We start from the raw sequence: 111,902 nt of genomic DNA, 5'->3' as shown, positions 1-111,902 counted from the left end.
GCCATTTTGGCGGGCCCATCTTCAGGAGCAATTCCTCAAGTCGTTTCAGTCCATCGAAGTTGATGGAGTTGGCATAGTTGAAGAACGGGCCGAACGAGCGCCTTGGTTCGAAGTTGCCGAATGCGAGAGCCTGTCCCGCGTTCCGGGCTAGTGCGAAGACGCGGTTTCCATTCAACACAAAACCGGCCCAGTCGGTCTGGTTCTGCATCGGTGAATTCCACAGGAAAGGATAGCGCACCGGAGCATCGCCAATCTTCATGTTCTCCGGGATCAAAAAATCGGGCGGCGGCCCAACGTCGGTGCCGGATATGCGGTTGAAGATGATCCCGATCGCGTCCAGACGTCCGGGGCCCCAACCAACTGGCGGCAATGTACCGGTCACGAATGCATGAACGCGCCGGTGCCATGCATCAACCCTCTGACGTAGTGCGGCAACATCGGCAGCAGAAGGTGTCGCAGGTTGGGAGACGGCCGCAGCAAATGCAGCGAATGCCGTGTCGCTGGCGGTTACGTCTCCTACCGCCTTGTCCAGGTCGCTCAGGAACTCCTGGAAATCCATAAAGGCCGGACCGCCATCGATGCGGTAAGTCTTGCCCTCCACTTCAACCTGCCGCGTGTGGCACGCGGAGCATGTTATCCCGACCATCGGGGACTCTGCGGGACCTGTGGTGTGGAGGCCGACGGGGAGGTTGGCCTTATTGTCCGGATTTGGGAGAAAGCCGTATCGGGTAAGACCATCCGAGAGGAACGGTTGTCCGTCCTTCGCTTTCAATGCCCGTAACCAGGTGAGGTTGATTAAGCGGGAGCCTTGGTCGCGCGTGTAGTAGTCAGCCCTGTCTTCCGCTGTCCATGTCGGGCCTTGGTCGACATATATCGGATCGCCGAGAGCGGTCTCAATTCCCGAACTTGCGGCGACGACCAGCGCAAAGCGAATGAGGAAAGCGACACGACGCATCGCATGAGCCTCCGTGAACTACAATTGAACCACCCATTTTCTCGAAATCAGAATTTGTGGAGATATGCGCAGCTCGGCGAGACGCAGCTCGCCCGGTAGCGACGAGAGCTGTCAGAAATAGCCGTCCGATGCTCGAGATTGTACTTCTTGGCAAAGTCCCGTCAAGGTCGTTGCTCCGGGTCGGAGCCCCGGATTGCATGCCGCGCCCGTTGAAGCGCGGCGAGCCCACGAAACGGGCCCGGTGAACTGGTGTGTCTCGACACGAGCGGCCTTGCTAAACCGCGAGCCGGGATCCGTCCCAGGCAACAATGCCAAACTGATCGCAAATCGCGTGCATCTCGGCGAGATCCTTAGCGACGCGGGCGGTGCCAGGCTTCGCCTCGGCGAGCAGTCGCCCCCTCAAACCAAGACATTCGACAATCAGCCATGGATTCCTGATGGTCCTGGCGATGGAAAGAGCAGCATCCAGGGCGCTCAGGCCACGTTCGGATTTCCCGTCCCGAACGAGAGCCTCAGAGTAACCCGCATAGAGAAGGCAGAGCTCGATCTGGCCTGTCCGCAGATGCGTGCCGCTCTCCATACAAGCGTCTATCAGGTCGACGGCCTGATGTGCCTGGCCTGTTCGTGCCAGAGCGGTCGCCATTGCTCCGGTCAGGTTCGCCTTGCTGGCATCGTAGCCGTTACGTTCGACGATCTCCCTTGCAATCGACAAGCATTCGACAGCCTGGTCATTTCGATGGAGCATGAGGAGATTTCGTCCCATCGTGATGCGGGCGAGCACTTGCCCATATGAATCCTGTTCGCGAACTGCGATCTCCAATGCACGCAATGCGAATCCGAGCGCCTCCGCATATTGACCTGTTGCATTCATGAACCAGCTCCTGAATGCCAAAACCGTGCATTTTGGACCGGCCGGTGTCCCGAGACGGGCAGTCTCGAGTTCTCCTGTGAGCATTTCATTCAGTTCGTCCATCGCCGCAATCGCGCGATGGACGTGGCCCATGCTGTGCAACACATTTGCCATGATGGTCTGATTTGAAAATATGAGTGCGGTCGATTTCAGCGCTCGAGCCGTTCTCAATCCCTCGCTCGTTATTTGCAGCCCTTCTTCATACCGGCCCTCAAACCAGTAGACCATCCCGAGTTGCGACTGGACGCTGCACACGTGAGCAATCCTGCCTTGGCGCCGCGCCAGCTCCAACGTTCGTGGCAAATGCATATTTACTTTTTTGAATTCGCCGAGTTGCAGCATCGAAGCGAAGCTCATTCGACCGAAGTCGACATATTTTTCTTCGGCGGCTTCCCCAAGACGCTCGATGAGCTTGATCGCCCGGTCGTATATCAAACTGAGCGATGAGGCTGCGGCGTTCCGGCGCGCTTCGACGGCGGCGTCCCAGAGATAGCCAAGTGCAGCATCAGCATCTCCGGATTCCTCTGCATGAAAGGCCAACTGTTCGTAACGACCATCCAGATTCGGGTAGCGCCGAATGATCGCCTGGACAGCGGCCTGGTGAATTTCCAGGCGCCGGCCACGCGGTATCGTGTTTGCACAGGCCTCGGCGATGATCTGATGCCGGAAACGCACGGAGTTACCCGCAAGCGGATGAACAAAAGCAAATCGGGCAAGCTCGAACAACGCAGTCAGCAGCTCGCCTACGTCCACGCCGAGCACCGTCGTGGCCAATTGGATTTCTACCTCCTGTCCCAGCAGGCTGAGCGTCTGCACGAATGCCTTCAACTTCGGAGAAAGTCGTTGCAGCCGCGCATGAATCACGGACTCGACGCTCTGAGGCAGCGAATGTTCGCTCGTTGCGTTCGTCGCGTCCGCCGAGCGCAAGAACTCTTCCAATACGAAGGGGACGCCGTCGGCGCGATCGATTGCTCTCGCAAACACGGTGGGGGATCGAGTTTTCGGCCACAATTGGCGTCCCAAAGCCTCCATGCAGGCCCGCGACAGCGGTTGCAGATGAATGAGCGAGTCCGCAATCTCCATGGACTGGTCTGATGATTCCGGACGTCCGGTCAGCAATATGCAAAGCGGCTGTGGAGTACTTGCGCGCGCGAGCAATTTCAGGAAATGGCGGCTTTCCGGATCGATCCACTGGAGGTCTTCGATCAGCAAGAGAGTTGGTCTATCAAGCGCCAACGCGAGGAAGGCATTGACAAGTGCACGTGCAATTTGCGTTTGCGTATTGTCGGTCAATCGTTGGCGAGAGGACGCTTTTCCGGCGATGAATAGGGCTTCGAGCTTTCTGCGATCGCCTGCCTCGACGTGCAGTTCCGCGAGAGCCTCGCGAATATGTTCATCCGAAGATGAGCTGTTTGCAGCGAGCATGTCGCCCACCAAGGTGCGGGCGGCGGCGAATGCGGTGGCACGTTTCTGTACGCCGCCATAAAAGACGCAGCATCTCACGTCGGATGTCAGTGCCTCGGTCATTACGGCTGTCGCAAGGCGGCTCTTGCCGATACCTGGTTCGCCCAGCAGCGTGACGGAGCAGCTTTTGGCGCCCGGGCGCGGGAGGAGCTCCCGAAGCGCCGCAAGTTCGTCGACCCGATTCACGATCGGATTTTGATAGCGGCTGGCGATTTCGTTGTGATCGACATCGTCCGGCCGGGCATTCAGCGTGTAGGCCTCGATGACCCGATCGGCGATTCCCGAAGTCGTCTTGTGTGCCGCAAGTTCGAGTGGCGATCGGCACAGCTTTGCGGTTTCGGCGCTAACCCTGATCTCGCCTGCCGCCGCTTCCTGCTGCAGCTTGGCAGCAACGTGCACGGTCGCTCCGGCAACGTCGAAGCGGGCGATGGCATTTTTGCCGCCTATGCGTAAGCCGACCAGGCCGGAGTGAAGTCCGACGCGAAAGTTGACCGGATCTCCCCTGGGGCCGGTCGACTGGCTATGACTCTGAATGTCCCAGGCTGCGATGCACGCACGATCCGCATGATCCTCATATGCGGTTGGCCAGCCGAATATGGCAATGCCACCGTCTCCCGCATAGTGGACAATCTGTCCCCCGAGACGCTCCACGGAGCTGCGGATGTGATCCAGCCACTGGTCCAAAAACGCTTGAGCTTCATCGGGATCGCAAGCCGCGATGTGGCGAGTTGAACCCACCATGTCGACGGCGAGCACCGTTATGATGTTACGATCCGCAATATTGGCACCGCCCACGGACATCTTCGCGCCCCGCGTGCTCAAACCGGCTCTAAAAGGCAAGGGTAGCACGAAGGACAAGCCTTGGGCTATCCGCGAGACGCGGCCTTGAGCCGCGATATCCGGGGGCATTCCCCGTCTTTCACGACTGTCCGCTGTTCGGGAAATTCCAGAGGCGATCGTGATTGAATCGAGGGGCCGCGGCGTACTGGATGCTCCGGTCAAGCCGGGGCATGACAGCGGAATTTGCCGAAGCGGTGTCCGTTCCTTACCGCAGTGGCTTCTTCAGCAGCGAGAAGCGATCCGGGTCCAGCCCCATCGAGGGCTGCAGCATCGGCGCTTCGGCGGTCGCGAGCGTCTTTGCGGGCGGCTGCGAGAACACCGGGTCGTTCGGCACGTCGCGTTGCGAGGTGGCGCCGCGCCAGCGCTCGAGCACGGCGCCGACGAAATGCATGTCGTGACCGGAGGTGACCGACGGCACGCTTGAGATGGTGGCTTCGCCGCGCGGCAATTGGTGCGGCGGCACCTCCTTGAAGCGCAGGCGGGTCGGCAGCGCGACGCCTTCGCCGAACGCCAGGACTTCGCGGGTACCGAGTGATGGCACGAAGGACAGCAGGTTCGCGGCCGCATCCGACACCGCGGCGCGCAACAGCGCCTGGTCGCGCTCGTTGGCCAGACGCATCGTGAACAGCGTGTTGCACTGGGAGATAATGGTGGCGTCGAGTTCGGCCGGACGTTGGGTGATGAGGCCGAGATAGACGCCGTATTTGCGGCCTTCCTTGGCGATGCGCGACACCGCCTTGCGGGTCGGCCCGAAGCCGACATTGCGGTCGGCGGAGGCGTAGCGGTGCGCCTCTTCGCAGACGAACAGCATCGGCGACACGCCGTCGCTCCACAGGCCGAAGTCGAAGGCCATGCGGCACAGCACCGAGACGACGGAATCGATGACCTCGGCCGGGAAGCCGGCGAGCTGCATCACCGTCATCGGCTTGCCGTTGGCGGGCAGGCGGAACAGATGGCTGATCACCTCGGCCATGGTGTCGCCGCCGACATTGGCGTTGTCGAACATGAAGGCGTAGCGCGGGTCGTTGCGGACGGCCTCGATGCGCGAGATCAGCTTGTGATAGATGATGCGCGAGGAGCGGTTTTCCAGCTTGCCCATGCGCTCGTCGATCAGCGAGATCAAATCGACCAGGCGGTACGGCACCGGCGTGTCGACGGTGAAGCCGACCTGCTTGGGATCGATGCGCTTCAGGCCGAGCCGATCGGTGTTCTGATACTGGGTGTAGATGCCCTTGGCGATCGGAATCACCTCGGCGAGGACGTCGAGCTCCTCGGGCACGCCGGCGCGGCCGCCGAACAGCACGTCGACGATTTCCTCGAAGTTGAACAGCCAGAACGGCAGCTTCAGGTTCCGCGGGTTGAGCACCAGCGCGCGGTCGCCGAAGCAGCGGCCATATTCGTTGTGCACGTCGAGCAGGAATATGCGCAGGTTCGGGCGTGATTTCAGGATCTCGTTGAGCAGCAGCGACACGCCGGTGGATTTGCCGACGCCGGTCGATCCCAGCACCGCGAAATGCTTGGAGAGCATTTCCTCGACGTCGACATAGGCGACGACGGAGCGATCCTGCTGGAGGAAGCCGACATTGATCTGGTCCGATCCGGTCGGCGCGTAGATCGTGCGCAGCTCCTGGCTCGTGATCAGGTCGACGGAATCGCCGATGGTCGGATAGTTGGTGACGCCGCGCTGAAACTTGGCCTTGTCGGCGGCGTTGTGGATTTCGCCGAGCAGGTCGACCGACGCGATGGCGATGTAGTCAGAGCTCGAGAGGTTCTCGCAGGACACCTCGGTGATCATGGCGACGATCACCGAGCTGGCGCAGCGGATGCTGACGAAACGGCCGACGGTGGCCCGAATTTCCGAGACCGGCATCTGGCTTGCCGCCAGTAGCCCGACCCGGGCGAGCGACCCGCGTACCGAAATCACGCGTCCAAAGGATGTCACGATGAATGAACCTGGCATGAGCAAGGGGTTTAACCCTGACTATGCGCGCCGCGGCTGGACAAACGGTTAAACGGCAGGCGCGGGGGCTTTGTTAAATCTGCGACAATTCGGTTGAGAGATTTGCTCCTAATGCATACTTGCGGGCGGAATCGGTAGGGGAATGCCGCTTTTCTAGGCCGATAGGCCCGACAGCGCTTAAGGAAGATTTTACCATTCGGCCAGTCGGTCCGCCGTTCGGGGATGGAGGTCATCCCGGCTGGCGCGTCACTCGATCCGGGCGGCCATGTTTTGATTTGTTGACGGGACCTAATCATTTGTACATTAGTACAAATGAACCTGCGGCCTGGATGCCGCCCCCGTACGCTCGAGCGCGTTTGCAGCCTTGCGTCCGGTTGCGCGATCCGGTCCGGCGGATCGCAGCCACGCCTGGAGGAAAGTATGCAGCCCGAACCGATCCTCGATCTTGCTCATCTCGGCCACATGGAGCTGTTGACGCCGAAGCCCGACGAGAGCCTGAAATTCTTCGTCGACGTCATGGGCATGACCGTGAGCGGGCAGAAGGGCGAGTCGGTTTACCTGCGCGGCTGGGACGATTATGAGCGCTATTCGCTCAAGCTGACGGCGTCGAAGACATCGGGCATGGAACATATGGCGCTGCGCGCGCGCAGCCAGCAGGCGCTGGAGCGCCGCGTCGCCGCGCTCAAAGGCTCCGGCTTCGACATCGGCTGGATCGACGGCGACATGGGGCAGGGGCCGACCTTCCGCTGCCGCGACCCTGATGGCCACATCGTCGAGCTCTATTACGAGACCGAATGGTACCAGGCGCCGCCAGAGCTTAGACCTGCGCTGAAGAACCAGGCGCAACGCTTTCCTGCGCGCGGCGTCAACGTTCGCCGTCTCGACCACCTCAACTGCCTCGCCGTCGACATCAAGGCCAACCGCGAGTTCTTCGAGAACTATCTCGGCTGCCGCCTCACCGAACAGATCGTGCTCAACGACGGGCGGGAAGCGGCGATGTGGCTGACGATGTCGAACAAGAGCTACGATTTTGCCTATTCGCTCGATCATTCCGGCACGCCCGGCCGCTTTCACCATGTCACCTACGCGCTCGACAGCCGCGAGGAGATTTTGCGCGCCGCCGATATCTTCCTGGAGAACGGCGTGCACATCGAGACCGGCCCGCACAAGCACGCGATCCAGCAGACCTTCTTCCTCTATGTCTACGAGCCCGGCGGCAACCGCGTCGAGGTCGCCAACGCCGGCGCGCGCCTCATCCTCGCGCCCGACTGGAAGCCGATCGTGTGGACCGAGGAGGAGCGCAAGAAGGGCCAGGCCTGGGGTTTGAAGACGATCGAGTCGTTCCACACCCACGGCACACCGCCGGTGGAGGCGAAGAAGCACGGCTAGACCCGGACCCGAAGGGCCGCGTTAGCGCAAAGTGTGAAGCGGTTTTCCGATTAGGTCATGCTCCAAACATCAATGCGTTGAGGTGCGCACCCGGGCGATCGTCTCGCGGACGCCGGTCCAGGCCGGTTTGTCCGGCGCGAACTGCTTGCGCAGGAAGCTGACGAGTTCTTCGACCTGCACGTCGCTCATGCTGTTCTTGAAGGCGGGCATGTAGCCGAGATCGCTCGACACCGGCTCGGCGATGCCTTGCAGGATGACCTGCACGAGATTGTCAGATGTCGCGCTGTGCAGATTGCTGTTGAGCGCGAGCGAGGGCCGAGTTCCGAACAGCGGCAGGCCGCCGACCTCGTGGCAGACGGCGCAGGCGCCCTGATAGAGCCGCGCGCCGGTGGAAGGCGCAACCGTGACCCGCGTTGAGCTTTCAAGCTTTGCGGCAAGCGCATCCTGGCCCCGCGTATCGATCGCGGTGTCATTGAACGAGTTGAGATAGACCGCCATCGCGCGGATGTCGGGGTCGGGCAGGGCTTTGAGATCCCTGACGATCGGCGCCATCGGACCGGCCGCGACGCCGTGATAACGCGACTGGCCGGTGCGCAAATAGGCGAAGAGTTCGTCTTCACTCCATGGAATCGGCGCATGCGAGAGCGAGGTCAGGGCCGGCGCCTCCCAGCCCTCGGCAAATCCGCCGGCGAGATAGGCATTGCGCTGCTCGGCACCGAGCGCGTTGCGAGGCGAATGACACGCACTGCAATGGCCGAGGCTCTCGACGAGATAGGCGCCGCGGTTCCACTGCTCGGATTTGGCGGGATCGGGCTTGAATTCGCTCGTCCTGTGGAACAGGGCATTCCAGCCCGCAAGCAGCGGGCGGAGGTTGAACGGGAAGGCGAGCGCATTCGCCGGCGCCGTGGCGCGCACCGAAGGCTGAGCCATCAGGTAGGCGTAGAGCGCCTGCATGTCGGCATCGCTGGTCCTGGCAAAGTGCGGATAGGGGAAGGCGGGATAGAGCTGCCGTCCGTCGCGATGCAGCCCGTCGCGCATCGCGCGCTCGAAGGCGGGATAGGACCAGGCGCCGATGCCGGTCTCGACGTCAGGCGTGATGTTGGTTGAGTAGATCGTGCCGAACGGCGTCTGAAGTGCGCGGCCGCCGGCGTTGAGCACGCCATTGAGGCTGGTGTGGCACTCCGCGCAATTGCCGAGTGCTGCGAGTTGCTCTCCGCGCGCGATCGTCGCCGCGGAATAGACCGAGGCATCAGGCCGCGCGATCGGCGCGATGGCGCGTCCGGGCAAGAGGGCCGCGCCGACGCCGATCGCGGCGGTGCAGACGGCCGCGATCGTCGCGAAGATGCCGGCGCGCTTGGCGAACGGATTCTGCCAGATGCGTGACGGCGGCGGCGCAGCGGGCGCGGGCAGGGCTTGCGGCACGGGCGATGTTTCAGCGTGCAGCCCCCTCAGGATACGCTCGGGCGTGAACGGCGGCTCGCGGAAGCGCACGCCGGTGGCATCGAAGATCGCGTTGGCGATCGCGGCTGCGCTCGGCACCGAGGCGGACTCGCCGACGCCGAGCGGCGGCTGGTCCTGACGCGGCAACATCAGCACGTCGATCTTGGGCACGTCGGGGAACGGGATGATCGGATAAGCGCCCCATTCGCGCGCCGCCACCGCGCCGCGCTCGAACGAAACCTCCTCCATCAGCGCGCGGCTGGTGGACTGGATGACGTTGCCGTGGATCTGGTGGCGCACGCCGTCCGGATTGATCATCAGGCCGGAGTCCTGCCCGGCGACGACGCGCGTGACGCTGACATCGCCGGTGGACTTGTTCACCGCAACGTCGGCGACCCAGGCCGACCACGCCGCGCCATAGCCGGGAAACTTGCTGTGGACATAGAGCGCATAGGCAAAGCCACGCCCGTGCACGACGTCGCCGTCTTTCTCTTCACGGACAGGCCGGGGCGTCCAGCCCGCGCGCTCGGCCACCGCATTGACGAGATCGACGGCGCGCTGGTCCTTCAGGTAACGCAGGCGGTATTCGATCGGATCGACACCGGCCTCGGTCGCGGCCTCATCGATATAGGATTCATGCGCGAACGTGTTCGGCAGCGCCGAGACACCGCGAAACCAGGACGCGCGCACGATCGGCGCCATGTCGTGGGCGACGACGCGCATGTGGTCGTAGTCGTAAGGCGGAATCGCGGTGCGGTCGCCCATCTGGAGCACATCGGCCACCGGCGAGATTCGCCCCGTCAACAGCAGCGCCAATGTCGGCGCAGCGTTGGAAGGGTAGCGCGTGGCGAGGTCGTAGCCGGCGACGCCGCCGTCCGCGTCGAGCCCGCCATTGACGTCGATGAGCTGCGCTGTGCCCTTGGGCTCCCAGGCGTGCTCCTGCTCGCGCGTCAGCTGCACGCGTACAGGGCGGCCGACGGCGCGCGACAGCAGCAGCGCGTCCGCGGTGACGTCATCGGCGCAGTTGCGGCCGTAGCAGCCGGCGGCCTCCAGGCGGATCACCTCGATCTCGCTCTCGGGACGCTCGAGCAGGAGCGCCAGATCGCTGCGCAGCACGTGCGGGTTCTGCGTGCCCGACCAGACACGGATGTTGCCGTCCTGGACGTCGGCGACCGCGCAAGAGGGGCCGATCGACGCATGCATCTGGTACGGCCACACATAAGTGCGCTGCATCGGCTTGGCCGCGCCTGATATCGCCTTATCGACATCGCCCTTGTCGATCAGCGTGCGCGGCGTCGACGGGTTGGCGCGCAGCGCGGTCTCGACATCGGCGAGATCGGTCAGACCAGGCGTCGGCTTCCAGCGCACCGCCAGCTGCTCCGCCGCGCGGATCGCGTTCTCCTCGCGCTCGGCGACCACGCCGACGAAATCGCCGATGCGCACGACGGCAATGATGCCGGGAATGTCGCGTACCGAGGCCTCATCCACCGCGATCAGGCTGGTGCCGACGAACGGCCCGGCATCGACGCCGGCATAGGGCGGACGCACCACCCGGCCGTGCAGCATACCGGGCACCCTAACGTCGTGCACGAAGGTCAGCTCGCCCGTCGCCTTGGCGGGCAGGTCGACGCGCGGCGTCGACTGGCCGACGATGGCGTAGTCGCCGACGGGCTTGAGCGCGACGTCGTCGGCAAGCTCGAGGCGAATGGTCTCGCCGCCGATCAGTTCGCCATAGCTGACGCTGCGGTTGTGCCCGCGGACGAGGCCGTCTTCGATCTTGAGGTCGCTGGCCGGCAGCTCCAGCCGCTCGGCTGCGCGCGCGATCAGAAAGTGCCGCGCTTGCGCGGCGGCCTTGCGCAGGGGAACGGCGGTGATCTGGATGGTCTCGCTCGCGATCGTCGCGCCCTGGTTTGGCACCACGGCGGTGTCGCCGAGCACCACGACGACGCGCGCAAAGGAGACGTCGAGCTCCTCGGCGACGATCTGGCCGAGTGCGGTGCGGATCCCGGTGCCGAGATCGACATGACCGTTATAGGCCGAGACCGATCCATCCGCGGTGATGCGGACAAACGTCTCGGACGTGACTTCGTCCACGGTGCGGACGACGACGAGCGAACCCGACTGCCGCTCAGCTCCGTTCGAAAGAGGGGAGGCCATCAATCAACGGCCTCAGTGATCTGGCCGGATGCGCGCATCACCGCGCGCAGGATCTCGACATGCGTGCCGCAGCGGCAGAGATTGTAGCGCAGCGCCGCGAGCGCCTCCTGCTCTGAAGGCTGCGGGTTGATCGCAAGTAGAGCCTTGGTGGTCATGATCATGCCGTTGAGGCAATAGCCGCATTGCGCGGCCTGCTCGTCGATGAAGGCCTGCTGCACCACATCCGGCTTGTCGCGCGTGCCGAGCCCTTCGAGCGTCAGGATGTCGCGGCCTGCGCAGCCGCTGAGGGGAATCACGCAGGAGCGCGCGGCCTGCCCGTCGATCAGGACAGTGCAGGTGCCGCATTCGCCCAAGCCGCAGCCATATTTCGGACCGTTGAGCGCGAGATCGTTGCGCAGCACATAGAGCAGCGGCGTCTGCGGCGCTGCCGTGATCTCGTGGATCCTGCCGTTCACGGTGAGGCGGATCGGTGTCTGCGTCATCCTCGTTCCCAAGCCCGTGGCCAAGTGCTCGTCAAAACCTACGTCGCGACGATACCGTTTGTACACAAACGTGCAAGCCGCGCATGCCGCACTGCAGCGCGACTGCCTTCTTTGTGGACAGAGCGGATAGGCAATTGGGGTTTTATGCGGCAGCCGCATCTTTTGCGCCGCACCGCCGCTTGACAGCCTTCGGGAGGGCGCGCAACATCGTTCGTATACGAATGATAACCGCAGTCGACTGGCTTTGGACATGGTGACTGAAACGACGAGCGCCGCCATCGACAAGATCCGTTGCGATGCCTGTCCGGTGATGTGCTACATCAAGCCGGGCGCGGCGGGCGCCTGCGACCGCTATGCCAACCACGACGGCAAGCTCGTCCGCGTCGACCCCCACGTGATCCTGGAACGCACCGTCTCGCACGGCGGCAAGCTCGTTCCGTTCAGCCGCACCGAAGACTGGGACGGCAAGATCGTCCACGAGCCCTCAACCTTTGTCACCGCGATCGGCGCGGGCACGACCTATCCCGACTACAAGCCGGCGCCGTTCATCGTCTCGTCCGAGATCGATGGCGTCGACATGGTGACTGTCGTCACCGAGGGCATCTTCTCCTATTGCGGCATCAAGGTGAAGATCGACACCGACCGCTATCTCGGCCCGGAAACCGCGACCGTTCGCGCGCAGGGCGAGGCGGTCGGCCACGTCACGACCAGCGAATATGGCTCGCAGATGCTGTCGCTCGGCGGCGTGCATCATCTCACCGGCGGCTCCAAGAAAGAGGGCCGCGTCACCTGTGACACGCTGATGGATCTCGCCAATTGCAAGGCGGTTGAGCTGACCATCGACGGCGGCGCCAGCGTGGTGGTGCAGGCCGGCCAACCGCCGATCGTCAACGGCATGAAAGAGGAGCGCATGCGCGTCGGCTGCGGCTCGGCGACGATCGGCATGTTCGCCAAGCAATGGCACGGCAAGGTCGACGAGGTCGTCGTCGTCGACGACCACATCACCGGCGTGCTCTCGGAGCACCAGGCCGGCAAGCTGCTCGACATCGCCGACACCGGCATCAAGATGAAGGGCCGTCGCTCGACGCCGGGCCGCTATTTCCAGGTCGCCGATCCCGGCACGGGCTGGGGCGGCACCAACATCTCCGATCCGCTGGCGATCCTTGGACCGTTTGACGCGAAGGAGGCCAAGGCTGGCCTCTCCATGCTGATGGTCTCCACGACCGGCGAGCATTCGTCTTACTATGTGCTCGACGAGGCCCTGAGGCCGGTCGAGACCGAGATGCCTGATGACCTGAAGTTCTCGGTTGAGCGCATCCAGGAGAATTGCGAACCGGCGCTGTGCACGGTGCTGTTCATGGCCGGTGCCGGCGGCTCGCTGCGTGCGGGCGTCACCGACAATCCGGTGCGGCTGACGCGTTCGGTGAAGGACGCGCTGACGCGCGTCACCAGCGGCGGCGCGCCTGTTTATGTCTGGCCGGGCGGCGGCATCACCTACATGGTCGATGTGACGCAGATGCCTTCAGGCGCGTTCGGTTATGTTCCGACGCCGGCGCTGGTCGCACCGATCGAGTTCACGATGAAGCTGTCCGACTACGCCGCGCTCGGCGGGCACATGGATCATGTGAAGCCGCTGTCCGAGGTGCAGAGCGGTGACGACGTCCGCCAATTGCCTTGGCAGAACCCGATTCCGGGGCGCTGGGCATGACCAGGCTCCCGCAAATCGCATTGCTGTCTGGTGGCCGGCGGCTGCATTTGCAGGATGGACCGATTGATCTGATCGTGGAGGCGAGGGGGCGCGCGGACGCAGTGCGTGCGGCCTATGAGGCGGCGGCGCAGCGATTCACCGGACTGCTCGACGAACTCTGCGCGGAATTGCCGGAACTGCGGACGGCCGCTGAGAAGCAGACTTCGCTGAAGGGCGTGGTGGCGCGTCGGATGCACGCTGCTGTCGCACCCTATGCCGCCGATTGCTTCATTACGCCGATGGCCGCGGTTGCCGGTAGCGTTGCAGAGGAGATTCTTGGCGCCATGCTGGGCGCTGCGGCGCTCGATCAGGCCTATGTCAACAATGGCGGCGATATCGCGCTGCATCTCGGCGAGGGCGAGCATTTTTCGGTAGGCCTGATGGACCGGCCTGATCGTGACGGCGTGCTGCGCAAGATGAGGGTCTACTCAGGTGATCCCGTGCGCGGCATCGCGACCAGCGGGCGTCACGGCCGCAGCTTTTCGCTCGGCATTGCCGACGCGGTCACGGTGCTGGCTGCCACCGCATCGCAGGCCGATGCGGCCGCGACGGTCATCGCCAATGCCGTCGATCTGCCCGGGCATCCCGGCATCATCAGAAAGCCTGCGAACGAGCTTCAGCCCGACAGCGATCTCGGCGCGCGTCTCGTCACCCGCGATGTCGGTGAATTGTCGCAGAACGAGGTCGCGGCCGCACTGGAATCTGGCGCGGAATGTGCACGGCAATTGTTCGATCGCGGATTGATCGAGGGTGCCGTGTTGCAGCTTTGTGGTGATATGCTTGTCATCGGAACCAGGGATATAGAAGAGCAACGAACGCGCCCGCTCATGCTGGAGAACGCGGTCTATGCCTGAACAGGGAAGCGAAACATGAGCGCGATCATCCGCAAGATCGTCACGGTCGTCGAAGAGACGCAGATGGAAATGGGCCGCCAGGTCTCGCCGCCGACGCGGCGCGCCGCGGCGATCGCCGTGATCGAAAATCCCTTTGCCGGCAAATATGTCGAGGATCTCTCGCCCCTGATCGCCATCGGCGAGGAGCTCGGCGATCTCCTGGCGAAGCGCGCGGTGGCGGCGCTGGGCATCGATGGCGCGAAGGCGCAGAGCTACGGCAAGGCCGCGGCGGTCGGCGAGAACGGCGAGCTGGAGCATGCGGCGGCTATCCTGCATCCGAAGATGGGCGCTCCGGTGCGCAAGGTCCTGAGCAAGGGCGCGGCGCTGATCCCGTCGTCGAAGAAGCGCAGCGGCCCGGGCACGACGCTGGACATTCCGCTCGGGCACAAGGACGCCGCCTTCGTGCGCAGCCATTTTGACGGCATGGAGGTGCAGATCAACGATGCGCCGCGCGCCAACGAGATCATGGTCGCGGTCGCCGTCACCGATAGCGGCCGACCCTTGCCGCGTGTCGGCGGGCTGACGGTTGCGGAAGTGAAGGGTGAAGACGGTTTGAAATAGAGTTTGAACCGGGGAGGCGGGCATGGCTTCTCCGACAAGATCACGCTGAAGACGTAGAGAGTTCAAAACTGGAGGTTGGGATGCGAGCGAGAAACACTTTTGTGGGCGCGGCCTTCGCGCTGCTGGCGGGCGGCATGGCTCATTCGGCCGTGGCGCAGGAGATCAAGATCGGCGAGATCAACAGCTACTCGCTGTTGCCGGCGTTCACCGAGCCCTATCGCAAGGGCTGGCAGCTCGCAGTCGAACAGGTCAACGCGGCCGGCGGCATCAACGGCAAGAAGCTCGTCGTCGTCTCCAAGGACGACGGCGGCAAGCCGGCCGATGCGCAGACCGCTGCCAACGAGCTCGTCTCCAGCGAGGGGGTTGCGATGCTGACGGGGACGTTCCTGTCGAACATCGGCCTCGCCGTCAGCGACTTCGCCAACCAGAAGAAGGTGTTCTTCCTCGCGGCCGAGCCGCTGACGGATGCCATCACCTGGTCCAAGGGCAACAAGTACACCTTCCGTCTGCGCCCCTCCAACTACATGCAGGCGGCGATGCTGGTGGAAGCAGCCAGCAAGCTGCCGGCCAAGCGCTGGGCGACCATCGCGCCGAACTATGAATACGGCCAGTCCGCAGTCACGGTGTTCAAGAAGCTGATGTCGGAGAAGCGTCCTGATATCCAGTGGGTCGACGAGCAGTGGCCGCCGCAGGGCAAGATCGACGCGGGTCCGGTGGTGCAGGCGGTTGGCGCAGCCAATCCCGAAGCGATCCTCAACGTCACCTTCGGCGCCGACCTTGTGAAGCTCGTGCGTGAAGGCAACACCCGCGGCCTGTTCAAGGGGCGCGAGGTCGTCTCGTTCCTGACCGGCGAGCCCGAATACCTCGATCCGCTCAAGGACGAGACGCCGGAGGGCTGGATCGTCACCGGCTATCCCTGGTACTCGATCAAGACGCCCGAGCATGACGCGTTCCTGAAGGCCTACGAGGCCAAGTACAACGATTATCCGCGCCTGGGCTCGATCGTCGGTTACCAGACCATCAAGGCGGCCGCTGCGATCCTTGCGAAGGCCGGCTCGACCGATCCGGAGAAACTGATCGCCGCGGCGGAAGGGCTGTCGATGCCGTCGCCGTTCGGCGAGATCACCTTCCGCAAGATCGACCACCAGTCGACGCTCGGTGCCTATGTCGGCAAGACCGCGCTGAAGGACGGCAAGGGCGTGATGGTGGATTCTTCTTACAAGAAGGGCTCGGACTATCTGCCGAGTGACGCGGAAGTCGAGAAGCTGCGTCCGAAGGATTGATGTGACGAGAAACCGGGGCCTCGTGGTTCGAGACGCGCGGCGTTGCCGCGCTCCTCACCATGAGGATCCCGGACCTCATCCTGAGGAGGCGCGTAGCGCCGTCTCGAAGGATGAAGCCCCATACTGAGACTTATTCTTAACCCGGACCGCCGATGGCCTTTTATGTCGTACAGTTTCTGACCGGTCTGGCCAGCGCAGCGTCGCTGTTCCTGGTGGCCTCGGGCCTGTCGATCATCTTTGGCGTGACGCGGATCGTGAATTTCGCGCATGGCGCCTTCTACATGATCGGCGCCTACATCGCCTTCACGCTCACCGAGCGGCTTTCGGGAGCGTTCGGCTTCTGGGGCGCGATCGTCATCGCCGCGTTTGCCGTGGCCTTGATCGGCGTCATCGTCGAGATGGTGCTGCTGCGCCGCATCTATCATGCGCCCGAGCTGTTCCAGCTGCTTGCGACCTTCGGCCTGACCTTGATGGTCGAGGATCTCGTCGTGCTGATCTGGGGCCCCGACGATCTCGTCGGCCGCCGCGCGCCGGGCTTCAAGGGCGCCATCGATTTCTTCGGCCAGAACATCCCGAGCTACGATTTGTTCCTGATCGTGCTCAGCCCGGTCGTACTCGGCATTCTCTGGCTGCTGTTCCAGCGCACGCGCTGGGGCGTGCTGGTGCGCGCGGCGACGCAGGACCGCGACATGGTCGCGGCGCTTGGCGTCAACCAGAAATGGCTGTTCACATCCGTGTTTGCGGTCGGCGTCTTCCTCGCCGCACTCGGCGGCGCGCTCCAGATCCCGCGCGACGCCGTGCATCACGCCATGGATCTGCGGATCATCGTCGAGGTCTTCGTCGTCGTCGTGATCGGTGGCCTCGGCAGCATCGTCGGCGCCTTCGTCGCTGCGGTGCTGGTCTCCGAGCTCAACGCCTTCGGGATCCTGATCTTCCCGAAGATCTCCATCATCCTGGTCTTCCTGGTGATGGCGGTGGTGCTGATCGTCCGGCCCTGGGGTCTCTTCGGCAAGCCCGAGGCGCCCGCGCGCAAGACACCAGGCCTCACCGTCAATCCCTGGCGGCCGCTGACGTCGAACGAGCGGCTCGCGGCGCTTGCCGCGCTGGTCATCGCGGCGACGCTGCCGCTGTTCGCCGGCAATTATGTTCTCACAGTCGGTTCGGAGATCGCGATCTTCGTGATCTTCGCCGTCAGCCTGCATTTCCTGATGTCGGTCGGCGGCCTCGCGTCCTTCGGTCATGCCGCTTATTTCGGTCTCGGCGCCTACGGCGTCGCCTTCCTCGCCAAGATGGCGGGGCTGCCGATGGTCGTGTGCCTGCTGCTCGGGCCGCTGCTGGGCTGCATGGGCGCGGCCGTGTTCGGCTTCTTCGCGGTGCAGCTTTCCGGCGTCTATTTCGCGATGCTGACGCTTGCGTTTGCGCAGATCGTCTGGTCGATCGCGTTCCAGTGGGTGAGTGTCACGGGCGGCGACAACGGCATACTCGGCGTCTGGCCGTCAAGCTGGGCGGCGAGCCCGGGGCATTTCTATTGGTTGGCGCTCGGCGTTGCGGCACTCGTGACGGTCGCGCTTCGGGCCATGGTATTCTCGCCGTTCGGCTACGCACTCAGGGCCACGCGCGACTCGCCTCTGCGCAGCGAGGCGGTCGGCATCAATGCCAAGCGCATCCAGTGGACGGCGTTCGTGATCGCAGGCACGACCGCCGGCATCGGCGGCGCGCTGTTCGCCTACCTCAAGGGCAGCGTCTTCCCCGACAATCTCGGTATCTCGCTGTCGGTCGACGCGCTGGTCATGGTGCTGCTCGGCGGCGTCGAGACGGTGTCGGGCGCGGTGATCGGCGCCATCGTCTACAAGGCGCTCAACATCTGGCTAGTCAGTCAGACCGACCTGTCGAAGCTCGTGCTCGGCGGCTTCATCGTGCTGATCGTCGTCGTCTTCCCCAAGGGCATCGTCGGCACGCTGGAGATGCTGGCTCAGCGGCGCAGGAAGACATCGCCGCCGGGATCTCCCTTGCTTGCCAAGCCGATCGAGTCCGTCGAATGAGCGTCGCACCCCCACTTCTCGCGGTTGAAGGCCTGTCCAAATCCTATGGCGGCATCCACGCCGTGCGCGGCGTCTCGTTCTCGCTGCGATCAGGCGAAATTCTGGCGCTGATCGGTCCGAATGGTGCGGGCAAGAGCACCTGCTTCGACATGCTCAACGGCCAGAACAAGCCTGATACCGGCCATGTCCGCCTGCTCGGCGAGGAGACCACCGGCAAGAAGCCGCGCGAGATCTGGCGGCTCGGCGTCGGACGCACCTTCCAGATCACCGCGACCTTCGCGACGATGACCGTGCGCGAGAACGTGCAGGTCGCGCTGATCTCGCATGGCAAGCAGCTGTTCAATCTCTTCGGCTCGGCCCCGAATTTCGACCGTGGCGAGGCTGGGCGGCTGCTCGAACTGGTCGGCATGGGCGGCTACGCCGATCGTCCCTGCGGCGAGCTCGCCTATGGCGACCTCAAGCGGCTCGAGCTTGCGGTGGCGCTTGCCAACGATCCCAAGCTGCTGCTGATGGACGAGCCAACCGCCGGCATGGCGCCGCGCGAGCGCGTCGACCTGATGCGGCTGACGGCGCAGATCGCGCGGGAAAAATCGATCGGCGTGCTCTTCACCGAGCACGACATGGACGTGGTGTTCGAGCATGCCGACCGCATCATCGTACTCAACCGCGGCACGCTGATCGCCGAGGGATCGCCGGCCGAGGTGCGCGCCAATCCTCAAGTGCAGGCGGTCTATCTTGGCGAGGGCCTGCTTTACGATGCCGGGCATGGAGCCTCCGCATGAAGCTCACGGTGCAAGACCTCAACAGCCATTACGGCCCGGCGCATATCCTGTTCGACATCGGTTTCGAGGTCGGCGAGGGCGAGGTGGTGGCGTTGCTCGGCCGCAACGGCGCCGGCAAGTCGACGACGTTCCGCTCGATCGTCGGGCTCGTTGCCCAGCGTTCGGGGCGCATCATGTTCGAGGGCAAGGATGTCTCGGCGCGCCCGACGCATGAGATCGTGCGCGACGGGCTTGGTTACGTGCCCGAGGAGCGGCGCATCTTCACTGATTTGACGGTGGAGGAGAATCTCGAGGTCGGCCGGCAGCCGAAGCGTCCGAACGCCCCGCACTGGACCCGCGAAAAACTGTTCGCGCTGTTTCCGAACCTGGGTGAGATGAAAAATCGTCCGGGCGGCCGCATGAGCGGCGGCGAGCAGCAGATGCTCACCATCGCGCGCACGCTGATGGGCAATCCGTCGCTGGTGCTGCTCGACGAGCCCTCGGAAGGCCTGTCGCCGAAGATCGTGGAGCAGATGGTCGATGCCATCCTGACCATGAAGAAGGAAGGCGTCAGCATCGTCGTGTCCGAGCAGAATTTGCACTTTGCGCGGCTGATCTCCGATCGCGCCTATATCATCGAGCGTGGCCGTATCTGCTTCGGCGGCACCATGGCCGAGCTCGACGCGCGTCCGGATGTCCGCGACGCGCATCTGTCGTTGTGAGGGGCGGGGAGCGGATGGCGAGAAGCGTTGCGGCGAAGAAAAGCGTCAAACCGGCAAAATCGTCTTACGTGCTCGACGAGCAGGTCGGCTTCATCCTGCGTCAGGTCTGGCAGCGCCACAGCTCGATCTTCTCGCGCGACATCGGCACCAATCTCACGCCGACGCAATGGGCGGCATTGTCGAAGCTGGCCGAGACCGGGCCATGCTCGCAGAACCAGCTCGGGCGGCTGACGGCGATGGATGTCGCGACCATCAAGGGCGTGATCGACCGCCTGACCGCACGAGGCCTGACCGAGACCAGCCAGGATCCCGAGGACGGACGGCGGCTTCTGGTCAGCCTGACGCGCGCCGGTCAGCAGCTTGCGGAGAAGGTCGCGCCGAGTGCGCTCGCGATCACCAGGGAAACGCTTGCGCCGCTCGACGCCAGGGAGCGCGAGATGCTGATGGCGCTGTTGAACAAGCTGCGGTGAGTAAGGTGCCGTAGGGTGGGCAAAGCGAAGCGTGCCCACCGTTCTTCGTCAAGTCGCAAAGATGGTGGGCACGGCGCTTCGCGCCTTTGCCCACCCTACGGCAGTTGAACAAGCTGCGGGGACTGGCGACTAACCTCGATGAAGGGTTTGTCGAGGTCTTCCGATATGAGAGCGGCGACGCGGTTCACACTGATTTTAGGTCTTGGTGCGGCGCTGGCGGGCGAATGCGCTCCTGCCTGGGCGGCGCAGCCCTACGAGGGCTTCTGGGCGTCGACCAAAAAGGATTGCCGCGATCAGGACAGCGCCAGCCGGATGAGCATCGAAGGCGGCAACCGCCTCTATTGGTACGAGACGCGCTGCCGCGCCAGCGAGATCACCGCAGACGGCAAGCAAAGCTGGAAGATGCGGCTTGCCTGCGAAGGCGAGGGCGAAAAGTTTCGCTCCAATCCCCGGGTTTCGGTTGCGGCGGATGGCCGGTTGTTGATCGAGAATGGTCCGGTCGGCCAGGCCAAGCGCCAGACCTACGTGCGCTGTGAGGTCGCAAAGAAGCGCTGATCCCTTACGTCTTCCCCGGCCATTTGGCGCGGTAGCGGATTTCGCTGCCATCGGCGAGCCGCCGCCACGTGCCGAACTCCGGCGTATGCGGCGCCCGGGCCGTCAAGTCGATCGGATAGATCCGGCTCGGCTGGCCCTGGATGTTGACGGTGAGCTGCCGGTGCGAGGTTCTAAAAGCAAGCTCGACTTCGCCTGCGATGACAGGCTGCTCACCATCACGATAGAAGGCTGCGGGGGTCACTTCGCCCGGCATGGTATTGAGGTCGGTCTGCAATTCGATTGCGATGCCCTGCGGTGACGTCGGCACCACGACGCCGGCCGGAAAGCGAACCTCGAACACGAGCAGTGGATTGCTGGCGTTCGGATTGAGCCAGGGCGTGGCGGTCGTATACGCGTAGACGGCGTAAGTGACACCGGCGGCGAGGCAGAGCAGGACGACGACGCCGAGTGACTTCAGGCAGTTGCGTGCGAGGCCGCCGCTATTGTCGTCCTTGCGTGTCGCCAGCTTGGTGGCGAGCACCAGGCCGATAACTGCGCCGATGGGGGCGATGACGAACAGGGCGACCAGCCCCGTCGTGATCGGGTCTGCACGATTGCCGAAGCCGGTCAGCTCGAGCAGCCCGATCGTGGCGATGAAGCCTGCCGCCGCACCAGCGATGCCGGCGGCAATCCGCAGCGAACTTTTCATGTCTTCCGCGATGGTCCAGCAATGAACTGCCGCCGCCGAGGGCTGCCTGCGTTAGACGCGGCAGGCAGCAGACTTGTTCAATGCCTTCGAGGCGCGACGCGGAGCGGCGAGCTGCTCCGGCTGCGTCACTTCGCCACCACTTCCGGCACCCGGCCGGCCGGCGGCGTGTTGCGGCTGCGCTGGGTGCGCACGATGCCGTCGATGATGGTCATGCCGATGCCGGGGAGGTCGCCGAGCTGGACGCTCTCCAAAATGGTCTTGCCGGGCGAATGCTGCGCCTTGTCCATGATGACGAAATCGGCGGAGCGGCCGACCTCGATCAGGCCGCAATCGAGCTGGCGCATTCGCGCGGTGTTGCCGGTGGCAAGACAGAACGCGAGCTCGGCCGGCAAATCGCCGAGCGAGGACAGCATCGAGACCATGCGCAGAATGCCGAGCGGCTGCACGCCGGAGCCGGCCGGCGCGTCGGTGCCGAGGATCACCCTGTGCAGATCGTTCATTTCGCGCGCAATGCGCAGCGTGAACAGGGCCGAGCGCTCATTGCCGTTGTGAACGATCTCGAGGCCGCGCTTGCAGCCCTCGCAGATGCAGCGGATCTGGTCGTCGGGAAGCGCGGTGTGGCCGCCATTGATGTGGCCGACCACGTCGGTGTCGGCCTCCAGCACCACGTCCTTGTCGATCAGGCCGGAGCCTGGGATCGAGGGGCCGCCGGTGTGGATCGTGCTCTGGATGCCGTATTTGCGGGCCCAGCCGACCATCTTGCGTGCCGTCGGGCCGTCCTTGACGCCGCCGAGGCCGACCTCGCCGAGCAGCTTGACGCCGGCGGCGGCCAGCTCCTTGAAATCCTCCTCGACCATCTCGCATTCGATCACCGGTGCGCCGGCGTGAACCTTCACGCCGCCCGGGCGCAGATTCCAGAATGCGCGCTGGGCGAAGATCGCCATCGCCTTCAGCCCGACGACGTCGCGCGGGCGGCCGGGCATGTGAACCTCGCCGGCGGAGATCATCGTGGTGACGCCGCCATGCAAATTGCTGTCGATCCAGCCGATCTGGTTCTGGCGCGGCGTCCAGTCGCCCGCCACAGGGTGGACATGGCTGTCGATCAGGCCGGGCGCGACCGTGGTGCCGTTGGCCTCGACGATGGTGGTCGCGCCTTCGGTGTTGAGGTCCTTGAAGCGGCCGATGGCGGTGATCTTGCCGTTCTCGGCGACGATGGTGTCGCCGTCCAGGATCGGCTTTTCCAGGGCGCCGGACAGGATCAGGCCGATATTCCGGATCACGAGCTTCGAGGGTCCGGTGGCCTGGGGGGCGTCATGCGCCATGGAAGGGGCTCCTTGTACCTAACTGCAACGCTCGCGATCTTGGGCAGCCTTGACCCCGGGAGCAAGCAGGATTATTCATTAGTACACGAATGATCGTGTACAAACGACGCATAGCTGCCCGCCTCGGAACCGCATTGGAAGCGACAGGGAAGGTGAGATGAGCAATTTCAATCAGGAAAGCGTTTTGAGCGTCCACCACTGGACCGACACGCTGTTCTCTTTCAAGACCACCCGCAGCCCGACCTTCCGTTTCCGCAACGGCGAATTCACCATGATCGGGCTCAAGGTCGGCGAGAAGCCGCTGCTGCGGGCCTACAGCGTCGCCAGCGCCAATTACGAGGAAACGCTGGAGTTCTTCTCGATCAAGGTGCCGGACGGTCCGCTGACCTCGCGCCTCCAGCATCTGAAGGAAGGCGACGAGATCATCGTCAGCCGCAAGGCCACCGGCACGCTGGTGATCGACAATCTCGAAGAGGGCCGCAACCTCTACCTCATCGGCACCGGCACGGGCCTCGCGCCGTTCCTGAGCGTGATCAAGGACCCCGAGACCTATGAGCGGTTCGAGAAGGTCGTGCTGCTGCACGGTTGCCGGCACGTGAAGGAGCTCGCCTATGGCGAGATGATCACCGAGACGCTGCCGAAGGACGAATTGATCGGCGAGTATATCCGCGATCAGCTGATCTACTATCCGACCGTGACCCGCGATCCCTTCCGCAACCGCGGCCGCATCACCGACCTCATCACCACGGGCAAGCTGTTCGCCGATATCGGCCTGCCGCCGCTGGAAGCCGCCCATGACCGGGTCATGATCTGCGGCAGCCCGGCATTGGTCGCTGACACCCGCGTGCTGCTGGGCGAGCGTGGCCTTATTGAGGGCAATCACGGCGAGCCGGCCCAATTCGTGGTCGAAAAGGCCTTTGCCGAGCGCTGATCGCGGATTTTTCGCGCAATAAGACCGTATTTCCGCCGTTCGGCGGGCGTTGCGGCGCCGATTCCGTGCGCGATACACTGTGGGAACGAATCAGCGGAGTTCCCACATGGTTGCGGACAGCGACAGCAACATCGCCTGGCACCGGGTCCAGTTGAAGAAGAACCGCGCCGAGTTGAAGGCGCTCGAGACCGCGCGCTTCACGATGGGCGAGATCGCGTCTTCGAAGCGGGACGGGCAGACCCAGAAGGCGATTGCGGAACTCAAGCGCAAGATCTCGCTATCCGAGCGCGTGATCGCCGATCACGACAAGCGCACGCGCCGCCCCCTTGGCACCGATCTGCAAAGCCTCGCCAATGGTAGCTGGAGCCATTGGGACGCCTACACCAATCAGCAGCGCAAGACCGGCCAGCGCTCGCCGGGGCGCGGATAGGCTCTCTTCTTTTCGCGCGGTTCCGGCCCTTGCGGGTCGCCGCGTACACACCATCTGGTTGAGGCGCCACCAACCAACACGGTGATCCCATGACACCGCGCCTCGATTTCACCAGCGAGGCCTTCTTCCGCGATCCGCCCAAGGCGATCGCGGCACTGCGCGCGTCCGGCCCCGTGATCGCGACGCGATTTCCTCTGGTCGGCGATGTCTGGGTCACCACGACCCATGACGCCACAGCGCAAGTCCTGAAGGACGGCACCACCTTCACGCTGCGCAAGGGGGACGGCAAAGTCGCCGGCCTGCGCTGGTGGATGCCAAAACTGGTCACCACCATCGCCAACAACATGCTGACGATGGACGAGCCTGATCACACGAGGCTGCGCAGCATCGTGGACGAGGCTTTTCGCCGCCGCGCGATCGTGGCGATGGAGCCACGCATTCGCGCCATCGCCGACGGCCTGGCGAACGACCTGTTTGCCGATGGCAGCCCCGCCGACCTCGTCCAGCGTTACGCCCGCATCCTGCCGGTGTCGGTGATCTGCGAATTGCTGGGCCTGCCTGCGGCCGATCGCCCGCGATTCATCGCCTGGGCCAACAAGATGTCGTCGCTGACGAATGTCGTCAGCTTCTTCCGCCTGCTGCTCGCGTTTCGCAAGATGCGCGCCTATCTCGAACAGCAGTTGCAGGTCGCCCGCGTGCAGGGCGGCGAGGGCCTGATTGCCGAGCTGGTTCAGGTCGAGCGTGAGGGCGGCCAGATCACGCCGGACGAAATGGTGTCGATGGTGTTTCTGCTGCTCGCGGCAGGATCGGAGACCACGACGCATCTGATCAGCGGCTCGGTCTACGAGCTCCTCAGAAATCCGGGCTTGCGCGATTGGCTGGAGCAAGACCGAAGCCGTGTCGGGCTCGCTGTCGAGGAGTTTTTGCGCTTCGTGTCACCGGTGCAGTTTTCCAAGCCGCGCTATGTGCGGCGGGATATCGAGCTTGTGGGCGTGCCGCTGAAAAAGGGCGATCGCGTCATGGTCATGCTCGCCGCGGCGAACATGGATCCGGCGGTGCATGACCAGCCCGAGCGGCCCGACCTCACGCGCAAGCCGAACCGCCACATCTCGTTCGGAACGGGAATTCACTTCTGTCTCGGCCATCAGCTCGCACGGATCGAGGCGGCCTGTGCGCTGGAGGCGCTGTTTGCACGATGGCCGAAGCTCGGTCTCGCCGTCGATCCCGCGCAAATTCACTGGCGCAAGCGGCCGGGCATGCGTGCCATCGCGGAGTTGCCGGTCGTCGCGGTGGACAGTCAGCCCGTCGATTTCCGTGATGCCACGACATCGCGTTCCCAGCCGAACACGGATCGGCCGTCGAGATCGGGAGAGGCTTCACGCTCTCCGGCGATGTAGGCCTCGACCGACGGACCGCTGGCAGTCCGCTCCAGCCGCCGCGCCTGGTCGTCGAGGCGCCTGATCGCCTGCATCTCCTCTTCGCGTCCGAGCTTGGCGTTCTGGATCGCGCCCTTCAGCACGCGGATGGTCTCGTCATAGACCTTGATCGGGACGGGGTAGGGGTGCCGGTCCTTGCCGCCATGGGCGAGCGAGAAGCGCGCGGGATCGTTGAAGCGATAAGGCGCGCCATGCACGACCTCGGCGACCATCGCCAGCGAGCGCACGGTGCGCGCGCCGACGCCGGGCGTTAGCAGCAATTCCGGAAAATCGACCGGGCCGCGTTCGGCCGCGGCGGCCAGCGTGCCGTGCAGGCGGCGTGCGAACACGTCCTTGGGCCTGATATCATGATGCGCGGGCATGATCAGATGCGGCAGCATCGCCTGCGCTGGCGCGGGCGCAGTTCCAACGAGGCGTTCGAATTCCGTGAGGATGCGATCGGGGCCGAGACCGCTCAACAGTTCGAGCTGCGCGGCGCGCGAGACATCGGCGCGGTGATCGGTGAGATTGACGATCTCGCCCTGCTGCGGCCCGTCGATCGCGCTATGCGGCGTGTCGACAAAACTCTTCAGCGCCTCGGAATGCCAGTGATAGCGGCGGGCCTGGCGCTTGTCGCCGTTCATGCCCTGCTGCACCACGGTCCACTTGCCGTCGGCGGTGACGAAGAAGCCGTGGAGATAGAGATCAAAACCATCCTGCACGGCCGCGCTGTCGACTTTTGCCACCAGGCGGCTGGCGCGCGTGAGTTTTGCGCCGTCGAAGCCGACGCGATCGCCGAGCTGCAACAGCTCGTCAGGCGTCTTGCGCGAATGCTGGCCGCGTCCGCCGCAGACATAGATGCCGAGCTCGTCCTGGAGCGGGCCTAGCCCGCGCTTCAGGGCGCCGATCACGGAGGTGGTTATGCCGGAGGAGTGCCAGTCCATCCCCATCACGGCGCCAAACGACTGGAACCAGAACGGATGCGACAGCCGCTGCAGGAAGGCGTCGCGTCCATAATGATGCACGATCGCCTGCGTGACGATTGCGCCCAGCGACGACATGCGGCTCGCAAGCCATGGCGGAACCCGCCCGGTGTGGAGAGGAAGATCGGCGCTGCCGGTTCGGCGAGTCATGATCGACGCAAGTTAGCGCAGTTCGGCGACGGTTGCATCGAGGGAATACTGTATTGGGCGGGGCGGGAGGACACCTCACCCCAGTCCGCGAGCTACTCGCGCGTCGCCTTGGACGCGCCGCGCAGGCCCGCCTGCTGCTGGATCGTGTCCAGCGCGCCGGACGACTGCTCTTCCGTCACGAAGCGGTTGAGCAGGGGGAGTGCGTCCTCGCGTCCCTTGGGGATCGCGATGGCCATATGCTCGGCACCCCAATTGCCGTCGAGGATTTTCGCGCCCGGCATCTGGTCGGACATCTCGAACAGCGTCGGTTTGTTGGTCGCGTAGAGGTCGATCTCCCCGCGGCCGAACATGGCGATCGCGACCTTGACGCTTTCAGCGGGAACGATGGTCGCGCTTCTGAACTTCGCCGGCAATGTCCGTTCTGAGGTCGAGCCCTTGGTGACGCCGATCTTCACGCCCGGCCTGTCGATGTCCTCGATCTTGCCGATCGGCGAGTTCGCCGGGACGAGATAGCCGAGCTCGATCGCCAGCACGGGCTGGCTGAAGCTGACCTCGTTGGCGCGGGCCGGCGTGGCGTTGGTCACGGTGAAGTCGACCTGGCCGTCGTGGATCGCGCTGACGATGTCGGCGACGCGCTGAAACCTGACATAGTCGGCGTTCACGCCGAGCCGCTTTGCCAGTTCGCCGCCGAGATCGTAGGCGAGGCCATGCGGCTTGCCGGCCGCATCCGTCACCATCGAGGTCGGGCTGCCCGGATAAATGCCGACACGCAAGCTGCCGCTCGGCGCCAGCAGTTTTGCTTCGCCATCGGCGCGCGCGGACGCGCCGAGCAGGCCGGTCGTTGCAAATGCGAGCAGGGCGGTGCGCGCAAATCGCCGGGAAGAGGTCCTCATGTGGCGAGCTTCACTGCGCACGGATGTCGGCGGCCTTCAGCACCGGCTCCCATTTGGTCGCCTCGGCGCGCATGTAGGCGTCGAAGTCCTTGGCGGAAGAGCCGACCGGCGAGGCGCCGATCTTGCCGAGCGTCGACAGCACGTTCGCGTCCTGCAGCGCCGCCTTCAGATCGGTCTCGAGCTTCGCCACGATCTCCGGCGGCATCTTGGCAGGTCCAAGAACGCCCCACCAGACCGAGACGTCGTAGCCGGGGACGCCTGATTCCGCGATAGTTGGCACATTCGGCAGCGCCTTGGAGCGTTCGGCCGAGGTCACCGCTAGCGCGCGCACCGGGCCGCCTTCGAGCTGGCCGATCGCTTCCGCCAGCGGATTGATGCTGAGCGGAATCTCGCCAGCGATCACGGCGGTCAGCGCCGGTGCGCCGCCTTTGTAGGGGATCGCGACGATCTTGCTGCCGGACATGTATTTGAGCAGCTCGCCGGCGAGATGCGCGGAGGTGCCGTTGCCGGACATGCCGTAGGAGAGCTTGTCGGGCTCCTTCTTTGCGGCGGCGAGGAGATCGCCGAGCGTCTTGTAAGGGCTGTCCTTGGCGACGACGATTGCGAGCGGTGAGGAGGCGACCTCGGTGATCGCGGTGAAATCCCTGAACGTGTCGTAGGGCACGCTCGGATAGATGAACTGGTTGAGCGGATGGCCGCTCGCGACCAGGATCAGCGTGTAGCCGTCCGGTGCTGCCTGCGTCAGCGCCTGCGAGGCGACGATGCCGCCGGCGCCCGGACGGTTGTCGATCACCGGCTGCTGGCCCCAGGTCTTCGCCAGCGCCTGGCCGAGCGTACGCGCGAGCACGTCGACGGCGCCGCCCGCCGCATAGGGCACAAGGATATGGACCGGCTTGCTCGGGTAATTGTCGGCGGCCTGCGCGGCGCCGCCCAGCAGCAGACCGGCACCCAGCATCAAACCGCCGATTGTCTTGTTCAAACCCAGCATTTTCCAGCACTCCTTACGGGCTTTCGCATCCTGCCTCGGTGTTCCGAGCCGTCCGGACGTCGCCCATGGTTCTTGTTGACGAGACCTGATCTTTTGTACGATAGTACAAATCACATGGTACGCAAGCCCACCAGCAAGGAAACGGCCCGCAAGCCGAACATGCGCGAGGCGATCCTCGCCGCGGCCGAAGAGCTGTTCGCCACCAACGGCTTCAATGCCGTCTCGGTGCGCGACATCGCGCAGGCCGCCGGCGCCAATCCCGGCAGCGTGACCTATCATTTCAAGACCAAGGACGGCCTGCTGCTGGAGATCTACCGGCGCCATTGCGGGCCGATGAATTTGCGCCGTTTCGAGCTGCTCGCCGCAGCCAAGCGCGTGCGCGACCTCCAGGACCGGCTGGAGGCGATCGTGCGCGCCTATGTGGTGCCGGCCTTCACCTCGGGCAGCGATCTCGCCGGGGGCGGGGCGCGCTTCACGCGGCTGCGCGCCGTGATGTCCGCCGAAGGCAACGAGGTCGTGCGAAAAATCATCGCGCAGACCTTTGACGACACCAGCCATGCCTTCATCGACGCAGTCCACGAGAGCCTGCCGCACATTCCGCGCACCGACATCGTCTGGCGCAGCCACTTCCTGCTCGGCGCACTCTATTACTCGCTGGTGACGCCGGATCGCGTCTCGCGCCTGTCGCGCGGCGAGGCCGACGGCAGCGATGCCGCCAGCGCCATCGAGCAGTTGGTGCAGGCCACCGTCGCCGCCTTCCAGGCGCCGGCGCTCGATCAGGCCGTGCCGGTACGGCGGCGGCCGGTCGTCAGCAGCAAGACTTGAAAGAAGCGATCTCGCTCGGCGGTTCAAGTGATGACGATGATGTACACGCCGACCATTCCGCCGCCCGATCCGAACACGCGCACGCCGAAGTTCGAGCTGCCAAAGCTGTCCTGCGATGCGCATTGCCACATCTTCGGCCCCGGCGCGAAATATCCGTATGCGCCTGACCGTTCTTACACGCCGCCGGATGCCCCGCTCGAGGATTTTCGTGCGCTGCATGCCAAGCTCGGCGTCGAGCGAGCCGTCATCGTCAATGCCAGCGTGCACGGCACTGATAACACTGTCGCGCTCGATGCGATCGCACAGAGCAATGGTGCCTATCGCGCAGTCGCCAACATTGACGACACCATCACCGAGCGTGGGCTCCAGGTGCTGCACGACGGCGGCTTCCGCGGCTGTCGGTTCAATTTCGTCCGCCATCTCGGTGGCGTCCCCGACAGAAACGTGTTCAACCGCGTCATCGCGATGGTCGCGCCACTCGGCTGGCACATCGATCTGCATTTCGACGCGATCGACCTGCCCGAATATGCCGACATGCTGGCAAAGCTGCCGCTGAGCTACACCATCGACCACATGGGTCGGGTGAAGGCGTCGGAAGGGCTGGACCAGCTGCCGTTCAAAATCCTGATCGAACTGATGCAGCGCGACGAAAAATGCTGGGTCAAGATCTGCGGCTCGGAGCGGGTGTCCTCAGCCGGCCCGCCGTTCACGGACGCGGTGCCGTTCGCGCGCAAGATCGTCGAGACCGCGCCCGACCGCGTCATCTGGGGCACCGACTGGCCGCATCCGAACGTCAAGGTGATGCCGAATGACGGCGACCTCGTCGACCTGATCCCGCTGTTCGCGCCGGAGCCGGAATTCCAGCAGAAGATCCTGGTCGACAATCCCGCGCGTCTGTTTGGGTTCGACACATGACGGTGCTCGCGATCGATACGTTGCTTATCAAGGAAAGAGGGGAGTTCGTCCCATGAAAACAGGTCTCGTGATCACCGCCCATCCCGGCGATTTCGTCTGGCGCGCCGGCGGCGCCATCGCGCTGCATGCGAAGAAGGGTTATCGCATGAAGATCGTCTGCATGTCCTTTGGCGAGCGCGGCGAGAGCCAGTTCGCCTGGAAGGAAAAAGGCGCGACGCTGGAATCGGTCAAGGCCGGCCGCAAGGACGAGGCGGAGCGGGCGGCGAATCTACTCGGCGCCGAGATCGAGTTCTTCGACTGCGGCGACTATCCGCTGAAGCTCACCGAGGCGCATTTCGACCGCATGGTCGACATCTACCGCGAGCTCAATCCGAGCTTCGTACTGACGCACGCGCTGGAAGATCCCTATAATTTCGACCACCCGAACGCGGCGCATTTCGCGCAGGAGACCCGCGTGGTCGCGCAGGCGATGGGCCACAAGCCCGGCGCGCAGTACAAATATTCGGCGCCCCCGGTGTTCCTGTTCGAGCCGCACCAGCCCGAGCAGTGCAATTACAAGCCGGACCTGCTCCTCAAGATCGACGAGGTCTGGAAGGAGAAGTACGAGGCGTTCCAGATCCTCGCGGCGCAAAAACATCTCTGGGGCTATTACGAGCGCGTCGCGCTCAACCGTGGCATCCAGGGCAGCCGCAACACCGGCGTGCCCATGACCTATGGCGAGGCCTATCAGCGCCTGTTCCCGACGGTTGCGGAGGAGCTGGCATGAAGCCCGTCGTCGTTCGCAACATCAAGCGTGCCGATCCCGCCGGGATGGCGGAATACGGCGTCTCGACCGTTCACGAGGCTTACGGTCGCCTCGGCCTGATGAAGCCTTACTTGCGGCCCGTTTGGGCCGGCGCGTCGATCGCTGGCCCCGCCATCACCGTGCTGGCACAGCCTGGCGACAACTGGATGATCCATGTCGCCGTCGAGCAGTGCAAGAAGGGCGATATCCTCGTCGTCGGCTGCACCACTGATAACACCGACGGCATGTTCGGCGAGCTGCTCGCGACCTCGCTGCAGGCGCGCGGCGTGCAGGGGCTGATCATCGACGCCGGCTGCCGCGACGTCAAAGCGCTGCACGAGATGAAGTTTCCGGTGTGGTCGCGCGCGGTCTCGGCCAAGGGCACGGTCAAGGCGACGCTCGGCTCGGTCAACATTCCCGTGGTCTGTGCCGGGGTCAACGTCGATCCTGGCGACATCATCGTGGCCGATGACGACGGGGTCGTGGTGGTGCCCAAGCGCCATGCCGCTGAAGTCGCCGAGAAGGCGAAGAAGCGCAACGCGGACGAGGGTGGCAAGCGCAAGCGGCTGGCCTCGGGTGAGCTCGGCCTCGACATGTACAGCATGCGCGAGGCGCTGGCGAAGGCCGGGCTCGTCTATGTCGACAATCCCGAGGACGTCTAAGGCAATCAGCGGAGCGGGCGGATGGATCGTCTCAAGTTGAAGGCTGTGCTCGGCAGTCACCCTCACGTGCAGGCGGTGAAGAGCGGCGAGCTCCGCTCCGACCTGTTCGACCTCGATTTCATCGCGTACACGCCGACCAACACGGCGTTCAAGCCGATGGTGCGCGAGCAGGCGTTCGACGTCTGCGAGATGGCGATCGTCACCTATCTGATGGCGAAGGCGCATGGCAAGCCGCTGGTGCTGCTACCGGCGACCATGCTCGGCCGCTTTCAGCATTCCTACGCGCTCTACAACCCTGCAAGGGGAGCGCTCGGGCCATCCGATCTCGAAGGCAAGCGCGTTGGCATCCGCTCGTTCACGACGACGACGGGCGCATGGATCAGGGGCATTCTCGCCAACGACTACGGTGTCAATCTCGACAAGATCCGCTGGATCACCTTCGAGGATCCGCACGTTGCCGAATATGTCGACAGCACCGAGCGTGCGCCGAAGGACAAGAAGATCTTGCAGATGCTGATCGATGGCGAGCTCGACGCCGTCCTCGGCGAGGCCTCTGATCATCCCACGTTGAAGCCGCTATTTTCCGATCCTGCCGCAGAGGCTGCCAAATGGTACACCCGTCGTGGCGTCGTCCCGGTCAATCATCTCGTGGTCGTGACCGAGAAGCTTGTGAAAGCGCGCCCCGACGTAGTCACTGGCGTTTATGACCTGCTTAAGCGGAACAAGGCGCAGGTGGGACCCGCGGCGACGCCCGACCTTGTTCCGTTCGGGATCGAGGCGAACAGAAAACCGTTGGAGCTGATCGTCGACTACGCATTCCAGCAGGCGCTGATCCCGCGCCGCTATGCGGTCGAGGAGCTGTTCGACGAGACGACGCGAGGATTGAATTGATGGCAGGTGATCCCAGGCGCTGGCAGATCGGGCTCGTCGGCTACGGCGAGGTCGGCAGGATCCTGGCTGAGGATTTGCGGCAGCAGGACATCAAGGTAGCCGCTTACGACATCAAGCTCGGAGGCGGGCACGGCGCTCCGCTGAAGGAGCATGCGGCGAAGTTCGGCGTGACGCTGGCGGTGTCTCACGCCGAGCTGACCGCGAAATCCGATTTCATCATCTCCGCGGTCACGGCGAGCCAGGCCGTGCCCGTTGCAAAAGCCTGCGCTGGTGCAATCAACCAGGGCACCTGGTTCCTCGATTTCAACTCGGCGTCTCCCGGCGCCAAGCAGCGCGCCGCCGCTCTGATCGACGGCGCTGCAGGACGCTATGTCGAGGGCGCGGTGATGACCTCGGTGCCGCCTTATCGTATCAAGGTGCCGCTGCTGCTCGGCGGTCCCGGCGCGAGGGAGCTGGAGCCGCTGCTGAACGCGATTGGCTTTGCGGCCAAGGTTGCGAGCGACAAGCTCGGCGTGTCGTCAGCCGTGAAGATGTGCCGCAGCATCATGATCAAGGGCCTGGAGGCCATGGTCATCGAGAGCTTTACCACCGCGCGCGCCTATGGCGTCGAGGATGCGGTGCTGGCCTCGCTCGCTGAAACCTTTCCCGCGATCGACTGGGAGAAGCAGGGCGCCTATTGCTTCCAGCGCGTGATCGAGCACGGCCGTCGCCGTGCCGAGGAGGTGCGTGAAGTCGCGGAGACCGTGCGCGAGGCGGGGCTGACACCGTGGTCGGCGCAGGGCACCGCCGAGCGCCAGGCGTGGGTCGCCGATCTCGCTGATGACGGCCTGTTCGGCATCAAGGGGACGAAGGAATTTGCCCGCAGCGCCGATTGGCGCACCGAGGCGGATCGCATTCTGGCGAAGATCAAGCGCTGAGATCCAGCGCGCATTCAGCTCAGGACTCTGCTGCCGCCGCGTAGTCCGAGAGTTCGTCGCGCGCGAGCTCGATCAGGCTGATCAGGCTCGTGGCTTCGCGGACGACTTCCGTGGTGCGCTCGGTGCGGAACTCGGTGAGAATCGTGCGAATGCATTTGTCGGCGGTATCGAGCGTCAACAGCGCGCGGGCCATGTCGTCCTGCGTGTGGATTGCCGATATGTCGATGCCCGACAGGACTTCGCCGATGCCGGTCAGTCGCTTGATGGCCATCTCGGCGGGCGTGTTGGCCCGAATGGAATGGTAATCGATGCTGCTGAATGCGCTGAACATTCTATACTTCCCCGGAGAACGCAGATGTCAGTGCGGGTCTTAGTATGATCTCCTTGGCCCGTCGTGCAATGCGCGTATTTACGGTCAGGGATTCTACCGGATTGGGGAGTGAGGAAAGCTAGCGGTATAATCGAACGGAAAAGATCCGATCATTAGCCGCGCTTCCCGACAATCTTACCGTCGCATGCGACGAGCTTGCCTTCCTTATACACGGAGCGCCCTTGCGGCACGCCGACAACGGCTTCAGGAATATGCTCGGCATTCAGTGTCACGAAATCGGCCTTGGCGCCGACGCGCAGGCCATAGCCTTCGAGCCGCAGCGCCTTTGCGCCTGATACGCTGACGACATCGAACGCGACGCGCAGCTCTTCATCGATGTTGAAGCCCGAGCGATAGCCGAGCGTCGTGGCCCGGCGCAGCATGTCGCCGTCGCCATAGGGCCACCAGGAATCGCGGATGTTGTCGTTGCCGCTGAAGACGGTAACGCCGGCATTGCGCAGGGCCAGGATCGGCGGGAAGGGCCGGGCGCCCGGCGCATTGGTCATGATCGCGACGCCGGAGCGGGCGAGGATGTCGGCGATCTTCTTGAGATGATCCATGGAGATATCGCCGAGCCCGTAAGCATGGCTGACGGCAACGCGTCCCTCCATGCCAAGCGCGCGCGTGCGCGCTGCGATCTGCTCGATTTCGAACGCGCCCAGCGCGCCCATGTCATGCAGATGGATGTCGACGTCGACGCCGTGCTTGCCGGCCACGCCGAACACGACGTCGAGATGCCTCTCGATGTCGCGATCGAAGCTTGCGGGATCGAGCCCGCCGACGAGGTCGGCGCCGATCCCGATGGCCTCGTCCAGCAATTGCGGCGTGCCCGGGCTCATCAGGATGCCGCTCTGGGGGAAGGCGACGAGCTGGATGTCGATCAGGCCCTTGTATTCCTCGCGTACGCGCAAAATCGTCTCGAGCGATTTCAGGCCGACCGAGCCGTCGACCATGACGTGGCTGCGCATCTGCGTGGTGCCGTGGCCGATGCAGAGGTCGAGCTGGTTGCGTGCGCGCACATCCATCGGCGCTGATACGGCCATGTTCTGGGCCTGGAAGGCGACGCGCTCATGCACGTCGAACCCGTTGGTGCATGGCTTGTGCGGACGCCAGGCGTCGCCATAGAAGCTGGTGTCGAGATGAATGTGGCCTTCGACGAAGCCGGGAACGACGAGGACGTTGCCGAGGTCGATGGTCTCGTTTGCGGCGGGAGGCTCATCGACGGACGTGATCGCGGCGATGCGGCCGTTCGCGACGGCGATGTGATGCCGGGCTCCGCCGTCGAAGCGCGCGTTCAGGAAGATCGTGTCGAAGGCCATCCGGTTGCTCCGTTGGTCGATTGTGATGATCATCGCGCAAGCTGCGGGTCGGGCGCAAGGCGCGGAAAGTCGGTCAGCCAGGCCCGAACAACGTAGGCCGCTGCCGCTCAAACGTCTGCCGGCCAGCCTTGAAGCCCATCACGATATCCGGCAGCTCGGCGATGGCGAAGCGGCTGTCCTGGGTTTCGAGCACGACGAGATCGGCGGGGTTGCCGACCTTGATGCCGTAATCGCTGAGGTTCATCAGCCGTGCCGGCAGTTCGGTCACGAGATCGAGGCACGTGTCGAAGTCGCTGACCGACGCGTGCGCGACGTTGGCGTAGAAGTTCGCCATCCGCAGCAGCGAGGCGTCGCCGAACGGCGTGAACGGGTTGAGCACATTGTTGGTCGCGACCGAACACAGCACGCCATCGCCGGCGAGCTTGTGCGCAAGCGTCAGCCCGCGCGGCACGTTGTGGGTGGCTTCGCGGCCCATCAGATAGAGATCGGTTGCGGGCAGCACAGTGACGGCAACGCCTGATTTCGCCAGCTGCGCGGTGGCCGCCTTCATCCGCTCCGGCGGCAGTGCCGAGAGTTTTGTCGCATGGCCGATCGCCACGCGTCCTCCGTAGTTGCGCTGCTCGGTCTGCCGGCAGACTTCGTCGAGGTGCCACCAGGATGGGTCGAGGTCGAAATCGAGATGGAGATCCACGTCGACGTCGAATTCCTGCGCGAGATCGAAGATGCGTTCGAGATGGGTGTTCGGGTCGGTGTCCATGTAGGGACAGCCGCCGATCGCGTCGCCGCCATCGCGCAGCGCCTGCACCAGCAGCTCATCGCTGCCGGGGTCGTTGGTCAGGCCTTCCTGCGGGAAGACGCAGAGCGACAGGTCGATGGCCCAGGCATATTCGCGCTTCAGCGCCTTGACCGCCTCGAAGCCGCGCAAGGCAATGCGGGGGTCGATCTCGACATGGGTCCGCATGCGCGTCGTGCCGTGCACGATGGCGCGTTCGAGCACCTTTGCGCCGCGCGCGTAGACGTCCTCGACCGTGAAGTCCTTCTTCATCCCGGCCACGGCGCGGATCGCGTCCGAGACGCTGCCGTGATTGTGCCCGCAGCGGCCGAGCAGGCAGGCCTTATCGAGATGGATGTGGGTGTCGACGAACCCGGGCAGGGCGAGGCGCCCGCCGACATCGACCTCGACGGCCTCGCAGGCAAGCTGCGGCTCGATCGCGGCGATGCGGCCGCCCTTCACGCCGATATCGACGGGTGCGGCGGATGATCGCAACAGCGTGTTGCGGAAGATCAGGTCGAAGGCGGGTTGGGCGGTCATGGCGTCGGATTCAGCTGTGGTAGCCTAGCGGAAGCTGTAGAAGCTGGCAGCTCCAGATTGTGTGCAGTTATGCCACCAAATTGTTCAAAAAATGTGCATGCACTTTGGGGCGTGAATTGTAGAATGCCGGCACCTCGGAGAGCCCACCATGTCTGTCCCCGCAAAAGCCGAACGCCCGATGACCGACGCCGAGATCGTGGAGGCCTATCTCACGGCGTCGATGATACCCGATCCCGATGCCGCCGCGGCCTACATGAAGCCGGGCACGGTGATCACGTTTACCGGCGGGCGCGAGTTCGATCATCCGCGCGGCCCGACCGGCTTCAACGCAAGACGCTATCGCTGGGTCAAGAAGAAGATGGACCGGTTCGACGTCTGTCCGGGCGCGGACGAGACGGTGGTCTACAGCGTTGGCACGCTCTATGGCGAGTGGATGGACGGCACGCCGTTCGAGGGCAACCGCTATGTCGATCGCTTCGTCGTGCGGAGCGGACAGATCGTGAAGATGGACGTCTGGAATGATAGCGCCGAGCGTATCCTGGTCCAGCGCGGGATTGAGGCCTAACCTCTTCGCGCCACTTTCGGCAGCTTGACGACGCGGTCGCTCGTCACTTCATCCGCATAAGGCGCGAGAATATCGAGCAGGTCGCGGCCGCGTTGCGGGGTGGGGGCCACCAATGCACGATTGGCCACGGAATCCAGATGATGGTGCATCAATTGCATCACCTTGGCTTCGTCGCCCTTGGCGAGCGATGCGATGATGGCGCGGTGCTCGTTGATGGCGCATTCGGTGGAATGCGGTCGGCTGTAGAGCGACAGCGTCAGGCAGCAGCGATAGGCGACCTCGCTGACATAGCGCACCAGGATCGGGCTGTTCGTCATGTGCGCGAGCAGGATGTGGAATTCGGTGGCGAGCCGGATCGAAACTGCATCCGTGCCGCCGCGCGCGCGGTCCTCGGCATCGACATGGGCATTCAGCTCGGCGATCTGGCTCTTGCTCAGCTTGCCCGCGAGCTGGCGGACGACGAGGCCCTCGAGCTGGATGCGGATGTCAAAGGTGTCGCGCGCCTCCTGCCAGCTCGGCGTCGCCACCACCGCGATCCGGTTGCGGCGGAGCTCGACGAGGCCTTCGGCGGCAAGCTGCCCCAGCGCATGGCGCGCAATGGTGCGGCTGACGCCGAAACGTTCGCCCAGCGCATCCTCGGGCAGCTTTGCACCGGGTTCCAGCGCCTGCTCGATGATCGCGCGCCTGAGCGCGCGGCAGATCACGCTGACCTTGTCCGATGATTCAGAGGTCTTGCTGGTGGTGCGCGCCGCCATCGGCGAATCCTTGCGGGGAGGGTCGAAACCTCTCTTTAGCACAGGCTTACTCCAATCCGGCGCTCCAATTGCATGCAGTTTGGCGTCCGGATTGCCTAAATCGAATCCGGCCGTTTGGTGCGTCGTTTGGCCAAATCATTGATTTTGCGGGGGTGGACGACTGGCACTCAGCTTGCATGCACTTTGGCTGTGATGCGCATGCAACCCAACGCCCAATTCGACGGCCGGCCCGTTCTCGAAGGCTCCGGCCCTGTTGCCATCGAGCTGTCCGAGGCCTCCGTGATCTTCGGGCGCGACGACCGCGCCGTGCCCGCTCTGTCGAAGACGACGTTGCGGATCGCCGACGGCGAGTTTGTCGCACTGGTCGGCCCGTCCGGATGCGGCAAATCAACCATTTTGCGCCTGGTCTCTGGCCTGGTGCAGCCGACCAGCGGCGTCGTCATCGTCGGCGGCCGCGAGGTCGCGGCACGGGCGCTGCGCGTCGGCATGGCGTTCCAGAACCCGACCATGCTGCCGTGGATGACGATCGAGCGGAACATCATGTTGCCGCTGAAGATCGTCGAGCCGTTCCGCTCGAACTTCCGAAAGCTGCGCAAGACCGAGTTTCGCGACAAAGCCAATACGCTGCTGGAGCAGGTCGGCCTCAAGGGATTTGGCAGTCGCTATCCCTGGCAGCTATCCGGCGGCATGCTCCAACGTGCCAATCTCTGCCGTGCGCTGATCCATGAGCCGCGGATGCTGCTGCTTGATGAGCCGTTCGGCGCGCTCGACCAGTTCACCCGCGAGGAGCTGTGGGCGATCCTCCAGAACCTCTGGATGACGCACAAGCCGACAGTCCTGCTCGTCACGCACGATTTGCGTGAGGCCGGCTTCCTCGCCAGCCGCATCTGCGTGATGAGTGCGCGCCCCGGCCGCATCCTCGACGACAGCCGCGTCGAATTCGCGCGGCCGCGCACCGTCGCTATGACCTTCGAGCCGGATTTCGTCGCGCTGAACCAGAAGCTGCGCGCCTTCATCGAGGACGCGCGCAGCGCGGCCCAACAGGGGACAGGCTGATGTTCGGGATCGATATCAGGCAGAAGGCGTGGTCGGCGGGGCTGATCGTACTGTTCTTCGTCGCCTGGGAGTTGTTCTGCTTGATGACGGGCATGTCCGACCTGGTGCTGCCGCGGCCGTCGCAGGTTTTTGTCACGCTGTTCCAGCGCTTCCCGGTGCTGTGGCCGCACATCGTGCAGACGCTCGCGACCACCATGTTCGGCTTCGCCCTCGGCGTTGCGCTGGGTGTCGCCCTCGGCGCCATCATCGGCGTCTCCAGGACGGCCTATGACACCTGCTATCCGCTGCTGATCGGCTTCTCCTCGATCCCCAAGGTCGCGGTGGTGCCGATCTTCGTGCTGTGGTTCGGCTCCGGCACGGTGCCGGCGGTGCTGACCGCGCTGTCGATCTGCTTCTTCCCGATCGTCGTCAATATCGCCACGGGCCTTGCGACCACCGAGCCCGAGCTCGAAGACGTATTGAAGGCGCTCGGCGCCAGCAAGTTCGACATCCTCTGGAACGTCGGTCTGCCCAGGACCATGCCGTTCTTCTTCGCCTCGCTGAAGGTCGCGATCTCCTATGCCTTCGTCGGTGCGGTGCTGTCGGAGACGGTCGCCTCCAACCGCGGCATCGGCAACGTCATGATGACCGCGTCCTCGAATTTCAACGTGCCGCTGGTGTTCGCCGGCCTGTTCGTGCTCGCCGGCCTCGGCGTCGCCCTCTACGCCGTGTTCTCGCTGATCGAAGGCCGTGTCACCGGCTGGGCCACGCGCAAGAACGACGTGATCGCCACCTGAATTTCTGAACCGTCACGCAACGAAGCTTGAGGAGGTCTCGATGTTGAGAAAAGTAACAGTCGCGCTGCTGGGATTGGCTCTGTCCGCGGGCGCCGCCGTGGCCGAGGACACCACAATCAAGTTCACGCTGGGCTGGAAGACGCAAGGCAGCGATGCCGCATTCTTCTACGCCAAGGACAACGGCTACTTCAAAGAGGAAGGCCTCAACGTCGTCATCGACCAGGGCGAAGGCTCCGGCGCCACCGTCACGCGCGTGATGTCGGGGGCCTATGACGCCGGCTTCGGCGACGTCAACGCCATCATCCAGAACGCCTCGACCAAGCCGCAGGAGGCGCCCGTCATGGTCTACATGATGTGGAACCAGCCGCCGTTCGCGATCGTCGCAAAGAAGACCAGCGGCATCAACACCATCAAGGATTTTGAAGGCCACACGCTGGGCGGCGCGCAGGGCACGCCGACGACGCGGCTGTTGCCGGTGTTCACCCGCAAGAACGGGCTCGACGGCGAGAAGATCAAGATCTCCAACATGGCCCCGAACCTCCAGGAGCCGATGCTGATCAAGGGCGATATCGACGCGGCGCTCGTGTTCAACATCACCAGCTACTTCAACCTCGTGCTCAACCGCCAGGACCCGGACAAGGATTTCAAATGGTTCTCGTTCGGTGAGTACGGCCTCGACCTCTACTCCAACGGCGTGATGGTCTCGAAAAAGCTGATCGCGTCCAATCCGAAGGCGGTGGCCGGGCTCGTGCGCGCCATCAACAAAGGCGCGATCGCGGTGGCCAAGGACCAGAACGCCGGCATGAAGGCGGCGCTGAACTACGACAATCTGATCGACGTCGCCGTCGAGAAGCGCCGGCTGCAATATTCCTTCGACAAGCTGATCGTCTCGCCCGAGATGAAGGAGATCGGCATCGGCGACATCAAGGATGACCGCATGACGCGCGCGATCGGCATCGTTGTCGAGGGTTATCAGCTCGCCCGCGCGCCGACGCCCGCAGAGGTGTTCTCGCGCGAGTTCCTGCCGCCGCGTGCGGAGCGGGAGCTGGTGTATACTGCCAACTGACGTCACAGATCTTTGGAGAGACCGTCATGGTCACGGAGATTGCGGCAACCAGCCTGTTCCGTGGCCCTGATCTCGGTGTGACCGACAATGTCGTGCTGCGGCACGATAACGGTATCATCACCGATATTCTTGAAGGAGCGGGGCCTGCTGGCGGGCCTCGCTCCTTCGTCATTCCTGCCTTCGTCAACGCCCATGATCATGCGCGCGCGACCGCGTCGTCCTTCGGGGCGGTCGGCATGCCCCTCGAAAGCTGGATCCTGCGCACCGCGCTCGGTTCGCCCATCGACCCCTATCTGACCGCGGCCTCCGCACTGGCACGTTCCGCCAGGGCTGGTTGCGCGGCGATGATGGTGCACTACACCCGCCCAAGCGGGACGATGCCGTTGCTCGATGAAGCCAAGGCGATTGCGAGGGCGGCATCCGATGTCGGCATCCGCGTGGCATTTGCCCTCGCGGTGCGGGACCAGAATCCGATCGTTTATGGCGATGCCGAGCCGGTTCTCTCCGGCCTCCTCCCCAGTGACGACCGCAAGACCATCGAAGACCTCTTTGTCCGCGCGCCGATGTCTCCGAAGGCCTATATCGAGCTGACCGATGCGATTGCCGCCGCCATCTCCGGCCCGATGGTCGACGTGCAGCTTGGACCTGCCGGCGTGCAATGGTGTTCGAAGCCGCTGTTGGAGGCGGTGGCGGAGAACTCGGCGCAGACGGGCCGCCGCATTCACATGCATCTGCTGGAGACCGTGTATCAGCGCGCCTGGGCCGACCAAAACTTTCCGGACATGGTGCGTTGGCTACGCGATATCGGCTTCCTCTCGGAGCGGCTGACGTTGGCGCACTGCATCCACGCCCGTCCCGATGAACTGGAGATGATCGCAGCCTCCGGCGCGCGCATCGTCACCAATTTCAGCTCGAACATGCATCTGCGCTCGGGGCTCGCCCCGATCGCCGCCGCACACAAATGTGGCTGCGCCATCGCGGTCGGCGTCGACGGGCTGGCGCTGGACGAGGACGACGACATCCTGCGCGAGATGCGGCTGGTGCAGATGGCCCATGGCGGCCTCGGCTTCAGGGCGACCTGGACGCCGGCCGAGCTGTTCGCGCTTGCTGTCCGCAACGGGCGCCGTGCCACCGGCGCGCCCGGGAGCGGCGAACTCGTCGCAGGCAATCCCGCCGATTTCGTCGTGATCGACCTCGACCGGCTGGACCGAGATCAGATCATGCCCGTCGACCCCATGGCGCTTCTGTTCGCGCGGGGCAATGCGTCGCTGGTGAAGGAGGTCGTTGTCGCCGGCAAGACGATCGCGAAGGACGGGGCCTGCATGGGCGTTGACCTGCCGGCCATCGAGCAGGAATTGCGGGCGATGTACCGCGTCAATGTCGGCAAGCTCTCGAATTTCCAGCGGATATGGCCGCCGCTGTCGGAGCGGGTTTCCGGCTGGTTCGAGCAGCAGCTCACCTGCGAATAGGGCGGGGCGCCACGCCCCCCTTAGGTCCGGCCGATATAATACCGCGATAGCTGATAGGCGGAACCTCGTCTGGCGGTTGGTCTGGCTCTGGGCTATCACACGCGCGGCTGCGCGCCGGCGCAGCCCTTGATCCCCTTGAGGAGCCCCCGATGCGTCTTCCCATCGTTATCCTGGCCGTCACATATCTTGCGGGCGCAGCTTCAGCCGAGGACCTGTCGGGCACGCTCCAGAAGGTCAAGGAGACCAAGAAGATCACGCTAGGCTATCAGGAAGCCTCGGTTCCGTTCAGCTATCTTGACGGCAACCAGAAGCCGATCGGCTTCGCCATGGATATCTGCCTCAAGATCGTGGATGCCGTGAAGAAGCAGCTCGGCATGCCCGACATCGCCGTCGACACCCTCGCCGTGACGTCGTCGAACCGGATTCCGCTGATGGTCAACGGCACCCTCGATCTGCACTGCTCGGCGACAACCAACAATGCCGACCGCCAGAAGCAGGTCGCCTTCACCAACACGCATTTCCTCAGCGCGACGCGGTTTGCGGCCAAGAAGGCCGCGAAGATCAACACGATCGACGATCTCAAGGGCAAGGCCGTTACGGCGGTGGCAGGCTCGGTCAATCTGAATCAGCTTGCCAAGGTCAACACCGAGCGAAATCTCGGCATCAGAATAATGCCGGCCGTGGATCAAGCCGAAGCGTTCCTGCTGCTGGAAACCGACCGCGCTCAGGCCTACGCGCTCGACGACGTCCAGCTTGCGGTCGCGATTGCGCGCTCGAAGGAGCCGGCGCTGTTCATGATCAGCGAAGAGACGTTCTCGAAGGCCGAGCCCTTCGGGATCATGCTGCGGCGGGAAGACGCGCCGTTCAAGGCGCTGGCCGACCGCGCCACCGCCGAGCTCTACGCGAGCCCGGAGATCGAGGTGCTCTACAAGCGCTGGCTGGAATCGCCGACCCCGCCGAACGGCCTCAACTACAATGTCCCGATGTCGGCGGCCTTGCGCAACGCCTTCAAGAAGCCGAGCTCGAGCTTCGATCCCGACGTCTACGTGGTGAACTGAGGCGAGGGCGCTAGCGCGCCCGCGGCGTGTCCAGCAGCTGGCCAGCCAGCGCCGCGCCGATCGCCGCGATGGCGGCCATAGCAAGCGCCCACGGAACGAACAGCCGATGACCGATCAGCGCGCCGCTCAGGAGCGGCGCGCTGATATTCGCGCCCGACATCAGCGACTGGTTCAGGCCCATAATCATGCCCTGACGATTGATCGCGGTCGAGCGCGACAGCTCGGCCGTCAGCGTGCTGCGCGCGAACATGGTGCCGACGATGATCAGTGTCAGGTTGATCGCGAGCAGGCCGACATTGTCGCGGGCCGCAAGTCCGGCAAATCCGAGACCCATGCAAGCGAACGCGGCCATCACGATGCTGCGGTCTGACGCGATGATGCTCACACGCGTGATGAGCAGTCCCTGAGCCACCATGTTGATGAAGCCGGCATAGGCGAACATCCAGCCGAGCTCGCGCGCCCCGAAGGGATGTCCGTCCCAGGAGAACCGCGCCGACAGGAACAGGCCGATCTGCGACAGGAACATCGAGTTGACGAAGAAGAACACGATGAGCAGGCCGAGCAGCCGCCAGGCATAGCGCATGCCGAACAGGCTGCGGGTCAGCGTCGGCTCGGGCACGCGATGCTGGTAGAGCGGCTCGGACGCCGGGTGATCCGGCGGGAGCAGGGCGATCGTCGCAACGATGCTGATCAGCGAGAGCGCGGCCGCGGCCCACACCGGCGCGGTCTGGCCGTAGTGCACGAGGAAGCTCGAGAGAGCAGGGCCGAGCAGCAGCCCGGTCCCGATCGCGCCACTGGTCATGCCGAGTGCCTGCTTGCGTGTTGCCGGCGCGCTGTGCTCGGCGGCATAGGCGTGAGCGACCGAGATGTTGCCTGATGTCAGGCCGTCGATGATGCGCGCCAGGAACACCAGCGTCAGGTTGCCCGCCAAAGCGAGCAGGATGAAGCCGATGAAAGTCCCGATCTGGCTGACGACCAGAACCTTCCGCCGGCCGTAGCGATCCGAGAGCATGCCGACCACAGGGCCGGCAACGAGCTGACAGACGGCATAGACCGAGATCAGTGCGCCGAGCAGGAACGGCGTTGCGCCGAGCCGCTGCGAGTAGAACGGCAGCAGCGGCAGGATGATTCCCATGCCCGTGGCGTCCACGGCGACAACCACGAAGGTCGGGACCAGTATCAGCGCGCTCTCGCCCGCCATCGTCTCCCTTGCCTCGGTCGCGGAACCCGGTCCCATCCAGCGTTGTCCTCGTTCGCATTTGCGTGATCGATTGCGATACGTCGATTATATAGTTGCAGGCTAATAGTTTGCGTCCTATCTAATTTGCATGGCTCCCTCGCAGGCTCATATCCACGGCGAAATCGGCCGTCTCATCGCGCGCCTGGCCCGCGTCTGGCGCCGCGAATCGGATCAGGTGCTGTCCGATCACGGCCTGTCCTATGCGACAGCGATTCCGCTTCTGGTGCTGTCGCGTCAGGGCGAGAATTTGCGTCAGGGCGTGCTCGCCGACGAGCTCGGCATCGAGGGACCGTCGCTGGTGCGGCTGATCGACCTGCTTCAGGAAGAAGGCCTCGTGGAACGTCGCGAAGACCCAACCGACCGGCGTGCCAAAACGCTCCATCTGACCAAGGCGGGCGAGGTCAAGGTCGAGGAGACCAACCGGGTGCTGCGCCGGGTGCGGGCAAGCCTGCTCAAGGATATCGGCGCGGACGAACTTGCGATAACATTCGAAACTCTTCAGCGCATCGAACAGCGGGCCAGCCGCCTGCAGGACGCCAAGACCGACGTCAGGACTGGTCCAGAGGCGAAGTAGCCATGCGCGCAGACGAGCCGTTCCTGGTCCGCCACGCGGACCTCATTTTTGCGTTGAAGACGTTTGCCGCGTCGATGCTGGCGCTCGTCATCGCGTTCGCCATGGACCTGCCGCGGCCCTATTGGGCGATGGCGACTGTCTACATCACCTCGCAGCCGCTGGCGGGCGCGACCAGCTCAAAAGCGTTCTTCCGCGTCATGGGCACGCTGGTCGGCGCCACCATGACGGTGGTGCTGGTGCCGAACCTGATCGATGCGCCGGAATTGCTTTGCCTCGCGATCGCGCTCTGGGTCGGGCTCTGCCTCTATCTGTCGCTGCTCGACGGCACGCCGCGCAGCTACGTCTTCATGTTGGCCGGATACACGGTCGCGTTGATCGGGTTTCCCTCGGTCTCGGAGCCCGGCGCCATCTTCGATACCGCCGTTGCGCGGGTGGAGGAGATTTCTCTCGGCATCATCTGCGCGAGCCTAGTCTCCACCATCGTTTTTCCGCGCAGCGTCGCGCCAGCCGTTGCCAATCGCGTCGACGCCTGGCTGTCGGATGCGCAGCGCGTGAGCCAGGCGGTGCTGCTTCGTCAGGGAACGAGTGAAACGCGCCGCGGCAGGCGACTCAAGCTTGCGACCGACATCGTCGAGATCGACACGCTTTCCACTCATCTTGCGTATGACCGGCTGACCGATCGCAATGCGGTGACTGGCCTCGGCGAGATCCGGCTGCGCATGCTGATGCTGTTGCCGGTGATCGCCTCGCTGGAGGATCGGCTGGCTGCGCTGGGGGAGGAGGCGTTGCGCCGGCAGCCCGAGCTGAAGCGGCTGCTGGAGGATCTAGCGCAATGGATTGCGAGCGATGTCGGCGCGCGGCAACCGGCCGAGCCGATCCGCTCCATGATTGCAGAGCGACAGGCGGTGCTCGATGACAGCGCCTCATGGGAGCGGATCATCACCACGAGCCTGCTGTTGCGGCTGCGCGAGCTGGTCGACCTCTCGCACGACTGCCACGTGCTCAGCGAGGCCATCGCCGAGAGCCGCAATGTTTCAACGCTCGACCTGGCCTTCCGTTCCGAGGCCGGCGCCGCGCCGGTGCGCCATCGCGACCGCGGCCTTGCCTTGTGGTCGGCGGCCGGCGCGGCCACCGCCATCCTGATCTGCTGCGCGTTCTGGATCGGGACCGGCTGGCCCGACGGCGCGTCGGCACCGATGATGGCGGCGGTCGCGTGCTCCTTCTTTGCCGCGCAGGACGAGCCTGCACGTTTCATCCGCAGTTTCGGCCTGTGGTCGCTGGTCGCCATCGTGGTCGTCGCGATCTATCTGTTCGCGCTGGTGCCGGCGATCTCCCATATCGAGGTTCTGATCGTCGCGCTGGCGCCGACCTTTCTGCTCTACGGCTTCCTGATCGGACGGCCGGCAACGGCGGGAACAGGTATGGCGCTCGCGGCCAACACCGCAACGCTGTTGGCGCTGCAATCGACCTACAGCGCGGATTTCGCATCCTATGCCAATTCCGCGGTCGCCTTCTTCGTCGGCGTCGTCATCGCCGAGCTCGTGACGCGGATCGCGCGCGGGGTCGGCGCCGAGTGGATCGCCAATCGCCTGGTGCTATCGAGCTGGAAGACGCTCGCGGTCGCTGCCGAGCGCCGTGGCAAGCATGATCGGGCAGAGTTTGCGGGCCTCATGCTGCACCGTCTGGGCCTTCTGGTGCAGCGGATCGCCTTCCTCTCCGAGAGCGATCGCCACGATGCCGACAGCCTCGTGCAGCTTCGAATCGGGATCAATATCATCGACCTGCGCCGCGCCCGCTATGGGCTTGCCGCAACCACCATTGCCGTCATCGACGACATGCTTGATCAGCTCGCGATCGCTTGCCGCAGCCATGCCGGTGGAGCAATGCCGACCGAGCTGTTGACCAGCGTCGATCGGGCGCTGGCCAAGGCCGTGACGGATTCCAATGACAGCGCGCGCGAAGACGCTCTGATCGGCCTCGTCGGCATCCGCCGCGGCCTGTTCCCGGACGCACCGGCCTACCGGCCGCGTACAGGCGCGAGTGTTGCAGCATGAGATACGTGATCGACATCTATGGCGTGCTCGTACCGGCGCTGCTGCTGTGGATCATCGTCGCCTATGTCCTGAGCGCGATCCTGCGCCGGCTCATGCAGCGCTTCGACCTCTACCGGCTGGTCTGGCACCGTGCGCTGTTCGATTTCGCGATTTTCGTCTGTCTTCTCGGCGGCGTCGTCTATCTCTCGGAGTTTTTGCCATGAAGGGGAATTTCGCCTGGTTTGGCCGCCTTGCGCTGACCGTTCTCGCCGTCGTCGCCGCGCTCGCGGTCGGCCGTGAACTTTGGGTCTATTACATGGAGCAGCCCTGGACCCGCGACGGTCGCGTCCGCGCCGATGTGGTGCAGGTCGCGCCTGACGTCTCCGGGTTCGTCACGGAGGTGCTGGTCAAGGACAACCAGAAAGTCCATCGCGGCGATGTGCTGTTCAGGATTGATCGCGAACGTTTCGCGCTGGCCTTGCGGCAAGCCGATGCATCCGTGGCGGGTCATCAGGCCACGCTCGACCAGGCCAATTCCGATTTGAAGCGCTACAGCGCGCTGACCACCGATGCGGTATCGCAGCAGAAGCAGGAGCAGGTGTTGGCCACCCAGCTCCAGGCCAAGGCGGCGTTCGATCAGGCCGTCGCCGACCGCGCGGTCGCCCAGCTCAACCTCGATCGCAGCGAGGTCCACGCCTCCGTGAACGGTGTCATCACCAATATGGATCTGCGTCCCGGCGCTTACGTCACGGCCGGCAAGGGCGTGATGGCGCTGGTCGACACGGATACGTTGCACGTGGAGGGTTATTTCGAAGAGACAAAGCTCGCGCGCATCCGCACCGGCGACAAGGTGCGGGTCCGCCTGATGGGCGAAACGGTCACGCTGTCGGGCCATGTCGAGAGCATCGCCGCCGGCATCGAGGACCGCGACCGCGCTGAGGGCGCGAACCTGCTTGCCAATGTCAACCCGACCTTCAGCTGGGTGCGGCTCGCCCAGCGCGTCCCCGTGCGCATCGCGCTGGACAATGTCCCCGACACCATCTCGCTCGTCGCCGGCCGCTCCGCGACGGTAGAGGTAATGGACTAACGCAACGAGCCCATGGATCGCGCCTGGCTTGGGGAAAACCGCCAACAGGCGTTTCAATGCCAAATCGCAGGGCTAATCCTGACGCGCTTGTGTGAGTCGGGGGACCGTATGGGCGTTTGGTTTTTAGTCCTGGCAGCTTGCGTCGTCGGCGCGTTGCTCCTTTTGGCATTCTGCCGATAGAGCCGACAGCGGACGCAAATGTTGCTGCGAAGCATCAGCCAGCCGTTGAATAGCGGTTCCAGACCGATGGTTTTTGACTGTGCATGGATGACCGCGTTCACTTCCGGGATCGGAGGCGGACATGAGCTGGTTGTTTGTGTTTCTCATTGCCGCGAGCGCAGTCGTTCTGATCGCCCATGCGATTGACGCGATGCGTTCTTGATACTGCCTGCGACTCGGTTTCGTCGGTAGCTAGGTAAGCGACGAAATTGTTCCGAGGCGGGCGAGTGTCAATTTGAGGAACCTGGTCCTGCAGGCCAAGGTTGTCACAGCAGGAGGAATACGATCATGCTTGCGTTCTATCTGCCGATCATCATTTTCGGAGCGATGCTCGAAGCGATTTCGAAGCAAAATGTGTCTGCACCCATCCAGGAGCCACCAAGCATCGATTAGACTCCGATGCTCAGGCGTTCGGCTCGTGACTGACGAACCAGCGTCTGCTCAGGCATTCGAGTATTTCTTCAGCTCGAATCGCGCGATCTGGTTCCTGTGGACTTCATCCGGCCCATCGGCAAGCCGCAGCAGGCGCGCGGTCGCGTAGGCTTGGGTCAAGCCAAAATCGTTCGAGGTGCCGCCGCCGCCGTGCGCCTGGATGGCCCAGTCGATAATCTGGCAGGCCATGTTGGGGACGGCGACCTTGATCATCGCGATCTCGGCCTTCGCGACCTTGTTGCCGACCGTGTCCATCGCATAGGCGGCGTTGAGCGTTAGCAGCCGGGCCTGCTCGATCATGATGCGGGCTTCCGCGATTCGCTCCTGCGTCACGGTCTGCTCCGAGACCGGCTTGCCGAAGGCGACGCGGCTGCGCACGCGGCGGCACATCTTTTCCAGTGTGCGCTCGGCCAGTCCAATCAGCCGCATGCAGTGATGGATGCGGCCGGGGCCGAGGCGGCCTTGTGCGATCTCGAAGCCGCGGCCTTCGCCGAGCAGCATGTTCTCCTTGGGCACACGCACATTGGTGAAGACGACCTCGGAAGCGCGGTCGGGCACGCCGTAGAAGCCGAACACGGGCAGCGGACGCTTGACCTCGATGCCCGGCGTGTCCATCGGCACCAGGATCATGGATTGCTGCTTGTGGCGGTCGGGATTGTCCGGATCGGTCTTGCCCATGAAGATGCAGATCTTGCAGCGCGGGTCGGTCGCGTTGGTCGTGTACCATTTCCGCCCGTTGATGACGTAATGGTCGCCGTCGCGCACGATCGAGCTTTCGATGTTCGTCGCATCGGATGATGCGACCGCGGGCTCGGTCATGGCGAAGCAGGAGCGGATTTCGCCGGCGAGCAGCGGCTTCAACCAGCGCTCCTTGTCCTTCTCCGTGCCATAGCGCTCCAGCACCTCCATGTTGCCGGTGTCGGGCGCCGAGCAGTTGAACACTTCGGGTGCCAGATGCGTGCGCCCCATCACCTCGCAGAGCGGGGCATATTCGAGATTGGTGAGACCCGCGCCGTGGCCGGACTCCGGCAGGAACAAATTCCAGAGACCTTCGGCGCGCGCCAGCGGCTTCAGCTCCTCGACGACGGGATAGACCTTCCACGGTCCGAGCTCTTCCGCTTCGCGATAGAAGCGCTCCTCGTTCGGATAGATGTGACGGTCCATGAAACTTTCGAGCTTGCGCTTGAGCTCGACGACTTTGGGCGACATCGGGTAGAGCATCTGGACCTCCTGTAGATCAAGCAGCGCCTGCACGCGGGGCCGGCTTGCATCAGAATCGAGTCGGCGATAGCGGCGCTTGCCTCATCGCATTTTCATCGGCGCGGCTCTGCGCAAATCGCGTCAGAGCTCAGCTGTTGCGTAGCGATATTAACGCCCATTCATGCGTTGTCTTGCGTTTGTGCACCGAATGAGAAGCGCGTGGGAAACAATCAGCAACTGTGACTTTGACGGGACTGGCAATCCGAAAGGTCGTGCCTAAGATCGGCCTCAATCAAAAGTGGGGGCGGCAGTCATGACAACACAAGGGGACTACGGAAGCACATCCTTACGGATCGCGCGCCCCTAGTTCGCCAGTCGATAGGACGCGGAGCGCATTGTCCTAGACTGCGCGCGGGTTCTTCCAACAACCGGTAGTTCGTCCCGTCGATCCGCAAGCTGCGCGGTCGCCGGTTTCGTTCGTTCAAAAGCAAGCAAGGGCTTGATCCCAACGTCGCACCTCAAGACACAATCTAAAATAGATTAATATAAGAAACACAATCTTGAATTCGAAAAAGGAAATGGACATCGACATGCACACGCAATCAGAACGCTCCGTCACTCGCCGCATCAGACTCGCCGCCGCCGTTGCAGCGGTGAGCGCGATTTTCGCTTCACCTGCTCTCGCTGGCGGTCCGCCGCCAGCACCCGTCGTCTCCTGGTCCGGATTCTACGCCGGTGTCCATGGTGGCTGGGGATGGGGGAAGTCGGAGTTTCGCGATCCCCTCAACAGCCCCGCCAACAATCCGTTCTCTGCCTACTACAACGGACCGCTCGCGGGCGGGCAGCTCGGCTACAATTGGCAGCTGGGCAACTATGTCCTTGGTGCCGAGGTCGACGGCTCCTGGTCCTTCGTGAAGGGCAACACCAGCACCTCGCCCCTTCTCACATCGAGCACCACCAACGGGGTCGGCTACACCGCCCTCGCGACCGCGACGGGCCGTGTCGGCTACGCATCGGGCCAATGGCTCGCCTATGCCAAGGGCGGTGCCGCCTATGCCCGCATGGAGCTCTCGTCGCGGTTCACCCCGGAGATCACCAACTACAACCGCGAACTGTTCGGTGCCGTCGGCGGCGTCGGCCTGGAAGTGGCCTTCCTGCGCAACGTCTCCGCCAAGGTCGAATACAACGCGATCTTTCTCCCCACCGAAACGCTGCATTGGGTGAGCCAGGACACGACCTCCGAGATCAAGCATTTCGTCCAGGTGGTGAAGGCCGGCATCAACGTCCGTTTCAACGGCGACGGCGGCCTCCCGCGTTAATTCCCCGGCACATCGAAACAACATTCAACAGAAATCCTCGGAGACAACATCATGTCCACCATGTCCAAGATCGCCGCAGTCGTCACCGCCGGCCTCGGCGCCATGATCGCCGCACCAAGCCACGCCGCCGCTCCAGTCGAGTACGTCAAGGTCTGCTCCTTGTACGGCGCCGGCTTCTTCTACATTCCGGGCACCGACACCTGCACCAACGCCAACCAGATCGCGACGAACCAGTTCGATCTCGCGCGTGCGCAGACCCGCGCTTCGACCGGCACCGCGATGGCCGCGTCGCTCGTCGCGCCGTGGCTTCCGACCGGCACCAATTACGCGGTCTCGACCCACTGGGCGACCTATGACGGCCAGCACGCCGCGGGCTTCTCGGGCCTGATGCGGGTCTCCGGCAATTTCGTGTTCTCGGGCGGCTTCTCGCTCGGCCTCGACAAGGGAAGCCTCACGTCCCTCACCAACCGCACGCAGACGGAATTCGGCACGGCGATCCCGGCGCAATCGTGGAGTGACGTCCGTGGCCTCGGCCGCGCGGGCTTCATGTACGCCTGGTGATGCACGCGACGCTCGCTCCTAAAATTCATTCTGACATTTGAAAGATCATCCCATGACAATCTCTCTCTCGCGATCGGCGCGCCGCTTCCTCTCCTGCGTTGCTGCCGTCACGCCGCTTCTCGCGGCCATGCCGCTCACCGCCACATCCGCGAACGCGGCCGACATGACCGTGAAGGCTCCGGTCGTCGCTCCGGTGCCGCTCTGGAACGGCTTCTACATTGGTGCTCATGGCGGTTATGGCATGGGCAGCAGCCGGCTCGTCGACCCGAGCTTCGCATTCGCGCAAGATCGCTTCACGATGGACACAAAGGGCGCGCTCGCAGGTGCGCAGGTTGGCGGCAACTGGCAGTTCGACAACATCGTGGTCGGTGCCGAGCTCGATCTCTCCTGGGCGTCGATCAAGGGCAATCGGCCGTTCGATCCCGCGAACCCCATCTTGTCCGGCCTCTCAGTGTCGTACCAGGCGATGGCGACGGGCACCGGTCGCATCGGCTACGCGTTTGATAACGTACTGGCTTACGCCAAAGGCGGCGTTGCCTGGGCAAATGTCGCCTACCAGGCCTATGTCGGCACGGTTGCTCCGCTCGACGTGAACCACCAGCGGACCGGCTTGACCGGCGGCGTCGGCCTTGAATACGCGCTGACGAGCAATCTCTCGGCGCGACTGGAGTACGACTACCTGTATTTCGGTCCGGCCGCGATCGCGCTGAGCACACGGATCAGCACCCAGAACGTCGACCATGACCTTCATCTCGTGAAGCTCGGCGTGAACTACCGCTTCAACGGCGATGCCATCGTTGCTCGTTACTGAGCCGCGCCAACGTCCCTGATTGGAGACAAACATGTGGAAGCAAATCAACGCGGCACGAGACGTCTTCCGACGTCACCTGCGCGCTATCCTTGCGACTGCCGCTCTGGTTCTGGCGATCCCGATGCCCGGCCATGCTGCGGTCGAGTACGAAAAGATCTGCTCGGTCTACGGTGCCAACTTCTTCTACATACCGGGTACTGACACCTGCGTGAACGCGGGGCAGACGGTGCAGAGCCAGTTCGATCTCGCACGCCAGATTACCCGTGCAGCGACGGGAACGGCCATGGCGACTTCGCTCGTCAATCCGTTCCTGCCCGACGGGACCAACTATGCGATCTCGACGCACTGGGCCGTCTTCGACGGGCAGCATGCCGCCGGTGTGGTCGGAATGATCAGGATCCAGGGAAACCTGTCACTGACCATGGGCATCGCGTTCGGTCTCGATCGCGGCAGCTTGACGTCCACGTCCAACCGGACCGCGACGGAGTTTGGCGTGGCGCTTCCGGCGCAGTCGTGGAGCGACGTGCGCGCCCTTGGACGCGTGGGGCTCCAGTATTCCTGGTAGCCGGCGCCGAACACGAAGGCGCCGCTCGGACGATCTTCACGACGTCCGGGCGGCGCAAATGCTGTGAGCGCAGGGAAGGGCGGCTAGCCGATTTCGAGATAATCCGGGCCGGGCAATGTCGGGAAGGGCGGGGTCGGCAGCGTCTGGTACCAGAACGCGACCGAGGCGATGTCGTCCTGCAATGGAAGATACTTCGCCTCCTTGACGCCCGGCAGCCAGCCCAGCGCCTGGATCGTCACGCGCAGATCGGAGCGGAAGCGCACGGGATCGGGGATGTGCCAGCGGTACAGGCCGAAGCGTTGCTGCGATTTGTAGGCGCCATCGGGACGGATCACCTGCGGCAGGCCGGCATAGGGCGTGGTGAATTCCTGGTAGCGTGATTGTTGCGCCGGACCCTGGCCGGCATGCGCGACATAGGGATCGAAATTATAGGCGCCGCAGAAATAATCTTCGGTGCCGGTGCCGCAGATGGTCGGGAATGCACCGTCGCCGTCGATGAAGAACTTGATCTCGCCTTCGCCCCACCAGCCGTTGTTGTTGACGCCCCAGGCCATATAAGTGCCGACATAATGGCCCGCACCGCTGACGCCATCGAGGATGGTGTAGACCTCCTTGCACGGCAGCGGGTTGGTACGCCGGAATTGCGCATGGAAATAGGCGCAGTCCTCGGGCACCTCGGTGAGCGCATAGTTGATCTGGTAGTAGACGGTGAGCTGCTCCTCGCTGCGGTTCTCCAGCGTGAAGCGCGCGCGCGTGCGGAACGGCATCTCCCAGTAGCAGTTGAAGGCGCGGCCGGGATTGACGCAGACCGCGAGCGAGGACACCTGCGCGAATTCCTCCCATCCGCAGGCGAAGAAATCGCCGGCCGGGCATTCCACGCTTGGCTGCGTTTGGTCGTCCCAGTAGATGCGCAGGATCGAGTGACGAAGCCGTCCGCGCGCCAGCGTCATCCAGATCTGCTGGATCGCGCCCTGGCCCTGAATGTCGCCGAGCGTAAAGGTCGCGCCGGGCTCGATGACGACATAGGGCGAGATCTTCCAGCCCTGGCCGAGATCGCGAGCCTGGCGTGCGGCGGGTCCGTCGACGGACATGCCGCCCTTGCCCTTCTCGCCGGTGAAATTCTCGGGGCTGATCGAGCGCGTCTGCGCATTCGACAGGCGCGACAGATTGCCGAGATGCAGGCCCAATCCGGAAAACGCCATGCTGTCCTCGATCCCTGGAGTTAGCGACACCTCGATATATCGCCGTCGAATCTACCAAAAGATGAAGACCGCGCACGCAGGGTGCGCGTACTTCAGGCGACGCGGTACTCCCTGAACTTCTCTCGCAACGCGGATTTGAGCACCTTGCCGGTGCCGGTCATCGGAAATTCGTCCAGGAATTCGACCGCATCCGGCATCCACCAGCTCGCAATCTTCGGGCGCATGTGGTCGAGCAAGGTCTTGCCGTCGATGATCGCGCCCTTCTTGCGGACGACGAGGAGCAGGGGGCGTTCCTGCCATTTCTCGTGGTTGATCGCGACCACCGCGGCCTGAAGCACATCGGGGTGGGACAAGGCGACGTCCTCGAGCTGGATCGAGGAGATCCATTCGCCACCGGACTTGATCACGTCCTTGGAGCGATCGGTCAGCGTGACGTGGCCTTGGCTGTCGATCACCGCCATGTCGCCGGTGATCAGCCAGCCATCACGGTCGAGGCCCTCGTCAAGCTTCATGTAGCCGGAGGCGACCCAGGGGCCACGGGCGCGCAAATGGCCGACGGTCTTGCCGTCGCGCGGCAGCTCGTTGCCGCCGTCGTCGACGATGCGCAAGGCTGTCCCGAAGCAGGCGCGGCCCGACACCTGGCGCCGGTCGAATTTCTCCTTGTCGCCGAGATGCTCGGAGCCCGGCCGTAAGCCCGGCATCGAGCAGCCCAGGGCCTCGGTCATGCCCCAGGCCTGGATGTAGTCGATGTCATAGTCGCGCTTCAGCTTCTCGACCATCGCACGCGGCGGCGCCGAGCCGGACGACAGCGTCGCGCGCAGGGTCGAGAATTTGTTGCCGGTGCGACCCAGCCAATCGAGCAGGATCAGCCAGAAGCTCGGCACGCCTGCGGAGAGCGTCACCTTCTCGCCTTCGAGCAGCTCATAGAGCTTGTCGGGCTCATAGTTGCGGCCGGGCAGCACCAGCTTTGATCCCGTGTAAGGCGCGGTGAACGGCATGTTCCAGCCGTTGCCGTGGAAGAGCGGCGCCATCGGCATCATGACTTCGCGTACGCCTTCGAGATGTCCCGGCAGGAAGTCGAAATTGCAGCAAGTCATGGTCTGCAGGATGGCGGCGCGGTGCGAGTAGATCACGCCCTTGGGGTTACCCGTCGTGCCCGACGTGTAGCAGATGGTGGATGCGGATTTTTCGTCGAACTCCGGCCAGGCGAAACCGGTGTCGTTCTCGCTGGCGAGGAGATCTTCATAGCAATGCACGTTCGCAAGCTTGGTCTCCGGCATCCGCTCGCGCGAGGACATCACGACATAGGCCTCGATCATCTTCAGCTGCGGCGCGATCGCCTCGACCAGCGGCAGCGTGGCGCGGTCGATGAACAGCAGCCGGTCCTCGGCGTGATTGATGATGTAGACGAGCTGCTCGGGGAACAGCCGCGGATTGATGGTGTGCAGCACATAGCCCATGCCGGGCGCGGCATAGAACATCTCGAAATGGCGGTGCGTATTCCAGGCCAGGGTGCCGACGCGGTCGCCTTGCTTCATGCCGAGCCGCTTCAGAGCCAGCGCCATGCGCTTGATGCGTGGATGGGCGTCGGCGTAGGTGTAGCGATGGATGTCGCCCTCGATCTCGCGCGCGACGATCTCGGCTTCGCCGTGATAGTCCGCGGCATACTGGATCAGGCCGCTGATCAGGAGCGGCATATCCATCATCAATCCCTGCATGGTCTCCTCCGCAGCCACGTCGTTGCGTGGCGTATGTTGTGATTTGCGCGTGAGGTTAGCGGAACGTCATGCGGCGTTCACGCAAAAAGCGAGCGACGCGATTGCATGCGTCACTTTTTCGGGGCTAACTGATCCGAGGCAGCGTTCGCCGTGGAGGACATGGATGTCAGCGGAAAGACACAAGACCGGTACAGCCGGCGAATCTACGGTCGATATTTCCGCACTCCGCGCGCGCTATCGCGACGAGCGCGACCGGCGTTTGCGCGCCGAGGGCAAGGCGCAATATGTCGAGGTCGCAGGCGATTTCGGCCGCTACCTCGACGATCCCTGGGCCGATCCCGGATTTGCGCGCGCAGCTGTCAGCGAGGAGACCGAAGTTCTCATCGTCGGCGGCGGCTTCGGCGGCCTGCTCTGTGGCGCGCGTCTGCGCGAGGCCGGCATCGAGGATTTTCGTATCGTGGAAAAGGCCGCCGATTTCGGTGGCACCTGGTACTGGAATCGTTATCCCGGTGCGGCCTGCGATACCGAGAGCTACATCTATCTGCCGCTGCTGGAAGAGACCGGCTACATGCCGGTGCGCAAATATGCGCGCGCGCCCGAGATCTACGAACACTCCCGCCGTATTGGCCGTCACTTCGGCCTCTACGAGCGCGCGCTGTTTCAGACGATCATCTCGCGGATTGAATGGCAGGAGCAGGAGGGACGCTGGCTGGTCGAGACCGATCGTGGCGATCGTATCGGTGCGCGCTTCGTTATTCTCGCCGGTGGCCCGCTGAGCCGTCCAAAGCTGCCGGGCATTCCCGGCATCGAGACCTTCAAGGGCCACAGCTTCCACACCAGCCGCTGGGACTATGGCTACACCGGCGGCACGGCTGAAGGCGGTCTCACCGGTCTGGCCGACAAGCGCGTCGGCATCATCGGGACTGGCGCGACCGCCGTGCAGTGCGTGCCGCATCTCGGCCGATCGGCGAAAGAGCTCTATGTCTTCCAGCGCACGCCATCGGCGATCGGCGTGCGCGACGACCGTCCGACGGACGCAAGCTGGGCGCAGAGCCTCGAGCCCGGCTGGCAGCGCGAGCGGATGGACAATTTCACTGCGGTCATCTCCGGCGAGCCGTTCGAACGGGACCTGGTGCAGGACGGCTGGACCGGCCTGCTTGGCGAGATCCTGCTTGCGCCGCGCCGTCAGCCGCAGCCGGTGACCTCGCTCGAAGAGGCGCTGAAGGTCATCGAGCAGGCCGACTACCGCAAGATGGAAGAGATCCGCGCGCGCGTCGATACCGTCGTGAAGGACGAAGCCGCCGCGGCGGCGCTTAAGCCCTGGTACAAGGCGTTCTGCAAGCGGCCATGCTTCCACGACGAATATCTCGACGCCTTCAATCGTCCCAACGTGCATCTGGTCGACACCAAAGGGCAGGGCGTCGAGCGGATCACCGAGAACGCCGTTGTGGTTGACGGCAAGGCCTATGAGCTCGACTGCCTGATCTATGCCAGCGGCTTCGAGGTCGGCACCGATTACGCCCGCCGCATGGGCTTCGAGGTTTACGGCCGCGACGGCGTGAGCCTGTCCGAGCGATGGCGCGATGGCGTCAAGACGCTGCATGGCTTTTACAGCCGTGGCTTCCCGAATTGCTTCCTGATCGTCACGGTGCAGGCCGGCCAAAGCGCCAATTTTCCGCACATCATCGACGAGCAGTCGCAGCACATCGCCTATGTGATCGCGGAGGCGCGCAAGCGCAAGGCGCGGACGCTGGAGCCGACACTCGCCGCCGAGAACGCCTGGGTCGAGGAGGTCGTCAAGGCCGCGCTCGGCCGCCAGACCTATCTGGCTGAATGCACGCCGGGCTATTACAACAACGAGGGCGTGTTCGATCCGATCGCGGCAAGAAACAGCCAGTACTGGCGCGGGCCGGTGGCGTTCCTGCGGCTGCTCGACAAATGGCGCAAGGAAGGCAATCTGGATGGCCTGGAATTGACCCACGGGATCGAGGCGGGCGGCTCTCAGGTTCCGGCCTCAACGGCATGATCCCGGCCCCATCAGGCGCGACGCGGCTCCATGTCATCGTCGGCGATCCCATCGCGCAGGTGCGCTCGCCGGCAGGCGTAACGGCCGCCTTCGCCGCGCGCGGCCATGACGGCATTCTCGTGCCGGTCCAGGTTTCGTCTGCTGACCTCGCTGACTTCCTCTCGGTGGCAACGCGGCTGAAGAACCTCGACGGCATCGTCGTGACCATCCCGCACAAATTTGCCTGCTACCAGGCCTGCGCCAGTGCGACCGAGCGCGCACATTTCCTGCGCACCGCTAACCTGATGCGCCGACGCGCCGACCGCTCATGGCATGGCGACATGGTGGACGGCCTCGGCTTCGTCGGTGCGGCGCGGGCGAAGGGGATCGATCCCCGCGGCATGCGGGCGCTGCTGGTCGGCGCCGGCGGCGCAGGATCGGCGATCGCACTGGCGCTGGTCGAGGCCGGCGTGAGCGATCTCGCGATTCATGACAGCGTACCCGAGCGCCGCGACGCACTGATCGGCCGGCTCAACGGGCTCGGCAGAACGCCCGTGCGGGTCGGCACCGGGGATCCCGCGGGCTTCGATTTCGTCGCCAATGCGACACCCGCCGGGATGAAGGAGGGCGATCCGCTGCCGGTCGATGTCGCGCGGCTCGCGCCGACGGCCTATTGCGGCTGCGTCATCACAAAACCCGAAGTCTCGCCATTCATCGCTGCCGCCCGCAGGATCGGCTGCGTGACCGGGACCGGTACGGACATGTACGAGCAGCACCAGGGCATCATGGTGGATTTCCTGCTCGGCCGCGACGGGGAAGGGTAGGCGGTTGCCCCGGTGTCAAGGCACAGGTTGCGCCGGATGGGGCTTGAGCGATCAGGGCCGACGTAGGATCATGGGCCCGCGCGAGCCGGTCGCGCACGTTTATGTGAGAGGACCAGGGAATGACCAAGGGCAGGACCGTTGCGACGGCCATGATCGGCGCTGCAGCGCTGCTTCTCTCGCTGGCGCCCATGTCCCTGATATCGATGGCCGAGGCCGCGCAATGCGGCAGCTCGCCGGCGGGCTTTGAGGCCTGGAAGCGCGAGTTCAGCGCGGAGGCGCAGGGCAAGGGTGTCGGCCAGACCGCGCTCTCGGCGCTGATGCAGACCAATTACGCCGGTGCCACGATCGCAGCCGACCGCGGGCAGCGCAGCTTCTCGCTGACGCTCGACCAGTTCCTCGCCAAGCGCGGCGCCACCACCATCGTCGCCAAGGGGCGGCAGCTCAAGCAGTCGCAGGCCGCCTTGTTCGCCTCTATCCAGCAGCGCTACGGCGTCCCGCCGGGGCCGCTGATCGCGATCTGGGGCATGGAGACCGGTTTCGGCAGCCAGCGTGGCAACCAGAACATGCTGTCGTCGATCGCGACCCTTGCCTATGACTGCCGCCGTCCCGAATTCTTCACCGACCAGCTCTATGCCGCCCTCAAGCTGATCGACCGCGGCACGCTGTCGGGGGCGACCCGCGGCTCCATGCACGGCGAGGTCGGCCAGACCCAGTTCATGCCCAAGAACATCCTGGCCTATGGCACCGGCAATCTCGAGGTTGCCGCCAATGCGCTGAACTCGACGGCGAATTTCCTGAAAGCTCATGGCTGGCGCGCAGGAGCCGGTTACCAGCCGGGCGAACCGAATTTTGCCGCTATCGAGGCTTGGAATGCTGCCGGCGTCTATCAGAAGGCAATCGCCCTGATGGGACGGCAGATCGACGAGGGAGGAGGGGCGGCCGCGTTGCGTTGAGGCCGCATGAAGGCTCGGCTGCGCACGAGAAAGTTCTTGCGTTGAGGAACTGACGGCACGAGGTTTGCTTTGATCGGGGGCAGGGCTGGCATGAGGAGACTCAATATGGCTACCCAGATCGTGATGGACCAGACTGGCGACACGCGCCACGAGTTTGATCCTGACAATGCCGAAGCGCTGGCGCGAGCCGAACGGCGCTTTCGTGAGCTGACCGGAGCGGGCTTCACCGCCGCCTATCGTACTGGACCCGGTGAAGTCACCCGCATCAAGTCATTCGATCCGACCGCGCACGAAACGCTGTTCTATCCCCGCCTGGTCGGCGGTTGATCTGAGCTGCTCATGATCGCGGCAATTTGGCTCCGTGCGCCGGCGCGTGCGCGTCTGCATGCGCTGCGCGAGCTCTATCGGCGCTTCTTCGGCGAGAACACGCCGGATGCCCGCGGCCGCCGGCTTTTGGCCGAATGGCTGTCGCCGGAGCAGCGCGCGCAATTCGAGCAGCATCGGTATTTCGATGTCATCGGCTGCGATACCGGAAAAAGGTACCGCATCCACTACGGCACGGCCGCCAATGTCCATGAGATCGACGACGAGGGGCGTGCGGCGATGGGATGGTGCTTCGTCCCGTCAGGCTTTCTCGTGCCCGGCGACGTGATGCTGGCGCAAAAGGTCGCGCTCGAGACCGACGAGAACGCGGCAATCGCGCTCGCCAACCGGTTTCCGCCGGCTACGCACTCGGAGCACTTTTACCGGCGCCCGTTCTAGCGGCCGGAGGGCGTACAGATCAGGAGTGCGTTGTGCGGTAGGCATCCAGCGCATGCGCCGCGAACACAGCGACGCTGCAAAGCGCGAGCACGGCTGAGATCAGCTCGATCATAGCTCATCCTCCCGCAGCGGCTGGGACACGAGATTCTGGCAGCAGGCATAATCCAGGATGAGGTCGAGGAAGAATTGCATGGTGGCCGTCCCTGTATGATTTTGACAACCAGTTAACCGGCCATCTGTTTCAGGCGTGTTTCGTCGTTTTGGGAAACGGGTTTCGAGGGGAACCCGGGGCTGGTTTGTGCACCGCAGACCCGCTACATCCCGCGCTGCTCAGTCCTTCAGCCGGGCCTTTCGGGCGGGCGGCAAGTCATATTGCGAGGCAAAATCATGGCGCAGGTCGAGTGGTTTGACGATCTCACCATCGGAATGCGGTTCAAATCCCCCGAGGTGCAAGTCACCGAAGCCGACATCAAGCGCTTTGCAGCCGAGTTCGATCCGCAGCCGATGCATCTCGACCACGAGGCCGCCAAGCAGACGTTGTTCAACGGCCTGGCTGCATCAGGATGGCACACCGCCGCGATCGCCATGAACCTCGCGATCCAGGCCCGCCCGTTCGGCCCGCATCCGCTGATCGGCGCGGGCGTCGACGGTCTGCGCTGGACCATCCCGGTACGGCCCAATGACCGCCTGCATCTGGTCGGCGAGGTCATGAGCCTGACGCCGTCGAAGTCGAAGCCACAGGGCATCGCGCTGGTGAAATGGACGATGTTCAACCAGAACGGCGAGGAGGTTTACACCTTCACCCCGATCGCCATCATCCCCAGGCGGGTCTAAGGCCGGCGGCGTTCAGCATCGGCGGGATCAGCCTCCTCCAGCCCTTGCGGGCCGCAGGCCGAGGTGGTCATCTCCGCGTGGGGAACGCTGGAGGCTGACATGAAACGATTCCTTCTTGCCGCTTTGCTGACCGCGGGCGCCCTGGGCGCAGCCGTCTCGAGCACAGGGCCGGCGTTCGCGCAGCAATCCAGGGTCGGCGACTGGACCATCGAGAAGCGCGCGCAGGACACGCATTGCAATGCGAGCCGCGGCTACAAGGACAAGGAAGACGAGAACCGCAACTACGTCATCGTGATCACCTATTCCGAGAAGGCCATCGTGATCGTGATGATCTATGACGGCTGGGAGTGGGACAAGGTCGGCGAGATCCTCCGGGCCGACGTCGGCACCGATGACGCCGACATCATGAAGAAGGCGAAGTGGGAGGTCATGGACAAGACCACCGTGCGCGGCATCTTCGAATACGACCAGACGATCATGGACCGGCTGTCGAAGGCCAGGCGTCTCTCGCTCGATTTCGAGGACGATGACGAGGACAGCATCGAGATGCAGATCCCGCGCGCCGGCGAGGCGCTGGCCGCGCTGAAGTTCTGCGAGGAGAACCGGAAGTAAAGTGCTGCGCCGCGCACAGTACGCGATCGAGCAAGCAGCGCGAGGGCGCGTGACCCACAGCACACAGCCCGCGCGCTGTTCGCTTTTATCCTAGTCTTTGGCGAAAACGTCCAAGCCGCACCCTGCGGTTGACGTTACGCAAGGACGATGTTCGATATTTTAGCATCTCGCTGCACTGCTTTTTCCACGCCGAAGGCGACGATCGACCGCTCCGTCGGCTCTGCCAATGTCCAATGCGCAAGCTCCCTTCGTCACCGGGGCCGCACGCCGATCGCATCGTCCTTCCGATGACGATCCTCCAGGCAAACCGGTTCTCGTCTCTCGTCGGCGAGATCTACGATGCGGCGGTCGATCCTACGCTGCGCAGCGGCGCGCTGGAACAGGTTTCCCATTTCGTCGGCGGGTGTGCCGCGACCATCCTGTCCCGCGATGCGGCAAGGCTCTCGATCGAGATTCACCAGCATTTTGGCACCGAATCCCGCTTCCGCCAGCTCTACCGCGACAGATATGTCGAGCAGGATCCTCTGCTCGATCGTCATCTCGCTTTTGCGGCCGGGCACGCCATCGGCGTGACCGATATCATGCCGCACGCGGACTTCGTGGCGACGAGCTTCTATCGCGAGTGGGTCGAGCCGCAGGGCGCGATCGACCTCGCGACCGTCGCGCTCGAGAGATCGGACGCGCGTACCACGGTGTTGCAGGTGTTACGCCATCGATCCCGCGGAACCGTCGACGAGGCGATGCGCGAACGCATGCGGCTGCTCGCGCCCCACATCCAGCGTTCCAGGATCATGGGCCGGCAGATCAGGGCGCGCTCGCACACCGTGGACGACCTTGCCGATGTGCTAGACGGCCTGAGCACGGCGATCTGCCTGCTCGACGCCGATGGCCGGGTCGTCCACGCCAACGCGGCGTGCCGGCAGCTGTTCGTCGATGCAAACCTGCTCGCGATGGTTGGCGACCGGATCGTGGCGCGTAACACTCAGACCGACAAATTATTCCGCGGCCTGTTCGAAGTTGTTGCGGATAGCGAAGCTCAGCCGGCTGGTCGCCGCCGCATCGAGCTCGCGACGTCGGCGGACGGTCAGCACTATCTCGTTCATGTCCTTCCGTTGAAGCGGGAGTGCAGCCTGCCGCGAGACGTCGCGGCCACGGTGCTCCTCGTACAGAAGGCCGCGATGGTGCCATCGCTCGTGCCCGACGCCATTGCTGCGGCCTTCAGGCTGACGCGGTCCGAATTGCGCGTGCTGATGGCCATTGTCGAGGTCGGTGGCGTTCCCGATATCGCGGCAAAGCTCGGCATTGCCGAGACCACGGTGAAGACGCATCTCGGTCGCCTGTTCGAGAAGACCGGTGCCGGCAGGCAGGCAGATCTCGTGAAGATCGCCGCCGGCTTCACCGCGCCGTTTGTACAGCGAACGCGCCGCGACGACGACACCATGTGATTCATTTCACGGCGCGAGCCGCGCGGCGATGCAATCTCAATCCATTGTGATGAGCAGGATCGTCAGGTCCTCCGAACGTACGACGCGCATCATTTGATACTTTCGTATATGGCGCCAGTTGAATGAGAAGGGCAGCGTGCGCCACGGAACAATGCGCGCCGGCACCGGACGCGGGTGCGGGAGACGACAGCGCGTGAGCGAGCCTGCCTGTCGGTTGGAGAAATTGCAGTGAGCGGCAAGGACGAATTTTCCATTCTCAATGTTTCGACGGACCACATTCCCGAAGACGAGCGTGTGCCGCTGCTGCGCGAATTCTATTGTCGCGGCGTGCTCAAGGCGGAGGTCGAGCCGACGGACGAAAAACCGTTCGCCGCGAGCCTCACTTCCCATGGCTTGCCGGACGTCCAGCTGGTGATCGGCGGGCTGGTCGGAGCTCGGGTCATCCGTACCAAGCAACTGGTCGTCGACGGCAACGACAGCCTTGGCCTGATGATCAACCGATCCGGCATCGTCGAAGTATCTGCGCGAGGACGAGATCTGAGGCTTCATCCCGGTGACGCGGTTCTGACGAGCGCGGAGGACGCGACGATCTACGAACGCCTCTCGCTTGGAAATTGTCTATCGCTGCGCGTGCCGCGGCGGGTGCTGGCGCCCATGATCGTGGACATCGACGACACCGTGATGCGAATCATTCCGGAGCGCGCCACCGGACTTCGCCTGCTGGTCGACTACGCGACCTCTCTGGTGCGCGAGCGTGCGCTCTCGGTGCCCGCATTGCGCCAGCTTGCTGTTGCACATCTCCATGATCTGATGGCGCGTGTTCTCGGCGCGACGGATGAGGTTCACGAGCTGGCCGGGCGCCGAGGCGTCCGGGCCGCGCGGCTGCGGAAGGTGAAGTCCTTCATCGTCAACAATTGCTGGCATCAGGACCTCTCAGTCGCGATCGTGGCGCAGGAATTCGGCGTGACCACACGTTATCTCCAGCGGCTGTTCGAAGCCGACGGCAAGACGTTCTCGTCCTTCCTGACCGGGCAGCGCCTCAAACGCGCGCATCGCATGCTGCGCGAGCCTGACTTCGCCGGGCGGCCGGTGAGCTCGATCGCCTACGACGTGGGCTTCGGCGATCTCTCCTATTTCAATCGTTGTTTCCGGCGGGCCTATGGCGCGACGCCTAGCGGCGTCAGGAGCGGCGAAGCGCTGTGACCGCGCGGTGCGCGGTTCGTGCGACCAGGCGGGTGCCTATCGCAGCGCGCGCGTTCGGCCGACTACGTCTTCTAAGCGCGCGGAGTAGAACGATGACGCTGTGTTTCGGACGGCGCCGGCAGTTGGAGTTGTGAATGCGCCGCTTCTTCTTTGATCTCCTGGTCGACAATGTCGTGAAGATCGATCCGGGCGGCATGGTCTTCGAGCAGGCCAGGGCCACGTTCGTCGTGGCCGACGAGATGGCGAGACATCTGTTCGTCTGGCGTGACGATCTGCGTGATCGCGACGCCTGGATCCGCGTCAGGGATGCGGGTGGGCGAGAGGTCTATCGCGCCGCGGTCTGGTCAGAAAATGTCGAGAAGGTCGGCTGGGACCAGGCATGACCGTTCCGACTTCACCTTCCTGGGCGGCAACGCCGACAACCGGTCGCGGCGCCAAGTGCTCAACAATGCTGCGGTGGCCGGCTTCGGCTTCGACTACCGCGCCAGCCGCAACGTGTCCGTGTTCGGCGCGGTCGACGGCATGATGATGTCCGACCGGAGCCGCACCGGCACAGCGAAGGGTGGCGTTCGCGTCGCGTTCTGAGCCGGCATCAGCCCTGGCGGCTCGAATGCGATGCCCGCCGGCCGGGCCCCATCCGCCCGGCCGGCGCCTCCTCCGATCGGAGGACGTCGCATGCCGTGGTTATGGTATTCTTGGTGATATTGATCACTCAGGCCATTTCAAGCCATGCACGGACTACGGAAGCTGCCGGAACTGGTCGAGTCCATCTATGACGCAGGGCTCGATCCCTCGCTGTGGAACCACGCCGTTGCCGGCATTCGCGATTTCGTCGGCGGGCAGGCCTGCGGGCTGTTTTCCAAGGATTCGATCAGCAAATTCGGCGTCACCCATTATTATTGCGGGGCCGACCCGTACTATATCCGGCTCTATTCGGAGACCCATTCGAAGTTCGACCCGCTGACGGTGCTGCCGCCGCATGGCGAGATCGTCAGCATCCCCGATCTCGTCAATTTCGATGAATACCGGAAAGGGCGCTTTTACCAGGAGTGGATGCAGCCGCAGGGTTGCAGCGACGCGGCCAACGTCGTGCTCGAGACATCGCATGCGAGCTGCCCGGTGATGATGACGGTGCTGTCGGGCCGGCGCATGGTGGACCCGGCGATGCAGCATCGGCTCTCGCTGATTGTGCCGCACGCCAGCCGCGCGCTGCTGATCAACCGCGCCATCACCTCGCAACTGACACTGGCGACGGCGCTGGTGGATGTTCTGGACAATCTGGCGTCCGGCATCTTCCTGCTCGATGCTTTTTGCCGGGTGGTGCATGCGAATTCGGCCGGCCACGCCTTGCTTGCCGCCGATGATGTGGTTCGGTCCGTTGCCGGGCAGCTCGTAACCAGCAGCACGGAGGCCAATCAGACGCTGCGCGAGGCGCTTGCGACCCGCAGCGAAATTGCCCTGCTTGCCACACGGGGCCATGCGATCCCGCTGCTTTCGCCGAGCGGCGAGCGTTATGTCGCGCACATCCTGCCGCTGTCGTCCGTGCTGCGAAATGGCAGCGAGCAGGTGGTCGATGCCGCCGGTGCGCTGCTCCTGCGCAAGGTGTCGCTCGGCGGGCAGTCCTATGGCGAGCTGATCGCACGGACCTTCGACCTCACGCCGGCCGAGCTGCGCGTGTTCCTGTCGATCGTCGAGGTCGGTGGCGTCCCGGAAACGGCGGCAGCGCTCGGTATCGCAGAGACCACGGCGAAGACGCATCTGCATCGGGTGTTCGCCAAGACCGGCGTTTCGCGTCAGGCCGATCTCGTCAAGCTCGCGGCCGGATTCTCCAATCCGCTCGTCAACTGATCGGTCAATCGCGGCCGGGGTTGAACCTTTTGCTCCCACGATAGACTCACTAGTGCCGCCGGGCATGACGAACATTTCGCGATCTCCAAGTCACCATTGGCTGTTCTGATGTCCCGACCTCCCAAACAGTCCGAGTTGATCGAGAATATATATGACGCGGGTCTCCATCCTGAGTTGTGGAGCGATGTCGTCGTCAAGCTCAATGCGTTCATCGGCAGCCAGGCTTGCGGGCTGATTTCGAAGGATCCGGTCAGCAAGTCCGGCGCGACGCATTATTACTGCGGTGTCGATCCGCACTACATCCAGCTCTATGCCGAGACCTACGCCCAGTACGATCCGCTGGCACGGCTGCCTCGCTATGGCGAGGTTCGTAACATCCCCGATCTCGTGAATTTCGACGAATATCGCCGCGGGCGGTTCTATCAGGAATGGCTGCGGCCCCAGGGTTGCGTCGATGTCGCCAGCGTGGTTCTGGAACAGTCGAAGTCGCCGTGTCCGATGCTGATCACCGTGATTCCCGGCAAGGGGATGCTCGATGCGGAGCAGCGGGCGCGAATGCAATTCCTGGTTCCGCATGCGAGCCGGGCGCTGCTGATCAACCGGGCGATCGAGCGGAAGCAGCAGCGGGCGATTGCGCTCGCCGATGTCGTGGATCGGCTGAATGCCGGCGTCATCCTGCTCGATACGGCCTGCAACATCGTCCACAGCAATCCTGCCGCGGACACGTTGCTCGCCGCCGATGATGTCCTGCGGTCTGTCGCGGGCCGGCTGGCGGCACGATCTTCCGCGGCAAATTCGGCGCTGCGCGATATCTTCCGTGACGCAGGCGAGGTTGCCGTCGCGGCGGCCGCCGGGCGAAAGATTCCGCTGATGTCGCATGACGGCTCCTACTACGTCGCGCACGTCATCGCGCTGCCGTCGTTGTTGCGTGAAGGCGCGGCGGAGCGCACGTCGGCGGTCGGCGCCTTGTTCATCTGGAAGGCGGAACTCGACGGCCGCTCATGTGCCGGCCTGATCGACCGCGCGTTCGAACTGACCCCTGCGGAGCTGAGGGTCATGCAATCGATCGTCGAGGTCGGTGGTGTGCCGGAGACGGCCGTGGCGCTCGGCATCGCGGAGACGACGGTGAAGACGCATCTGCATCGGGTGTTCGCGAAGACCGGCGTCTCGCGTCAGGCCGATCTCGTCAAGCTCGCGGCTGGATTCTCCAATCCGGTTCTGCACTGACGCGCTTTCCGAAGGCGCAGGCGAGTCGCTCCGGCTCGCGATAGGTTCAAACAGCAGCATCATTAGAAAGTTATCGCGGGTCGTTCGATCGAATGACGCGATTCTCCGTGCTGTCTTCTACGAGAACTCACGCGTTTTCTTGTTCGACGCGTTCGATCTTCGTGTGAAGCAACTCACAGCAAGCGGAAGTGAACCTCATCAATCTCTCGCACAAGTTGAGAGGAGATTGTCATGCGAAAGGCGTCACCAGCTCCGGCCGGCAAGTTCCGCGACATCGTCGCGCGCATCGGCGCGGCATTCCGCGCGCAGCGCGAGATTGACGCGAAGCGCGCGTTGCGGCGCTACAGCCATTTACTGGAGCAGTCGCATGAAACGTCGCGTTTGAATGAAATGATTCCGGTCTGCAATGAAGAGGATACTTTTGAAAATGCCAACAGAGTTGATCCGCGCGCGCGCGCGGCCGGCCGCACCACGTTCGAACGCGCGTAACGTCAACGTTGTCGCCGCCGCGCTGACGGCGGCGCTCGTCACGCTTCAACTGGTCGGGCTGGCAATGCTGGAGCGTTCGCACGCGCAGCCGGTCTCTCGGCCTCTCCTGAATTCGCACGATGCGGAGCTCTGCACCGGGACCGCCGATGTCCCGGCGACGCAGACACCTTACGACTGACCCGGAGAACGCATCGTGCCTGATATCACGACCAGCCTTCTCGTGAGCGTCGCCGTGTTCGCCGGCGCCTTCGTCTCGGGGCTCTCGGGCTTCGCGTTCTCGGCCGTGGCGGGCGCGATTCTGCTTCGCGTGTTTCAGCCGCTGGAAGCCGTCCCGCTGATGATGGCGTGCAGCATCGGCGTGCAGGCCACCAATCTGTGGGCGCTTCGGCGCAGCATCCGCTGGGAGGGCAGTCTGCTGCTGATCGTCGGCGGATTGATCGGCGTTCCCATCGCGGTGTCGCTGTTGCAGAGCACGGACACGCATCTGCTCCGCCGCGGCTTCGGCATCATCGTCGCGCTCTATGCGGCCTACATGCTGCTGCGGCCGACGCTTGTGACGGCCGGTGAGGCGGTCGGCCGGCCCTGGGTTGCACTAATCGGGTTCGGGGGAGGACTGGTCGGCGGCCTGACCGCGATGCCGGGCGCGATCCCCACGATCTGGTGCGACATGCGCGGCATGCCCAAGAGCGAGCAGCGCGGCCTGGTGCAGCCGTTCATCGCCGCGATGCAGGTCTTCGCGATCGCGCTGCTGGTCGGACACCAGGACCTGTCGTCAAAGGTCTTCGTCGACCTTGCGATCAGCCTGCCGGCACTGTTCGCCGGCTCAGCGCTCGGCGTGATCGCCTTTCACCGGGTCAACGAGACGGTCTTTCGCAAGACCGTGCTCGTTCTGTTGTTGCTCTCGGGGATTTCCCTGATCTAGTGGCCAGCCTCATGGCCGAGGCTCTGGACCGGTGCCACACTGGAGCCGCTGCCGTGATGCACCAGCGGCTTCATGCCGGTGACGGTCCGGAGCAGCACATAGAACACCGGCGTCAGGAACAGGCCGAACACGGTGACGCCGATCATGCCGGAGAACACCGCGACGCCCATCGCGCGCCGCATCTCCGAGCCGGCTCCGGTCGAGAGCACGAGCGGCAAGACGCCCATGATGAACGCCATCGACGTCATCAGGATCGGACGCAGCCGCAGTCGGCTCGCCTCGATTGCGGCCCGGATCGGCGTGCGTCCCGCGAATTCGAGCTCGCGTGCGAATTCGACGATCAGGATGGCGTTCTTGGCGGAGAGGCCGACCAGCACGATCAATCCGATCTGGGTGAAGACGTTGTTGTCACCCTTCGAGATCCAGACGCCGAACATCGCAGCCAGCAGCCCCATCGGCACGATCATGATGATCGAGAGCGGCAAGGTCAGGCTCTCGTAGAGCGCGGCCAGCACCAGGAACACCAGCAGGATCGCCAGCGGAAACACCCAGAGGCCGGAATTGCCGGCGATGAACTCCTGATAGGTCAGGTCGGTCCATTCGAAGGCAAAGCCGGGCGGCAATGTCTCCGCCGCGATCCGCGTCGCGACCTCCTGCGCCTGGCCCGACGAAAAGCCGGGCGCGGCGGCCGCGTTGATGTCGGATGACAAGAAGCCGTTGTATCTGATCGCGCGCTCCGGCCCCGCGCTCTGGCGGATCGTCAGCAGCGCCGACAGTGGCACCATGTCGCCGGAGGACGAGCGCACCTTCAACTGCCTGATGTCGTCGGCGCGGGCGCGGAACGGCGCGTCGGCCTGGACGTAGACGGAGTAGGTGCGACCAAACTTGTTGAAGTCGTTGACGTAGTAGGACCCGAGGTAGATCTGGAGCGTGTTGAACACCTCCGTCACGGGCACGCCCAACTGAAGCGCCTTGGTGCGGTCGATGTCGGCGAAGAGCTGGGGCACGTTGACCTGGAAGCTCGAGAACACGCCGGCGATCTCCGGCGCCTTCTGCATCGCCGCCATGAACGCCTTGGTCGCCTCGTTCAGCGCTTCATAGCCGAGACCGGCACGGTCCTCGATCTGCAGCTTGAAGCCGCCGATGGTGCCGAGGCCGTTGACCGGCGGCGGCGGGAACATGGCGATGAAAGCTTCCTGGATCCCGGAATATTTCTTGTTGAGGTCCGCCGCGATCGCGTTCCCGCTCAGGGTCGGACCCTTGCGCTCCTCGAACGGTTTCAGCGTCGAGAACACGATGCCGGCGTTGGAGGAGTTGGTGAAGCCGGCGATCGACAGACCCGGAAACGCAACCGAGCTCTCGACACCGGGCTGGGTCAGCGCGATGTCGCTCATCTTGCGGATCACCTCTTCGGTCCGATCGAGCGCCGCACCATCGGGCAGTCGTGAGAAGCCGACGAGATATTGCTTGTCCTGACCCGGCACGAAGCCACTCGGCACCTGCTGGAACAGGAAGGCGGTCACGCCGACCAGGACCACGTAGAGGCCCATCACCGCGGCCTTGCCCGAGATCACCTTGGTGACGGTGCCGCTGTAGTTCTCCGACGAGCGCGTAAACGCCTTGTTGAAGCCGCGGAAGAACCAGCCGAGGCTCTTTTCCATGATGATCGTCAGCTTGTCCTTCGGCTCGTTGTGTCCCTTCAGCAGAAGGGCCGACAGGGCCGGCGACAGCGTCAGCGAGTTGACGGCGGAGATCACGGTCGAGATCGCGATCGTCAACGCGAACTGCTTGTAAAACTGCCCGGTGAGGCCGGAGATGAAGGCGAGCGGCACGAACACGGCGATCAGCACCATCGCGATGGCGATGATCGGGCCGGAGACCTCGCGCATCGCCTGGTAGGTCGCGTCGCGCGGCGAGAGGCCGCCCTCGATGTTGCGCTCGACGTTCTCGACCACGACGATGGCGTCGTCGACGACGATGCCGATCGCGAGCACGAGGCCGAACAGGCTGAGCGCGTTGATGGAGAAGCCGAACAGATGCATCACCGCGAAGGTGCCGACGATCGACACCGGCACCGCAAGCAGCGGGATGATCGAGGCGCGCCAGGTCTGGAGGAACAGGATCACCACCAGCACGACCAGTGCGATCGCTTCCAGCAGCGTGTGGATGACAGCTTCGATCGAGGAGCGCACGAACTGGGTGGGGTCGTAGACGATCTGGTAGGACACGCCCTCCGGCATGTTCTTCTTGATCTCGGCCATGGTGGCGCGGACGTGGTCGGAAATCTCCAGCGCGTTGGAGCCCGGCGCCTGGAAGATCGGGATCGCCACCGCCTGCTTGTTGTCGAGCAACGAGCGCAGGCCGTATTCGGAGGCGCCGAGCTCGATGCGTGCGACGTCGCGCAGCCGCACCACTTCACCGCGCGTGCCGGTCTTGACCACGATGTCGCCGAACTGTTCTTCGTTGGCGAGCCGGCCCTCCGCATTGACGGACATCTGCAGGTCGATACCCCTGACGTTGGGGGAAGAGCCGACCACGCCGGCGGCGGCCTCGACGTTCTGCGCCTGGATCGACTTGACGATGTCACTTGCGGTCAGGCCGTGCTCGGCCGCCTTCTGCGGATCGACCCAGACCCGCATCGAATAGTCGCCGGCGCCGTAAAGCTGGACGTCGCCGACGCCGTCGATCCGCGCGAGGCGGTCCTTGACGTTGAGCACCGCGTAGTTGCGCAAATACGTCATGTCGTAGCGGCCGTTGGGCGACAGCAAATGCACGACCATGGTGAGGTCGGGCGACGATTTCTTGGTGATGATGCCGAGCTGGCGCACCACGGCCGGCAGGCGCGGCTCGGCCTGCTGCACGCGGTTCTGCACCAGCTGCGTCGCCTTGTCGGGGTCGGTGCCGAGCCGGAACGTCACCGTCAGCGTCATCGCGCCGTCGGTGGTCGCCTGGCTCGACATGTAGAGCATGCCTTCGACGCCGTTGATCTGCTCCTCGATCGGGGTCGCCACCGTCTCGGCGATCACCTTGGGATTGGCGCCGGGATAGGTCGCGCGCACCAGCACCGAGGGCGGCACCACGTCCGGATATTCGGAGATCGGCATCGCGAACAGCGAGATCAGGCCTGCGAGGAAGATCAGGACGGACAGCACGCCGGCGAAGATCGGACGGTCGATAAAGAACTTTGAGAGATTCATGGCCTTGCCCCTGCAAGAGAGACAGCTCTCCCGTTACCGGGACGCGGGAAATACCCGCGAACCCGGAATCGAGATGCGATGTCTTGGTAGCTCTATGACGTCGTTATTCCGGGCACGCGGTCCGGAATGATGTAACTAGCGTTGCACCACGTCCTGGTTGCTGTGGTTGGAGGCCTGCTGCGGTCCACGCGCACCCATCGCCGCGACCTCCGTCTTGAGGAGCGCACCGGGACGCACGCGTTGCAGGCCATTGACGATGATGCGATCACCGGGCTTCAGCCCCGCCGTCACGATGCGAAGGCCGTCGACCGAGCCGCCGAGCGTGATCGGCCGATAGACCGCGCGGCTGTCGTCGCCGACCCCCATCACGAACTTCTTGTCCTGATCGGTGCCGATCGCGCGCTCGTCGATCATCACCAGCGTCTGCTGCTTCGGCTGGCCCATGCGTACGCGTGCGAACTGGCCGGGGATGAGACGTCCGTCCTCGTTCCGAAACACCGCGCGGACCCGGATGGTGCCGCTCTGGCCGTTGACCTGGTTGTCGATCAGCTGGATATGACCTCTCGCCGAGAGACCGCCGGATGTCGTCATTTCCACCGGGATCTGGTCGAGATTGCCGCGCTTGCCGGAGGCATCCGCGATCGAGTTCAGCGCGCGCAGCACGACCTCTTCATCCGCATCGAACGAGGCGTAGATCGGATTGACCGACACCAGCGAGGTCAGCACCGGGGAGGCGGTGCCGGCGGCGACGAGATTGCCGACGGTGATCTCGAACTTGCCGACGCGGCCGTCCACTGGCGCACGCACCTCGGTGTAGTCGAGATTGAGCTTTGCGGTCTGGAGCGTCGCTTCTGCCGCCTTCACATTGGCGATGGCTTCGCGATTGGCATTGTCGCGCTGGTCGTAGTCGCGCCGCGTGACGACGGCGTTGCCGACCAGCTGCGCGCCGCGCTCGAGCTCGCTCTGGGTGAACACGACGCGCGCTTTGGCAGCCTCGAGCTGGGCGTTGGCCTTGTCGACCTCTGCTGCGTAAGGCGCCGGATCGATCTTGAACAGCACGTCGCCGGCCTTCACCAGCGCGCCTTCGGTGAAGTTGGTCGCAAGGATCGCACCCGCAACGCGGGGACGAAGCTCGACACGGTTGATGGCTTCGAGCCGGCCGGAGAAATCGTCCCACAGCACGGTCTGCTTCGGTTCGATCAGCGCGACCGTGACAGGGACGGCCTGCTCGGCAGCGGCGGCCGTTGCGGTGGCCTGGGCTGCACGGAAGTAGTGGCCGGTCGCGATCGAGCCGGCCACGGCGAGGGCGCCCACGATGGCGACGCCGCCGAGGAGGCGGCGGAAACGGCCGGTGCGAGGGGAGTTTTGCGAGGGATGCATTTGCGCGCTCCAGATATGTAGTGTTCACTACAGATGTGGAGCTGGATGTCGCAGTGCAAGATACTTATGTATCATTCACTAAGAAAATTGTAGCGGCATACCGCAAGAATTGGAAGACGGCAGAGAAAATAAAGCTAGAACAAATAGATAGGATTCGGCGTTAAGCTTCAGGCAGAACGTGAATTCCGAGGAGACAGGCACATGGGCATGGGACGCCCCCGCGAATTCGACGCCGAAACGGCGTTGGACCAGGCGATGGAAGTGTTTTGGCGCCATGGCTATGAGGGCGCCACCATCGCCCAGCTCACCGAGGCCATGGGCATCAATCCCCCGAGCCTTTACGCCTGCTTCGGCAACAAGGAAGGCCTGCTCAAGGCCGCGCTCGACCGTTACACCAAATTGCGGGGCGTCTGGATGGACGAGGTGGTCGCCGCGCCGACTGCCCGCGACGTTGCCGAGCGGATGCTGATGGGCATCGCCGACAAGCAGACCGATCCCGCCAACCCGCCCGGCTGCCTGCTCGTGCAAGGCGGCATCGCCTGCGGCAGCGGCTCCGAGAACGTCCCGTTCGAGCTCGCCGCCCGCCGCGCCCAAAATGAAGACCAGCTCCGCGACCGCTTTGTTCGCGCCAAGGCCGAAGGCGATCTCAAGCCGAGCTCTGATCCCGCCGCGCTCGCGCGCTACGTCTCGGCCGTCTCGGTCGGCATGGGCGTGATGGCGTCCTCAGGCTCCGACCGCGAGGCGCTGCGTCAGGTCGCGAGCGTTGCCGTGCAGGCGGTCGAGGCGCAGTCGGCAATTTAGACCTATCCAATCCGATTGTGCTCGCAAGCGCTCACTTCCGCAGCCCCAGTGCCGACGGCGATCCGGGTGTCGGCGCAGGCGGCGGAGGATTGCGCGGAATATGTGAGAGGGTACCGCCCGGCGGAAGGAGGGGGTGAGGGGCGCGGAGCAACGCGGCTTCTCGATCGCGCAGCGTGTCATCCGAGGGAGGATCTATCGAGCCTTTGCCGGCCAGCCAATTGCTGGCCATTTGCTCGGACAAGGCGATGGTGGCAGGCGTCAGCTTCAGTGCGAGATAGTTCTTCTGCAGACCCGTGGCCATATCGCAGGTCTTGCTCTGTGAGGGCGCGGACGGCGCCGGGCTCGCCGAGCCCCCGCTTGATGCCGTGCAGGTGTTGCGCTCGGCGAGGATAGCCCACGCCTTGCTCTTGACGAGATCATGGTCGGTTTTGAGAACCGTATAGAGATCAAAATGTGTGAAGGCCATGTCGAGCTGTGCGGTGGCTTCGCCTCGCGCGGCCGCTCGGAATCGCCATTTGATCGCCGCCGCGCGATCTTTGGGAGCTCCTATACCCTTGTCGTAGAACGTCGCCACATTGAGTTGCGCCTCGGTGTGGCCTTGCTCTGCGGCCCTCGTGAACCAATAGAGGGCTTCCTTGTCGTTTCGCGGGCCGCCTGTGCCATTGTACAGCATGGCGCCAAGAGCATTCTGCGAACGGGCCAAGCCCTGCGCCGCGGCTTTGGACTGCCACATGCGAGCGGCTGCCGGATCTCGTTGACCGCCGAGACCCTTCTCGTACATCAAGCCAAGATTGTATTGCGATTCAGGCTCGCCTTGCTCGGCGGCCTTCTGGTACCACGCTCGTGCTTGGTCCAGCGATAGTGGGACGCCGAGCGCCGTCAGATACATTCCGCCAAGCCGGTGCTGGGCCTCGACGCTGCCGCACCGGGCCAGGCTGAGATAGTCGCGCATTGCGTCCGCGTAACGCTTGGCATCATATGCTGCATGTGCCCGCACCATGGCTTCTGCGGGCAGCTTTCCACATGGCGAGGGATCATCCTTTCCTCCCGCCAGCAAGACTTCCGTCGAAGACATCAGCAACGTCGCCGCAACGATCGGCAGAATTCTCATGGGGGCCCGGTCCCTGCACGCAACGAGGCCCGCGACGGCAACGCTGCTTGACGCACATGGAAAGTATATCGCTCACCATATGTCAGGTGGATGTCGACCAGTTCGCCACGGTGCACTTACCAGCGGCGTGCAGGCGGGACGAAGCCGCCGTACTCGCGTTCGATCAGCCCGGCGAGCGCAATCGTCGTGCGGTCCTCGAGGTACGGCCCGATGATCTGAACCCCGACTGGAAGGCCCGGCGGCGTTCGTTCGACCGGGACGGCGGTCGCCGGCAGTCCGCAGGTCGAGGCCGGGTCCGCCCAGATGAAGCACGCATCGGCGTAAGGGTGCAGCTTTCCGTCGATGTCCAGTTGCCGCGCGTCGAACGGTTCGGACTGGTCGTGCGGAAAGGCCGGCACGGCGGCGGCCGGGTAGATCACGGCGTCGAACTCGCGGAAGAACTGCTGCCACCGCTGCTGCAACTGCAAGCGCGCCGCGTCGGTCGCCAGCCATTCGCGATGGATCATGCCCCAGCCGCGGGCGCGCTCGGCCTGCAGGCTGCGGTCGTCGGGCGAGAGTGCCGCGGCAACTCCTTGCGCCTCTGCGAGAGCGGCCGGTGTCAGGCGCGGACTTCGCGCTGCGTTCAACAGCTTCATGTAGAGCCGCGCGGAGTCGGCGAGATCAGGCAGCGAGGTGCTCGCGCGCGCGACCCGAGCGCCAGATTTGTCGAGCCGGTCGGCCAATCGCCCGATGGCTGAACGCACGGCATCGCCCGTCGGCATCAGCGGATGCGTATCGATCACGAGGATCCTGAAACCCTTGAGCTGGTCATGCCGGGGGGCCGGTAGCGCAAGGCGATAGCCGATCCCGTCGCGCGTCTCGTCGGGGCCGGCAATCACGTCGAGCGACAGCGCGAGGTCGGAGGCGGTGCGCGCCATCGGCCCGACGACAGCCAGATCGCCCTGGCCGGGGACGGGTAGTGCCGGCGGCAGGCTGTAGCCGCGCAGCGGCACCAGGCCGAGGCTCGGCTTGTGTCCGAACACACCGCAGAAATGCGCAGGCACCCGGATCGAGCCGCCGATGTCCGAGCCGATCGAGAGCGGGCCGAAACCCGCCGCCAGCGCCGCGCCCGATCCGCCCGAGGAGCCGCCGGGTGACCGGCCGAGGTCCCACGGGTTGTTCGTCGTCCCGTGGATGTCGTTGTAACTTTGGAAGTCCCGCAAGCCGATCGGGATATTGGTCTTGCCGATGATGATGGCGCCTGCCGCCTTCAACCGCGAGACCACAAGGGCGTCTTCCGCCGGTTGGAAATCCCTGAAATGCGGAAAGCCCCATGTCGTCGGCAGGCCGGCGACGTTGAACGGTTCCTTGAGGGTCACGGGGATGCCGAGTAGCGACAGCCGCTCGCCGCGGGCAAGCGCGGCATCGGCGGCGCGCGCGGCCTCTCTCGCGCGATCGAAATCGCGGACGATGATCGCGTTGATCCGCCCGTCCAGCGCCTCGATGCGCGCGATCGTATGCGCGAGCAACTCCGACGCCGACACTTTGCGCGCGTGCAGGCGGTGAGCAGGGCGCTGATCGAGCCGTAGTCCAGGTCAGCGGCATCTGCGGTCATCACGAGCTCCATTGTATCCCGGCTGAGACCTTGTAGCCCGGATGGAGCGCAGCGCAATCCGGGAGATATCCCGACGCGGATGCATGACCCGGATTACGCTATCGCTTCATCCGGGCTACGACGCTATCGCATCTGGTCGTCATGCCCGGGCTTGTCCCGGGCATCCACGTTCTCAGTGCGGCGTCGCAAGGCGTGGATGGCCGGGACAAGTGTTTAGCCCGGAGACATGGCTGACACCTGTTCGGACACATCACTGACAGGTTGGCCATTGGTCAAGTCGATCGATGCGACCTGCCAGCTGGCGAAGAAGATTCCGTAGTGGCCGTCACGATCCAGCGGCCGGATGGCAAGGCGTTCGCGGGCGAAGGCCTGGGGAACTTTCCAGAAGTGTCCCTTGAAGGAGATGTAGGGTCTTGTCGATGAGACCCTGCGCACGATCTCGCCGCTGTCGTATTCGACGTTCGGAACGCGGGCCGGCATGGGGCGAGCACTTGGCCGGAAGCGATCGGCAGGGACCTGCATATCGAGGCCTTGGTGAGGCCGCTCCAGATTGTAGACCGGCCGCCAGGCGTCGAAGGCGCGCTGGACTTCCGGGAGAGTTCGGAAGCGGCGCATTGCAAACACCTCGGCCTTCAGGGTGCGATGGAAGCGTTCGTTCTTGCCGCGGGCCTGTGGGTGGCATGGCCTTGCGTGCACCACCCTGACGCCAAGCTTGAGCAGCCACACCTTCAGTCCGGTCCAACGAATGCCGGACGTATCGCCCCAGGGTGAGCCATTGTCGGTGTAGAAGGCCTCCGGCAGGCCATAGCAGCGGAACGTCGTCGACAGGTGATTCTGCACGGTGAGGCGCTGCTCGTCGGCACATGCCTTCAGGCACAGCACGTAGCGCGAGTGATCGTCGACGATCGTTAGCGGATGGCACCGCGTCCCATTGGCGAGCGGCAGGTGACCCTTGAAGTCCATCTGCCACAGCAGGTTGGGAGCTTCCTTCTCGAACCGGTGGCCCGGATTGGGCGGCGCATTCTCACTCGGTTTGATCCGGTCGTTCCGACACAGGATCTGGTGCACCGTTGATGGCACAGGCACCGTCTGCCCGCCCCGCTTCAGGCAATGGGCAATCTTCCGTGCTCCCCAAGCCGGATGCTTGTCGCGTACAGCCAGGACTTCTGCCTCGACCGCAGCCTCACTCCGCTTGGGCATCGCATGCGGGCGCCGGGAACAGTCGGCCAGCTCCCGATCGCCGGCCTGCCAGCGCGCCAGCCACTTGTAGCCGACGTCAGGACTGATGTTGAACCGACGGCACAGTTCGCGCCGGTTGGCGCCCTCCTGCAAAGCCAGCCGCACAAACTCGTGGCGCTGATCCATCACTGACACCTCGCTCCAAGGCATGGACGGCCTCCCGAATCGGACCAATCCAGCCAATGTTGATGTGTCAGCTATGTCTCCGAACACCCGTCAGTGATCTGTCCGGGCTAAACAACAAGCCCGGCCATGACGATGTGGAGAGCCTCAGGAAGCTTCCTTCAGCACCGGCGCGGCAGATTCCTCCGCCTTGAGCTCCTCGAGGCTGCGATGCCGCGGCTCGATGCCCAGCGCCCAGACCGTGATGATCTGCACCACCAGCAGTCCGATCATCAGCGCCATGACGCCGGCTACGCCCCGCGTCTCGAATAGCGACACGACGAGGAACGGCGTGACGATGGTGGCGCCGCGCCCCAGCGTGTTGACGATGCCGGAGGCGCGCAGGCGGACCTCGGTCGGAAACAGCTCGGGGATGTAGATGCCGAATAGGAGGGCGACCAGGACGTAGATCGGTACCGTCAGCGCGAAGCCGACGGCCGGCAGCAGGATCGGGTCGGAGATCATGGGGTAGAGGATTCCGAGCATCACCGTGATCAGGGATGCACCGATGATGGTGGGCTTGCGGCCCCAGCGGTCGGCGGTTAGCGCGCCGATGGCCGAGCCGACGGGCGCGCCGAGCGCCATCAGCAGCGAATAGCCGAACGAGGTCGCGATCGAGAGGCCCTGCTTGACGAAGAACACGGGCAGCCAGGTCACGAAGCCATAGAGCAGGGTGTTGATGGTGATCAGGCAGACGGCGCCGACGATCATCCGCGACAGCAAGGGCGCGGTGAACAGCGTGCCGAGATCGGCAGATGCCGGGATCGGTGTCGTGGCCGCGGGAGGAGGCAGGGGCTGACCCTGCGCGGCTTCCTTCTCGATGGCTTGCATCAGCGCTTCCGCCTCGGCGGTGCGTCCCACAGCTTCCAGCCAGCGCGGCGATTCCGGCAGCGACTTGCGCATGTACCACACCACGAGCGCGCCGACGCCGCCGAGCACGAACATAGAGCGCCAGCCGAATTGCGGCACCACCACGGACGCGATCAATAGCGCCACGGGCAGACCGGTGACGACGCACACGGTCGTGAAGCCGAGCCATTTGCCACGGGTGCGCGCGGGCACGAATTCCGTCATCGTCGAATAGCCGACGACGTTCTCCGCCCCGAGCCCAACGCCCATCACGAAGCGGCAGGCGATCAGGAAGGCCATGTTCGGTGAGAACGCCGCGGCCAGGGAGGCAACGCCGAAAAGGAGCAAATTGAATTGATAGGTGAAGCGGCGTCCGTAGCGGTCGCCGAGGAAGCCGGTGCCGAATGATCCCAGCATCATGCCGACGAAGGTCGCGGAGATGAAAACCGCGTTCTGGGCGAGGGTTGAAAAGCCTGTCTTCAGCGTGACGCTGAGCACGGTCCCGGCGATATAGATGTCGAAACCGTCGAAAAACATTCCGATGCCGATCAGCAGCATGATGCGGCGGTGGAATGGCCCGATCGGCAGCCGATCCAGACGGCCGCCTGCGTTCACCAATGTCGACATATACGCTCTCCCCTGACTGTTGTTCTGGTCGATGCGGCCCGCCTTCTATGGGCGGTCGGCCGCTCGTCGTTTTTTGCTAGTTCAGGCGCTGTTGGTTGGCCGTGTCGCGATACCAGTCGAACGGCTGCTCGTGGGTCGCGACCATCACGCTCTTGGTGTTGAAGTGGTCGTTGAAGCTCTCGGTGCCGCATTCGCGGCCGATGCCGGAATCGTCGACGCCACCCCAGGGCGAAGCCGGGTCGAGACGGTGGTGATCGTTGATCCAGACGATGCCGGCCTTGACGGAGGCGGCGACACGATGCGCGCGCGCGACGTCGCGGGTGCGGATGGCTGCGGCGAGGCCGAAGGGCGAGTTGTTGGCAAGCCGCAGCGCATCGGCCTCGTCCTTGAACGGCGTCACCGAGGTGAAGGGACCGAACACTTCCTCCTGGAAGATGCGCATGTCGGATGTGACGTCGGCGAACACGGTCGGCTCGACGAAATAGCCGTTGTCGTGGCCCGGCACCCTCGCGGCAACGCCGCCGGTGACGAGACGCGCGCCATCCTCGTGGCCGTAGCCTACGTAGGTGAGAACGCGGTCGCGCTGCCGCGCGGAGATCACGGGGCCCATTTGGGTGTTCGCATCGAAGGGATCGCCGACGCGGATCGTGCGGGTCTTGGCCTGCAGCTTCTCGACGAATTCGTCGTAGATCGAGGCCTGAACGATGTGGCGCGAGGCGCAGACGCAGGTCTGGCCGGCGCCGATGAAAGCGCCGAACGCGGCGTAGTTGACGGCGCGGTCGACGTCGAAATCGTCGAACACCATCACCGGCGTCTTGCCGCCGAGCTCCATGGTTTGATGCGCGAACACTTTTGCGGCCGCGCTGCCGGCGATGCGGCCGGCCTCGGTGCCGCCGGTCAGGACCAGCTTGTTGATGTCGCCATGCTCGGCCAGCATCTTGCCGGCGTTCTGGCCGAGGCCGAGAACGATGTTGAAGACGCCGGGCGGAAGGCCGGCTTCGGTGAAGATCTGCGCGAGCTTCAACGTCGTCAGCGGCGTGTATTCGGACGGCTTGACCACGGTGACGCATCCGGTCGCCAGCACCACGGCCAGCGACTTGCACAGGATCATCAAGGGATGATTGAACGGCGTGCAATTGGCGACGATGCCGATGGGGGTGCGGAGCGTGTAGTTCAGATAGGCGCCTTCGACCGGGATGACGGAGTCGCGGCGCGCCAGCGCAACGCCGGCAAAGTAGCGGAAGAAGTCGGGCAGGCGGGAGAGCTGGGCGCGGGTCTCGTTGACCGGCCGGCCGTTGTTGAGGGTTTCCAGCCGGTACAGGCTGTCGAGATTGGCCTCGAAAGCATCGGCGAGCTTGTTGACCAGTCTGGCACGCGCGCGTGTGTCCATGCCGCCCCAGGCTTTGCCTTCGAACGCCGCGCGCGCGCTCTTCATGGCGCGGTCGATATCCTCGGCGGTCGAATTGGGGATGCGGGCGATCACGTCGCCCGTCGCGGGGTTGCGGACGTCGAGCATCACGCCGTTGCCGGCTTCGACTTCACGTCCGTCGATGAAATTGCCATGGGTTTCGACGTCGATCGACGCGGGTTTCGATGGAATGTTCATGATGACCTCTCCTCGACGATAACGGCGTTGCGCTTGAGCGCCGGCAGAACGCGTTTTTCGGTGGCCCCGATATGGGCCTTGATGATGCGCGCCGCGGTTCGCGTTTCGCGGCTCTGCATGGCGTCGATCAGGGCGACGTGCTCGGCGACGAGCTTTGCCGGATCGTGACCCTTCAGATTGGACACGCTGACGCGGACCAGCCGGTCGGCCTGGCCGATCAGGTCGCACAGCGCCGTCGCCATGCGGCGATTGCCGGACGCATGAGCCAGCGCGGAATGGAAGCCGCGGTTGTAGGCGATGAAGTCCTCGTGGTTGCCAGAGAAACGGCGAAATTCATCGAGCGATTTCAGGACGCTGTCGGGAGCGCTCTCGATCGCCTCGGCGACGCAGGCCGGCTCCAGCGCAAGACGGAAGCGCAGGAGGTCGCGCGCGTCCGACAGCGAGATCGGCGTGACCCGGTAGCCCTGACGCGGCTGCACCGTCACCAAATGCTCGCGCTGCAGCCTCAAAAGCGCATCCCGAACCGGTTGGCGGCTCACCGAATAGCGTTCGGCCAGATCCTGTTCCCGCATTTCATCGCCCGGAGCGAACCGGCACGCTAAAATATCAGACCTCAGAAGATCGTAGATGTTTTCGCGCAAAAGCATGATTCTAGGGACCTCGTTGGCTCCAATTTGGCAATCCTGATATTTCACGTCAAGAGCCAAATGCTTGAATTCCCTGACAGTTGATTTATCAATCGGGGGCCTCCACGGCACGCAAACGGGTGTGATCCCGCCGACGAAGTTAAGGAAAGACCGGACATGGACAGGCTTCTTGCCAACGGGACCGTCAACGCCGCGCAATCGGGCGAGGGGCCGCCGCTGTTTCTCTTCCACTCGCTGTTGTCGGACCGTGCGAGCTTCGATGCGATCGTGCCCGAGCTTGAGGGATCGTTTCGCACCATCGTGCCGGAGTTGCCGGGGTTCGGCCGTTCACGCGCGGTCGAGGGCGGGCTCGTCGTTGTCGCAGACAGGATGGCGGACGCCGTGAAGGAGGCTGCGGGCGGTGCGCCGGCGATCGTGCTCGGCAACGGCTATGGCGGCTTCGTCGCCTTGCAGATGGCGATCCGGCACCCGGAGATCGCCAGCAAGCTCGTTCTCGCCGATTGCGGCGCGGCGTTCTCGGAGCCCGGCCGCGAGGCGTTTCGCAACATGGCGAAAGCATCGCGCGAGAAAGGGCTGGAGGCCATCACTGACGTCGCGATGCGTCGCCTGTTCGCGCCCGAGTTTCAGGAGCAGCATCCGGAGCTGATGCTGGACCGTCGTGAAGCGTTTCTGCGGACGGATCCCGACGTGTTTCGTGCCGCATGCGACGCATTGGCAAGCCTCGATCTCCGCTCTGAACTTGCCGCGGTGAAAATTCCTGTCCTCGTTCTGGTCGGTGAGCACGACGAAGCGACGCCTCCGCCAATGTCGCGTGAGTTGGCCGCCGGATTGCCGCACGCCGAACTCAAGGTCATTCCAGGCTGCGCGCACGTGCCGCAGCTTCAGTCGCCGCGGCAGTTTCTCGGAGCTCTCAAGGGCTTCCTGCTTTGATCTGCGCCTGGCCGATGCCGATCCTGCGCTCGAAACGGCGATGCCTTCCGAACGGTTAATGGCTTCTGTGCGACGGCGAATTCACAAGCGGGGATGGTGCAGTCCTGCGCCTGTTTTGCCCGACGTGTCAAACGTCCTCGGGGCTAGGCTCGCGCCATGCCGGAGCGAAATTCTTCAATGATTTGTACTGTGCATGGGGTTGTTTTCGCATTTTTTATTGGAGCAGCCCCAGGCAGCGAGGACCAGAGCATGAGCCGCCCGCATTGAAGCGGGCCTCCTAAGAGTTTTTATACACAGTTCTGGCACGCTCCGCGCGTCAATATCCGCAACCTGCATCGTCGCCTCTCATTGCGCGCGCGAAAAGACAGGACCCGCGGGCGTCGAGGGGGCGTGAGCCATGACTGCAGTTGCTTCGGACGCTGGTCGCGCGAAGGGCGGGATCGTGCCGATCCTGCTATGCGTGGTGCCGTTCAGTCAGATTCCGCTCGATGCCTATACGCCGGGCCTGCCGCAGATGGTGGTGGACCTCGCAACCGATTCCGCGTCGATGCAGAACACCGTCACCGCCTACATGCTCGGCATGAGTCTGGCGCTGGTGCCTGTCGGCATCGCCTCCGACACGCTCGGCCGCCGTAACGTTCTGCTCGCGGGGCTATCGGTTCTCATCGCGATGAGCATCGCCTGCGCACTCGCCACCAGCGCATCGCTGCTGCTCGCGCTGCGATTCCTGCAGGGCGTCGGCGGCTGCACTTGCCTCGTCGGCGCCTATGCGGTTGCGGCCGACTGCTTTCGCGGCCGCGAGCTCACCGCGATCTCTGGACTGCTTGGTGCTGCCTGGGGGCTTGCACCCGTGCTCGCACCGGCGGCCGGCGGCTTCATCGTCGAGCTGACATCCTGGCGCGGGGTCTTCGTCATCATCGCCATCGCCGCGGCCATCGTCGCTGCGATCGTCGTGCTGCTTCTGCCCGAGACGCTGCCGGCCGAGCGACGCGCGCCGTTCGATCCGCGCCGCACGGCGAGTATTCTCCGCGAGGCGCTCGTTCGTCCGGGGTTCCTGGCCTTCGTGCTGGTGTTCGCCGCCGCGGCCAGCGCGCAACTGGCGTTCGGCGTCGTCGCGCCGTTCTTCTACCAGACCGGCCTCGGTTACTCTGCGGCCATCTACGGCCTCGTCGCGCTCGGCCTTGGCGGCGTGAATCTCGCGGGCGAGCTCGGCTGCGCGCACTTCGCGCGCTTCATGCCGGCCCGCGTGATGGGCTTTGGCGCCTTCGCGCTGTTTCTCGCCGGCGCTGTCGTCTTGACCGCGACCGGCATGACGCTTGGTCTCGATTTCATGTCGATCACGATCGGCGGTGCGCTGGTGCTCGGCGGTTGCGGCGTGCTGTGCCCGATGATGTACGGCATGGCGCTCGGCCTGTTCGAGCGCGACCACGGCCTGATCGGCGGCCTCATCAGCGCGCTCTGCTATCTCGCGGTCAGCGGCGCCATGGCGATCGCGGCGGTGTTGCCCGAAGCGACCCAGGCGCCGATCGGCTGGCTTTATCTCGGCCTCTGCGCCGTCGCAGGGACGCTGCTTGCGATCTCGCTGCCTTCGGCGCGCCACGCCACACAGACCTAAGGGAGGAACCCATTCATGACCACCGTCGGTATTCGCGGCACGTTCTTCGACTTCGTCGACGATCCCTGGAAGCACATCGGTAACGAGCAGGCTGCCGCGCGCTTTCACCAGGACGGCCTCATGGTCGTCACGGACGGCGTCATCAAGGCGTTCGGTCCCCATGACAAGATTGCCGCCGCGCATCCGGGCGTCGAGGTCACCCATATCAAGGACCGCATCATCGTCCCGGGCTTCATCGACGGCCACATCCATCTGCCGCAGACCCGCGTGCTCGGTGCCTATGGCGAGCAGCTGCTGCCGTGGCTCCAGAAGTCGATCTACCCCGAGGAGATCAAGTACAAGGATCGCAACTACGCGCGCGACGGCGTGAAGCGTTTTCTCGACGCACTGCTCGCCGCCGGCACCACCACCTGCCAGGCCTTCACCAGCTCCTCGCCGGTCGCGACCGAAGAGCTGTTCGAGGAAGCGGCCCGCCGCAACATGCGCGTGATCGCGGGCCTCACCGGGATCGACCGCAACGCGCCGGCCGAGTTCATCGACACGCCCGAAAACTTCTATCGCGACAGCAAGCGTCTGATCGCGCAGTACCACAACAAGGGCCGCAACCTCTACGCCATCACGCCGCGCTTTGCCTTTGGCGCTTCGCCGGAGCTGCTCAAGGCATGTCAGCGCCTCAAGCACGAGCATCCGGACTGCTGGGTCAACACCCACATCTCCGAGAACCCGGCCGAATGCAGCGGCGTGCTGGTCGAGCATCCGGACTGCCAGGACTATCTCGGTGTCTACGAGAAGTTCGACCTGGTCGGGCCAAAGTTCTCCGGCGGCCACGGTGTCTATCTCTCGAACAACGAGTTCCGCCGCATGTCCAAGAAGGGCGCCGCGGTCGTGTTCTGCCCGTGCTCGAACCTGTTCCTCGGCAGCGGCCTGTTCCGCCTCGGCCGCGCCACCGATCCCGAGCATCGGGTGAAGATGTCGTTCGGCACCGACGTCGGCGGCGGCAACCGCTTCTCGATGATCTCCGTGCTCGACGACGCCTACAAGGTCGGCATGTGCAACAACACGATGCTCGACGGCAGCATTGATCCGGCGCGCAAGGATCTTGCGGAAGCCGAGCGCAACAAGCTCTCGCCCTACCGCGGTTTCTGGTCGGTCACGCTCGGCGGTGCCGAGAGCCTCTATATCGACGACAAGCTCGGCAATTTCGAGCCCGGCAAGGAAGCCGATTTCGTCGCACTCGATCCGAATGGCGGCCAGCTGGCGCAACCCTGGCACCAGTCGCTGATCGCCGACGGTGCTGGTCCGCGCACGGTCGACGACGCCGCGAACATGCTGTTCGCCGTCATGATGGTCGGCGACGACCGGTGCGTCGACGAGACCTGGGTGATGGGCAAGCGTCTCTACAAGCAGAGCTGAAGCGGACGGTCGCGATGAGCGCATCTCCGGATCCGGCGGCCCAGGCGGTCGCCCTCGTCATCCAGCGCCGCATTGCCGACGACGGCTTTGCCGCGTTCGCGCGGTGGAACGGCGAGGTCGGCGAGGCGCTGAAGGCGTGGCCCGGCTTCCTCAGTCAGGAGGTCGTGCCGCCTCAGCCGCCGGCGCATGTGGACTGGGTGACCATCCTGCGTTTCGCGAGCCCGGCCGCTGCCCGCGCCTGGCTTCAGAGCGATGTGCGTGCGCGCTTGATCGCGGACGTGCAGCGCTTCTTCGTCGGGTCGGAGGACGTCCATATCCTTCCCGACACCGGCGTTCAGCGCGACAGCGCGGTCTCCGCCGTCATCTCCTTCAAGGTCCCGGATGGACTCGAGGATGCGTTCCTCAAATGGCAACAGCGCATCCAGGCCGCGGAGGCCGAGTTCAGGGGGTTCCTGCGCCACAAGATCGAGCGGCCTATCCCGGGCCTGCACGACGAGTGGATCGTCATCCTGTCGTTCGACAGCGATGCCAACCTCAATGCATGGCTGGACTCGCCCTTGCGGCAGACGCTGCTTGAGGAAGGCGCGCGCTTCAACGCCGGCATGAACGTGAAGCGGGCAAGCTACGGCTTTAATTTCTGGTTCCCGGCCGGCAAGACGCAGGCTCCGGAGCAGGGGCCCGGCCTGATCTGGAAGAGCAACCTCATCGTCCTGCTGGTGCTCTATCCCGTGGTCTATCTCTGGGGCTATTTCGTCAGCGCGCCGCTGATCGACAGCCACGGCGTGCCGGTCTGGCTGTCGCTGTTCGTCGGCAATCTCGTGAGTACCCAGCTGCTCGGCTGGTTTCTCGTGCCGGCCGCCTTCAGGGCGCTCGACTGGTGGATCAAGCCAAAGGCAGCGCTCGGCCGCCAGATCGCGGGATATGCATTGCTTGCCGCGCTCTATGCGGGCTCGATGGGCCTATACGCGCTGCTGCTCGCGTGGCATTGGGGACGGTGAGGCCATCCACCGTGCGGACCGTTGTGGTGCTGTCGGGGAGAGGTCGGTCTCTGGACGCTGACGACCATGTTCGCCCTGACATTTCTCGGCACCTCGGCAAGCGTTCCCTCCGTGGAGCGCAACCATCCGGCCCTCCTGGTGGAGGCCGCTGGCAAGCGCATCCTGGTCGATTGCGGCGAGGGCACGCAGCGCCAGTTGCTGCGCGGCGGCGCCGGCTTTCGCCGGCTCGACCGCATCCTGCTGACGCACGGGCATCTAGATCATGTGCTCGGCATCCCCGGCCTATTCTCGACGCTGGGGTTGCGGCAGACCTCCGACGTGATGACCGTTCATGCGGGCCCGGGCACGCTCGACATCGTCGTTCGCATGCTCGCGGGCTTGTGGGGCGCGGGCAGGGCGCCGATCCCTGTGGCGTTCGCGCCGCTGAGCGAGGGGCAAGTCATCGATGCCGGTGACTTCACCATCGACTGCTTTCCGGTTCGCCACCGCGACACCGACAGCTTTGGCTTCTCTTTCCAAAGCCCCGCGCGCCGCCACCTTCTGCCCGAGCGCCTCGCATCTCTCGGCGTCCCTGATGGGCCGATGTGCGGAGAGCTGGCCGCCGGACGACCGGTCGTGATCGCCGGTCGAACCATCGATCCGGAGGACGTCCTGGGCCCGCCGGGCGGCGGGAGGAAGCTCGTCGTGGTCGGCGACACTGAAGCCACTGATGGTCTATCCCGACATGTCGCCGACGCCGACTTGCTGGTGATCGAGGCGACGTTCCTCGATCGTGACGCCGCGACCGCGCGGGACTACGGCCATCTCACGGCAACCGAAGCCGCTTCGTTTGCCGCTGCCAACAACGTCAAGCAGCTCGTGCTGGTCCACATGTCGGGACGGTACGAGGATGAAGAGATATTGGCGGAGGCGACAAGGGTGTTTCCGAATACGCGGATCGCCGCCGACTTCGATCACATCGCGATCTAATCGCCATCACCGCACTCAGCTCGTCAATCCCGACTTGATCGCGAGATCCTGGACTTGGGCCGTCGCCTGCATCAGCCGCGGCAACGCCTGGTCGCGGAAGGCCGCCATGTCCATGCGCATCGCATCGACCGTGACGCTCAAGCCGCCGATCACAAAACCCTGAGCGTCGAAGATCGGCGTTGCCAGCGTGCGCAGGCCATAGGCATTCTCGCCGTCGGAGACGGCATGGCCTTTTTTCTTTACCTGATCGAGCCGGGCGAGCAGTGCATCGAGATCGGTCAGCGTTCGCTCCGACAGTTTGACGCGAGGACGCAACTCGAGCCGCTCGATCTGCTGGTCGCGTGGCAGATGCGCCAGCATGACATGGCCGAGCGCGGCGCTGTAGGCGGGAATGCGCGTGCCCGGCCGGCGGTCCATCTTGTGACGGTCGAGGCCGGCACCGATGCGCGCGAGATAGACCACGTCGCCGCCATCGAGAATGCCGAGCGAGGCCGCATCGCCGACATCAGGGACGAGGTCGCGCAGCAGCGGCTCGACGATCGGCCGCAACGAGCCGCGCGACAGCACGGTGTAGCCGAGGTCGAGACAGGCGACGCCGAGACGGAACCGGCGGCTTTGCGGAATGGCTTGGAGATAGCCGAGCTCGGTCAGTGTCTGAATCAGGCGGAACGCCGTCCCGCGATCGAGATCAGCCCGTGCGGCAATCTCACTCAGGGTCAGCTCGAAGGTTTCGCTGGTGAAACTCTTGAGCACGGCAAAGGCCTTGCCGACGGAGGCGACATAATTCTTGGGATTTTTGGCGCTAGTTTCCGATACGCGCTTCGCGGCCTTCCCTGCAGCCTTGGTCATGCTCGAATGCCCCGCCATGACAGCCATGCCCTTGACGTCGGGCCGAGCTGATTTTACGACTGCACCAGCAAATAACAAATGTTCGCATTCCGAACAACATCGTTCTGACGATCGGAGGAAGTTTTGTCGACATCATCGCTGCACCCTCATGGCGTGTTCTCCGCCGCGTTGACGCCGCTCGACGCCGAGCTTGCTCCCGATCATGCGCGCTTTGTGGACCATTGTCGCTATCTGCTCGACGAAGGCTGCGACGGCATCGCGATGCTGGGCACGACGGGTGAGGCGAACTCCTTTTCGGTGGCCGAACGCACGGCGCTGCTCGAGGCGGTGGTGGCCGCCGGCATCGCGCCGCGGCGGCTTTTGCCCGGCACCGGCGTTGCCGCGCTCAGCGACACCATCGCGCTGACGCGCCACGCGCTCTCGGTCGGCGTCGACACCGTGGTGATGCTGCCGCCGTTCTACTACAAGAACGTCACTGATGACGGAATCTATGCCTCCTACAGCGAAGTGGTGCAGCGCATCGGTGATGCGCGCCTGAAAGTCGTCCTCTATCACTACCCGCAGATGTCGGCGCAGCCGATCTCGCATGCGCTGATCGAGCGGCTGCGCAAGGCCTATCCGGCCACGTTCACCGGCATCAAGGATTCGTCCGGTGACTTCGCCAACATGACCGCGATGGTGGAGCGCTTCCCCGGCTTCGCGGTCCTCGGCGGCGCCGATCCATTGATGCTGCCGCTGCTGCGCAAGGGCGGCGCGGGCTGCATCACCGCGACCTCCAATGTCGTCGCGCGCAGTCTTGCCTATGTCTTCAAGCACTTTGGCGACAGCGACGACGATCCGGCGCTCAAGGCGGCGCAGGCGCGCATCGTGAAGGCGCGCGAGCTGGTCTCGCAATTTCCGCAGATGGCCTCGCTGAAGGCGCTTGCGGCTGATCGCACCAAGCATGCCGGTTGGCAGCGGCTGCGGCCGCCGCTGGAGTCCTTGCCGCCGGACCAGCTGAAAGAGCTGCTTGCGAATGCTGCGGCATTCGCAGCCTCCGCCTAAGCTCGGTACGGACGACGAGGCGACCTGATGTCCGACTCATTCCAGGATGCATTGGCCGGGCTCGCCGCGATCGTCGGCGACAAGCACGTCATCGCGTCCGGAGCCGACCAGGGGCCTTATGTGGTGGACTGGCGCGGGCGCTATCGCGGCCGCGCGGTCGCGGTGGTGAAGCCCGGCTCGACCGCCGAGGTCGCCTCCGTCGTCGAATACTGCGTCGACAGGCGCCTTGCGATCGTGCCGCAAGGCGGCAACACCGGCATGTGTGGAGCCGCGACGCCGGACGATCACGCGGGCAATGTCGTGGTCCGGCTCGACCGCATGCGAGCCGTGCGCGACGTCAGTCCGCTCGCCAATACGATCACCGTCGAGGCCGGCTGCATCCTCGCCGAGGTCCAGAATGCGGCGCGTAGCGTCGATCGCTACTTTCCCTTGAGCCTGGGTGCCGAGGGTTCCTGCCAGATCGGCGGCAACATCTCGACCAATGCCGGCGGCACGGCCGTGCTGCGCTACGGCCCGACGCGCGATCTCGTGCTCGGGCTCGAAGCCGTGCTGCCCGACGGGCGTATCTTCAACGGCCTGCGCGCGCTGCGCAAGGACAACACGGGTTACGCGCTCAAGCAGCTCTTCATCGGGGCGGAAGGCACGCTCGGCATCGTCACCGCGGCGGTGCTGAAACTGTTCTCGCCGCCGCGCAGCTCGGCGCTGGCGCTGGTGAAATTGCAGGGTGTCGCGCAGGCACTCGAGATCATGGCGCGCCTGCGCGGTGTGGTCGGCGACCGGCTCGGCAGCCTCGAAATCATGTCGCGCTCGCAGATCGAGGCGATCGCGGAGACCGTGCCGCACGTCACCATTCCGTTCGAGCTGACGACGCCGTGGTACCTGATCGTTGAATTGACGGATACGCTCGCGTGCGTCGATCTCGACGAGCCGCTCGCCACGGCGTTGGCGGATGCGATGGAGGCCGGCATCGCCGAAGACGTCATCCTGGCCTCCAACCTCGCGCAGGCGAAAGCGATCTGGGCCGTCAGGCACAGCGTGTCCGAAGGCAACAAGCGCAGCGGCTATGTCGTCTCGCACGACAGCGTTGTGCCGTTGGAGCGCCAGGCGGACTTCGTCACCAATGTCGAGGCGCGAATTATGGCCGCGGTACCGCATGCCCGCGTGGTGATGCATGGCCATATCGGCGACGGCAACATCCACGTGATCGCCCTGATCGACCGTGCGCATTGTCAGGAGCCGGCGACGACGGCCGCCCTGGTGGCGCAAATCAATGAGATCGTCGACGATGAGACCGCAGCGCAGGGCGGGGCGATCAGTGCCGAGCACGGCATCGGGATCACCAATCGCGTCCGGCTGGCCCGTGTCGCCGATCCGCTCGATATCGAGCTGATGCGCGGCATCAAGCGCATGCTCGATCCGAACGGCCTGATGAACCCCGGCAAGATCTTTGGCGCGGGGGCAGCATGACGATGACGGTCGTGCGCCTGCTTGCCGACGATCTCACCGGCGCGCTCGACACCGCGGCGGAGTTCGTCGGCCTGTGTGGACCGTTCGACGTCACCTGGGCGGATTCGCCCGCGGCTCCGGGCGCGCAAAGCCTCGCGATCGACAGCGGCACCCGCGAGCGGTCGAAAGCCGACAGCGTCGAGATCGTCGGACGGCTGGCGCCGCAGCTTCAGGGTGGGACGATCGGCTACAAGAAGGTCGATAGTCTGCTCCGCGGTGCCTGGGCGGCCGAGCTCGGCGCCTGCCTGCGCGGCGGCGATTGGGCCTCGTGTGTGGTCGCGCCTGCCTTCGACTATCAGGGACGCCGCACCGTCGGCGGCCAGCAATTCGCGCGCACTGTACAGGGGGACTGGCATCGTGTCGGTGACAATCTCCTGGCTCAACTGCAGCTCGAGGGCATCGATGCACGGCAGGGCCGGGCCGATACGCTGTCGCAAGGCGGTGTTCAGGTCTTCGATGCCGAGAGCGACATCGACCTCGATCGCGTCGTCGAAATGGCGGGGCAGATGCCGGGGCCCGTGCTCTGGTGCGGAAGCGGCGGGCTGGCCGGTGCGCTCGCCCGCGGCCATCGCGCCGATGCGCCGAGCCGGCTGAAGCGGCCGGTGCTTGGGCTGTTCGGTTCCGACCAGGCCGCCACCGCCTCCCAGCTCGCAGCATGTGGCGAAGCCACCATCGCGTTGGCCGAAGGTGAGGGGGGCGCAGGCGTTCAACGCAAGCTGGCTGACGATGGCGTGGCGCTGGTGAAGTTCGCGCTCGCGGATGGCCTTTCGCGCGCCGAGGCTGCCCAGCGGATCGCGCGCGAGCTGACGACGCTGATTTCGGCGCTCAATCCGCCCGGAACCCTGATCGTTGCTGGCGGCGAGACCTTGAAGGCCGTATGCGTTGCGCTCGGCGCGCATGCGCTCCAGGTGACGGGGCGTATCGTGCCGGGGCTGCCGCGCTCGATTCTGCAAGGCGGCCGCTGGGCCGGCGTCGACATCATCTCGAAATCCGGCGCGTTCGGCACCAGCGAGCTGTGGCGCGATCTGCTCCGGGATAATCATTTGCTCAATACGGGGAGCCCGACATGACCTCTCGTCATCTTGCCATCACCATGGGCGATCCGGCCGGGATCGGCCCGGAGATCATCGTCAAGGCCTGCGTCGGGCTGAAGGACCGGATCGCGAAAGGCGATCTGCGCATCCTGATCATCGGCAGCGGCGCCGCGCTCGATGGTGCCAAGGCCGCGCTCGGCGCTGCCGTTGCGATTCCGGAGGTAAGTGCTGACGATGCTGACTGGCCGAACCTCTGCTTCCTCCAGGCCGATGTCGAGGGCACCCCGATCAAGCCGGGCGTGCTCAGCGCCGATGGCGGCCGCTTTGCCTACAAGGCGATCGAGCAGGGCGTGCGCCTGACGCAGGCCGGGCGGACCTCCGCGATTGTCACCGCGCCGCTCAACAAGGAAGCGCTCAACAAGGCCGGCTATCACTTCCCTGGACATACCGAGATGCTGGCGCACCTCACTGGCGTGCGCGGATCGGTGATGCTGCTCGCTCACGGCAACATGCGCGTCAGCCATGTCTCGACCCACGTGGCGCTGGAAGACGTGCCGAAGCGCCTGACGCCGGAGCGTCTGCGCATGGTGATCGATCTCACCAACGAGGCCTTGCTGCGGCTCGGTATCGCCAAGCCGAAGATTGCGATCGCCGCGCTCAATCCGCATGCGGGCGAGGGCGGTCTGTTCGGCCGGCAGGATATCGACGTTTCGGCACCGACGATTGCCAAGGCCGTCGCCGATGGCCTCGACGTCGTCGGCCCGGTGCCCGGCGACACCATCTTCGTCAAGCTGCGCGCCGGCCAGTACGATGCTGCGGTCGCGATGTATCACGACCAAGGGCACATCCCCGTCAAGCTGCTGGGCTTCCAGGTCGATCCCGCGACTGGCCGCTGGCAGGAGCTCTCCGGCGTCAACATCACGCTGGGCCTGCCGATCATCCGCACCTCCGTCGATCACGGCACCGCCTTCGACATTGCCGGCAAGGGCATTGCCAACGAGCACAGCCTGATCGAGGCCATCGACTATGCCGAGCGGCTCTCCGCCGGCGTCTCCGCCTCCAAGTCATGAGATCTAGCGCACGATGACCAACGCCTTCACGCCCATCGAAATCCAACGTCCCACCATCCTGGAATTCGGCAACGGCACCATCACGGCTGCTGCGCGCTTCGCCGAGCGGATCGGCGCCAGGCGGCCGCTGGTGATCTCTGATGCGTTCAACGCGCGCCGCGTCGACACGCTGGCGCTGCCGGGGGCAGTGAAAGTGTTTGGCGACGTCAAGCCTGAACCGGACCTGCCCAATCTCGAGAAGGCCGTCGCGATGGCACGCGACGTCAAGCCTGATCTCGTCGTCGGCTTCGGCGGCGGCAGCGCGATGGATCTCGCCAAGCTGGTCGCGGTGCTCTGCACCAGCGACGTGGCCTTTGCCGATATCGTTGGGCCGGAAAAAGTCGCCGGCCGCAGCGTGCCGCTGATGCAGATCCCGACCACGTCGGGCACCGGCAGCGAGGCCGGCACCCGCGCGCTCGTCACCGATCCCGTCAGCCAGAACAAGCAGGCGGTGCAGAGCCACTTCATGCTCGCCGATATCGCCATCGTCGATCCTGATCTCACCATGACCGTTCCGAAGGAGGTCACTGCGGCCACTGGCGTCGATGCGCTGGCGCATTGCGTCGAGGCCTACACCAGCCGCAAGGCGCATCCGATGATCGACCTTTATGCGCTCGAGGGCGCGCGGCTGGTCGGGCAATATCTCGGGCGGGCGGTCGCCGACGGCGGGGATCGCGAGGCACGCGCGGGTCTCTCCCTGGCCTCGCTCTATGGCGGCTATTGCCTTGGACCGGTGAACACCACCGCCGGGCATGCCGTCGCTTATCCGCTGGGCACGCGCCATCATGTCGCGCATGGGCTCGCCTGTGCCGTGATCTTCCCGCATACGCTGGCCTTCAACATGCAGGCAGTCGAGGCGAAGACGGTCGCGGTGCTGGCGGCGCTCGGCCTGCCGGCACGGAACGATGCGAAGCTCGCATTCGACGCCACTTACGAGTTCTGCAAGAACCTCGGCATCGAGATGCGTCTGTCCGCGCTCGGCGTGCCCAAGGGCGATCTCGGCGTCATGGCCGACGAGGCGCACGCCATTCGCCGCCTGCTCGACAATAATCCGCGAGACCTCGGCCGGGATGCGATCCTGAACATGTACGAGGTCGCGTTCTAGTCACCTCCGCCGCGCGCCGCCCCAATCAACAAAACAGTAACAGTAGAGGAAACTTCGATGAGATCGATGTGGCTTGGTCTTGTGTCAGCCGCACTGCTGGCGACGTCGCCGGCAAAGGCGCAGGACGGCTACCCGTCCAAGCAGGTGACGGTGATTGTGCCCTTCGCCGCCGGCGGTACCGCCGACATCTTCGCGCGCATGGTGTCGAACCATCTGCAAGTGAAGCTGGGCAAGCCGTTCGTGGTCGAGAATGTCGGCGGTGCCGGCTCGATCCTCGGCGTGACGCGGCTGGCGAAATCGGCGCCTGACGGCATCACGCTCGGCCTTGCCAGCACCTCCGCGCTCGCGATCAACCCCACGCTCTACGGTCCGAAGCTCAGCTACCAGCCGGACAGGGACCTGGTGCCGGTCGCCCAGATCAGCGTCGTGCCGAATGTGCTCGTGGTGAATCCGAACAAGATCAAGGCGCGCACCGTGCCGGAGCTGATCGCCTATCTGAAGGCGAGCCCGGACAAGGTCTCGTTCGGCTCGGCCGGCGTCGGCACCTCGCAGCATCTTGCCGCTGAACTGTTTCAACAGATGACCGGCACCAAGATGGTGCATGTGCCCTACAAGGGCTCCAGCCAGATGCTGACGGATCTGTTGAGCGGCCAGATCGATCTTGCCTTCGACAACGTGCCGCTGCTGCTGCCGCAGGTGAAGACCGGCCAGCTCGCGATGCTCGCCACTGCAACGCCCAAGCGCGCCGCCTTCGATCCGGAAGTCCCGGCCGTCGCCGAATTCCTGCCGGGCTTCGAAGCGGTGGCCTGGCACGGCTTCTTCGTTCCCGCGGCCACGCCGAAGCCCATCGTCGACAAGCTGTCGGGCGAGATCCGCGCTTTCATGCAGCAGCCGGAGACGGTGCAGAAGATGGCCGAGCTCGGCGCGGCCGCGGTTGCGGTCGATTCCGAACCTTTCAAGGCCTACATCGCCTCCGAGACCGAGCGGTGGAAGAAGGTCATCGAGGCGGCGAATATCAAGCTGGAGTAGGTGGGAACTCTCAAAGAGCAGATTACCCTGTCGGCTCCTTGTAGCTGCATGTGACGCCGACGGAACCATCCTTGTCGTGCCCGAGCATCGGGCTCGAGACGGTGACGGTACGATTGGGATTCGCAAAAAGCTCGCGCATATGGATCATCAGCGCGCTCTCATCCAGCGTCAGCAAGCGTCCGGGCGCGAGTGGCCCATCGGATGCTGCCCGCGCCATGCAGTATCTGAAATCTACCGAGCCATAGGCCGGAAGCGCGGACATGTTCCCGCTGGGCGGATCTGTCGGCCGCTCCACGATCCACTCCACCGACGATCCGAGCGACCGGATCACGCCCGGTGGCCGGGCGAGAAATGAGCGAAATTCGCCGGTGCTCTGGTTCTTGATGAAAAAAAGGACGTCTCCGCTGACCTGAACTGCGAGACCCGCGAGGATCTCGTCGCCGACATTGATCGGGAGGTTGTCGATCACCGTGATCGCTTGTAGCTGGCCAGGCGCCGCATTTGCTGAAGAGTTGCGCCACCGGCGCGCCGCCCAAGCTGGTCATGGTCGGCGACGTGAGGGTACCGACCGATGGCTGGCAGGCCCGGCTGACCAAGCGCTCGCCGCAGGGTATCAATCCGAAGATCCTGATCCTCGACGTGAACACGCAGCAGCCGGGCGGCGAAGCGCAGGAAGCGAGCACCACGATCCCGCTCCGCTACGAGGAGAGTCCGCCGCAGGATGAATACGGCCAGGTGATGATCGCGAACGGCAAGGCTGAGATCGTGGTCCGCGTCTGCGGCTCGAACTAGCCTTTCGATTGTTTGCCCGCGGAACCTTGTGATCTTCTGTGCCGCGTTGCATAACGAGGGTTGCATTCGGGGCTGTTCGCTCTCTCGTTGCTGCCGCTTTGTTCTGTCGATTTGGGGGATTTCCTGTGCGCCTCGGAAGCCGCATGCCGGACGTGATGCCTATCGTGGCCGCTTCTGTCGCTCTCTTCATCCTGGTCTGGCTCGCGTCGATCGCGCTCTATGCGATGCCCGAATCTGACGATTATTGCGTGACGAACCGCGTCAACAGCATGGGTCTCGTCGGAATGGTCAAATCCTATTATTTGCACCAGATGGGCCGACTGACCTCGCTTGTGGCGATCGCCGCCCCCGCCGTTGTCAGCAAGGTGACAGGCGTCGATTACGGGTCGTCTATCCGGTCATACTCATTTGCGGCATGGCCATCTTCTTGGCAGTCAGCGTTTATTGGGCTGGTCGAATGTGGACCGGCCTGTCGTGGCCAGAGAGATTTTTGGCGGGTGCAATGCTCTGCGCGGCGAGCTTCGTTCTGGCGATCAGTCTGCGGGAGATGCTTTACTGGATCTCGGGCAGTGCGTCCTACATGGTTCCCGCCCTCTTCGTGATCATCATCCTCGTTGAGCTGGTGCGGTCCGCAGCGAACGAAACCGTGCTCTCGACCGGCCAAATCGTCGTTCTCTCCGCAATCGGCTTCCTGGGTGCTCTGGCCAACGAGTTCACGCCATTTTGGATCGTAGCCCTCGTCGCCGGTTCTGCCCTTTATCGAGCGTTCTACCATCCTCGCCCGCAACTGGCGGGCCATGCAGCGATGCTGACGGCGACCTTCATCGGACTTGCGATCCTGCTTTTGTCACCGGGGAATGCGGTCCGGATGGCGGCATATCCGGAGGGGGGGAAGATCGCCGCTTCTTTCTCGATGGGGTTGTACTATCTGTGGCTCGAGCTGGTTCGGCACTACACCGAATCTGCGACGTGGGCCTGGCTCGGTTTCGTGGCGTTGTTTTCGGTCTTCGTGGTGCCTTCGCAACCGAGGCCGGCGGCGCGGCTGCTGGTCTTGATCGTCGGGCTCGTGGCGGCGGTGCTCGCTGGTCTCTACACCGCTTATGTCATTGCCTATTTTGCGACGGCGGAGGATCTCGCGACGCGAGGGCGGAACGAGGTGGTGGTTTTTCTTCTTGCCGGAGGGGGCTGCGCCGTCGCCCTGGCTGCCCGCTTCCTTCCCTCCCTGGGCCATCATGCCCATGTTCGCATGACGGCCCTGGTGGCCTGTGGGCTCCTTTCTTTTTTGCTCCTCGATAGCGTAGCGCTGGGATACGTCCGCGCCGAGGAGTCGCAATTCGCGACCTTCTGGAGCGAGAGTGTCCAGAGGCATCAATTTCTTCGGACGACGAAGGACCTGGATGTTGTCGTCCCCAAGAGATCGGTCAAGCCGTCCATGCTGATGGACGGTGAGCTAACCAAAAATCCGGGCCAGCTGCCGAATGATTGCGTCGGTGAATTCTACGGCAAGCGATCCGTGGTCTTGGGCGACTAGGTCAGCGGATCAGTCTGTAAACCCGCCCGCGCTTCGTTCGGGCGATCGCCGGCTGCGGCGTGCCGGCGTCGAGCGCGCGCATCATGCCTGGGTAAAGCCGACAGACCATCCCCATTGATCGACGTGAAGCGCCACGCCGGCGCGCCCGTTGATCGTGGCATGTGGACGTCGTCGAGGCAGGCGTGCCAGGTCTCCTGGTGCTGATTGCCGGAGCCGGCCGCGGGTGAGGGCGGACATGCCGCTACGGCGCGAACGCAGCGAGAACAAGCTGCGATGCTTACAGAGGGGCTAGACCGCGAACGCCGGCGCGGCTATATGAGCGCCAGCGCGCCGCTGATTTGCAAAACTTTTGCTGCGGCTTGCAAAGCTTCCGAAGAAAGCCTTGTGATATCAAGCACTTCGGTGGGGAATGGTGTAACGGTAGCACAACAGACTCTGACTCTGTTTGTCTTGGTTCGAATCCAGGTTCCCCAGCCAGTTCCTAAATCATTGAAATAATTGAAACATCTGGCGTTCGATCGCGGCGATTTCGATCGCTCGTTTGTTGCGCTTGTCGCACCAAAACCTTGTGCAAATTCAACGGCTCAAGTCCAATCAAGGCGGCTCGGCGCGACACGGTGTGCAACATGCCCTGTGAATAGTGCGGATTGAGAATCAAACTCTCCGCGCGTGCACTATACGCGTGCCACCATCGCTCGTTGATTCGCCTTATGGGACGCTACTAATGCAAGGACTGATTGAAGAGATCCAGCGCGACGCCATGGACCCCACAGTCTCAGTGTCAACACTACTCAGGAAAGTGAAAGTTGCCGCCTCAAAGCTGAACCTCGCGCCAGCTGAAACATGGTTGAGCACGAACTCAACGGCTATCCGCCTGACGGGGAAATACCCAGCTATCGGACACTAAGCGGCCGGCCCATGGCCCTAAACCCTTATCACGGTTGGATACCGATCATCTTGAATGAGAAGCAGCTTGATCGAATGTTGTCGACTTGCCCGACCAAGCAGTCGATCGCCTCGCTGGAGGCTCTGATAAAAGAGAACGAGACCAACTTCGTTCAATTCCCTCTGTCCCCTGGAATGATTGCTCAATTGAACGGCGTGATGAATGTCCAATTCGGTACAATGGCTGTTCACATCCCAACGATTTCAGTGCATGGGCTGCTAGATGCTGTTCGAAACGCTGTTCTCGAATGGGCGCTCAAGCTCGAGCGGGCTGGTGTAAAGGGTGAGGGTCTAAGCTTCAGTCGCGAGGAGAGACAATTGGCAAAGGATGCATCGACAATAATCACTATTGGTTCGATTGGATCGATGGTCGGCAATTTGGGATCTCACAATACCTCCAGTGAAATTTCTGGCTCACAAATTTCGGTAAGCCAAGTCGAAGACGTCGCTGAACAACTTCGACCACACGCTCAATTGCTCAAGGCGGCAGGAGCGGATGCCGATCTGTTAGACGAGTCCCTTGCAGAGTTGGTGAAACAAGCAAGTTCTGCACGACCCGATCAAACGAAATTGCGCTCGGCGCTGACCGATCTGCGGAACGCTCTCTCCGGCGCCGCGGGCAGCCTGATTGCTTCCGGCGCGATGACGATGATCTCGAAAATTCTAGGCGGCTAAATCGGTAGACCTTGTAAATCGATCATGAAAGATCTGACCGAAGGAGAGCGAAGGGAGCTGGCTCGACGCTATCTTGACTCCGCCGAGAGTTGGCTCCGCCGACTGATAGAATCGAAGCTGCCAAACAGGTTCGGACCGAACTACCTCGCGCCTGATGAAGCAGGTGGATGCAAGGCAATATCAAAAGACATTCGCCGACAGATTGCAACGAGATTTGAATCTGATCGCGCGCGCTTCGCTCGGGTGATCGACGCGGCGGATCTGGGCCATGCCGTCACCATTGCGTTACATCCTGAACTGTATCGGGAAAACTTTCGGGAGGCGCTGAATGAAGCTTTTCCCGATGGTCCAAGCGAAGCGCGAACCTTTCTCAACCGGCTTGAGGCAATTCGAAATAAACTTGCTCATGGCGGCACGTGCAGCGATCGCGACTATGAACGCGCTGTTTGCTACTCAAACGACCTCATCGATTCAATCAAGCAACACTTCAAAGAGCAAAACATGGAACGGCAATTCAATGTTCCAACCTTCACTCGTGTCGTCGACAACCGTGGCAACGATTTCCATCTGACGCATGGCCCAAACCAGCAAATGCATTTCGTTGATGTGCGTCAGCAAGGAAACGGTGACCTGTACGTCGGGGACGAGCTTGTAGTGGAAGCCGAGGTTGATCCAAATTTTAGCGTCTACAACGTTGATTGGATGACTTTTAACGGAGACATCGGCCAAGATTCTCCAATGCGACTAAAGATCGATATGAAGCACGTAGGGCTTGAATTGATCGTTCGGTTCAATGTTCGATCCTCTGAGCCGTGGCATCGACTATTTAACGGAATCGACGACATGGTCGAGCTTCGCTATCGCGTGCTCCCCCCGACCTAAACCCGCAGCTCCGTAATGATCACTGTGTTCTGTGGGCCGCTCAGCTCGGTGAGCGCCCACACGAGCGCGTCGACACGATCCGGGGAATAGCCGACTTTCGCACGATCGAAATCCGACGTGAACGCGCACATCTGATCTTCGAGCACATCGAACCCTCCGACGTGGTGAACCTTGCGCTGCTCATAGAGCGCTGCGATCGGCTCGGCGCGCACGACCTTGCCACGGCTCGCATGTACGGCCTTGAAGCTGACGCGCGAATCCAGCGCACGGATTGTCGCCTCAACCATCGCGCCGCCATTGTTCACTTCGGCCAGGATCCGGTCAGCCTTGTGGCGGCGATAAGCGGCGATGGCCACCGCTGCCCACTCATGAGGCGCGTAACGGCCCGAGCAATCTTCTAGAACGTAGACCTTTTCATCCCTGGTAACACCGGCAACGATGATGCCCGTTTCGTCGGATCCTTCGTTGTTCGAAACAGCCGGATCAATCGCCACGACGATGCGGCGCAGCTCTGGTGCCCCCGACACGCGATCGCGGTCCAGCCAGTCCAGTTGCCAGAGCGCGCCCGGGTTGTCGTTGAGCAGCTCGGCGTTCAATTCCTGGCGTCCGAGCCGTGTGCCTTCGTAGCGCTGACGGATGGCGGCCAGGAAGGTGGGAGCAAGGTTCGCTTCGTTCTCGAAGGTCGAGCCGCGCGTCACTGCGACGTCCTTGCGCGCCAGCAGCTCCTTGAGCAGCTTGATCGGCCGCGGAGTGGTCGTGACCAGCCACCGCGGGCGCCTGCCCAAGCGCAAGCCGAATTGCAACATGTCCCACGTGCCTTGCACGTCGGTCCACGCGGCCAATTCGTCCGCCCAAGCCGCGTCATGCTCGGGGCCGCGGAGACGGTCCGCTTCCTCGCTGGAAAAAGTCGTCGCGATCGCACCGTTCGGCCAGGTCAGCCGGCGCTTGCTCGATTCGTAGATTGGCCTGTTCCACGACGGTGCGGTGTTCAGCAGTCCCGAGACGCCCTCAACCAACGTATCGCGGGCGTCGGCGGCGGTCGCAGCGACCAAGGCAATGCGACCGGCCTGGCGCGCGTCTACCAACTCATGCACCCACCCGGCGCCGGCGCGCGTCTTACCGAAGCCGCGGCCGGCAAGGATCATCCACCCATTCCAATCGCCAGGGGGCGGTAGCTGGCTCGGTCGGGCCTTGGCGGGCCATCCACCGTCGGCCAGGGTGTTTGCAAGGGTCGCGGCGATGGTGGTCATTGGATCTCCTCGGGTAGCGGCACGGGGCAGGGTGGGAGCAGCGCAACAGCATCGATCACCATGGGCGGCATAGCGGTCGTCGGCTCGGCGTCGAGTTCGTGCAGGGCCGCCACCACGGCCGCCCGTGCCGCTCCGTGGGGCGCCAGGGCTCGCAGGATGGCCGCCTGCACCTTGGCGAACTGCGGGCTGTTCACGATCGCCACGTTGTTCTGAATGTTGATCGTGCCTTGCGCGATCGTGGCAATCTCACCGGTCACCTTGCCGATCTTTTCCAGCACGCCGACGAGTTGGCCGGCCACGATCGCCGCGCCGCGCGCGTCGCCTGCCTCAGTGGTGGCGGCAAGCTGCGACATGAGCATGGTGCGCACGGCCCGGAAGTGGTCGAGCACCGACGCGCCTTCGTCGGCCGCCTTCGCAGCTAGGTCGGCGAGTTGCGCTGGCCCGACCAAATAGGACGCCTTCATTTCGGCGCTGACGTGGTTGTGCCAGTGCCTACCAACCGCATCTTTCGACAGTCCGAACTTGCTAGCCAAGCTTTCGAGGCTTGCGCCGCCGGCTCGCAGCAGTTCAATTCGCCACCTTTCGTCGTGGCTGCAAACAGTGCATTTAGGGCCGGTTTTCATCTGCGATTTTCCAATGCGAATTGCGCCACCGACCCGCATCACCGGCCGAAGGCGCAACATAGGCGCGACACGATATGTAATAAGGTGTTATTTCAGCAAGTTAAGATGAGACAAGAAGATATAAAATCCGTTAATCGAGTCGAAGCGTGCGCGACAGGGCCGGAAAGTCGGCGCGGATTGAAGAGAGCTTCGAACCGTTGCGACCGGGGAACAATAAGCACGGCTTGTAGGTTTGTTTTCCGACACAACAGAGGAGCAAAGGCCATGAACGGAATTATCTACTTGGTCGGACTTGTCGTGGTAATCGGCCTGATACTGTCATTCTTCGGTCTGCGGTGAACGACAGGCTTTCTCCATGGCCGCCGTAGGCCTGGCTCGCTGGGCGCAATGGGCGCGGTTTCTCTTGTGCTCTGTTTTCTCTCTTTTTCCCTGTCTACACATTTGTGAACTCGGATTTTAACAACATAACAAACCGCGCCCACCACGCCCAAGGTGCCCAACCTCATTGCCTCAAGGGTATCGGCGGCGGCACCGTTGCACTCGCACTCAACAGCCGTGCGGCAGTCAAGCGACTGTCCTCGGTCAGCTCCTGCCGCGCATAGATCGTTGTTTTGCAGCCAGGCATGCGCCATCGGCCGCCACTGTCGCGGGCTTCTGGGTTCGTGACGGCCACATAGCCGCATTCCGCCAGCCGTTTCGGGATCGCCCGACGAAGCTTGGCGTCTTCAAACAGCAACCGCAGTTGACTGTCACCGGGCGTGCGTGCCTTGACCATCTGAAGCGTCAGCGCATCGGGCTTGCCCATGCTTTCGATCACGTCCGCGAGATCGCCGCTCTCGGGGGCCACACCGGCCGCGACAACCATGTGCCAGGCTGCCGTCTTCGGCGGGGGTGCCTTCGCATTGAACGCGCTCAAATCCAGATTGGCCAGATAATGCGCAACGGCTTCGTTCCCGCCGTTCTCAAACCACGCATTGATTACGTCCCAATAGGCCGGCGTGAAATCGTCCTGCGTCCGGGTGGACACGCAGACGAAGTGCCGGCGGTCGTCCGGAGCCAGGTACAGAGCGTCGAGGTGGTTGCTGGTCATGATCACGCCGCACACGTTGACCGCGGCATATTGCGGCACGTGCTTAGTGTTGATCCGGTGCGCCTCGGGCGGGTTGGTGATTACGTCCTTGGTGGCATCGTAGAAGCCATATCGGGACTCGCCGCCGAGGTCGTGGACTTCGTTAATCCGGAGGATGACCGACTGCAGATAGTCGTTCCATTCCGAATTGAAAAACGTCTTTGCCGTGATCTGCTTGAAGTTTTGCGAACCGATCGCGGTGATTGCAGGCTTTAGGATGGTGTCTTTGCCGATGCCCTGCGAGCCGATGAACACCAGCGCGTGGTTGACCTTGTCGCCGGGCCGATGAACGCGGTGCGCCAGCCACTGAACAATGTGATCGGCCTCGCCTGGATAGATGGCACGAATATGGTTCAGCCACGTCGAAACGTCGCCCTCGACCCGCTCGATGTGCGGCGGAACGTACCGGTTGAACGTCCGGTCCCCGTGGCTGCGGATCCATCCGTCAATCGTGAGAACCTTGTTCTCGATGATCTTCGGTTCGCCGGGTGCCCACCCCATGGATTTGACAAACCGGTGTTGCGAAAGCCACGTGGTCGCAAGGGTCCCCGGACCTTCGGTCTTCATGGCGTCCTTGACGCGGCCAATGTGCTTGTCGACGCTTGCGGAGTTGAATAGCTCGCCGGTACGCTCGTAGATCATTCTGCCCGACGGCAGATGCGCCCAATAATCGTTCAGCGCGTGTGCCTGATCGATCGGCAACTCCGGATGATTCGGCAGGGGGCCGAGCAGGGCAGCTTCGTATTGCTCGCGTTCCCGCTTGTGCTGTTCGAGGATTTCCGCGGGGATTTGAAGCGGAACAGGACACTTTGGCGGCTGCGGGCACCCAAGTGTACTTCCGAACATCCACGCTATGTCGCGCTTCAACAGGGCCGGAAGCGTTTCGAGGTTTTCGCCTTCGGTCTTGAAGTCGGCCGGGTTCCACCAGCGCCGGCTAATCGTTTCGTGCTGGTCTTCCCACGACATCGCCAGGAACGCTTTCAGCCCGTCCTCGCCGGGGAATGAAAGCTTGATGCGCTTCCCGATCGAAATCCAGTCGTCGTTACCGAGCGTTTCGACACCACTGTTCCAGCGCTCCAACTTCTTGCCTATCCACCAGCAAAGTTGATCGTAGCGGACGCCGTCATGTGAGACGCCACCGACCGCATCAGGCACTGGCCCGGTGATTGCGCCGCCTTCCGGCCGCTTCAACACTTCGAACAGTGGCGCTGTTTTCTCGCTGTAGGGGATGGGCGGCGGCGCGTCGGCGGCGAGCAGATACGGGCGGCCGCCGAAAGCCGAGCCCGGCGCGACGTTGTAGGCAAGATTGCGCACCGAGATCCGCTCGCCGTCGTCCTCGGGCGCCGTTTCCGGTCGGAAATGCGAAATCCTGACCTTGTGGTGTCCTCGGTGTTTCTGCGGATCAAAGCCGGCCGGGCAGCGAAACGCGAAATGCCATCCGCCACCGGGGGAATGGCCATATGGGCTTGGGACGTCGATGCCAATCTCGGCGCACCAGGCGGCAAACTGCACCCATGCCTCGTCGCGATCGCCGTGCGCGTCGACATCGATCAGGATCACACCGGACAGGCAAGCGCTGATCCCGAGCTGATGACCTTGCATTCGCCAGGCTTGCCAATCGGTAGGGTTGGGTGTCGCGTCATAGAAGCCATGTTCGCAGGCCGGCGTTTTGGTGTCAGCCCGAAGCGGAAAGAGCGCCAAGCCGTGTTGCTGCGCGTATCCGATGAAATCCATTGCGAAATCGGGGAAAGTGCTGTATGTGTTAAGCATTCGGTTGCGCCCTCCATCGGCGCGGTCAAGTGAATCCAGAGCCCTGCAATTGCCGTTGCGGGGCTCTTTCGTTTGTTGTCAGCGCACCAACGGCGGCGGCGGCGGGGGATATTTAGGCGGAAGCGTCTTCGGCTCCCGTGGCAACCGTTGCTCTCGACAGAAAATCAGCCAGCTCAGATTTTCGGCGAGTTCTTTTGCACGGCGATTCCATTCGCCCGGTTCGCACACGATCTGCTTGCGGTAGAGTTCGCAGTGGGCCTGCAGCAGATCGACAGCGTGCCCGATGGCGAGATCGATTTCGCTCATCGGCCGATCACACGAACGGCGACAGCTTTCGCTTGGCGCCCGACTGGTTTGCGGTCGTCATGCAATGTCTCATAGTCGACGCGATCACCAACCTCGATTGAATCGAAGTCGGTGACAACGTTGCTTACGGGAAAAAACAAATCGGCATCGCGCTCGGATTCGGGACGGAGAAAACCGAACCCGCGATTTTGATTTACGAATGTGACTCTTGCTATGGGCACGTCTAATTCCCTCTGATGGTTGATGCGCTACGCGCAGGCCGTCGGAATAAACTCGTGCGCTGCCAACCAGTCTGCGGCGGCGGCCTCGCTAATTCGGGTACACTTCCCGATCTTGACCACGCGCGGCCCTTTGCCTTCGGCACATTGCCGATAGAAGGTCGCTCGATGGATGCGATAGCGCCGGCAGAACTCATCGACAGTCAGCATGTGCCACTCCTGTTCCTGAACGCAAAAAATCCCGCCGCAGGCAATCAAGCCTTTGGCGGGTTCGTCGACAGCACAATGATGCGCGCGATTCCTAAAAAGTCGCTTAACGTCGCGGGGCGTCGCTACCCCACGCACATGGCCGGCAGGCCGCAGCCAGGGTAGGCGGCGACGGCCCGGATCTGGCTCGCAGGAATGCCAAGCGCGAAAAGCGCTGCCGTTAACTCGCGTTGGCCACCGCCCCGGGCGAACGCATCAACGGCGTCTTCATAAGCATCGAGATCGTCGAGACGCAAAACGACGAAGTCGGGATAGTAGGCGCGGATCGTTTGGGTGGTCATGTGATGCTGCTCCCAATGCCGAGACTCGGCACGATCAGGAAAGCATGGCGGCCGCGGCGCGTCAATCGAAATTCGGATTATTGGTAATTGTCAACATGCGATGTAATTTGTCAACGCTGAGTCGTCCACACCCACGACAGGCGGTAGCTCGCGCCCGTTCCGAGCAGAAGTTGCAACCAAAAACTGTGCAAACCTACATTGGTCACACCATGTTGCAGATGACGATGGACACCTATGGCCATATGTTTCCCAGCGGTGACCACGCGAAGGCGATGGACACGATTGCGGCGGAGTTGTTCTCGTGAGTACGAATCGAAGAGCAAAAATTGTCGATGCCAAAGAGGGTATCTACGGTGCGACCATCGAGAACACGGGAATACGACAACGCGATAAGCTTGAAGAAGCGATAGTGAACCTTGCGACGGTTTTGGGCGCGAAAATTATCAAGCGAGGGTTCACTGCGAGGGGCTCGTATATATATTCAGTGGACGAGTACCCCTACCAAAGTGCGTCCAACACCATCTTGCATTTGTCCCGCAAGATTGCCGGTATATCAGCGTGATGCGGTCGGAGAAAGAATGGCAGCGGCTCGACAGCTCCTACTGTCATGGCATCGTTGTTCCACCACTTGAGACCATCGACGATTATATCAACGCGATAATTTGCAGTGATCCGGGCCTGATTGGCTGCATTCTCATAAAAGCTCGTCAACATCCGCCTATGCTGATCGCCTTATTTCGTGCGTTAGCGGCTATTCCCTCGCCGGCGATGGAATGCAGAGTCGCCTTTCACAGTGCTGCTTGGGTGACGCAAGGTCTTCATCTCAGAGAGATATTCGAGATAGACGAATTGTTGCCGGCAGCTCTGGCCAATATGCTTCCAGGTTACACCGGGCCGCCGATGGAGTTATTTCGTGGCGAGCGACTATCAAATCATCGCCTTCGCGCTTACGGGCCGGCATGGTCGTCCGACAGGTCTATCGGAGAAATGTTTGCGGGCGGGGTGAATTGTGAAGCGGGTGGCGGTGGAGTTCTGTTGCGAACGATCGTGCAACCGTCGGCCATCCTGGTTGGCCCTGAGTATGGGCATCAGCGATGGGAGTCAGAGTACATTGTCGATCGTCGCGCGCTAGGTGCCGTCGAGGTGATCGCGACATTTCCGGGTTAACGGCACACCCACCATCGACTCCATGTCACACTGTTGGCACATGAATCGAGGCGCCTGTTCGATTTTCGTTTAGATGTGATCCTATGAAGAACCCTTTCCGTAAAATGCCCGCCGACGCGCTCTATGCACAGTTGGGAAGGGTCATCGAGAGCATGCCAAATCTGGCAGTCAAGCTTCCTCCTCCTAGGAGCGGATATCTGCCCCTCGGACCTTCGGAGTACCAATGGCTCGGGCGCGCGCAGGCGCTCATCAGTGAGGCTCTTGGCACCGAAGGCGACATTGAAATCAAGACCGCAATCGGCCAAGCAGGTCAGTACAGGGATTGGTTTCCGGGTGAAGTGCAACGCATTCTCTACCGTGCCTTAGCTGTTGTCGAGATGGAGTTGCCAGCGCCTGCGACCGGAGCTTTCATTCCGGCCGGCAATGCATTCGATGCCTTAAAGGCAATCCAGCGGATCTTCGACTTGGCTCAAAAAGACGTTCTGGTCGTTGATCCCTATATGGACGAAAGGATCCTGACCGACTTTGCCCACTTAATTCGTGAAGGCGTGCAAATCAGGCTACTGGCAGATGCCTCCGCGGTGAAGGCGAGTCTCGCCCCGGCGGTAGCAGCCTGGCAGAAGCAACACGGCACCTCGCGACCCGTTGTGGCTAAGCTTGCACCAAAGCGCACCTTGCATGATCGCCTAATCGCGATCGACTCCGGGAGAATTTGGACCGTTGGCCAGTCGTTCAGGGATCTCGCCGCCCGCGCGCCGACCAGCTTCGTTGAGGTCGATAAAGAGACTTCGGCACTGAAGATGCAATCTTATGCCGACATCTGGGACGCCTCGTCTCCTCTATAGGCCGCGTTTCGTTCCGCCCCCAGATCGCATCCGAATAGGCTCTGCCGGGGGCATCCTCCCGCAGCACGGAACGTTTTTTTTGGCATCTCACAGATGCGAATTAGGACGCTTACGCTGACATCAGTTCGAAGGCGGTTCCGGATCGATTGAGCGTCGTAGTGAATTACCTCTCGTCGTAATTGTAGGAGAGTGTCATGCGACCGACCAAAGTTCTCTTAGCGATCAGCTTCGTCGCTGCCGCAGCAATTGCTATTCCTGGCACTGCTGACGCCCGTGGTGGGCGCGGAGGCGGCGCTCACTTCCATGGTGGCGGTGCGCATTTCCACGGAGGCGGCGCACGCTTCCATGGCGGTAGTGCGCACTGGCATGGTGGAGGGACACGCTGGGCTGGAGGCGGTCGCTATTACCGTGGCGGCTATCGCGGAGGCTATTACGGTATGGTTGGGGGGCTGCGGCCGCTGGTGTGGCGACAGAAGCCGCGCTGGGAGCCGCGGCTGCATACGGCTCATCGTGTTACCAGCAACAATGGAATGGCTCTGGCTATGTGACAGTGAGGGTTGCTAGATTCGACTGAGCCGGCGGGCTCGCGAGAGTCCGCTATGCTCCGGTAGTGATCAAATTCCGCATCGCAGCGAAATGACGCGATGGGCCAGCAGCGGACCCACAACGATAGCGGCGGCGCCAGGTTTCCTAGGACGCTGTTATCGCTGGGGCACTAAGCCGCATGACCTGGGGAACTTGCGGTTTGATGCTTGATTCAAATCAATAGATGCCCACCCCCCAGACCTAACGTCAGGCCCGAGCATATCGTCGGAGAAAGAAGATGCTGAAGCATTTGCTTGTGATTCTTCTTTTGCTGCTTTTCCCGTCTGCATTCCATTCCGCTACCGCAGCAGATGACCAAACCGCGGGACCACAAATCCAGGAGGAAATCTGGGCGCTGCCGTTTCCGCTACCTGTGCTTGCCTTCCTTGTACGGCCGGTCGGAGATGGTCCGTTTCCGCTAGTAGTTATGAACCACGGAATCTCGCTAGACGCCAATCAGCGGACGATGTTTCCGGCGATCGAATATCGGGACGCGGCACGTTGGTTTGCACGCCGCGGTTATGTGGTCATCTCGCCTATCAGGTACGGGGCTAGCAGTCTCGATGACAAGGATCAGGGTCTCTACGGATCTGTCTTTGCCCACGTCGGTAGCTGCGACAACCCGAACTTTCGTGGTCCTGGGCTCGCCATTGCCACTCTGAATGAGTGGGTCATCGACTACATGAGTAAGAGGAAGATAATCCAGCCTGGCAAGGTTGTCGTCGTTGGCCAGTCGGGCGGCGGATGGGGGTCGATCGCTCTTGGGAGCCTAAACCCGTCATCGGTTCAGGCCATCATTACATTTGCGGCGGGCCGTGGAGGCCGCGTTGACGGCAAACCTGACAACAATTGTGCTCCCGACAAGCTCGTTGCCGCTACTGGTGAGTTTGGCCGCACCGCACGCGTCCCGATGCTTTGGATCTACGCAGAAAACGACACCTATTTCGGACCGGAATTGACGAAGCGGATGCATCGGGCCTTTGTCGAAGCGGGCGGAAATGCCGATTACCGTATGTTCCCGTCCTTTGGGACCGACGGGCACTTCATGATCGATTCCGCTGACGCGGTGCCGATCTGGTCGCCCTTGGTATCGCAATTTCTAGAGAAGCATTCGGCGACCGCCCCGTCGCTTGGGCAGCAAGTCAACGGCGCTTCGGCCCGGCAGGAGCCTCATTCGACGCCGCCGCGATTGCGGCTGCCTGAAAACATCCATTTATCAACCTGGCAAAAATTTTGTTTCGCCTCATCCGATCGAACCACGATATGCCGATCGACATCAACCGCCACGGACGATCTCGATCAGGTCGTGGTGCGTGTCGATCTGATCGAGCGAGCTGACGGTCCGGCTCGCTTGCAGCTATTCGTTCCGCAAGGGGCAAATCTGCAGCAGGGAGTCAAGGTGACGGTAGATCAGGGCAGCCCTATCCAGGTTCCTTTCAACTGGTGTCTCACCAACATCTGCATCGCAGCCCGCGGAATCGAACCAACTGTGGCGGCCCAAATGGAAGCCGGTCAACAGCTCAAACTCGAACTCACCGACCTTTACTCCTCTTCGCTGGTGATAAATTTGCCGCTTAGCCAGTTCGGGGCTGTTCACCAAGGCCCGCCCGCCAAAACCTTCGAATTCAGCTTGAATGAGGAATGAACGAAGTTGGTCTCTGACCACTTGACGTGGCTGAGCGCGGGGAAGCTCGACTGTGAGTACATCGGACGTTTCACCACGGAGCACGAGACATCTCAAAGGTTCTCGCTCTTAAAGGATTCAAGAAATTCTCCGGATCGATGATCAAACAGTCGATACGGCGGCGGATTGTTGCGATCTCCGTCGGATTGATCATCCTCATGCTGGCGACATCGGTCCTATCGATAGTGATGGTCAGGCGGGTCGGCCATCTGCTTGATGAACTCTCTGCACGGTACGCCCCGATCAACGGGCATCTGACGCGGATCAATACTCTGTCTCTGGAACGAGGTCTCGCGGTCCGCCGCATGGTGATCGCGAAGATGCAGGAGCCGCCCGATGTGCTCGGGTATAGGGCCCGCTTGGAGCTATACAACGCGAAGGGAGACGAGGTCGAAAGTGAGGCGCAAGCCGCGCGGACACTGATCAATTCGATCATTGAGGACGCAAGTACACCCTCGGACAATGCAGGCCTGGCGCGCATCGAAAACCGAATTGAAAATCTGAGCGATACTCGCCGCCAACTGAAGCAGGAAACCGGAGAGCTACTTTCACACCTTGAGGCCAGAGACTTTGCGGCGGTCAGGCGCAGCCTTGCGCAAGCAGACGCTGCTCGCGACGAACTGGATGAGAAAGTCAACGCTATTCGGTTGAGCATGTTGACCGTCAGCGATGGGGCTATCGCAAAAATCAGGTCGGAACAAACCCGGGTGGCCCTGACCTCGGCCATCGTTACGCTGCTTGCTGCGATCGTCGGATTGATTTTCGCCAACTTGGTCAGTGGCGGCATCATTCGCTCGATCCGTCAACTGCTAGAGGGTACCCGCGCGGTCGAAGCGGGCCAGCTCGATCAGTCAATCGATGTAAGGGCGACTGACGAAATCG

At 63.5% G+C, this 111,902-nt stretch carries 104 protein-coding genes, 1 tRNA gene and 2 pseudogenes (2 of these 107 running past the window's edge); 72 read left to right on the top strand and 35 right to left on the bottom strand.

What is annotated here, in order from left to right:
* The 3 genes from AB7290_RS26505 to AB7290_RS26495 form a co-directional block, all read right to left on the bottom strand.
* Positions 1 to 955 carry the 5' portion of a di-heme-cytochrome C peroxidase gene (locus AB7290_RS26505; protein ID WP_244623120.1) on the bottom strand. Its footprint begins 818 nt before the window's first position, so only the first 955 of its 1,773 coding nucleotides appear in the window; it begins with the start codon at positions 953 to 955; the stop codon falls past the left edge of the window.
* Positions 956 to 1,229: 274 nt separating this feature from the next.
* A complete protein-coding gene (locus AB7290_RS26500) occupies positions 1,230 to 4,124 on the bottom strand; it encodes an ATP-binding protein (protein WP_441254157.1) in 2,895 nt (964 codons plus the stop codon).
* Positions 4,125 to 4,374: 250 nt separating this feature from the next.
* Positions 4,375 to 5,964, bottom strand: coding sequence for an ATP-binding protein (locus tag AB7290_RS26495; protein ID WP_224580704.1), 1,590 nt, complete (start codon positions 5,962 to 5,964; stop codon positions 4,375 to 4,377).
* Between AB7290_RS26495 and AB7290_RS26490 the strand changes: the two genes are divergently transcribed.
* Both AB7290_RS26490 and AB7290_RS26485 read left to right on the top strand, forming a co-directional pair.
* Positions 5,963 to 6,181: a hypothetical protein gene (locus tag AB7290_RS26490; RefSeq protein WP_244623119.1), complete on the top strand. Its 219-nt coding sequence runs from the start codon at positions 5,963 to 5,965 to the stop codon at positions 6,179 to 6,181. The genes AB7290_RS26495 and AB7290_RS26490 overlap by 2 nt on opposite strands.
* 368 nt (positions 6,182 to 6,549) lie before the next feature.
* Complete coding sequence (locus tag AB7290_RS26485) at positions 6,550 to 7,518, top strand: catechol 2,3-dioxygenase (protein ID WP_038955078.1); 969 nt, start codon at positions 6,550 to 6,552, stop codon at positions 7,516 to 7,518.
* Positions 7,519 to 7,587: 69 nt separating this feature from the next.
* On the opposite strand, the gene AB7290_RS26480 is transcribed toward AB7290_RS26485, so the two are convergent.
* Both AB7290_RS26480 and AB7290_RS26475 read right to left on the bottom strand, forming a co-directional pair.
* Positions 7,588 to 11,115: a molybdopterin cofactor-binding domain-containing protein gene (locus AB7290_RS26480; RefSeq protein ID WP_085404811.1), complete on the bottom strand. Its 3,528-nt coding sequence runs from the start codon at positions 11,113 to 11,115 to the stop codon at positions 7,588 to 7,590.
* Positions 11,115 to 11,597: a (2Fe-2S)-binding protein gene (locus AB7290_RS26475; RefSeq protein ID WP_085404810.1), complete on the bottom strand. Its 483-nt coding sequence runs from the start codon at positions 11,595 to 11,597 to the stop codon at positions 11,115 to 11,117. Before AB7290_RS26475 ends, AB7290_RS26480 begins: the two co-directional genes overlap by 1 nt.
* 250 nt (positions 11,598 to 11,847) lie before the next feature.
* Between AB7290_RS26475 and AB7290_RS26470 the strand changes: the two genes are divergently transcribed.
* From AB7290_RS26470 to AB7290_RS26430, 9 genes are all read left to right on the top strand, one after another.
* Complete coding sequence (locus tag AB7290_RS26470) at positions 11,848 to 13,305, top strand: 6-hydroxynicotinate reductase (RefSeq protein ID WP_085404809.1); 1,458 nt, start codon at positions 11,848 to 11,850, stop codon at positions 13,303 to 13,305.
* Positions 13,302 to 14,198 carry a UPF0280 family protein gene (locus AB7290_RS26465; RefSeq protein WP_085404808.1) on the top strand — a complete coding sequence of 299 codons (897 nt, stop codon included), beginning with the start codon at positions 13,302 to 13,304 and terminating at the stop codon, positions 14,196 to 14,198. Before AB7290_RS26470 ends, AB7290_RS26465 begins: the two co-directional genes overlap by 4 nt.
* A gap of 15 nt (positions 14,199 to 14,213) precedes the next feature.
* Positions 14,214 to 14,798 (top strand): amino acid synthesis family protein, encoded by a 585-nt coding sequence (locus AB7290_RS26460; protein ID WP_085404807.1) that lies wholly within the window; start codon positions 14,214 to 14,216, stop codon positions 14,796 to 14,798.
* Positions 14,799 to 14,878: 80 nt separating this feature from the next.
* Complete coding sequence (locus AB7290_RS26455; RefSeq protein ID WP_085404806.1) at positions 14,879 to 16,081, top strand: ABC transporter substrate-binding protein; 1,203 nt, start codon at positions 14,879 to 14,881, stop codon at positions 16,079 to 16,081.
* 152 nt (positions 16,082 to 16,233) lie between these two features.
* Positions 16,234 to 18,123: an ABC transporter permease gene (locus AB7290_RS26450; protein ID WP_071915090.1), complete on the top strand. Its 1,890-nt coding sequence runs from the start codon at positions 16,234 to 16,236 to the stop codon at positions 18,121 to 18,123.
* The gene (locus AB7290_RS26445) at positions 18,120 to 18,905 is read left to right on the top strand and encodes an ABC transporter ATP-binding protein (protein WP_038942388.1); all 786 of its coding nucleotides are present in this window, start codon (positions 18,120 to 18,122) and stop codon (positions 18,903 to 18,905) included. The genes AB7290_RS26450 and AB7290_RS26445 overlap by 4 nt, the downstream gene beginning before the upstream one ends.
* Entirely contained in the window at positions 18,902 to 19,606 is a 705-nt protein-coding gene (locus AB7290_RS26440) for an ABC transporter ATP-binding protein (protein WP_085404805.1), read from the top strand. The genes AB7290_RS26445 and AB7290_RS26440 overlap by 4 nt, the downstream gene beginning before the upstream one ends.
* A 14-nt stretch (positions 19,607 to 19,620) precedes the next feature.
* The gene (locus AB7290_RS26435) at positions 19,621 to 20,076 is read left to right on the top strand and encodes a MarR family winged helix-turn-helix transcriptional regulator (RefSeq protein ID WP_063983949.1); all 456 of its coding nucleotides are present in this window, start codon (positions 19,621 to 19,623) and stop codon (positions 20,074 to 20,076) included.
* Between the two features lie 165 nt (positions 20,077 to 20,241).
* Positions 20,242 to 20,631 (top strand): hypothetical protein, encoded by a 390-nt coding sequence (locus AB7290_RS26430; RefSeq protein WP_085404804.1) that lies wholly within the window; start codon positions 20,242 to 20,244, stop codon positions 20,629 to 20,631.
* Between the two features lie 4 nt (positions 20,632 to 20,635).
* Here the strand turns inward: AB7290_RS26430 and AB7290_RS26425 are convergent, their stop codons facing one another.
* Positions 20,636 to 21,319, bottom strand: a complete 684-nt coding sequence (locus AB7290_RS26425; protein ID WP_085404803.1) for a hypothetical protein — start codon at positions 21,317 to 21,319, stop codon at positions 20,636 to 20,638.
* Positions 21,320 to 21,444: 125 nt separating this feature from the next.
* The gene (locus AB7290_RS26420) at positions 21,445 to 22,641 is read right to left on the bottom strand and encodes an amidohydrolase family protein (protein WP_085404802.1); all 1,197 of its coding nucleotides are present in this window, start codon (positions 22,639 to 22,641) and stop codon (positions 21,445 to 21,447) included.
* 157 nt (positions 22,642 to 22,798) lie between these two features.
* Between AB7290_RS26420 and AB7290_RS26415 the strand changes: the two genes are divergently transcribed.
* The 3 genes from AB7290_RS26415 (at position 22,799) to AB7290_RS26405 (ending at position 25,399) form a co-directional block, all read left to right on the top strand.
* A complete protein-coding gene (locus tag AB7290_RS26415) occupies positions 22,799 to 23,572 on the top strand; it encodes a ferredoxin--NADP reductase (protein WP_085404801.1) in 774 nt (257 codons plus the stop codon).
* Positions 23,573 to 23,678: 106 nt separating this feature from the next.
* Positions 23,679 to 24,002 carry a hypothetical protein gene (locus AB7290_RS26410; RefSeq protein WP_085404800.1) on the top strand — a complete coding sequence of 108 codons (324 nt, stop codon included), beginning with the start codon at positions 23,679 to 23,681 and terminating at the stop codon, positions 24,000 to 24,002.
* A gap of 89 nt (positions 24,003 to 24,091) precedes the next feature.
* Positions 24,092 to 25,399, top strand: a complete 1,308-nt coding sequence (locus AB7290_RS26405; RefSeq protein WP_085404799.1) for a cytochrome P450 family protein — start codon at positions 24,092 to 24,094, stop codon at positions 25,397 to 25,399.
* On the opposite strand, the gene AB7290_RS26400 is transcribed toward AB7290_RS26405, so the two are convergent.
* From AB7290_RS26400 to AB7290_RS26390, 3 genes are all read right to left on the bottom strand, one after another.
* A complete protein-coding gene (locus AB7290_RS26400) occupies positions 25,300 to 26,550 on the bottom strand; it encodes a DUF763 domain-containing protein (RefSeq protein WP_135214404.1) in 1,251 nt (416 codons plus the stop codon). The two genes, AB7290_RS26405 and AB7290_RS26400, sit on opposite strands and share 100 nt — an antisense overlap.
* Before the next feature lie 92 nt (positions 26,551 to 26,642).
* Complete coding sequence (locus tag AB7290_RS26395; protein ID WP_085404797.1) at positions 26,643 to 27,443, bottom strand: ABC transporter substrate-binding protein; 801 nt, start codon at positions 27,441 to 27,443, stop codon at positions 26,643 to 26,645.
* Between the two features lie 10 nt (positions 27,444 to 27,453).
* Entirely contained in the window at positions 27,454 to 28,431 is a 978-nt protein-coding gene (locus AB7290_RS26390) for a tripartite tricarboxylate transporter substrate binding protein (protein ID WP_085404796.1), read from the bottom strand.
* A 114-nt stretch (positions 28,432 to 28,545) separates the two neighbouring features.
* Between AB7290_RS26390 and AB7290_RS26385 the strand changes: the two genes are divergently transcribed.
* Genes AB7290_RS26385 through AB7290_RS26360 form a run of 6 tightly spaced genes read left to right on the top strand, consistent with a single transcriptional unit; the run spans position 28,546 to position 33,425 of the window.
* Positions 28,546 to 29,256, top strand: coding sequence for a TetR/AcrR family transcriptional regulator (locus tag AB7290_RS26385; protein WP_085404795.1), 711 nt, complete (start codon positions 28,546 to 28,548; stop codon positions 29,254 to 29,256).
* A 30-nt stretch (positions 29,257 to 29,286) separates the two neighbouring features.
* Positions 29,287 to 30,171 (top strand): amidohydrolase family protein, encoded by an 885-nt coding sequence (locus AB7290_RS26380; protein WP_085404794.1) that lies wholly within the window; start codon positions 29,287 to 29,289, stop codon positions 30,169 to 30,171.
* A 52-nt stretch (positions 30,172 to 30,223) separates the two neighbouring features.
* Positions 30,224 to 30,937: a PIG-L deacetylase family protein gene (locus tag AB7290_RS26375; protein WP_085404793.1), complete on the top strand. Its 714-nt coding sequence runs from the start codon at positions 30,224 to 30,226 to the stop codon at positions 30,935 to 30,937.
* Positions 30,934 to 31,617: a 4-carboxy-4-hydroxy-2-oxoadipate aldolase/oxaloacetate decarboxylase gene (locus AB7290_RS26370; protein ID WP_085404792.1), complete on the top strand. Its 684-nt coding sequence runs from the start codon at positions 30,934 to 30,936 to the stop codon at positions 31,615 to 31,617. Before AB7290_RS26375 ends, AB7290_RS26370 begins: the two co-directional genes overlap by 4 nt.
* Positions 31,618 to 31,638: 21 nt before the next feature.
* Positions 31,639 to 32,508, top strand: coding sequence for a hypothetical protein (locus AB7290_RS26365; protein ID WP_085404791.1), 870 nt, complete (start codon positions 31,639 to 31,641; stop codon positions 32,506 to 32,508).
* Positions 32,508 to 33,425 carry an NAD(P)-dependent oxidoreductase gene (locus tag AB7290_RS26360; RefSeq protein WP_085404790.1) on the top strand — a complete coding sequence of 306 codons (918 nt, stop codon included), beginning with the start codon at positions 32,508 to 32,510 and terminating at the stop codon, positions 33,423 to 33,425. The genes AB7290_RS26365 and AB7290_RS26360 overlap by 1 nt, the downstream gene beginning before the upstream one ends.
* A gap of 19 nt (positions 33,426 to 33,444) precedes the next feature.
* Here the strand turns inward: AB7290_RS26360 and AB7290_RS26355 are convergent, their stop codons facing one another.
* The 3 genes from AB7290_RS26355 to AB7290_RS26345 form a co-directional block, all read right to left on the bottom strand.
* On the bottom strand, positions 33,445 to 33,756 hold the full coding sequence (locus AB7290_RS26355; protein WP_071915057.1) for a hypothetical protein: 312 nt from the start codon (positions 33,754 to 33,756) through the stop codon (positions 33,445 to 33,447).
* Positions 33,757 to 33,908: 152 nt separating this feature from the next.
* Positions 33,909 to 35,114 (bottom strand): amidohydrolase family protein, encoded by a 1,206-nt coding sequence (locus AB7290_RS26350; protein ID WP_085404933.1) that lies wholly within the window; start codon positions 35,112 to 35,114, stop codon positions 33,909 to 33,911.
* 73 nt (positions 35,115 to 35,187) lie between these two features.
* Positions 35,188 to 36,426 (bottom strand): amidohydrolase family protein, encoded by a 1,239-nt coding sequence (locus AB7290_RS26345; protein WP_085404789.1) that lies wholly within the window; start codon positions 36,424 to 36,426, stop codon positions 35,188 to 35,190.
* Between the two features lie 148 nt (positions 36,427 to 36,574).
* Between AB7290_RS26345 and AB7290_RS26340 the strand changes: the two genes are divergently transcribed.
* Positions 36,575 to 36,991, top strand: coding sequence for a hypothetical protein (locus AB7290_RS26340; RefSeq protein WP_085404788.1), 417 nt, complete (start codon positions 36,575 to 36,577; stop codon positions 36,989 to 36,991).
* On the opposite strand, the gene AB7290_RS26335 is transcribed toward AB7290_RS26340, so the two are convergent.
* Entirely contained in the window at positions 36,988 to 37,746 is a 759-nt protein-coding gene (locus tag AB7290_RS26335) for a GntR family transcriptional regulator (protein WP_085404787.1), read from the bottom strand. The genes AB7290_RS26340 and AB7290_RS26335 overlap by 4 nt on opposite strands.
* 198 nt (positions 37,747 to 37,944) lie before the next feature.
* Between AB7290_RS26335 and AB7290_RS26330 the strand changes: the two genes are divergently transcribed.
* The 5 genes from AB7290_RS26330 (at position 37,945) to AB7290_RS26310 (ending at position 43,171) form a co-directional block, all read left to right on the top strand.
* Positions 37,945 to 38,802, top strand: coding sequence for an ABC transporter ATP-binding protein (locus tag AB7290_RS26330; protein ID WP_244623118.1), 858 nt, complete (start codon positions 37,945 to 37,947; stop codon positions 38,800 to 38,802).
* Positions 38,802 to 39,578: an ABC transporter permease gene (locus tag AB7290_RS26325; RefSeq protein ID WP_085404785.1), complete on the top strand. Its 777-nt coding sequence runs from the start codon at positions 38,802 to 38,804 to the stop codon at positions 39,576 to 39,578. Before AB7290_RS26330 ends, AB7290_RS26325 begins: the two co-directional genes overlap by 1 nt.
* 40 nt (positions 39,579 to 39,618) lie before the next feature.
* Positions 39,619 to 40,644, top strand: coding sequence for an ABC transporter substrate-binding protein (locus AB7290_RS26320; protein ID WP_014496069.1), 1,026 nt, complete (start codon positions 39,619 to 39,621; stop codon positions 40,642 to 40,644).
* 26 nt (positions 40,645 to 40,670) lie between these two features.
* The gene (locus tag AB7290_RS26315; protein WP_085404784.1) at positions 40,671 to 42,113 is read left to right on the top strand and encodes an amidohydrolase family protein; all 1,443 of its coding nucleotides are present in this window, start codon (positions 40,671 to 40,673) and stop codon (positions 42,111 to 42,113) included.
* 149 nt (positions 42,114 to 42,262) lie between these two features.
* Entirely contained in the window at positions 42,263 to 43,171 is a 909-nt protein-coding gene (locus tag AB7290_RS26310) for an amino acid ABC transporter substrate-binding protein (protein WP_085404783.1), read from the top strand.
* A 10-nt stretch (positions 43,172 to 43,181) separates the two neighbouring features.
* Here the strand turns inward: AB7290_RS26310 and AB7290_RS26305 are convergent, their stop codons facing one another.
* Complete coding sequence (locus AB7290_RS26305) at positions 43,182 to 44,408, bottom strand: MFS transporter (protein ID WP_085404782.1); 1,227 nt, start codon at positions 44,406 to 44,408, stop codon at positions 43,182 to 43,184.
* Positions 44,409 to 44,499: 91 nt separating this feature from the next.
* On the opposite strand from AB7290_RS26305, the gene AB7290_RS26300 reads away from it, so the two are divergent.
* From AB7290_RS26300 to AB7290_RS26285, 4 genes are read left to right on the top strand one after another with little or no spacing between them, the layout of a single operon-like run.
* A complete protein-coding gene (locus AB7290_RS26300; protein WP_085404781.1) occupies positions 44,500 to 44,985 on the top strand; it encodes a MarR family winged helix-turn-helix transcriptional regulator in 486 nt (161 codons plus the stop codon).
* A gap of 2 nt (positions 44,986 to 44,987) precedes the next feature.
* Positions 44,988 to 47,039 (top strand): FUSC family protein, encoded by a 2,052-nt coding sequence (locus tag AB7290_RS26295; RefSeq protein ID WP_085404780.1) that lies wholly within the window; start codon positions 44,988 to 44,990, stop codon positions 47,037 to 47,039.
* Positions 47,036 to 47,242 carry a DUF1656 domain-containing protein gene (locus AB7290_RS26290; protein ID WP_028146630.1) on the top strand — a complete coding sequence of 69 codons (207 nt, stop codon included), beginning with the start codon at positions 47,036 to 47,038 and terminating at the stop codon, positions 47,240 to 47,242. Before AB7290_RS26295 ends, AB7290_RS26290 begins: the two co-directional genes overlap by 4 nt.
* A complete protein-coding gene (locus AB7290_RS26285) occupies positions 47,239 to 48,105 on the top strand; it encodes an efflux RND transporter periplasmic adaptor subunit (protein ID WP_085404779.1) in 867 nt (288 codons plus the stop codon). The genes AB7290_RS26290 and AB7290_RS26285 overlap by 4 nt, the downstream gene beginning before the upstream one ends.
* Positions 48,106 to 48,765: 660 nt before the next feature.
* Here AB7290_RS26285 and AB7290_RS26280 read toward each other — a convergent pair.
* Complete coding sequence (locus tag AB7290_RS26280) at positions 48,766 to 49,977, bottom strand: acyl-CoA dehydrogenase family protein (protein WP_028159281.1); 1,212 nt, start codon at positions 49,975 to 49,977, stop codon at positions 48,766 to 48,768.
* 569 nt (positions 49,978 to 50,546) lie between these two features.
* Here AB7290_RS26280 and AB7290_RS26275 point away from each other — a divergent pair.
* Genes AB7290_RS26275 through AB7290_RS26260 form a run of 4 tightly spaced genes read left to right on the top strand, consistent with a single transcriptional unit; the run spans position 50,547 to position 53,212 of the window.
* Entirely contained in the window at positions 50,547 to 51,275 is a 729-nt protein-coding gene (locus AB7290_RS26275) for an outer membrane protein (RefSeq protein ID WP_161495925.1), read from the top strand.
* A 51-nt stretch (positions 51,276 to 51,326) separates the two neighbouring features.
* The gene (locus AB7290_RS26270) at positions 51,327 to 51,836 is read left to right on the top strand and encodes a porin (RefSeq protein WP_085404777.1); all 510 of its coding nucleotides are present in this window, start codon (positions 51,327 to 51,329) and stop codon (positions 51,834 to 51,836) included.
* Between the two features lie 52 nt (positions 51,837 to 51,888).
* On the top strand, positions 51,889 to 52,647 hold the full coding sequence (locus tag AB7290_RS26265) for an outer membrane protein (protein WP_085404776.1): 759 nt from the start codon (positions 51,889 to 51,891) through the stop codon (positions 52,645 to 52,647).
* A gap of 31 nt (positions 52,648 to 52,678) precedes the next feature.
* Positions 52,679 to 53,212, top strand: coding sequence for a porin (locus tag AB7290_RS26260; protein WP_245344258.1), 534 nt, complete (start codon positions 52,679 to 52,681; stop codon positions 53,210 to 53,212).
* A gap of 83 nt (positions 53,213 to 53,295) precedes the next feature.
* On the opposite strand, the gene AB7290_RS26255 is transcribed toward AB7290_RS26260, so the two are convergent.
* Positions 53,296 to 54,414, bottom strand: coding sequence for a glycoside hydrolase family 172 protein (locus AB7290_RS26255; RefSeq protein ID WP_085404775.1), 1,119 nt, complete (start codon positions 54,412 to 54,414; stop codon positions 53,296 to 53,298).
* A 92-nt stretch (positions 54,415 to 54,506) separates the two neighbouring features.
* On the bottom strand, positions 54,507 to 56,132 hold the full coding sequence (locus AB7290_RS26250) for a long-chain fatty acid--CoA ligase (RefSeq protein ID WP_085404931.1): 1,626 nt from the start codon (positions 56,130 to 56,132) through the stop codon (positions 54,507 to 54,509).
* Between the two features lie 163 nt (positions 56,133 to 56,295).
* On the opposite strand from AB7290_RS26250, the gene AB7290_RS26245 reads away from it, so the two are divergent.
* The 16 genes from AB7290_RS26245 (at position 56,296) to AB7290_RS26170 (ending at position 69,256) form a co-directional block, all read left to right on the top strand.
* Positions 56,296 to 58,158, top strand: a complete 1,863-nt coding sequence (locus AB7290_RS26245; protein ID WP_085404774.1) for a flavin-containing monooxygenase — start codon at positions 56,296 to 56,298, stop codon at positions 58,156 to 58,158.
* The gene (locus AB7290_RS26240) at positions 58,155 to 58,961 is read left to right on the top strand and encodes a shikimate dehydrogenase family protein (protein ID WP_085404773.1); all 807 of its coding nucleotides are present in this window, start codon (positions 58,155 to 58,157) and stop codon (positions 58,959 to 58,961) included. Before AB7290_RS26245 ends, AB7290_RS26240 begins: the two co-directional genes overlap by 4 nt.
* Before the next feature lie 119 nt (positions 58,962 to 59,080).
* Complete coding sequence (locus AB7290_RS26235; RefSeq protein ID WP_038932011.1) at positions 59,081 to 59,914, top strand: lytic murein transglycosylase; 834 nt, start codon at positions 59,081 to 59,083, stop codon at positions 59,912 to 59,914.
* A gap of 105 nt (positions 59,915 to 60,019) precedes the next feature.
* Positions 60,020 to 60,241 (top strand): hypothetical protein, encoded by a 222-nt coding sequence (locus AB7290_RS26230; RefSeq protein WP_028146622.1) that lies wholly within the window; start codon positions 60,020 to 60,022, stop codon positions 60,239 to 60,241.
* Positions 60,242 to 60,253: 12 nt separating this feature from the next.
* Complete coding sequence (locus AB7290_RS26225; protein WP_085404772.1) at positions 60,254 to 60,676, top strand: hypothetical protein; 423 nt, start codon at positions 60,254 to 60,256, stop codon at positions 60,674 to 60,676.
* A 387-nt stretch (positions 60,677 to 61,063) separates the two neighbouring features.
* Positions 61,064 to 61,510: a MaoC family dehydratase gene (locus AB7290_RS26220; protein ID WP_014496047.1), complete on the top strand. Its 447-nt coding sequence runs from the start codon at positions 61,064 to 61,066 to the stop codon at positions 61,508 to 61,510.
* 99 nt (positions 61,511 to 61,609) lie between these two features.
* On the top strand, positions 61,610 to 62,122 hold the full coding sequence (locus AB7290_RS26215) for a hypothetical protein (protein WP_085404771.1): 513 nt from the start codon (positions 61,610 to 61,612) through the stop codon (positions 62,120 to 62,122).
* Positions 62,123 to 62,409: 287 nt separating this feature from the next.
* Entirely contained in the window at positions 62,410 to 63,567 is a 1,158-nt protein-coding gene (locus AB7290_RS26210; RefSeq protein WP_085404930.1) for a helix-turn-helix transcriptional regulator, read from the top strand.
* A gap of 228 nt (positions 63,568 to 63,795) precedes the next feature.
* Positions 63,796 to 64,770: a helix-turn-helix transcriptional regulator gene (locus AB7290_RS26205; protein WP_085404770.1), complete on the top strand. Its 975-nt coding sequence runs from the start codon at positions 63,796 to 63,798 to the stop codon at positions 64,768 to 64,770.
* Positions 64,771 to 64,904: 134 nt separating this feature from the next.
* Positions 64,905 to 65,153: a DUF6894 family protein gene (locus AB7290_RS26200; protein ID WP_085404769.1), complete on the top strand. Its 249-nt coding sequence runs from the start codon at positions 64,905 to 64,907 to the stop codon at positions 65,151 to 65,153.
* Positions 65,122 to 65,355 carry a hypothetical protein gene (locus AB7290_RS26195; RefSeq protein WP_161495924.1) on the top strand — a complete coding sequence of 78 codons (234 nt, stop codon included), beginning with the start codon at positions 65,122 to 65,124 and terminating at the stop codon, positions 65,353 to 65,355. The genes AB7290_RS26200 and AB7290_RS26195 overlap by 32 nt, the downstream gene beginning before the upstream one ends.
* A 144-nt stretch (positions 65,356 to 65,499) precedes the next feature.
* On the top strand, positions 65,500 to 66,618 hold the full coding sequence (locus tag AB7290_RS26190) for a helix-turn-helix transcriptional regulator (RefSeq protein ID WP_085404768.1): 1,119 nt from the start codon (positions 65,500 to 65,502) through the stop codon (positions 66,616 to 66,618).
* A gap of 108 nt (positions 66,619 to 66,726) precedes the next feature.
* The gene (locus AB7290_RS26185; protein WP_085404767.1) at positions 66,727 to 67,845 is read left to right on the top strand and encodes a helix-turn-helix transcriptional regulator; all 1,119 of its coding nucleotides are present in this window, start codon (positions 66,727 to 66,729) and stop codon (positions 67,843 to 67,845) included.
* A gap of 231 nt (positions 67,846 to 68,076) precedes the next feature.
* Positions 68,077 to 68,334: a hypothetical protein gene (locus tag AB7290_RS26180; RefSeq protein ID WP_085404766.1), complete on the top strand. Its 258-nt coding sequence runs from the start codon at positions 68,077 to 68,079 to the stop codon at positions 68,332 to 68,334.
* Positions 68,273 to 68,512: a hypothetical protein gene (locus AB7290_RS26175; protein WP_085404765.1), complete on the top strand. Its 240-nt coding sequence runs from the start codon at positions 68,273 to 68,275 to the stop codon at positions 68,510 to 68,512. The genes AB7290_RS26180 and AB7290_RS26175 overlap by 62 nt, the downstream gene beginning before the upstream one ends.
* 15 nt (positions 68,513 to 68,527) lie before the next feature.
* Positions 68,528 to 69,256, top strand: a complete 729-nt coding sequence (locus AB7290_RS26170) for a sulfite exporter TauE/SafE family protein (RefSeq protein WP_063983902.1) — start codon at positions 68,528 to 68,530, stop codon at positions 69,254 to 69,256.
* Here AB7290_RS26170 and AB7290_RS26165 read toward each other — a convergent pair.
* Together AB7290_RS26165 and AB7290_RS26160 are read right to left on the bottom strand one after the other, a co-directional pair.
* Complete coding sequence (locus AB7290_RS26165; protein ID WP_085404764.1) at positions 69,253 to 72,453, bottom strand: efflux RND transporter permease subunit; 3,201 nt, start codon at positions 72,451 to 72,453, stop codon at positions 69,253 to 69,255. The genes AB7290_RS26170 and AB7290_RS26165 overlap by 4 nt on opposite strands.
* A 135-nt stretch (positions 72,454 to 72,588) precedes the next feature.
* Positions 72,589 to 73,833 carry an efflux RND transporter periplasmic adaptor subunit gene (locus tag AB7290_RS26160; RefSeq protein ID WP_085404763.1) on the bottom strand — a complete coding sequence of 415 codons (1,245 nt, stop codon included), beginning with the start codon at positions 73,831 to 73,833 and terminating at the stop codon, positions 72,589 to 72,591.
* Positions 73,834 to 74,034: 201 nt separating this feature from the next.
* On the opposite strand from AB7290_RS26160, the gene AB7290_RS26155 reads away from it, so the two are divergent.
* Positions 74,035 to 74,634 carry a TetR/AcrR family transcriptional regulator gene (locus tag AB7290_RS26155; protein WP_085404762.1) on the top strand — a complete coding sequence of 200 codons (600 nt, stop codon included), beginning with the start codon at positions 74,035 to 74,037 and terminating at the stop codon, positions 74,632 to 74,634.
* A 31-nt stretch (positions 74,635 to 74,665) separates the two neighbouring features.
* Here AB7290_RS26155 and AB7290_RS26150 read toward each other — a convergent pair whose 3' ends face one another.
* From AB7290_RS26150 to AB7290_RS26125, 6 genes and pseudogenes are all read right to left on the bottom strand, one after another.
* Positions 74,666 to 75,745 carry a tetratricopeptide repeat protein gene (locus tag AB7290_RS26150; protein ID WP_085404761.1) on the bottom strand — a complete coding sequence of 360 codons (1,080 nt, stop codon included), beginning with the start codon at positions 75,743 to 75,745 and terminating at the stop codon, positions 74,666 to 74,668.
* Between the two features lie 116 nt (positions 75,746 to 75,861).
* Positions 75,862 to 77,351 (bottom strand): annotated as a pseudogene (locus AB7290_RS26145) (amidase).
* A 201-nt stretch (positions 77,352 to 77,552) separates the two neighbouring features.
* Positions 77,553 to 78,728 carry an IS481 family transposase gene (locus AB7290_RS26140; protein WP_085398134.1) on the bottom strand — a complete coding sequence of 392 codons (1,176 nt, stop codon included), beginning with the start codon at positions 78,726 to 78,728 and terminating at the stop codon, positions 77,553 to 77,555.
* Between the two features lie 120 nt (positions 78,729 to 78,848).
* Positions 78,849 to 80,216 carry an MFS transporter gene (locus AB7290_RS26135; protein WP_085402017.1) on the bottom strand — a complete coding sequence of 456 codons (1,368 nt, stop codon included), beginning with the start codon at positions 80,214 to 80,216 and terminating at the stop codon, positions 78,849 to 78,851.
* A 76-nt stretch (positions 80,217 to 80,292) separates the two neighbouring features.
* Complete coding sequence (locus AB7290_RS26130) at positions 80,293 to 81,822, bottom strand: aldehyde dehydrogenase (protein ID WP_085402016.1); 1,530 nt, start codon at positions 81,820 to 81,822, stop codon at positions 80,293 to 80,295.
* Positions 81,819 to 82,469, bottom strand: a complete 651-nt coding sequence (locus AB7290_RS26125; protein WP_028146609.1) for a GntR family transcriptional regulator — start codon at positions 82,467 to 82,469, stop codon at positions 81,819 to 81,821. The genes AB7290_RS26130 and AB7290_RS26125 overlap by 4 nt, the downstream gene beginning before the upstream one ends.
* 156 nt (positions 82,470 to 82,625) lie before the next feature.
* Between AB7290_RS26125 and AB7290_RS26120 the strand changes: the two genes are divergently transcribed.
* The 5 genes from AB7290_RS26120 to rnz all read left to right on the top strand — a co-directional run bounded on the left by AB7290_RS26120 (position 82,626) and on the right by rnz (position 88,394).
* Positions 82,626 to 83,399 (top strand): alpha/beta fold hydrolase, encoded by a 774-nt coding sequence (locus AB7290_RS26120; protein ID WP_085402015.1) that lies wholly within the window; start codon positions 82,626 to 82,628, stop codon positions 83,397 to 83,399.
* Positions 83,400 to 83,796: 397 nt separating this feature from the next.
* Entirely contained in the window at positions 83,797 to 85,014 is a 1,218-nt protein-coding gene (locus tag AB7290_RS26115; RefSeq protein ID WP_085402014.1) for a multidrug effflux MFS transporter, read from the top strand.
* A gap of 15 nt (positions 85,015 to 85,029) precedes the next feature.
* On the top strand, positions 85,030 to 86,427 hold the full coding sequence (gene guaD / locus AB7290_RS26110) for a guanine deaminase (protein WP_085402013.1): 1,398 nt from the start codon (positions 85,030 to 85,032) through the stop codon (positions 86,425 to 86,427).
* A gap of 14 nt (positions 86,428 to 86,441) precedes the next feature.
* Positions 86,442 to 87,425 (top strand): antibiotic biosynthesis monooxygenase, encoded by a 984-nt coding sequence (locus AB7290_RS26105; protein ID WP_085402012.1) that lies wholly within the window; start codon positions 86,442 to 86,444, stop codon positions 87,423 to 87,425.
* Between the two features lie 66 nt (positions 87,426 to 87,491).
* Positions 87,492 to 88,394, top strand: a complete 903-nt coding sequence (gene rnz, locus AB7290_RS26100; RefSeq protein ID WP_085402011.1) for a ribonuclease Z — start codon at positions 87,492 to 87,494, stop codon at positions 88,392 to 88,394.
* A 15-nt stretch (positions 88,395 to 88,409) separates the two neighbouring features.
* On the opposite strand, the gene AB7290_RS26095 is transcribed toward rnz, so the two are convergent.
* Positions 88,410 to 89,243 (bottom strand): IclR family transcriptional regulator, encoded by an 834-nt coding sequence (locus AB7290_RS26095; RefSeq protein ID WP_094184141.1) that lies wholly within the window; start codon positions 89,241 to 89,243, stop codon positions 88,410 to 88,412.
* 123 nt (positions 89,244 to 89,366) lie between these two features.
* Between AB7290_RS26095 and AB7290_RS26090 the strand changes: the two genes are divergently transcribed.
* The 6 genes from AB7290_RS26090 to AB7290_RS26065 are packed head-to-tail and all read left to right on the top strand — an operon-like array spanning position 89,367 to position 96,070.
* A complete protein-coding gene (locus AB7290_RS26090) occupies positions 89,367 to 90,287 on the top strand; it encodes a dihydrodipicolinate synthase family protein (protein ID WP_085402010.1) in 921 nt (306 codons plus the stop codon).
* Between the two features lie 27 nt (positions 90,288 to 90,314).
* Entirely contained in the window at positions 90,315 to 91,754 is a 1,440-nt protein-coding gene (locus AB7290_RS26085) for an FAD-binding oxidoreductase (protein WP_085402009.1), read from the top strand.
* Between the two features lie 2 nt (positions 91,755 to 91,756).
* Positions 91,757 to 92,863, top strand: coding sequence for a four-carbon acid sugar kinase family protein (locus tag AB7290_RS26080; protein ID WP_354080562.1), 1,107 nt, complete (start codon positions 91,757 to 91,759; stop codon positions 92,861 to 92,863).
* Entirely contained in the window at positions 92,860 to 93,897 is a 1,038-nt protein-coding gene (gene pdxA, locus AB7290_RS26075; RefSeq protein WP_085402008.1) for a 4-hydroxythreonine-4-phosphate dehydrogenase PdxA, read from the top strand. The genes AB7290_RS26080 and pdxA overlap by 4 nt, the downstream gene beginning before the upstream one ends.
* A 13-nt stretch (positions 93,898 to 93,910) precedes the next feature.
* Positions 93,911 to 95,041, top strand: a complete 1,131-nt coding sequence (locus tag AB7290_RS26070) for an iron-containing alcohol dehydrogenase (RefSeq protein WP_085402007.1) — start codon at positions 93,911 to 93,913, stop codon at positions 95,039 to 95,041.
* A 57-nt stretch (positions 95,042 to 95,098) separates the two neighbouring features.
* On the top strand, positions 95,099 to 96,070 hold the full coding sequence (locus AB7290_RS26065) for a Bug family tripartite tricarboxylate transporter substrate binding protein (protein ID WP_085402006.1): 972 nt from the start codon (positions 95,099 to 95,101) through the stop codon (positions 96,068 to 96,070).
* Between the two features lie 22 nt (positions 96,071 to 96,092).
* Here the strand turns inward: AB7290_RS26065 and AB7290_RS26060 are convergent, their stop codons facing one another.
* Positions 96,093 to 96,539, bottom strand: a complete 447-nt coding sequence (locus AB7290_RS26060) for a G1 family glutamic endopeptidase (protein ID WP_161495848.1) — start codon at positions 96,537 to 96,539, stop codon at positions 96,093 to 96,095.
* A 32-nt stretch (positions 96,540 to 96,571) separates the two neighbouring features.
* Between AB7290_RS26060 and AB7290_RS26055 the strand changes: the two genes are divergently transcribed.
* From AB7290_RS26055 to AB7290_RS26035, 5 genes and pseudogenes are all read left to right on the top strand, one after another.
* On the top strand, positions 96,572 to 96,862 hold the full coding sequence (locus AB7290_RS26055; RefSeq protein WP_085402004.1) for a hypothetical protein: 291 nt from the start codon (positions 96,572 to 96,574) through the stop codon (positions 96,860 to 96,862).
* 415 nt (positions 96,863 to 97,277) lie between these two features.
* Positions 97,278 to 98,393, top strand: a complete 1,116-nt coding sequence (locus tag AB7290_RS26050) for a DUF6056 family protein (RefSeq protein ID WP_085402003.1) — start codon at positions 97,278 to 97,280, stop codon at positions 98,391 to 98,393.
* Positions 98,394 to 98,796: 403 nt separating this feature from the next.
* A tRNA-Gln gene (locus AB7290_RS26045) sits at positions 98,797 to 98,870 on the top strand.
* Positions 98,871 to 99,117: 247 nt separating this feature from the next.
* Positions 99,118 to 100,013, top strand: a pseudogene (locus AB7290_RS26040) (AbiTii domain-containing protein).
* 24 nt (positions 100,014 to 100,037) lie between these two features.
* The gene (locus AB7290_RS26035; protein ID WP_187387733.1) at positions 100,038 to 100,895 is read left to right on the top strand and encodes a hypothetical protein; all 858 of its coding nucleotides are present in this window, start codon (positions 100,038 to 100,040) and stop codon (positions 100,893 to 100,895) included.
* Here AB7290_RS26035 and AB7290_RS26030 read toward each other — a convergent pair.
* The 7 genes from AB7290_RS26030 to AB7290_RS26000 form a co-directional block, all read right to left on the bottom strand.
* The gene (locus tag AB7290_RS26030) at positions 100,892 to 102,145 is read right to left on the bottom strand and encodes a DNA-packaging protein (protein ID WP_063983878.1); all 1,254 of its coding nucleotides are present in this window, start codon (positions 102,143 to 102,145) and stop codon (positions 100,892 to 100,894) included. The two genes, AB7290_RS26035 and AB7290_RS26030, sit on opposite strands and share 4 nt — an antisense overlap.
* Positions 102,142 to 102,768, bottom strand: a complete 627-nt coding sequence (locus AB7290_RS26025; RefSeq protein ID WP_354101999.1) for a hypothetical protein — start codon at positions 102,766 to 102,768, stop codon at positions 102,142 to 102,144. The genes AB7290_RS26030 and AB7290_RS26025 overlap by 4 nt, the downstream gene beginning before the upstream one ends.
* Before the next feature lie 502 nt (positions 102,769 to 103,270).
* Positions 103,271 to 105,631: a bifunctional DNA primase/polymerase gene (locus AB7290_RS26020; RefSeq protein ID WP_063979753.1), complete on the bottom strand. Its 2,361-nt coding sequence runs from the start codon at positions 105,629 to 105,631 to the stop codon at positions 103,271 to 103,273.
* Positions 105,632 to 105,745: 114 nt separating this feature from the next.
* Positions 105,746 to 105,973: a hypothetical protein gene (locus tag AB7290_RS26015; protein WP_063979752.1), complete on the bottom strand. Its 228-nt coding sequence runs from the start codon at positions 105,971 to 105,973 to the stop codon at positions 105,746 to 105,748.
* A complete protein-coding gene (locus AB7290_RS26010; RefSeq protein WP_187387667.1) occupies positions 105,970 to 106,194 on the bottom strand; it encodes a cold-shock protein in 225 nt (74 codons plus the stop codon). Before AB7290_RS26010 ends, AB7290_RS26015 begins: the two co-directional genes overlap by 4 nt.
* Before the next feature lie 27 nt (positions 106,195 to 106,221).
* Positions 106,222 to 106,401: a helix-turn-helix transcriptional regulator gene (locus AB7290_RS26005; protein ID WP_063979754.1), complete on the bottom strand. Its 180-nt coding sequence runs from the start codon at positions 106,399 to 106,401 to the stop codon at positions 106,222 to 106,224.
* Between the two features lie 122 nt (positions 106,402 to 106,523).
* On the bottom strand, positions 106,524 to 106,739 hold the full coding sequence (locus AB7290_RS26000) for a hypothetical protein (RefSeq protein ID WP_063979751.1): 216 nt from the start codon (positions 106,737 to 106,739) through the stop codon (positions 106,524 to 106,526).
* A 44-nt stretch (positions 106,740 to 106,783) separates the two neighbouring features.
* Between AB7290_RS26000 and AB7290_RS25995 the strand changes: the two genes are divergently transcribed.
* The 5 genes from AB7290_RS25995 to AB7290_RS25975 form a co-directional block, all read left to right on the top strand.
* Positions 106,784 to 107,044, top strand: coding sequence for a hypothetical protein (locus tag AB7290_RS25995; protein WP_354101996.1), 261 nt, complete (start codon positions 106,784 to 106,786; stop codon positions 107,042 to 107,044).
* A 253-nt stretch (positions 107,045 to 107,297) separates the two neighbouring features.
* Positions 107,298 to 107,906 carry a hypothetical protein gene (locus AB7290_RS25990; RefSeq protein ID WP_187387668.1) on the top strand — a complete coding sequence of 203 codons (609 nt, stop codon included), beginning with the start codon at positions 107,298 to 107,300 and terminating at the stop codon, positions 107,904 to 107,906.
* A gap of 83 nt (positions 107,907 to 107,989) precedes the next feature.
* Positions 107,990 to 108,751 (top strand): hypothetical protein, encoded by a 762-nt coding sequence (locus AB7290_RS25985; RefSeq protein ID WP_084794894.1) that lies wholly within the window; start codon positions 107,990 to 107,992, stop codon positions 108,749 to 108,751.
* An 823-nt stretch (positions 108,752 to 109,574) separates the two neighbouring features.
* The gene (locus AB7290_RS25980) at positions 109,575 to 110,981 is read left to right on the top strand and encodes an invasion associated locus B family protein (RefSeq protein ID WP_354101995.1); all 1,407 of its coding nucleotides are present in this window, start codon (positions 109,575 to 109,577) and stop codon (positions 110,979 to 110,981) included.
* A 137-nt stretch (positions 110,982 to 111,118) separates the two neighbouring features.
* On the top strand, positions 111,119 to 111,902 hold the 5' end (the start) of the coding sequence (locus AB7290_RS25975) for an adenylate/guanylate cyclase domain-containing protein (RefSeq protein WP_063983876.1). Its footprint extends 947 nt past the window's final position; the window shows 784 of its 1,731 coding nt (coding positions 1-784); its start codon is at positions 111,119 to 111,121; its stop codon lies off the right edge, out of view.

This window comes from Bradyrhizobium sp. 613_E4_N2_2, assembly GCF_052075995.1.
Classification (GTDB): Bacteria; Pseudomonadota; Alphaproteobacteria; order Rhizobiales; family Xanthobacteraceae; genus Bradyrhizobium; species Bradyrhizobium barranii.
Note: the sequence above shows the minus strand (reverse complement) of the source record. Positions and strands in the feature narration are given on the sequence as shown.

Excerpts from the sequence above, each read along its gene's own strand:
- AB7290_RS26490 (WP_244623119.1), top strand. The coding sequence starts at position 5,963 with ATGGCGACGATCACCGAGCTGGCGCAGCGGATGCTGACGAAACGGCCG.
- AB7290_RS26495 (WP_224580704.1), bottom strand. The coding sequence starts at position 5,964 with ATGATCACCGAGGTGTCCTGCGAGAACCTCTCGAGCTCTGACTACATC.
- AB7290_RS26485 (WP_038955078.1), top strand. The coding sequence starts at position 6,550 with ATGCAGCCCGAACCGATCCTCGATCTTGCTCATCTCGGCCACATGGAG.
- AB7290_RS26480 (WP_085404811.1), bottom strand. The coding sequence starts at position 11,115 with ATGGCCTCCCCTCTTTCGAACGGAGCTGAGCGGCAGTCGGGTTCGCTC.
- AB7290_RS26475 (WP_085404810.1), bottom strand. The coding sequence starts at position 11,597 with ATGACGCAGACACCGATCCGCCTCACCGTGAACGGCAGGATCCACGAG.
- AB7290_RS26470 (WP_085404809.1), top strand. The coding sequence starts at position 11,848 with ATGGTGACTGAAACGACGAGCGCCGCCATCGACAAGATCCGTTGCGAT.
- AB7290_RS26465 (WP_085404808.1), top strand. The coding sequence starts at position 13,302 with ATGACCAGGCTCCCGCAAATCGCATTGCTGTCTGGTGGCCGGCGGCTG.
- AB7290_RS26460 (WP_085404807.1), top strand. The coding sequence starts at position 14,214 with ATGAGCGCGATCATCCGCAAGATCGTCACGGTCGTCGAAGAGACGCAG.
- AB7290_RS26455 (WP_085404806.1), top strand. The coding sequence starts at position 14,879 with ATGCGAGCGAGAAACACTTTTGTGGGCGCGGCCTTCGCGCTGCTGGCG.
- AB7290_RS26450 (WP_071915090.1), top strand. The coding sequence starts at position 16,234 with ATGGCCTTTTATGTCGTACAGTTTCTGACCGGTCTGGCCAGCGCAGCG.
- AB7290_RS26445 (WP_038942388.1), top strand. The coding sequence starts at position 18,120 with ATGAGCGTCGCACCCCCACTTCTCGCGGTTGAAGGCCTGTCCAAATCC.
- AB7290_RS26440 (WP_085404805.1), top strand. The coding sequence starts at position 18,902 with ATGAAGCTCACGGTGCAAGACCTCAACAGCCATTACGGCCCGGCGCAT.
- AB7290_RS26435 (WP_063983949.1), top strand. The coding sequence starts at position 19,621 with ATGGCGAGAAGCGTTGCGGCGAAGAAAAGCGTCAAACCGGCAAAATCG.
- AB7290_RS26430 (WP_085404804.1), top strand. The coding sequence starts at position 20,242 with ATGAGAGCGGCGACGCGGTTCACACTGATTTTAGGTCTTGGTGCGGCG.
- AB7290_RS26425 (WP_085404803.1), bottom strand. The coding sequence starts at position 21,319 with ATGAAAAGTTCGCTGCGGATTGCCGCCGGCATCGCTGGTGCGGCGGCA.
- AB7290_RS26420 (WP_085404802.1), bottom strand. The coding sequence starts at position 22,641 with ATGGCGCATGACGCCCCCCAGGCCACCGGACCCTCGAAGCTCGTGATC.
- AB7290_RS26415 (WP_085404801.1), top strand. The coding sequence starts at position 22,799 with ATGAGCAATTTCAATCAGGAAAGCGTTTTGAGCGTCCACCACTGGACC.
- AB7290_RS26410 (WP_085404800.1), top strand. The coding sequence starts at position 23,679 with ATGGTTGCGGACAGCGACAGCAACATCGCCTGGCACCGGGTCCAGTTG.
- AB7290_RS26405 (WP_085404799.1), top strand. The coding sequence starts at position 24,092 with ATGACACCGCGCCTCGATTTCACCAGCGAGGCCTTCTTCCGCGATCCG.
- AB7290_RS26400 (WP_135214404.1), bottom strand. The coding sequence starts at position 26,550 with ATGACTCGCCGAACCGGCAGCGCCGATCTTCCTCTCCACACCGGGCGG.
- AB7290_RS26395 (WP_085404797.1), bottom strand. The coding sequence starts at position 27,443 with ATGAGGACCTCTTCCCGGCGATTTGCGCGCACCGCCCTGCTCGCATTT.
- AB7290_RS26390 (WP_085404796.1), bottom strand. The coding sequence starts at position 28,431 with ATGCTGGGTTTGAACAAGACAATCGGCGGTTTGATGCTGGGTGCCGGT.
- AB7290_RS26385 (WP_085404795.1), top strand. The coding sequence starts at position 28,546 with ATGGTACGCAAGCCCACCAGCAAGGAAACGGCCCGCAAGCCGAACATG.
- AB7290_RS26380 (WP_085404794.1), top strand. The coding sequence starts at position 29,287 with ATGACGATGATGTACACGCCGACCATTCCGCCGCCCGATCCGAACACG.
- AB7290_RS26375 (WP_085404793.1), top strand. The coding sequence starts at position 30,224 with ATGAAAACAGGTCTCGTGATCACCGCCCATCCCGGCGATTTCGTCTGG.
- AB7290_RS26370 (WP_085404792.1), top strand. The coding sequence starts at position 30,934 with ATGAAGCCCGTCGTCGTTCGCAACATCAAGCGTGCCGATCCCGCCGGG.
- AB7290_RS26365 (WP_085404791.1), top strand. The coding sequence starts at position 31,639 with ATGGATCGTCTCAAGTTGAAGGCTGTGCTCGGCAGTCACCCTCACGTG.
- AB7290_RS26360 (WP_085404790.1), top strand. The coding sequence starts at position 32,508 with ATGGCAGGTGATCCCAGGCGCTGGCAGATCGGGCTCGTCGGCTACGGC.
- AB7290_RS26355 (WP_071915057.1), bottom strand. The coding sequence starts at position 33,756 with ATGTTCAGCGCATTCAGCAGCATCGATTACCATTCCATTCGGGCCAAC.
- AB7290_RS26350 (WP_085404933.1), bottom strand. The coding sequence starts at position 35,114 with ATGGCCTTCGACACGATCTTCCTGAACGCGCGCTTCGACGGCGGAGCC.
- AB7290_RS26345 (WP_085404789.1), bottom strand. The coding sequence starts at position 36,426 with ATGACCGCCCAACCCGCCTTCGACCTGATCTTCCGCAACACGCTGTTG.
- AB7290_RS26340 (WP_085404788.1), top strand. The coding sequence starts at position 36,575 with ATGTCTGTCCCCGCAAAAGCCGAACGCCCGATGACCGACGCCGAGATC.
- AB7290_RS26335 (WP_085404787.1), bottom strand. The coding sequence starts at position 37,746 with ATGGCGGCGCGCACCACCAGCAAGACCTCTGAATCATCGGACAAGGTC.
- AB7290_RS26330 (WP_244623118.1), top strand. The coding sequence starts at position 37,945 with ATGCAACCCAACGCCCAATTCGACGGCCGGCCCGTTCTCGAAGGCTCC.
- AB7290_RS26325 (WP_085404785.1), top strand. The coding sequence starts at position 38,802 with ATGTTCGGGATCGATATCAGGCAGAAGGCGTGGTCGGCGGGGCTGATC.
- AB7290_RS26320 (WP_014496069.1), top strand. The coding sequence starts at position 39,619 with ATGTTGAGAAAAGTAACAGTCGCGCTGCTGGGATTGGCTCTGTCCGCG.
- AB7290_RS26315 (WP_085404784.1), top strand. The coding sequence starts at position 40,671 with ATGGTCACGGAGATTGCGGCAACCAGCCTGTTCCGTGGCCCTGATCTC.
- AB7290_RS26310 (WP_085404783.1), top strand. The coding sequence starts at position 42,263 with ATGCGTCTTCCCATCGTTATCCTGGCCGTCACATATCTTGCGGGCGCA.
- AB7290_RS26305 (WP_085404782.1), bottom strand. The coding sequence starts at position 44,408 with ATGGGACCGGGTTCCGCGACCGAGGCAAGGGAGACGATGGCGGGCGAG.
- AB7290_RS26300 (WP_085404781.1), top strand. The coding sequence starts at position 44,500 with ATGGCTCCCTCGCAGGCTCATATCCACGGCGAAATCGGCCGTCTCATC.
- AB7290_RS26295 (WP_085404780.1), top strand. The coding sequence starts at position 44,988 with ATGCGCGCAGACGAGCCGTTCCTGGTCCGCCACGCGGACCTCATTTTT.
- AB7290_RS26290 (WP_028146630.1), top strand. The coding sequence starts at position 47,036 with ATGAGATACGTGATCGACATCTATGGCGTGCTCGTACCGGCGCTGCTG.
- AB7290_RS26285 (WP_085404779.1), top strand. The coding sequence starts at position 47,239 with ATGAAGGGGAATTTCGCCTGGTTTGGCCGCCTTGCGCTGACCGTTCTC.
- AB7290_RS26280 (WP_028159281.1), bottom strand. The coding sequence starts at position 49,977 with ATGCTCTACCCGATGTCGCCCAAAGTCGTCGAGCTCAAGCGCAAGCTC.
- AB7290_RS26275 (WP_161495925.1), top strand. The coding sequence starts at position 50,547 with ATGCACACGCAATCAGAACGCTCCGTCACTCGCCGCATCAGACTCGCC.
- AB7290_RS26270 (WP_085404777.1), top strand. The coding sequence starts at position 51,327 with ATGTCCACCATGTCCAAGATCGCCGCAGTCGTCACCGCCGGCCTCGGC.
- AB7290_RS26265 (WP_085404776.1), top strand. The coding sequence starts at position 51,889 with ATGACAATCTCTCTCTCGCGATCGGCGCGCCGCTTCCTCTCCTGCGTT.
- AB7290_RS26260 (WP_245344258.1), top strand. The coding sequence starts at position 52,679 with ATGTGGAAGCAAATCAACGCGGCACGAGACGTCTTCCGACGTCACCTG.
- AB7290_RS26255 (WP_085404775.1), bottom strand. The coding sequence starts at position 54,414 with ATGGCGTTTTCCGGATTGGGCCTGCATCTCGGCAATCTGTCGCGCCTG.
- AB7290_RS26250 (WP_085404931.1), bottom strand. The coding sequence starts at position 56,132 with ATGCAGGGATTGATGATGGATATGCCGCTCCTGATCAGCGGCCTGATC.
- AB7290_RS26245 (WP_085404774.1), top strand. The coding sequence starts at position 56,296 with ATGTCAGCGGAAAGACACAAGACCGGTACAGCCGGCGAATCTACGGTC.
- AB7290_RS26240 (WP_085404773.1), top strand. The coding sequence starts at position 58,155 with ATGATCCCGGCCCCATCAGGCGCGACGCGGCTCCATGTCATCGTCGGC.
- AB7290_RS26235 (WP_038932011.1), top strand. The coding sequence starts at position 59,081 with ATGACCAAGGGCAGGACCGTTGCGACGGCCATGATCGGCGCTGCAGCG.
- AB7290_RS26230 (WP_028146622.1), top strand. The coding sequence starts at position 60,020 with ATGGCTACCCAGATCGTGATGGACCAGACTGGCGACACGCGCCACGAG.
- AB7290_RS26225 (WP_085404772.1), top strand. The coding sequence starts at position 60,254 with ATGATCGCGGCAATTTGGCTCCGTGCGCCGGCGCGTGCGCGTCTGCAT.
- AB7290_RS26220 (WP_014496047.1), top strand. The coding sequence starts at position 61,064 with ATGGCGCAGGTCGAGTGGTTTGACGATCTCACCATCGGAATGCGGTTC.
- AB7290_RS26215 (WP_085404771.1), top strand. The coding sequence starts at position 61,610 with ATGAAACGATTCCTTCTTGCCGCTTTGCTGACCGCGGGCGCCCTGGGC.
- AB7290_RS26210 (WP_085404930.1), top strand. The coding sequence starts at position 62,410 with ATGACGATCCTCCAGGCAAACCGGTTCTCGTCTCTCGTCGGCGAGATC.
- AB7290_RS26200 (WP_085404769.1), top strand. The coding sequence starts at position 64,905 with ATGCGCCGCTTCTTCTTTGATCTCCTGGTCGACAATGTCGTGAAGATC.
- AB7290_RS26195 (WP_161495924.1), top strand. The coding sequence starts at position 65,122 with ATGTCGAGAAGGTCGGCTGGGACCAGGCATGACCGTTCCGACTTCACC.
- AB7290_RS26190 (WP_085404768.1), top strand. The coding sequence starts at position 65,500 with ATGCACGGACTACGGAAGCTGCCGGAACTGGTCGAGTCCATCTATGAC.
- AB7290_RS26185 (WP_085404767.1), top strand. The coding sequence starts at position 66,727 with ATGTCCCGACCTCCCAAACAGTCCGAGTTGATCGAGAATATATATGAC.
- AB7290_RS26180 (WP_085404766.1), top strand. The coding sequence starts at position 68,077 with ATGCGAAAGGCGTCACCAGCTCCGGCCGGCAAGTTCCGCGACATCGTC.
- AB7290_RS26175 (WP_085404765.1), top strand. The coding sequence starts at position 68,273 with ATGCCAACAGAGTTGATCCGCGCGCGCGCGCGGCCGGCCGCACCACGT.
- AB7290_RS26165 (WP_085404764.1), bottom strand. The coding sequence starts at position 72,453 with ATGAATCTCTCAAAGTTCTTTATCGACCGTCCGATCTTCGCCGGCGTG.
- AB7290_RS26160 (WP_085404763.1), bottom strand. The coding sequence starts at position 73,833 with ATGCATCCCTCGCAAAACTCCCCTCGCACCGGCCGTTTCCGCCGCCTC.
- AB7290_RS26155 (WP_085404762.1), top strand. The coding sequence starts at position 74,035 with ATGGGCATGGGACGCCCCCGCGAATTCGACGCCGAAACGGCGTTGGAC.
- AB7290_RS26150 (WP_085404761.1), bottom strand. The coding sequence starts at position 75,745 with ATGAGAATTCTGCCGATCGTTGCGGCGACGTTGCTGATGTCTTCGACG.
- AB7290_RS26140 (WP_085398134.1), bottom strand. The coding sequence starts at position 78,728 with ATGCCTTGGAGCGAGGTGTCAGTGATGGATCAGCGCCACGAGTTTGTG.
- AB7290_RS26135 (WP_085402017.1), bottom strand. The coding sequence starts at position 80,216 with ATGTCGACATTGGTGAACGCAGGCGGCCGTCTGGATCGGCTGCCGATC.
- AB7290_RS26130 (WP_085402016.1), bottom strand. The coding sequence starts at position 81,822 with ATGAACATTCCATCGAAACCCGCGTCGATCGACGTCGAAACCCATGGC.
- AB7290_RS26125 (WP_028146609.1), bottom strand. The coding sequence starts at position 82,469 with ATGCTTTTGCGCGAAAACATCTACGATCTTCTGAGGTCTGATATTTTA.
- AB7290_RS26120 (WP_085402015.1), top strand. The coding sequence starts at position 82,626 with ATGGACAGGCTTCTTGCCAACGGGACCGTCAACGCCGCGCAATCGGGC.
- AB7290_RS26115 (WP_085402014.1), top strand. The coding sequence starts at position 83,797 with ATGACTGCAGTTGCTTCGGACGCTGGTCGCGCGAAGGGCGGGATCGTG.
- guaD (WP_085402013.1), top strand. The coding sequence starts at position 85,030 with ATGACCACCGTCGGTATTCGCGGCACGTTCTTCGACTTCGTCGACGAT.
- AB7290_RS26105 (WP_085402012.1), top strand. The coding sequence starts at position 86,442 with ATGAGCGCATCTCCGGATCCGGCGGCCCAGGCGGTCGCCCTCGTCATC.
- rnz (WP_085402011.1), top strand. The coding sequence starts at position 87,492 with ATGTTCGCCCTGACATTTCTCGGCACCTCGGCAAGCGTTCCCTCCGTG.
- AB7290_RS26095 (WP_094184141.1), bottom strand. The coding sequence starts at position 89,243 with ATGACCAAGGCTGCAGGGAAGGCCGCGAAGCGCGTATCGGAAACTAGC.
- AB7290_RS26085 (WP_085402009.1), top strand. The coding sequence starts at position 90,315 with ATGTCCGACTCATTCCAGGATGCATTGGCCGGGCTCGCCGCGATCGTC.
- AB7290_RS26080 (WP_354080562.1), top strand. The coding sequence starts at position 91,757 with ATGACGGTCGTGCGCCTGCTTGCCGACGATCTCACCGGCGCGCTCGAC.
- pdxA (WP_085402008.1), top strand. The coding sequence starts at position 92,860 with ATGACCTCTCGTCATCTTGCCATCACCATGGGCGATCCGGCCGGGATC.
- AB7290_RS26070 (WP_085402007.1), top strand. The coding sequence starts at position 93,911 with ATGACCAACGCCTTCACGCCCATCGAAATCCAACGTCCCACCATCCTG.
- AB7290_RS26065 (WP_085402006.1), top strand. The coding sequence starts at position 95,099 with ATGAGATCGATGTGGCTTGGTCTTGTGTCAGCCGCACTGCTGGCGACG.
- AB7290_RS26050 (WP_085402003.1), top strand. The coding sequence starts at position 97,278 with ATGGCCATCTTCTTGGCAGTCAGCGTTTATTGGGCTGGTCGAATGTGG.
- AB7290_RS26035 (WP_187387733.1), top strand. The coding sequence starts at position 100,038 with ATGAAAGATCTGACCGAAGGAGAGCGAAGGGAGCTGGCTCGACGCTAT.
- AB7290_RS26030 (WP_063983878.1), bottom strand. The coding sequence starts at position 102,145 with ATGACCACCATCGCCGCGACCCTTGCAAACACCCTGGCCGACGGTGGA.
- AB7290_RS26025 (WP_354101999.1), bottom strand. The coding sequence starts at position 102,768 with ATGAAAACCGGCCCTAAATGCACTGTTTGCAGCCACGACGAAAGGTGG.
- AB7290_RS26020 (WP_063979753.1), bottom strand. The coding sequence starts at position 105,631 with ATGGATTTCATCGGATACGCGCAGCAACACGGCTTGGCGCTCTTTCCG.
- AB7290_RS26015 (WP_063979752.1), bottom strand. The coding sequence starts at position 105,973 with ATGAGCGAAATCGATCTCGCCATCGGGCACGCTGTCGATCTGCTGCAG.
- AB7290_RS26005 (WP_063979754.1), bottom strand. The coding sequence starts at position 106,401 with ATGCTGACTGTCGATGAGTTCTGCCGGCGCTATCGCATCCATCGAGCG.
- AB7290_RS26000 (WP_063979751.1), bottom strand. The coding sequence starts at position 106,739 with ATGACCACCCAAACGATCCGCGCCTACTATCCCGACTTCGTCGTTTTG.
- AB7290_RS25995 (WP_354101996.1), top strand. The coding sequence starts at position 106,784 with ATGGCGGCCGCGGCGCGTCAATCGAAATTCGGATTATTGGTAATTGTC.
- AB7290_RS25985 (WP_084794894.1), top strand. The coding sequence starts at position 107,990 with ATGAAGAACCCTTTCCGTAAAATGCCCGCCGACGCGCTCTATGCACAG.
- AB7290_RS25980 (WP_354101995.1), top strand. The coding sequence starts at position 109,575 with ATGCTGAAGCATTTGCTTGTGATTCTTCTTTTGCTGCTTTTCCCGTCT.